This is a genomic window from Catonella sp. (assembly GCF_057250765.1).
The window spans coordinates 1-100,333 of the sequence record NZ_DBHIEC010000011.1; the positions used below are offsets into that span (position 1 = coordinate 1).

78 protein-coding genes, 1 pseudogene, 1 CRISPR repeat array and 1 riboswitch are annotated in these 100,333 nt (G+C 38.9%); of the genes and pseudogenes, 18 read left to right on the forward strand and 61 right to left on the reverse strand.

Going from position 1 to position 100,333, the window contains the following annotated elements:
- Positions 1-234: 234 nt before the first annotated feature.
- From ppdK to pdxR, 3 genes are all read right to left on the reverse strand, one after another.
- Positions 235-2,871, reverse strand: coding sequence for a pyruvate, phosphate dikinase (gene ppdK / locus ACO6HM_RS07040; RefSeq protein WP_485390384.1), 2,637 nt, complete (start codon positions 2,869-2,871; stop codon positions 235-237).
- A gap of 341 nt (positions 2,872-3,212) precedes the next feature.
- Positions 3,213-4,757: a 2,3-bisphosphoglycerate-independent phosphoglycerate mutase gene (gene gpmI / locus ACO6HM_RS07045; RefSeq protein WP_485390385.1), complete on the reverse strand. Its 1,545-nt coding sequence runs from the start codon at positions 4,755-4,757 to the stop codon at positions 3,213-3,215.
- A 190-nt stretch (positions 4,758-4,947) separates the two neighbouring features.
- On the reverse strand, positions 4,948-6,348 hold the full coding sequence (gene pdxR / locus ACO6HM_RS07050; RefSeq protein WP_485390386.1) for a MocR-like pyridoxine biosynthesis transcription factor PdxR: 1,401 nt from the start codon (positions 6,346-6,348) through the stop codon (positions 4,948-4,950).
- Positions 6,349-6,810: 462 nt separating this feature from the next.
- Between pdxR and ACO6HM_RS07055 the strand changes: the two genes are divergently transcribed.
- The 3 genes from ACO6HM_RS07055 to ACO6HM_RS07065 are packed head-to-tail and all read left to right on the forward strand — an operon-like array spanning position 6,811 to position 10,328.
- Positions 6,811-8,724: an ABC-F family ATP-binding cassette domain-containing protein gene (locus ACO6HM_RS07055; RefSeq protein ID WP_485390387.1), complete on the forward strand. Its 1,914-nt coding sequence runs from the start codon at positions 6,811-6,813 to the stop codon at positions 8,722-8,724.
- Complete coding sequence (locus tag ACO6HM_RS07060) at positions 8,717-9,325, forward strand: hypothetical protein (protein ID WP_485390388.1); 609 nt, start codon at positions 8,717-8,719, stop codon at positions 9,323-9,325. The genes ACO6HM_RS07055 and ACO6HM_RS07060 overlap by 8 nt, the downstream gene beginning before the upstream one ends.
- Positions 9,300-10,328, forward strand: coding sequence for a spore photoproduct lyase family protein (locus ACO6HM_RS07065; RefSeq protein WP_485390389.1), 1,029 nt, complete (start codon positions 9,300-9,302; stop codon positions 10,326-10,328). Before ACO6HM_RS07060 ends, ACO6HM_RS07065 begins: the two co-directional genes overlap by 26 nt.
- 3 nt (positions 10,329-10,331) lie before the next feature.
- On the opposite strand, the gene ACO6HM_RS07070 is transcribed toward ACO6HM_RS07065, so the two are convergent.
- Positions 10,332-11,993, reverse strand: a complete 1,662-nt coding sequence (locus ACO6HM_RS07070) for a S8 family peptidase (protein ID WP_485390390.1) — start codon at positions 11,991-11,993, stop codon at positions 10,332-10,334.
- 193 nt (positions 11,994-12,186) lie between these two features.
- Here ACO6HM_RS07070 and ACO6HM_RS07075 point away from each other — a divergent pair, with 193 nt between their 5' ends.
- The gene (locus ACO6HM_RS07075; protein ID WP_485390391.1) at positions 12,187-13,821 is read left to right on the forward strand and encodes a putative polysaccharide biosynthesis protein; all 1,635 of its coding nucleotides are present in this window, start codon (positions 12,187-12,189) and stop codon (positions 13,819-13,821) included.
- A gap of 188 nt (positions 13,822-14,009) precedes the next feature.
- Here ACO6HM_RS07075 and ACO6HM_RS07080 read toward each other — a convergent pair whose 3' ends face one another.
- Together ACO6HM_RS07080 and efp are read right to left on the reverse strand one after the other, a co-directional pair.
- Entirely contained in the window at positions 14,010-14,666 is a 657-nt protein-coding gene (locus tag ACO6HM_RS07080; protein WP_485390392.1) for an HAD family hydrolase, read from the reverse strand.
- 205 nt (positions 14,667-14,871) lie between these two features.
- Positions 14,872-15,429, reverse strand: coding sequence for an elongation factor P (gene efp, locus ACO6HM_RS07085; RefSeq protein ID WP_485390393.1), 558 nt, complete (start codon positions 15,427-15,429; stop codon positions 14,872-14,874).
- Between the two features lie 337 nt (positions 15,430-15,766).
- On the opposite strand from efp, the gene ACO6HM_RS07090 reads away from it, so the two are divergent.
- Complete coding sequence (locus tag ACO6HM_RS07090) at positions 15,767-17,833, forward strand: leucine-rich repeat domain-containing protein (RefSeq protein WP_485390394.1); 2,067 nt, start codon at positions 15,767-15,769, stop codon at positions 17,831-17,833.
- Positions 17,834-18,020: 187 nt separating this feature from the next.
- Here ACO6HM_RS07090 and groL read toward each other — a convergent pair whose 3' ends face one another.
- The 6 genes and pseudogenes from groL to csm6 form a co-directional block, all read right to left on the reverse strand.
- Positions 18,021-19,649, reverse strand: a complete 1,629-nt coding sequence (gene groL, locus ACO6HM_RS07095; protein ID WP_485390395.1) for a chaperonin GroEL — start codon at positions 19,647-19,649, stop codon at positions 18,021-18,023.
- Positions 19,650-19,699: 50 nt separating this feature from the next.
- Complete coding sequence (groES, locus tag ACO6HM_RS07100) at positions 19,700-19,984, reverse strand: co-chaperone GroES (RefSeq protein WP_485390396.1); 285 nt, start codon at positions 19,982-19,984, stop codon at positions 19,700-19,702.
- 269 nt (positions 19,985-20,253) lie between these two features.
- Positions 20,254-20,766 (reverse strand): annotated as a pseudogene (locus tag ACO6HM_RS07105) (nitroreductase family protein).
- Positions 20,767-20,853: 87 nt separating this feature from the next.
- A complete protein-coding gene (locus ACO6HM_RS07110; protein ID WP_485390397.1) occupies positions 20,854-22,029 on the reverse strand; it encodes a hypothetical protein in 1,176 nt (391 codons plus the stop codon).
- A 193-nt stretch (positions 22,030-22,222) separates the two neighbouring features.
- Complete coding sequence (locus ACO6HM_RS07115; RefSeq protein ID WP_485390398.1) at positions 22,223-23,284, reverse strand: hypothetical protein; 1,062 nt, start codon at positions 23,282-23,284, stop codon at positions 22,223-22,225.
- Positions 23,285-23,321: 37 nt separating this feature from the next.
- Positions 23,322-24,659, reverse strand: coding sequence for a type III-A CRISPR-associated CARF protein Csm6 (gene csm6, locus ACO6HM_RS07120; protein ID WP_485390399.1), 1,338 nt, complete (start codon positions 24,657-24,659; stop codon positions 23,322-23,324).
- An 881-nt stretch (positions 24,660-25,540) separates the two neighbouring features.
- Here csm6 and ACO6HM_RS07125 point away from each other — a divergent pair.
- On the forward strand, positions 25,541-25,681 hold the full coding sequence (locus ACO6HM_RS07125; protein ID WP_485390400.1) for a hypothetical protein: 141 nt from the start codon (positions 25,541-25,543) through the stop codon (positions 25,679-25,681).
- 23 nt (positions 25,682-25,704) lie between these two features.
- Here the strand turns inward: ACO6HM_RS07125 and cas2 are convergent, their stop codons facing one another.
- From cas2 to ACO6HM_RS07260, 27 genes are all read right to left on the reverse strand, one after another.
- Positions 25,705-25,992, reverse strand: a complete 288-nt coding sequence (gene cas2 / locus ACO6HM_RS07130; RefSeq protein WP_485390401.1) for a CRISPR-associated endonuclease Cas2 — start codon at positions 25,990-25,992, stop codon at positions 25,705-25,707.
- A 5-nt stretch (positions 25,993-25,997) separates the two neighbouring features.
- On the reverse strand, positions 25,998-27,002 hold the full coding sequence (gene cas1, locus ACO6HM_RS07135) for a CRISPR-associated endonuclease Cas1 (RefSeq protein ID WP_485390402.1): 1,005 nt from the start codon (positions 27,000-27,002) through the stop codon (positions 25,998-26,000).
- A 1,679-nt stretch (positions 27,003-28,681) separates the two neighbouring features.
- On the reverse strand, positions 28,682-29,383 hold the full coding sequence (locus tag ACO6HM_RS07140; RefSeq protein ID WP_485390403.1) for a HEPN domain-containing protein: 702 nt from the start codon (positions 29,381-29,383) through the stop codon (positions 28,682-28,684).
- A gap of 12 nt (positions 29,384-29,395) precedes the next feature.
- Positions 29,396-30,643, reverse strand: coding sequence for an AAA family ATPase (locus ACO6HM_RS07145; protein WP_485390404.1), 1,248 nt, complete (start codon positions 30,641-30,643; stop codon positions 29,396-29,398).
- Positions 30,644-30,937: 294 nt separating this feature from the next.
- Positions 30,938-31,986: a CRISPR direct-repeat array (repeat unit 36 nt; unit sequence GTTTTCATCCCCTATCGGGGTTTTCTTCTTTCATTC).
- A gap of 134 nt (positions 31,987-32,120) precedes the next feature.
- Positions 32,121-33,266, reverse strand: a complete 1,146-nt coding sequence (gene csm5, locus ACO6HM_RS07150) for a type III-A CRISPR-associated RAMP protein Csm5 (protein WP_485390405.1) — start codon at positions 33,264-33,266, stop codon at positions 32,121-32,123.
- Complete coding sequence (gene csm4 / locus ACO6HM_RS07155; RefSeq protein ID WP_485390406.1) at positions 33,266-34,195, reverse strand: type III-A CRISPR-associated RAMP protein Csm4; 930 nt, start codon at positions 34,193-34,195, stop codon at positions 33,266-33,268. The genes csm5 and csm4 overlap by 1 nt, the downstream gene beginning before the upstream one ends.
- Entirely contained in the window at positions 34,195-34,863 is a 669-nt protein-coding gene (gene csm3 / locus ACO6HM_RS07160; RefSeq protein ID WP_485390407.1) for a type III-A CRISPR-associated RAMP protein Csm3, read from the reverse strand. Before csm3 ends, csm4 begins: the two co-directional genes overlap by 1 nt.
- Positions 34,864-34,873: 10 nt before the next feature.
- Positions 34,874-35,266: a type III-A CRISPR-associated protein Csm2 gene (gene csm2, locus ACO6HM_RS07165; RefSeq protein ID WP_485390408.1), complete on the reverse strand. Its 393-nt coding sequence runs from the start codon at positions 35,264-35,266 to the stop codon at positions 34,874-34,876.
- On the reverse strand, positions 35,263-37,533 hold the full coding sequence (cas10, locus tag ACO6HM_RS07170) for a type III-A CRISPR-associated protein Cas10/Csm1 (RefSeq protein ID WP_485390409.1): 2,271 nt from the start codon (positions 37,531-37,533) through the stop codon (positions 35,263-35,265). The genes csm2 and cas10 overlap by 4 nt, the downstream gene beginning before the upstream one ends.
- A complete protein-coding gene (cas6, locus tag ACO6HM_RS07175; RefSeq protein ID WP_485390410.1) occupies positions 37,534-38,295 on the reverse strand; it encodes a CRISPR-associated endoribonuclease Cas6 in 762 nt (253 codons plus the stop codon).
- Between the two features lie 19 nt (positions 38,296-38,314).
- The gene (locus ACO6HM_RS07180) at positions 38,315-39,322 is read right to left on the reverse strand and encodes a WYL domain-containing protein (RefSeq protein ID WP_485390411.1); all 1,008 of its coding nucleotides are present in this window, start codon (positions 39,320-39,322) and stop codon (positions 38,315-38,317) included.
- A 115-nt stretch (positions 39,323-39,437) separates the two neighbouring features.
- Positions 39,438-40,685, reverse strand: a complete 1,248-nt coding sequence (locus tag ACO6HM_RS07185) for an Ig-like domain-containing protein (RefSeq protein WP_485390412.1) — start codon at positions 40,683-40,685, stop codon at positions 39,438-39,440.
- 114 nt (positions 40,686-40,799) lie between these two features.
- A complete protein-coding gene (gene pckA, locus ACO6HM_RS07190) occupies positions 40,800-42,404 on the reverse strand; it encodes a phosphoenolpyruvate carboxykinase (ATP) (RefSeq protein WP_485390413.1) in 1,605 nt (534 codons plus the stop codon).
- A gap of 258 nt (positions 42,405-42,662) precedes the next feature.
- Positions 42,663-43,268, reverse strand: coding sequence for a cyclodeaminase/cyclohydrolase family protein (locus ACO6HM_RS07195; protein WP_485390414.1), 606 nt, complete (start codon positions 43,266-43,268; stop codon positions 42,663-42,665).
- The gene (locus tag ACO6HM_RS07200; RefSeq protein WP_485390415.1) at positions 43,261-43,929 is read right to left on the reverse strand and encodes an acyltransferase; all 669 of its coding nucleotides are present in this window, start codon (positions 43,927-43,929) and stop codon (positions 43,261-43,263) included. The genes ACO6HM_RS07195 and ACO6HM_RS07200 overlap by 8 nt, the downstream gene beginning before the upstream one ends.
- Positions 43,930-43,941: 12 nt before the next feature.
- A complete protein-coding gene (locus ACO6HM_RS07205) occupies positions 43,942-45,390 on the reverse strand; it encodes a C39 family peptidase (RefSeq protein WP_485390416.1) in 1,449 nt (482 codons plus the stop codon).
- Positions 45,391-45,493: 103 nt separating this feature from the next.
- Positions 45,494-47,515, reverse strand: coding sequence for a DNA topoisomerase (locus ACO6HM_RS07210; protein WP_485390417.1), 2,022 nt, complete (start codon positions 47,513-47,515; stop codon positions 45,494-45,496).
- Positions 47,515-48,861: a DNA repair protein RadA gene (radA, locus tag ACO6HM_RS07215; protein WP_485390418.1), complete on the reverse strand. Its 1,347-nt coding sequence runs from the start codon at positions 48,859-48,861 to the stop codon at positions 47,515-47,517. The genes ACO6HM_RS07210 and radA overlap by 1 nt, the downstream gene beginning before the upstream one ends.
- Positions 48,861-49,271 carry an endosialidase gene (locus ACO6HM_RS07220; RefSeq protein WP_208429388.1) on the reverse strand — a complete coding sequence of 137 codons (411 nt, stop codon included), beginning with the start codon at positions 49,269-49,271 and terminating at the stop codon, positions 48,861-48,863. Before ACO6HM_RS07220 ends, radA begins: the two co-directional genes overlap by 1 nt.
- A 27-nt stretch (positions 49,272-49,298) precedes the next feature.
- The gene (locus ACO6HM_RS07225) at positions 49,299-51,761 is read right to left on the reverse strand and encodes an ATP-dependent Clp protease ATP-binding subunit (RefSeq protein WP_485390419.1); all 2,463 of its coding nucleotides are present in this window, start codon (positions 51,759-51,761) and stop codon (positions 49,299-49,301) included.
- Positions 51,762-51,778: 17 nt separating this feature from the next.
- The gene (locus tag ACO6HM_RS07230) at positions 51,779-52,792 is read right to left on the reverse strand and encodes a cadherin-like beta sandwich domain-containing protein (RefSeq protein WP_485390420.1); all 1,014 of its coding nucleotides are present in this window, start codon (positions 52,790-52,792) and stop codon (positions 51,779-51,781) included.
- 3 nt (positions 52,793-52,795) lie between these two features.
- Positions 52,796-55,483: a cadherin-like beta sandwich domain-containing protein gene (locus tag ACO6HM_RS07235; RefSeq protein ID WP_485390421.1), complete on the reverse strand. Its 2,688-nt coding sequence runs from the start codon at positions 55,481-55,483 to the stop codon at positions 52,796-52,798.
- A 92-nt stretch (positions 55,484-55,575) separates the two neighbouring features.
- Positions 55,576-56,844 carry a phosphoribosylamine--glycine ligase gene (purD, locus tag ACO6HM_RS07240; protein ID WP_485390422.1) on the reverse strand — a complete coding sequence of 423 codons (1,269 nt, stop codon included), beginning with the start codon at positions 56,842-56,844 and terminating at the stop codon, positions 55,576-55,578.
- Positions 56,845-56,959: 115 nt separating this feature from the next.
- Positions 56,960-57,583 carry a phosphoribosylglycinamide formyltransferase gene (gene purN / locus ACO6HM_RS07245; protein ID WP_485390423.1) on the reverse strand — a complete coding sequence of 208 codons (624 nt, stop codon included), beginning with the start codon at positions 57,581-57,583 and terminating at the stop codon, positions 56,960-56,962.
- 2 nt (positions 57,584-57,585) lie between these two features.
- Positions 57,586-58,611, reverse strand: a complete 1,026-nt coding sequence (gene purM, locus ACO6HM_RS07250) for a phosphoribosylformylglycinamidine cyclo-ligase (protein WP_485390424.1) — start codon at positions 58,609-58,611, stop codon at positions 57,586-57,588.
- 17 nt (positions 58,612-58,628) lie between these two features.
- Positions 58,629-59,141, reverse strand: a complete 513-nt coding sequence (purE, locus tag ACO6HM_RS07255; protein ID WP_485390425.1) for a 5-(carboxyamino)imidazole ribonucleotide mutase — start codon at positions 59,139-59,141, stop codon at positions 58,629-58,631.
- A 99-nt stretch (positions 59,142-59,240) separates the two neighbouring features.
- A complete protein-coding gene (locus ACO6HM_RS07260) occupies positions 59,241-59,813 on the reverse strand; it encodes a YgjV family protein (protein ID WP_485390426.1) in 573 nt (190 codons plus the stop codon).
- Positions 59,814-60,008: 195 nt separating this feature from the next.
- Between ACO6HM_RS07260 and ACO6HM_RS07265 the strand changes: the two genes are divergently transcribed.
- The 3 genes from ACO6HM_RS07265 (at position 60,009) to asnA (ending at position 63,846) form a co-directional block, all read left to right on the forward strand.
- Positions 60,009-61,367: an MATE family efflux transporter gene (locus ACO6HM_RS07265; RefSeq protein WP_485390427.1), complete on the forward strand. Its 1,359-nt coding sequence runs from the start codon at positions 60,009-60,011 to the stop codon at positions 61,365-61,367.
- A complete protein-coding gene (locus ACO6HM_RS07270; protein WP_485390428.1) occupies positions 61,360-62,724 on the forward strand; it encodes an MATE family efflux transporter in 1,365 nt (454 codons plus the stop codon). Before ACO6HM_RS07265 ends, ACO6HM_RS07270 begins: the two co-directional genes overlap by 8 nt.
- Positions 62,725-62,832: 108 nt before the next feature.
- On the forward strand, positions 62,833-63,846 hold the full coding sequence (gene asnA / locus ACO6HM_RS07275; RefSeq protein ID WP_485390429.1) for an aspartate--ammonia ligase: 1,014 nt from the start codon (positions 62,833-62,835) through the stop codon (positions 63,844-63,846).
- Here asnA and ACO6HM_RS07280 read toward each other — a convergent pair.
- The 8 genes from ACO6HM_RS07280 to rbr form a co-directional block, all read right to left on the reverse strand.
- Positions 63,843-64,514 carry a uracil-DNA glycosylase gene (locus ACO6HM_RS07280; protein ID WP_485390430.1) on the reverse strand — a complete coding sequence of 224 codons (672 nt, stop codon included), beginning with the start codon at positions 64,512-64,514 and terminating at the stop codon, positions 63,843-63,845. The genes asnA and ACO6HM_RS07280 overlap by 4 nt on opposite strands.
- 52 nt (positions 64,515-64,566) lie before the next feature.
- Positions 64,567-66,384, reverse strand: a complete 1,818-nt coding sequence (locus tag ACO6HM_RS07285; protein ID WP_485390431.1) for a hypothetical protein — start codon at positions 66,382-66,384, stop codon at positions 64,567-64,569.
- A 52-nt stretch (positions 66,385-66,436) separates the two neighbouring features.
- Positions 66,437-67,339 (reverse strand): chemotaxis protein, encoded by a 903-nt coding sequence (locus ACO6HM_RS07290; RefSeq protein WP_485380070.1) that lies wholly within the window; start codon positions 67,337-67,339, stop codon positions 66,437-66,439.
- Between the two features lie 132 nt (positions 67,340-67,471).
- Positions 67,472-68,260: a hypothetical protein gene (locus ACO6HM_RS07295; protein WP_485390432.1), complete on the reverse strand. Its 789-nt coding sequence runs from the start codon at positions 68,258-68,260 to the stop codon at positions 67,472-67,474.
- A 15-nt stretch (positions 68,261-68,275) separates the two neighbouring features.
- Complete coding sequence (locus ACO6HM_RS07300) at positions 68,276-69,808, reverse strand: sensor histidine kinase (RefSeq protein ID WP_485390433.1); 1,533 nt, start codon at positions 69,806-69,808, stop codon at positions 68,276-68,278.
- A gap of 19 nt (positions 69,809-69,827) precedes the next feature.
- Positions 69,828-70,499, reverse strand: coding sequence for a response regulator transcription factor (locus ACO6HM_RS07305; RefSeq protein ID WP_208429405.1), 672 nt, complete (start codon positions 70,497-70,499; stop codon positions 69,828-69,830).
- Between the two features lie 21 nt (positions 70,500-70,520).
- Positions 70,521-71,180, reverse strand: a complete 660-nt coding sequence (locus tag ACO6HM_RS07310) for a hypothetical protein (RefSeq protein WP_485390434.1) — start codon at positions 71,178-71,180, stop codon at positions 70,521-70,523.
- A gap of 247 nt (positions 71,181-71,427) precedes the next feature.
- Positions 71,428-71,991, reverse strand: a complete 564-nt coding sequence (gene rbr / locus ACO6HM_RS07315; protein WP_485390435.1) for a rubrerythrin — start codon at positions 71,989-71,991, stop codon at positions 71,428-71,430.
- Positions 71,992-72,234: 243 nt separating this feature from the next.
- Positions 72,235-72,335: riboswitch (TPP riboswitch) on the forward strand.
- 28 nt (positions 72,336-72,363) lie between these two features.
- Between rbr and thiT the strand changes: the two genes are divergently transcribed.
- Complete coding sequence (gene thiT / locus ACO6HM_RS07320) at positions 72,364-73,077, forward strand: energy-coupled thiamine transporter ThiT (RefSeq protein WP_485390436.1); 714 nt, start codon at positions 72,364-72,366, stop codon at positions 73,075-73,077.
- A 219-nt stretch (positions 73,078-73,296) separates the two neighbouring features.
- On the opposite strand, the gene ACO6HM_RS07325 is transcribed toward thiT, so the two are convergent.
- The 9 genes from ACO6HM_RS07325 to ACO6HM_RS07365 all read right to left on the reverse strand — a co-directional run bounded on the left by ACO6HM_RS07325 (position 73,297) and on the right by ACO6HM_RS07365 (position 84,229).
- Positions 73,297-74,415, reverse strand: coding sequence for an ABC transporter substrate-binding protein (locus ACO6HM_RS07325; protein WP_485390437.1), 1,119 nt, complete (start codon positions 74,413-74,415; stop codon positions 73,297-73,299).
- Between the two features lie 48 nt (positions 74,416-74,463).
- Complete coding sequence (locus ACO6HM_RS07330; RefSeq protein ID WP_485390438.1) at positions 74,464-75,222, reverse strand: ABC transporter ATP-binding protein; 759 nt, start codon at positions 75,220-75,222, stop codon at positions 74,464-74,466.
- Positions 75,222-76,277, reverse strand: coding sequence for an ABC transporter permease (locus tag ACO6HM_RS07335; RefSeq protein ID WP_485390439.1), 1,056 nt, complete (start codon positions 76,275-76,277; stop codon positions 75,222-75,224). The genes ACO6HM_RS07330 and ACO6HM_RS07335 overlap by 1 nt, the downstream gene beginning before the upstream one ends.
- 130 nt (positions 76,278-76,407) lie before the next feature.
- Complete coding sequence (locus ACO6HM_RS07340; RefSeq protein WP_485390440.1) at positions 76,408-77,574, reverse strand: double-cubane-cluster-containing anaerobic reductase; 1,167 nt, start codon at positions 77,572-77,574, stop codon at positions 76,408-76,410.
- A gap of 251 nt (positions 77,575-77,825) precedes the next feature.
- A complete protein-coding gene (locus tag ACO6HM_RS07345; protein WP_485390441.1) occupies positions 77,826-79,037 on the reverse strand; it encodes a MalY/PatB family protein in 1,212 nt (403 codons plus the stop codon).
- 16 nt (positions 79,038-79,053) lie between these two features.
- Positions 79,054-80,709 carry an ABC-F family ATP-binding cassette domain-containing protein gene (locus ACO6HM_RS07350; protein WP_485390442.1) on the reverse strand — a complete coding sequence of 552 codons (1,656 nt, stop codon included), beginning with the start codon at positions 80,707-80,709 and terminating at the stop codon, positions 79,054-79,056.
- 188 nt (positions 80,710-80,897) lie between these two features.
- Positions 80,898-81,815 (reverse strand): magnesium transporter CorA family protein, encoded by a 918-nt coding sequence (locus tag ACO6HM_RS07355; RefSeq protein WP_485390443.1) that lies wholly within the window; start codon positions 81,813-81,815, stop codon positions 80,898-80,900.
- A gap of 379 nt (positions 81,816-82,194) precedes the next feature.
- Positions 82,195-83,373: a phosphoribosylaminoimidazolecarboxamide formyltransferase gene (locus tag ACO6HM_RS07360; protein ID WP_485390444.1), complete on the reverse strand. Its 1,179-nt coding sequence runs from the start codon at positions 83,371-83,373 to the stop codon at positions 82,195-82,197.
- 142 nt (positions 83,374-83,515) lie between these two features.
- Complete coding sequence (locus ACO6HM_RS07365; protein WP_485390445.1) at positions 83,516-84,229, reverse strand: IMP cyclohydrolase; 714 nt, start codon at positions 84,227-84,229, stop codon at positions 83,516-83,518.
- Positions 84,230-84,562: 333 nt separating this feature from the next.
- Here ACO6HM_RS07365 and dapF point away from each other — a divergent pair, with 333 nt between their 5' ends.
- From dapF to metF, 6 genes are all read left to right on the forward strand, one after another.
- Entirely contained in the window at positions 84,563-85,438 is an 876-nt protein-coding gene (gene dapF / locus ACO6HM_RS07370; RefSeq protein ID WP_485390457.1) for a diaminopimelate epimerase, read from the forward strand.
- A 13-nt stretch (positions 85,439-85,451) separates the two neighbouring features.
- On the forward strand, positions 85,452-86,915 hold the full coding sequence (locus ACO6HM_RS07375) for a UDP-N-acetylmuramoyl-tripeptide--D-alanyl-D-alanine ligase (RefSeq protein WP_485390446.1): 1,464 nt from the start codon (positions 85,452-85,454) through the stop codon (positions 86,913-86,915).
- 181 nt (positions 86,916-87,096) lie between these two features.
- Positions 87,097-87,840 (forward strand): glucosamine-6-phosphate deaminase, encoded by a 744-nt coding sequence (gene nagB / locus ACO6HM_RS07380; RefSeq protein ID WP_485390447.1) that lies wholly within the window; start codon positions 87,097-87,099, stop codon positions 87,838-87,840.
- A gap of 88 nt (positions 87,841-87,928) precedes the next feature.
- Positions 87,929-89,026, forward strand: coding sequence for an N-acetylglucosamine-6-phosphate deacetylase (gene nagA / locus ACO6HM_RS07385; RefSeq protein ID WP_485390448.1), 1,098 nt, complete (start codon positions 87,929-87,931; stop codon positions 89,024-89,026).
- A gap of 323 nt (positions 89,027-89,349) precedes the next feature.
- On the forward strand, positions 89,350-91,620 hold the full coding sequence (gene metE / locus ACO6HM_RS07390) for a 5-methyltetrahydropteroyltriglutamate--homocysteine S-methyltransferase (RefSeq protein WP_485390449.1): 2,271 nt from the start codon (positions 89,350-89,352) through the stop codon (positions 91,618-91,620).
- 3 nt (positions 91,621-91,623) lie between these two features.
- The gene (gene metF / locus ACO6HM_RS07395; protein WP_485390450.1) at positions 91,624-92,490 is read left to right on the forward strand and encodes a methylenetetrahydrofolate reductase [NAD(P)H]; all 867 of its coding nucleotides are present in this window, start codon (positions 91,624-91,626) and stop codon (positions 92,488-92,490) included.
- A gap of 210 nt (positions 92,491-92,700) precedes the next feature.
- On the opposite strand, the gene ACO6HM_RS07400 is transcribed toward metF, so the two are convergent.
- The 5 genes from ACO6HM_RS07400 to ACO6HM_RS07420 form a co-directional block, all read right to left on the reverse strand.
- Positions 92,701-94,515: an ABC transporter ATP-binding protein gene (locus ACO6HM_RS07400; RefSeq protein ID WP_485390451.1), complete on the reverse strand. Its 1,815-nt coding sequence runs from the start codon at positions 94,513-94,515 to the stop codon at positions 92,701-92,703.
- An 8-nt stretch (positions 94,516-94,523) separates the two neighbouring features.
- The gene (locus ACO6HM_RS07405; RefSeq protein WP_485390452.1) at positions 94,524-96,338 is read right to left on the reverse strand and encodes an ABC transporter ATP-binding protein; all 1,815 of its coding nucleotides are present in this window, start codon (positions 96,336-96,338) and stop codon (positions 94,524-94,526) included.
- 157 nt (positions 96,339-96,495) lie between these two features.
- Positions 96,496-97,266, reverse strand: a complete 771-nt coding sequence (locus ACO6HM_RS07410; RefSeq protein WP_485390453.1) for a phosphatase — start codon at positions 97,264-97,266, stop codon at positions 96,496-96,498.
- Positions 97,267-97,460: 194 nt separating this feature from the next.
- A complete protein-coding gene (locus ACO6HM_RS07415; protein WP_485390454.1) occupies positions 97,461-98,423 on the reverse strand; it encodes an acyltransferase family protein in 963 nt (320 codons plus the stop codon).
- A gap of 15 nt (positions 98,424-98,438) precedes the next feature.
- Positions 98,439-99,128 (reverse strand): hypothetical protein, encoded by a 690-nt coding sequence (locus ACO6HM_RS07420; protein WP_485390455.1) that lies wholly within the window; start codon positions 99,126-99,128, stop codon positions 98,439-98,441.
- A 305-nt stretch (positions 99,129-99,433) separates the two neighbouring features.
- On the opposite strand from ACO6HM_RS07420, the gene ACO6HM_RS07425 reads away from it, so the two are divergent.
- Together ACO6HM_RS07425 and ACO6HM_RS07430 are read left to right on the forward strand one after the other, a co-directional pair.
- Complete coding sequence (locus ACO6HM_RS07425) at positions 99,434-99,802, forward strand: type II toxin-antitoxin system RelE/ParE family toxin (RefSeq protein ID WP_485390456.1); 369 nt, start codon at positions 99,434-99,436, stop codon at positions 99,800-99,802.
- Positions 99,789-100,145: a helix-turn-helix domain-containing protein gene (locus ACO6HM_RS07430; protein ID WP_208429427.1), complete on the forward strand. Its 357-nt coding sequence runs from the start codon at positions 99,789-99,791 to the stop codon at positions 100,143-100,145. The genes ACO6HM_RS07425 and ACO6HM_RS07430 overlap by 14 nt, the downstream gene beginning before the upstream one ends.
- Positions 100,146-100,333 lie beyond the last annotated feature (188 nt).

Below are 100,333 nucleotides of genomic sequence, written 5' to 3' on the forward strand. Positions count from 1 at the left end.
AGCGAGTCTGGACATTTATCAGTTTTTGCGTCAAATTAGCTGATTCATATAACTCAACAAATTAGAATTTACAGTATATGAGTGTCAAAAACATAAAATTCTACCAGTCTTTCTTGCAAGAAAATCTATTATTTTTTGTCCCCCTGGGCTTTATAGAAGATTTCAAGGAGATTTTCTATCAAACCAAAAAAAGTACAGAGAGCCGAAGCTCTCCATACTCTATTATTTTATCTATTATTTCGCCTTCTTCTCAGCGATAGCTGCCTGAGCTGCTGCAAGTCTTGCTACAGGTACTCTAAATGGTGAGCAAGATACATAGTCAAGGCCAATCTTGTGGCAGAACTCAACTGATGATGGGTCACCACCGTGCTCGCCGCAGATACCGATGTGAAGCTTTGGATTGGCAGGTCTGCCAAGCTTGATAGCCATTTCCATAAGCTTACCTACGCCGTTCTGGTCAAGCTTTGCGAATGGATCGTTCTCGAATATCTTGGTGTCATAGTAAGCGTTAAGGAACTTACCGGCATCATCACGAGAGAAACCAAATGTCATCTGTGTAAGATCGTTAGTACCGAAGCAGAAGAAATCAGCTTCCTTAGCTATCTCATCAGCTGTGAGGCAGGCACGAGGAATCTCTATCATAGTACCAACCTCATAGTGAAGGTCTGCGCCAGCTGCCTTAATCTCAGCATCTGCGGTCTCTACTACTATCTTCTTAACGAACTTAAGCTCTTTTACTTCACTTGTAAGAGGAATCATAATCTCTGGAACTACCTTCCAGTCAGGATGCTTCTTCTGTACATTGATAGCGGCACGGATAACAGCTTTTGTCTGCATCTTAGCAATCTCAGGATAGGTAACTGCAAGACGAAGTCCTCTGTGTCCCATCATAGGGTTGAACTCGTGAAGACCTGTTATTATATCCTTGATAGCCTGAACGCTCTTGCCCTGTGCATCTGCAAGCTTCTGAATCTCTTCCTCTGTTGTAGGAACGAACTCGTGAAGAGGTGGATCAAGGAAACGGATAGTAACAGGTGTTCCCTCAAGTGCCTCATAAAGCTGCTCGAAGTCTCCCTGCTGATATGGCAAGATTTTCTCAAGAGCTGCTTCTCTTCCTTCTACTGTATCTGAACAAATCATCTCTCTGAATGCTGCAATTCTATCAGCCTCGAAGAACATGTGCTCTGTACGGCAAAGACCTATACCTTCTGCACCAAGCTCACGAGCCTTCTTAGCATCTGTAGGAGTATCTGCATTTGTTCTAACTCTAAGTCTTCTATACTTGTCTGCCCAAGCCATGATTCTACCAAACTCACCTGCGATAGTAGCATCAACTGTTGGGATTAAGCCTTCATAGATATTACCTGTGGTACCATCGATAGAGATCTCATCTCCCTCGTGGAAGGTCTTGCCGCCAAGAGTGAACTTCTTGTTAGCCTCGTCCATAACGATGTCACCACAACCGGATACACAGCAGGTACCCATACCACGGGCAACTACTGCTGCGTGGGATGTCATACCGCCACGAACTGTGAGGATACCCTGTGCTGACTTCATACCTGAAATATCCTCAGGAGATGTCTCAAGACGAACGAGAACAACCTTCTCACCACGTCCTGCCCAAGCTACAGCGTCATCAGCTGTAAATACTGCCTTACCGCAAGCAGCACCAGGAGAAGCTCCAAGTCCCTTGCCAAGTGGTGTAGCAGCCTTAAGTGCCTTAGCATCAAACTGTGGGTGAAGGAGAGTATCAAGGTTACGAGGGTCAATCATTGCAACAGCCTCTTCCTCAGTTCTCATACCCTCGTCAACGAGGTCACAAGCTATCTTAAGAGCAGCCTGAGCTGTTCTCTTACCATTTCTGGTCTGAAGCATATAAAGCTTACCATGTTCAACTGTAAACTCCATATCCTGCATATCTCTATAGTGCTTCTCAAGTGTAGAGCAAACTTCATTGAACTCCTTGAATGCCTCTGGGAACTTATTAGCCATCTCATCAATGTGCATAGGTGTACGAACACCTGCAACTACGTCCTCGCCCTGTGCATTGGTAAGGAATTCTCCGAAAAGTCCCTTTGCGCCTGTAGCAGGGTCTCTTGTAAATGCAACACCTGTACCGCAGTCATCACCCATGTTACCAAATGCCATAGACTGTACGTTAACGGCTGTTCCCCATGAATAAGGGATGTCGTTGTCACGACGGTAAACATTGGCACGAGGGTTGTCCCATGAACGGAATACTGCCTGAATTGCTCCATAGAGCTGTTCCTTTGGATCAGTAGGGAAGTCCTTGCCAATCTTTGACTTATACTCTTCCTTAAACTGGCCTGCAAGCTTCTCAAGATCCTCAGCTGTAAGGTCTACGTCCTGAGTAACTCCCTTTTCTTCCTTCATCTTGTCGATAAGCTCTTCAAAGTACTTCTTACCAACTTCCATAACTACGTCAGAGTACATCTGAATAAATCTTCTATAGCAGTCCCAAGCCCAACGAGGGTTTCCTGACTTCTCAGCGATAACATGTACAACTTCCTCATTAAGACCAAGGTTAAGAATTGTGTCCATCATACCTGGCATTGAAGCTCTGGCACCTGAACGAACTGAAACAAGAAGTGGATTTTCATGATCTCCAAATTTCTTACCTGTGATTGCTTCGAGCTTTATAATATGCTCGTCTATCTGACCACGAATCTCATCATTAATTTTCTTACCGTCTTCATAGTACTGAGTGCAGGCTTCTGTTGTTACAGTAAAGCCCTGAGGTACCGGAAGTCCGATATTTGTCATTTCTGCAAGGTTTGCACCCTTACCGCCAAGAAGCTCACGCATCTCAGCTTTTCCTTCAGTGAATAGATATACCCACTTTCTTGCCATTGTATTTTCCTCCTGTTGTTACTCTGTAGGACCAGATAATTAGAGTCCTCTCAGAAAAATTTACACTTACCTTCAAAATGTCGACCTAACTCGACACTTCAAGCATAATCTTAACACATTTTATTCTTTATGTCATTATTTTTCATCATAAAACCATGCTAGATTTATTTCGCTTTTTTCGTATATCTTTGGTAGTTTTTACCATATAGTGAGTTTTTTTATTTTTAAAAATAAAATATCTGTGCAATCAGAAATAAAAGCCTAAGTTATTTCTTTTTGCACAGATACCAATTGGTTATGTTAATTTTTGTGTAATTTGCTTGTGCGCATACTTTCCATATCTACTTCTTGATAAGAAGTGACTTTCCTGTCATTTCAGCAGGCTGTGGAAGTCCCATAAGCTCAATGAGTGTAGGGATGATGTCGCAGAGCTTGCCATCCTCTGCAAGACCATACTCTTCTCCCGCATTCACAAGGATGAAAGGCACAGGGTTAGTTGTGTGGGCAGTCCAAGGCTCTCCTGTCTCGTAGTCAATCATCTGCTCGGCATTTCCGTGGTCAGCACAGATGAACATAGCACCGTCAACTTCTTTAACAGCCTCTACCGCTCTTCCTACGCAGGTATCAACTGCCTCTATAGCCTTCACCGCTGCTTCCATGACTCCTGTATGTCCAACCATATCAGGGTTTGCGAAGTTACAGATAATCGCGTCATATTTTCCACTCTTTATAGCATTTACAAGTCCGTCACATACCTCAAATATGCTCATTTCAGGCTGTAAGTCATAGGTTGCAACCTTAGGTGACTTTACAAGGATTCTGTCTTCTCCAGGGAATGGCTCTTCTACGCCGCCGTTGAAGAAGAAGGTAACGTGTGCATACTTCTCAGTCTCTGCGGTACGAAGCTGTGTTTTGCCAAGCTTTGAGAGATACTCCCCAAAGGTGTTATTAACGTCTATCTTGTTGAAAGCAACTGTCTTGTTAGGCATATTTGAATCATAGTCTGTAAAGCAGACAAACTTAGTCTTAATCCTTCCGCCTCTTCTCTCAAATCCGTCAAAATCATCATTGCAGAAAGCCTTTGATATCTCTCTTGCCCTGTCAGGACGGAAGTTAAAGAAGATGATACTGTCATCATTTTTGATAGTAGCAACAGGTGCGCCGTCTCTCTCAATTACAGTAGGTACAACGAACTCATCGGTTACATCACCGCCGTATGAGCTTTCTATGGCAGCCACAGGGTCTGTTGCTGTATTACCTTCACCGTATACCATAGCCTTATATGCAAGCTCCACTCTGTCCCAACGGTTATCCCTGTCCATAGCATAGTAGCGTCCCATTACGGTAGCCACCTTGCCTACGCCAAGCTCATTCATCTTAGCTACAGCATCCGCTACGAAGTCACGACCGCTCTTAGGAGGTGTGTCCCTTCCGTCAAGGAAGCAGTGGAGATAGACCTTATCAAGGCCTTCCTTTTTAGCAAGCTCCAAAAGTCCGTACATATGAGTAATATGGCTGTGTACTCCACCATCAGAGAGTAGTCCCATCAAGTGAAGAGCACTGTTTTTCTCCTTGCAGTTTTTAACTGCCGATAGAAGTGCCTCATTCTTAAAGAAATCTCCGTCCTCTATCTCTTTTGTGATTCTGGTAAGCTCTTGGTATATAATCCTTCCTGCGCCCATATTCATATGTCCTACCTCAGAGTTACCCATCTGTCCGTCAGGAAGACCTACAGCCAGGCCGCTTGCATATCCTTTCTTCCAAGGATAAGTCTTCATAATCATATCGAGATTAGGCTTCTTCGCCTGTGCTATTGCATTATAGTCTTCTCTTTCATTAATTCCAAATCCATCCATTATTAAAAGTACTACCGGTCTTTTAGCCATTATTCTGCTCCTTTCAAGCATAAAACAAACATACCCCTTAGGGTTTTTAACTTGTGCGTTATTATACTATAAAATTATTTAAAACTCAAATGCAAAGATAGAAGTGTCAAAAAATAATAAATTCTCTTGCAAGCAAGCTCTAATCGAATTTTATACTTTTGACACCCACATCGTTATATACATAGGTATACTATGAAATGAGATTTTTGGCAAGTATTTTGATTCCCTCTTCTATCCTATCCTCACTTATATTCCCATAGCCTATCAATATGCAAGCCTCACCGCCTTCAGGGTTTTCCCCTGTCCTGTGCTTTGATAGTCCTACAAGCTTTATCCCACTTTTTTCTGCTCTGCTTACAACTTCTTCTTCGGTCATTTCAAGCTTAAATTTAACCATAAGGTGCATACCTGCATTTCCGCCCATTATCTTTACCTTATCACCAAAGACTTTGAGGGATGTAATCAGCCTGTCATGCCTTGATTTATATATCTTTCTGGTTTTGTTGATATGCCTTTCATAATGTCCTCCAAGGATAAACTCCGTAAGCACAGCCTGATCAATCCTTGGTACCGTACAGGCTAGGAAGGCAAGCTTTTTCCTATATACCTTAAGAAGTCCGTCAGGAAGCACCATGAAGCCTATTCTTATGGCAGGAGCGATGGTCCTTGAAAATGTCCCCAGATAAACCACCTTATTCCCCGTATCTATCGCCTTCAGAGGGGGTATAGGCAGTCCCTTGTATCTAAACTCACTGTCGTGGTCATCCTCTATTATATACCTGCCTTCGTCTTCTGATGCCCAGCCAAGGATTTCTTTCCTCCTCTTTATAGGCATTACAACCCCTGTTGGGAACTGGTGGGAAGGGGTTAGATACACAACTTTTGCCCGAGTGCGGTTAAGCTCGTTTACCTCAAGACCGTTTTCATCAAGGTCTATAGGCAAAACTTTTCGGTTCAATGAGGAAAATATCCTGTAAGCCTGCATGTAGGTAGGGTTTTCCATTGCAATTATACTTTTTTTATCTATCAAATGCTCTAAAAGCTGCAAGAGATAGCCCGTTCCTGCGCCTATTATCATATTTTCAGGCTTTACGATAAGCCCTCTGTATCCAAAAAGATACTTAGCTATAGCCACTCTTAGCTCCTTATCTCCCTGTTTCTCGCCAAGGTTAAAGAGCTCCTCCCCCTTGTCACGCATACATTGCCTATAAAGTCTGTCCCACATCCTATAGGGAAAACTCTCCTTACACAGTGAAAAAGGTGAGAAATCATATTCATACTCTGTTTCAGAATTATCACTCTCATTTTTTATATCGGTAAATTCCTCTTTTTTTTCACTGTTTATCCTGTCTATTTTATTCACATAATAACCGCTTTGAGGGCGGACTTCCACATACCCTTCAGCGTAGAGCTGTTCATAGGCTAGAGCCACCGTACTTCTGCTAATCTGAAGGTTGGCGGAAAGTCCCCTCTCTGAAGGAAGCTTCTCTCCCTCAGTCAGTTCCCCCTCAGTTATAAGCCCTCTAATCTTTAGGTAGAGCTGTTCATAAAGCGGCATTTTATCTCTGGATTTAAGTTCAACTGTAAGCATATTTTCTCCTAATAATCCTTGTCTATATTACATCATCCTAAGCACACATATTCACCTACTATCCACGAAACAGCAACCACGAGAGAGCAAATATTCTCTTATCACCCGACCTTCGTGGACAAGGAGGGAAGCCGGAACATTTTTTTATAACTAATCATAAGATAAACCCGCATTATAATCAAGATAATCTAATGACTTATAATATATTTTGTGAATCTTAAAGTACAAAAATATTTTTGCAAGGATTGCTAAAAGCGCAGCTGTAGCAATCCTGTATCAATGGGTGTCAAATACTTTTGACACCCACATCATTTATATGCATGCATAGGCACTAGCATAGAAATTCAGCCCTCTTGCACTTATACTCTATTCTGTAGTAAAATATAATTTCAGGGATTTTTCTTTTCTCTGATTGTTAAAATATGAGAAAATGGCTATTTCTCATAAAAATAGGAGGACAATATGGTATTATCCTGCAATAACATATCAAAGGAATTTGTCACAGGACCTGTACTTAAAGAGGTCAGTTTTCATATAAATGAGCATGAAAAGGCAGCAATAGTCGGCATTAACGGAGCGGGCAAGTCTACCCTCTTAAAAATAATCATGGGAGAGATGTCTGCCGATGGCGGAGATGTATTTCTTTCAAAGGGCGCTACTGTAGGCTATCTTGCTCAGCATCAGGAGATAAATACCGAACTTACCATTTTCGATGTACTCCTTGAGGTAAAAAAAGATATCTTAGAGCTTTCAGATAAGATGAGGGCTCTTGAGATAAAGATGAAACAGGCTGACGGAGATGCTCTTGACGCTGTATATGAGGATTATTCAAGGGTTACACATGAGTTTGAACTTAAAAACGGTTATGCTTATAAGAGCGAGATTACCGGCATCTTAAAGGGACTGGGCTTTGAAGAGGAGGATTTTTCACGCAAGGTAAATACTCTCTCGGGAGGTCAGAAGACAAGGGTATATCTGGCAAGGCTCTTACTGTCAAAGCCTGACCTCATCTTACTTGACGAGCCTACCAACCACCTTGACATGAAGGCTATTGGCTGGCTTGAGACCTATCTTAAGAACTTTAACGGTGCTGTACTGATAGTTGCCCACGACAGATATTTCTTAGACGGGGTTGCCTCTAAGATAATTGAACTAAATAACGGCAGGGCCACTACCTTTACGGGGAATTATACGGACTATGCCGCGAAGAAAAAGGCTCTAAGGGAGGCTGAGCTTAAGGCTTATCTAAATCAACAAAAGGAAATATCCCATCAGGAGGCAGTTATAGAAAAACTCCGCTCCTTCAACCGTGAGAAGTCTATAAAAAGGGCTGAAAGCCGCGAGAAGATGCTTGATAAAATTGAAAGAATCGATAAACCTCTTGAGCTTGATTCTTCAATGAGCATAAGTCTCAAACCTCATAAGGAGAGCGGCAAGGATGTGCTAACTGTAGAGAATTTAAGTAAGTCCTTTGAGGAAGTCCTTTTTGAAAACTTGAATTTTGAAATCAAAAAGGGCGAAAGAGTTGCTATAATTGGAGGAAACGGTACTGGAAAGACTACCCTGCTTAAGATAATAAACGGAATCACTCCTTGCGATACCGGCAATATAACTCTTGGTACAAATGTTGAGATAGGCTATTATGACCAGGAGCATCAGGTACTGCACTATGATAAATCCCTGTTTGATGAAATATCTGATGACTATCCTTATTTGACCAATACCGAAATAAGGAATGTACTTGCAAGCTTTCTCTTTACCAAGGATGATGTATTTAAGCTTGTCGGCTCCCTCTCAGGTGGCGAAAAGGGGCGTGTGTCCCTTGCAAAGCTTATGCTTTCAGAGGCCAACTTCCTTCTCCTTGACGAGCCTACCAACCACCTTGACATCACTTCCAAGGAGATTCTTGAGGATGCACTTAACAACTACGAGGGAACTGTCCTCTTTGTGAGCCACGACAGGTATTTTATCAATAAAACCGCTACCCGCATCCTTGATTTAACTGGAAAAAGGCTCATCAATTACATAGGAAACTATGACTATTATCTCGAGAAAAAAGAAACTCTTGAGGCCGCCCTATTAGACGAACTTCCTAAGGAAGAACAGCCTGTAACAGCTTCTGCAAACAAGCAGAACTGGCAGACTAAAAAAGAGGAGCAAAAGGAACTTAGGAAAATACAAAATGAGCTTAAGAAGATTGAAGATGAGGTAGCAAAGCTTGAGGAGGCTAACTCAAAGCTAGATGAAGAGCTTGCCAATCCTGAGATTGCCGCAAATGTAGGTAAGCTTATGGAACTCCACAAACAAAAAGAGGCAAATGATGAGTGTATAAATACTCTTCTTGAGCGTTGGGAGGAATTATCCGAAAATGTCTGATACTGTTGTTGATACTATTAGAGTAGACTGCGGGATTATACTTGTACTAAATCCTCCACATACCTATGATGAGTCGATAAATCTAAGGTTTATAAACAAAATTTCAAGGACAGATAAATCTTCTTTCTTATTCCCCTCTCTTTACGCGAGGTTTGACTGTAAAGAAGGAGAAATTGTATCAGATGAGGTCTATGACCTATATGATAGTTTGAAGAGGGATGTAAGTTATGAGAATATCTTTGTCTTTGAAGCCTTGAATCCCCAAACTCCCGCCAATGATGGGCAGAATACACATAGTATTAACTCCCTTACCCAATATGTAAAAGAGGTAATCAAGGCTCAAAACGAGATAAAATCCACCCATATATCAGATGAATTTGAAGCCTTGATGCAAAGCCCCATTTATGGTGATTTTCTTGAAGAATTTGGCTTTACCTCCTCTGAAATCCTTATATTAAAGGGGCTGTTTAAGTATGCTTTTCTAACAGGTATATCTGTCAAGGAACTGATACAGGAAATAAAAGCGAATATAGAAGGAAAAGCTAACAAAAAACTGCTCAGAAAGGAGTTCATCAATGTGCTCAGGCAAAGACTGTCTTAATAAACCATTTTCACATATATATGTTGAATATAAGATAAAGAATCACCCTGTGGCTCAGAAGATTCTTTCTAACTTTAAGAGCAGTACCGTCATTGATATCAGGCATTACAAGGATGTCTTCACGCCTTCAGGACAGAATCTCCTCTTGGCAAAGAATTCTCCCTCCCTTATCCTTGCAAAGAAAGAGGGTAGGCTAATCTATGAAGGCGCTCCTGTTTGTGAAGATTTTGGCAATGAGCATTTCTACTACACTTCTCTTATAATGAACTGTTACTATGACTGTGAATACTGCTATCTATCCGGAATGTACCCTTCTGCAAACATAGTTGTCTTTGTAAATATTAATGATGTATTTAACGAGCTTAAGAGCTTACTAAAGGAACATCCTGTATATATCTGCATTTCATACGATACCGACCTCCTTGCCCTGGAGGGTTTTACTGGCTTTGTAAAAGAGTTTATAAAGTTTACCGCCTGCCATAAGAATCTGACTGTAGAGTGCCGTACAAAGAGCGCCAATATAGGAATCATAAAGAAATATATGGCCGAAGGACTTGATGTGCCTGCTAACTTCATCTTTGCCTGGACCTTATCCCCTGCTTTGATTGCGGAGAAATACGAGCATAAAACCCCTGATTTTACAAGCAGGCTTAAGGCTGTAAAAGAAGCTTCCACGCTTGGTCTAAGCCTTAGACTCTGCTTTGATCCTGTACTTAAAGTCCCTGATTACGAGGTCTTATACGGAGATATGCTTGAGAGGGTATTTAGCGAGATTGCTCCTGACTGCCTGCGTGATATAAGCATAGGCGGCTTTAGGACTTCAAAGGACTTTCTCTCAAAAATGCGAAAGAGGCGTGAAAACTCTGCCATTTTAAGCTATCCCTATGTGCTTGAAGACGGAGTCTATTCTTATGGGCTTAAGGAAAATAAAAAGCTGACCGGTTTTCTCATAGACCGATCAGCTGGTTACATTGATAAATCAAAGATTTTTACTTGGGAATAGTCATCATTTAATAACCACCGTATAAATGGTTCTATTCCCTTTTTTATCTATGGCGTAGAAGGTATATACACCCTTCTTTAGTTTCAGTGATTTCTCATTCTTTTTGTTTAGCTTAAGCTTGGTTCCATTCTTACTCTTGGTAAAGTATGAATCTCCCTTTTTGCCCCTAGCGTATCTTACCAGAGATACATCCTTATCTTTATCACTTATCTTTACAAGAACATTTCCGTCTTTTGTAAAGGAGAGGAAGATTAGAGGTGCCTTCCCCTTTGAAGCCTTATTTAAAGCCTTCTTAAGCTCCTCAGTCTTCTTAGCTTCTTCAGCCTTTTTTGCTTCTTCTAGCTGTTTTGCTTCTTCAGCTTTCTTTGCTTCTTCTAGCTGCTTTGCCTCTTCAGCCTTCTTCTCTTCTACCCTTTTATTCTCAGTCATAAAAGACTGGTAATTGCTCAGTGCATAGGCGTAGGCCCCGTCTGCATTTAACATGCCTCCTGTAGATACCTTGCCCTCAAGCTCAGGAAGCACCTTAACTCCACTTAGTATTGACTGCCTTACCTGACTTAGGGTAATACCCGGAAAATCAGAGTAAAGAAGTGCCGCAGTTCCCACTACATAAGGGGCTGCCATTGACGTACCTGTCATATATGCATAAGGTGAGGACATCTTCCCGGATGCATAGCCAGCATTAAAGCTTGCTGTATCTATTGTACTAAGTATCCTTGCTCCCGGCGCCGCAAGGTCTACATGGTTGTTGCTATAATTTGAGCTAATGTGAAGATTACCATCTGCCTGAAGGTTGGCAACTGTTATGATGTTCTTATACCTGTAGGATGCAGGATATATAGGTCTCGTGTCTATGTTATAGCCTATGCCTGTATTTTCATCTCCGTTACCTGCTGCTACCACAAAGAGCATATCAGAGTCTTTTATGGCTTCCTCAAGGTATCTATCAGGCTTATCCGTACCAAAGCTGAAGTTACATATCGTAGCTCCCATGCTCTCTGCATACTTTATGGCATCAATTATACCCGAGGTGGAGCCTGACTCGTCATCGCCACCAAGCGCCTTAAGTACCATGATTTTCACCGTACTGCCACCAGCTATTCCTGCTACTCCCTTAGTGTTGTTATTGGCAACTATGGTGCCTGCTATATGGGTTCCGTGTGCATCATCCTTGCCATTGTAGATGACATTGTTATCATCATAAAAATTCCAGCCGTTTACATCGTCCACATACCCGTTACCATCATCATCTATGCCATTGCCCGGTATCTCTCCTTTATTTACCCAGAGCACATTTTGCAGGTCTTCGTGACGGTAATCCACACCCGTATCAATGATAGCAACTATGGTTTCACGCCTTCCACCGCTGTACTTTGCACGAGCCTCAGGAAGGCTTATGTCTATACCGCTTACAGCCTTAACGCTTGTAACAGGCTGCTTGACAAGCTTGCCTCCAATCTGCTCGTTGTATTTAAAATCTCCTCTATTCTCCATTCCCCACTGGTAAATGAAGTATTTATCACTAAAACTAACCTTGTCGTCAAATGCCTTGTATACTACTTCTGTAGTATCTGCATAGGCAAGACCCTTATCTAATCCTGCAAAGCTCATTGTATAGAGCCCTATGCCTAATACTGCGGTCATTACTGCTTTTTTAAGTCTCATTTATTCCTCCTTCTTTAATATAGCCGTACAGATTTCCTTAATTGTGCAATATCATAAACCAAAAATAAGTCATATATTTGTTTTTATCGGATGTTTTTAAGTCAGAATAAAGTCAAAGTTAAAAAAAGTTGATATCCTAACGAAAAAAATGTACAATGGTAAGTACAATCAATATTGAGAAACGAGATACAGAATGAATTCACAAAATAAAAGACAAACTGATAATTTCCTCATTCAGGGAAGCATACTGGCCGCAACCTCTATACTTGTCCGTATCATAGGTCTGGTATACAGGGTTCCGATGGCAAGGATACTTGGAAATGAAGGAATAGGTTATTACGGCTATGCCTTTGAAATATATAACTTTTGCTTCATCATTTCCTCATACGGCATGCCTATGGCTGTGTCAAAGCTGGTATCCGAAAGAACGGCTAAGAAAGAATACACCAACTCGCTTAAACTTCTTCTTGGTGCTTTGATAGTTGCCCTAACCTCAGGCGGTATTTTGTCAGCCGGAGTTTACTTTGGGGCAGGCTTTATATCTACCCATATGTTTGCCAATCCGGCTATCCAGATACCTCTGAGGGCACTGGCTCCAACAGTATTGGTTTCTGCGGTTTTAGGTGTAGTGAGAGGATTTTTCCAAGGCAAGGGAACCATGGTTCCTACTGCAATATCGCAGCTTTTTGAACAGGTGGTAAACGGCATCATAAGTGTATGGGCAGCCTTTGCATTTGCAAAAGCCCACTCTGCCTCTATGAATATAGCAGCGTATGGGGCAGCAGGCGGCGTGACCGGTACCTTTGCAGGTGCATTTGCAGGCCTTATGTTCATCTCTTTCCTGTTCTTTGTCAATATGCCTATACTTAAAAGGCAGAGAAAAAGAGACCAGGGCGAGCCGGAAGCCATGCCGTATCTAATAAAGGTAATACTTGCGACCTCAGTGCCAGTGATGCTTAGTCAGATACTTGTTAGAAGTAACGGCCTTATTTCAATGACCTTGTTTAATAACATCCTCAATCACAAGGGGGTTGCAAAAGAGACCTATACTGCGCTTTATGGCATATATGAGGGTAAATTCCTTCTTCTTTGCAATATAGTAATGGGCATCACCAGTGCCATTACAACTGCTTCCATCCCTTCTTTGGTTAGGGGTAATGTGCTTAGCACCAAAAAGGAGGTAGGCAAAAAGGTAAGAATGGCACTTAAGTTCAATCTGATTATCGCAATTCCTGCAACCATCGGTCTTGCCATACTTGGAGGTCCTATTATAAGGTTACTTTTTGGAGATACCGATCCTGTCATAGGAAAAGTAATGACAGTCGGCGCTGCCACCATTGCTTTGTATACTGTATCCATCCTGTTCTGTACTATAATTCAGAGCATATACAGTATGATGATACCTGTGGTTATCAACCTAATCGCAATGCTTATTGTCATCATATTTACTTATATCCTGCTTATGTACACAAATCTGAATATATTTGCACTTGTTCTTGGCGGTATGCTTATGCCTGCGATAGTTATCGTGCTTTGTACGCTTGTTATAAGATTGCAGCTTAGAATAAGGATTGAGTTATTTAGAACCTTTGTCATTCCTGCCATAGCCTCAGGAATAATGGGAGTAGTTGTATACTTTATCTATAACCTGGTCCTCAAGTTTACCGGAAGATACTACCTGGGACTCCTTTTAGCCCTGCCTCTTGGCATGTTTACTTTCTTTGTATTTGAAATACTATTAAAGGGAGTAAGCAAGAAAGAACTGCATAATTTCCCTAAGGGGCATTCAATCATAAGACTGGCCGAGAAGTTACACTTGATGAGATAAAAATAGCTTTGGCGGTTCTCATATGCAGCATATTTATACCGCCACTGAAAGATTTTTCCTGGAATTATATTGGATAAGATATTTTGATAAATTACCTGACAATAAGACACCACCCGGAGCGTCTGCATAGGAACCTTGCTTTTAGGTTTTTGTACTGTACGGCTTCGGGTGGTTTTTAGGTATTGGGGTTATTTCTTTAACCCCTGTAAAAATGTGATTACGTCATTTAGAGTTCCCGCCCTCATTACAATGATTTTACTCAGCTCTTCATCAGGCTCTGAAAGGTCCGGAACCATGATTACATACACTCCCGCACCGTGTGCAGAGAGGACTCCGTTTGGAGAGTCCTCTAGTGCCAGACAGTCCTCAGGCTTCTCTTCTATCTGTGAACAGGCATAGAGGTAGATATCAGGATCAGGCTTTCCTTTCTTTACCATGTCGGCACAGATAATCTTGTCAAAGTGTTCTAAAAGCCCTACTTCTTTTAGGTATTTTCTTGCTCTGTCCTCTGGAGTTGCGGTTACCAAAGCCCTCTTTATACCATTTTCTTTAAGATATGCCAGTATTTCGTCCACATAAGGCTTCTTCTTAATTCCATGCTTTTTAAGCTCCTCTTCCATGATTTCTTTTCGTCTGTCCCTTACCTTGTCATAGTCAAAGGTTGGTCCAAAAAAGCCCAGCATGATAGGCTCTGCGTATTCTTTGTTGCAACTTCTAAGATAAAGCTGTTCCTTTTCTGTCATGTCAAAGCCCATTTCTCTTGCTGCCTGTATCCAAGCCTTCTGATAATGCTTTTCGGTGTCTATAATAAGCCCGTCCATATCAAATAAAACCGCTTTATACATATTGTCTCCTTTTAATAAGATTTACGATAGAATCCCACTTTGCAGTATTCACCTCTTATAGCATACCGCAAAAGCACACCGCCACAATTCTGCTCCATTAGTAAATCTCTTACTTTTATAAAGCTAATACTTATTAAAAACCTTTATATATTTAACTCTAAAATTATAAAAAGAGCCGGCACAAAACTGTGACAGCTCGGTAATTTTATACTCTCTTAAGATATTCGCCTGTTCTTGTATCAATCTGGATTCTGTCACCCTGATTTACAAAAAGAGGTACATAGACTGTAGCTCCGGTCTCAACCACTGCAGGCTTTGTAGCACCTGTAGCTGTATCACCCTTAAAGCCCGGTTCAGTATCAGTAATCTCAAGCTCTACAAACATAGGTGGCTCAATCGAGAATACCACACCGTTGTGTGAGAGCATTGATACTGTCTCATTCTCCTTAACAAACTTAAGTGCGTCACCAACCTGCTCAGAGGTAAGTGCGAACTGCTCATAGGTTTCATTGTCCATGAAGTTGTACATATCTCCGTCAGCGTACATATACTGCATGTTCTTTCTGTCTATTCTTGCCTGAGGGAATTTCTCAGTAGGGCGGAATGTAGTCTCTTTAACACCACCATTCTTTATGTCTCTAAGTTTGGTACGAACAAAAGCTGCACCTTTTCCCGGTTTAACATGCTGAAACTCAATAATCTGGAAAACACTGTTGTCAATCTCGACTGTAAGGCCATTCCTGAAGTCGCCTGCTGAAATCATTAAAAATTCCTCCTTAAAAGCTTATCATAAATTAAAGTTCCTAAATCTTAGGACACCGTCTCTTTATTTTACTACAATTTTTCGTTTATTTCAAGATGCTATTTTTGCTTAGTATTGGCGGATGCGAATATTTAGAGCCTCAAATCAACGCTATACAAGCCTATTACATATATTTAGGAACCGCCATATCCTAACTAAATCATTTAGAAATTCTTACGAATTCTTAAAATAATATATTGCCTCTTTAATATTTATACCATTTGCTGTATAATATTAAACGAGACAAAGGTATGCTTTATTTAATGTCGTTAACTATTTTCATAAGGGGAGAAGAACAATGAAAATCATCAGCATGAAATGTCCTCAGTGTCAGGGAAATCTCGATATCAAGGAAGATCAGATGGGGAAATTCACTACCTGTCCTTATTGTGGCACCAAGTTCTTACTTGAAGAGGAGAAACCTAATATCAACCAGACTTTCAATATCAAGGAACTTTATATAGGTGACACCGGAAAGAAGCCTGATTATAGTGGGAAAACAGCTTCAAGTGCCGCTGCGCCTCTAGCAGTAATTCTCTGTATAATTGGCGCAGTTTTCATCATCTTTGTTCCACAGATTCTAAGAAGTACATCAAACTATGATGTATATAGTGATAATGGCTCGACAGCAGAGTCGGAAGAAACAGCTGCTTCGCCTTTTGTCACATATAGGACAAAGCCTGAAAGTAAGGCAGTGATAGACTTTGTCGAAGCCGCATTTAATAAGCCTCTTTCCGAGATTAAAAAGGCTGATTATGAGTCCATTAAATATCTAAAGGTAGATAGAGAGGCTGTTCCGATTACTTCAGAAAAAAGCGACAGCACTCCTTGGATATTTACATATGCCAAAAAAACAACTGGCTACGGTACTCCGGATAAGCCTGTTAAGCTTAAAATAGCAGGCACCAAAAACATAACAGAAGAAGATTTTCAGGTGTTTACAGAACTTGAGACTTTGGATTTTAGCAATGAGGGCGATATAGTACCTGCAGGTGAGAGCTATGAAACTACGGACTTTAAAAACCTTAAAAAGCTTCACTATTATACAGGTACTTCTTCCGAATACTTAACACATATGCCTGTCTTAAACGTAAGCAATATCTATGGTCTGGGCACGACGAACTTGTACGACATAGAAAAGAGTATATCCGCATTAAAGACTTATAAGAACCTTAAAATGCTTAACTTTAGGAGTCTTAAAAAGGGAGAGGCTATAAAGGATTTGTCCTTCCTTTCTTCGTTTCCTAATGTTGAGATACTTTCTCTTGACTTTGGAGAAAAAGACACCTGGGATTTGGCGGGTATTACCTCGCTGACAAAGCTTAAGTCCCTTTCAATTAACGGTTATAATACAACCTTTGAACATTTCAACGTACTTAGCGGTATACCTCAGATTGAAAGCCTGGCTTTTAAGAATGTAAAAGACTTAAAGACTCTTGATTTTGTTAAGAATATGCCATACTTAAAGAGTCTTAGCATAGACAGCTGCCCTGTTGTTAAGCTTAACGGCTTAAAAAACTGTATCTCACTTACTTCACTTACACTTGATAGCTGTGGAGATTTGACTGATGTAAGTGCACTTGCTACATTAAAGAGCCTTAAGAAGCTAAGTATATCCGGTATATGGAATTATAATGTATCTTTCCCTAATCTTAGCAAGCTCACCGCTCTTAGCGATGTGGATATAAGAGCCAGGGATCTAAGTATAATAGCGGGTAATTCCTCAATAAAAAGGCTTGAGATAGAAGAAGAAGGTAACGAATCTTACTCTTTTAGGCCTCTTGCAGGTATGAATAACCTTGAAGAGCTTACTCTCTATGACTACGACTGGTTAATTAAGCCCGATATGGCACAGTATCTGGCAAAGCTTCCCAAGCTTAGAACAATCAATTTTGGATACGGAAGCATTGCCCACTATGGAGATTATACAGATGTGTTCTCACTTCCTCAGGTAACAAAAATAGTTAGTTTCCCTCCGAAATCAGATGGTTCAGGTATTAACTACATTATACTTTCTATAAAGAGCTTAAGGGATAATAAAGTTCTTAAGGAACTTGATCTGTCAGGAACTGAGATTTATAACAATGATGTTGACAAGGGAAGTACTGATAAGTTCGGTGTATATGCCAACAAGTTTCTCTCTCATTTTCCTAATCTAAGGAAGCTTAACTTGGCAAATACCTACATAGAAAATCTTGATTTTGTAGATAAGATGCCTTCACTTGAGGAGCTTGACATTTCAGGGAATTATGTGACTGATGTATCTAAGCTATTAAAGCTTAAGAAGCTTAAGAAACTGACCTGCGATACGGATATGATTAAGAATCTTGATTTGCTTCCTAAAAGTGTGAAGGTAAACCAGTAGTATCATTATGATACACGGACTGCTTCGTGCTTCGCACTCTCGCAGTCCTACAACAATACACACGCTCTGCTCATTTTCCTGGCGGAAAATGGCGGCGCGTGCGTATTGTTGGCGAATAGAGAATAAAAAAGTATCCGCTCGCAAGCAAGCTTGCAGCGGATACTTTTTCTTCTCTATTCTTGTATCATTACATCATTCCCATGCCTGGGGCGCCCATTCCTGCTGGGGCTGCTGGGGCAGCTTCTTTGATGTCTGCCACAAGGCTTTCTGTGGTAAGAAGTGTAGAAGCTACGCTTGTAGCGTTCTGAAGTGCACTTCTTGTTACCTTTACAGGGTCAAGGATACCAGCCTTTACAAGGTCTACATAGTCTTCTTTAAGTGCATCAAAACCAAATCCTGCCTTGCCTTCTTTTACTTTACTGATGATAACTGCTCCTTCAAGTCCTGCATTGGCAGCTATCTTAAAGAGCGGAGCCTCAAGTGCCTTAAGAACTACCTTAGCACCTGTCTTCTCATCTCCTTCAAGTGAAGCAGCAAGCTTTTCTACATCCTTTGAAGCGTGGATGTAAGCTGAACCGCCACCTGCAATTATTCCCTCTTCTATAGCCGCCTTGGTAGCTGCAAGAGCATCTTCCATACGGAGCTTATTCTCTTTCATTTCTGCCTCTGTAGCAGCACCTACACGGATAACTGCAACTCCGCCTGCAAGCTTAGCAAGTCTTTCCTGAAGCTTCTCTCTGTCAAAATCAGATGTTGTCTCTTCAATCTGGCTTCTAATCTGAGCAACTCTTGACTTAATAGCCTCTGAATCACCCTCGCCATCCACTATTATTGTATTTTCTTTCTGAACCTTAACGCTCTTAGCACGTCCAAGCTGCTCAAGAGTAGCATCCTTAAGTTCAAGACCAACCTCGCTTGAAATTACCTGTCCGCCTGTAAGTATAGCGATATCCTGAAGCATTTCTTTTCTTCTGTCACCGTATCCCGGAGCCTTAACTGCAACTACATTGAAGGTACCACGAAGCTTGTTGATTACAAGTGTTGTAAGAGCCTCTCCTTCAACATCCTCAGCGATTATAAGGAGTCTTGCTCCCTGCTGTACAATCTGCTCAAGAAGTGGAAGTATATCCTGAATGTTGCTTAGCTTCTTATCTGTGATAAGGATGTATGGATTGTCAAGAACTGCTTCCATCTTATCCATATCTGTGCACATATATGCTGATACATAACCTCTGTCAAACTGCATACCTTCTACAAGGTCAAGCTCAGTCTTCATAGTCTTGCTCTCTTCAACAGTGATAACACCGTCCTTGCTTACCTTTTCCATAGCATCTGCAACAAGTGTTCCTACTTCGTCATCACCTGCTGATATAGCAGCTATTCTCTGTACGTGATCCTTTCCCTTTACTGGAGAGCTCATCTTAGAAATAGCCTTTACTGCACACTCAGTAGCCTTCTTCATACCCTTTCTGAGGATGATAGGGTTAGCTCCCGCAGCAAGGTTCTTCATACCTTCATTTATCATAGCCTGAGCAAGAACTGTAGCTGTAGTTGTACCATCACCTGCTACATCATTTGTCTTGGTGGCAGCTTCCTTTACAAGCTGTGCTCCCATGTTCTCAAACTCATCAGGAAGCTCAATCTCTTTTGCTATTGTAACACCATCATTGGTAATAAGTGGTGCGCCATAGCTCTTATCAAGAACTACGTTTCTTCCCTTAGGTCCCAAAGTTACGCTAACTGTATCTGCGAGCTGATTAACACCAGCTTCAAGGGCTTTTCTAGCCTCTGTACCAAATTTAATCTCTTTTGCCATTTTCTTTCTCCTTACATATATATAAAATATTCGTAATCAGATTGTTTTACTTATTCAACAACAGCAAGAATGTCAGACTGCTTAACTATGATATACTCTTCATTATCAAGCTTCACATTGGTTCCTGCATATTTAGAATAAATAACTTTCTGTCCCTTTTTAACCTGCATACTCACTTCTTTACCGTCTATTACTCCGCCAGGGCCTACCGCAACAACTTCAGCCTGTTGTGGCTTCTCCTGAGCCTGATCAGGTAATATAATACCTGACTTTGTGGTCTCTTCTGCCGCTATCTGCTTTAATACAACTCTGTCGCCTAATGGTACTAATTTCATCTTAGTTCCTCCTTTATATTAAATCATTATGACTTCATATTATTAGCACTCTTTCTATGTGAGTGCTAAACTACGATTATATAATAACCTCTTTTAGATATTTTTGCAAGTAGTTTTTTAAATTATCACAAAAATATCACAATTTAATATATGATAAAGTGTCAAAAGCATAGAAATTCGATTGGGGCCCTCTTGCAAGAGAATTTATATACTTTTGACACGCCGAAAATATGAGTAAGTGGCCATTTTCCAAAAAATGAGCGAATTACTTACAGAGCCGTTACTGCTTCTTCCACCGTCTTCCTTACTGTATGCCTCTCAGATGGCTTAGCTTCAACAGCAGGGTATCCTACAGGAAAGATTGCTATCAGCTCATATCCCTTCATCTCAGGGAATTCCTCCTTAAGTAAAGGTGCGTCAAAATGTCCTACCCAGGTAGTCCCCAGTCCAAGCTCAGTTATCTCAAGCATCATATGTGTGGCTACTATGGTGGCGTCTACCTCAGCGAAATTGTGATTATCAAACTTTCTTACCCATGCCTCATCCTCTTTGGCACCAACTACGAAGAATACTTCTGCTCAAAACTTATATCTGTTTGCCTTTGCAAGCTTTTCCTTAGCATCAGTGCTTTCTATAAGCCATATCTTGTAAGGCTGCGCATTGGTTGCAGTTGGAGCAAGTATGCCGGCTTCGATAATTTTATCAAGCTTCTCCTTTTCAACCTTCTTATCACTTAACTGTCTACAGGAATATCTCTCCCTTGCTAGTTTTAGAAAATCCATAGTTACCTCCTAATATAATCAGTATAATTCTTATTTTAAACAAGCCCCAAAAGTATCAAATCAATTGGGGCTTGGCTACATTAGATATTATTTTTTAACAAACTTATACTTAAGAGAATACTTATTACCTATAGGGCTGTTACCAGAAATTCCATATATCCTAACCCATACATTCTGACCTTTTTTAGCCTTAAATGCATAGCTTTTGTCGCTCATAGTAACCTTGGATACAGCTTTCTTTGACTTATTATTTACAAAAACCTCTACCTTGTAAACATGTTTTACATTGTCGCCTGTATCTATACTTAGCTTGTATTTGCCGGTCTTTGCTGCCTTAAAGGTGAAGTAGTCTTCATCAGAGCTGTTTATAATATTGGCATACTTAGTTCCGTTAAGCTTATTTGCCTTTTTGAAGCTTCCGTTATTCTCGGCTTCCCATTTACCACTCTTTACGGTATTTACCTTCAACTTGTATTCAACCTCTACCGGTGCAAAGGTACTTACGGCAAGCTTAGGATGGATTCTTATGTATATTTTTTGTCCCTTGGCTAGAGGCAGCTCAGGAAGTGTTACGTCATTTGTGATGCCTGCCTCCTTGTATACAAGGCTTTTATTTTTATCATATATCTCCAAATTCCAGCCACCCAAGATCTTACCAGGAACAAAATCAACTATTTCAAATGAAACCTTGGTATAGCCACTCTGAGGTATCTGATATACAAAATAATCCTCATCATCTTTGTTTAAGAGACTTCCTTTGACAGCGCCTCCTGTAGGTATCTCGTTGGCATCAACGTACTTATTGTTATTCTCGGTTTCATAGTCACTGTCTGCATAAGTATGGAAGTTTAAGTTATATTCCACTCCTTTGGGCATAAACATAGAAGATTTAATGCCGCTTTCAACAGAAATGTACACGGTTTTCCCCTTGGCAAAGGCAAAATTTGCACTGGTAAACTGCGACTTTATTCCTGCTACCTGGTATAATTCTTCCTTATTTTCATCATATACCTTGAGGGTCCAGCCATTATTAACCTCATCCTTTTTGGCCGCATCAAAGTTCAAGGTTATGTTCTGATATCCCTTTTCGTCAATAACCGCCTTATACATATTGACCTGATCCTTGTCCTCTATGCTTCTTACCACATTGAGATTAGGTGTAATATCTTCTGAGGTGGTTTCTGCCTTTACTAAGCCGAATACTCCGAGAGAAGCCACTAAAAATGCGCCTCCAAAGGCAAGTCCCATTAGCTTTTTTTTCATAAATACCTCCAATCAATCACGAACAATTAAACAACATATAACTATTTAATTATACCTTTTTCGCGAAAATATTCAACACTAAGCTAAAATATTAAGAATTTTGACATAAGTGACAAATCCTTGTCAAAAAGAAGCGGCAGAACAATCGCACATTATTTTCTTTCGCGATTATCCTGCCGCCTGCCTTGCTATCTTAGAAATCTTCATTGGCTAAAAGTACGGAGCCATCTTTTCCACTTTGATACACTATGTATTTATGCGTTTTCCCTGTATCATCAACATAAGATATGCCAAGTGTCGGAACAGTTGCAAACATAGAAACATCTGCAAGCAATGGTTTCTTAGGTGAGAGAGTCTTAGTCTTGTAAAGTATCCTTTTATCGTATTCTATATCTCCCTCATCATCACTGTCCTTATATGTAAGACCTATGAGCTTAAAGTTCTTTACGCTCTTACTTGGTACAAAGAAAACCTTCGCCTCAGGCTCTCCCGACTCCAGTTCATACCTTTTATAGTCCTTGTATCTGCCCTTCACGTCCTCTTTATAATACACCAACATTCTTGTATAAAGGCTAAAAGGAGTAATCTTCATAGGCTTAACCTGATTAAAGGTATTCTTCCATAATCTGGCAAATTCCTGATCTTTAATTACTCTTTCTTTTGAAGATTTCTCATCTGTTTTTCCCGTTTTATTGCTAAAAAGTATTGACCTGTAATAACCATAAACTTTTTTAGTCTTTAAGAAATAAAAATTATCCCACTTAAGCTCACTGCCTGACTTTGTAAGTCTGCAAATACCTAAGATCTGATATTTGCCGCTATTACCTGAATAGGTAAACTTGCCCTTACCTATGTGGGAAAAATTGTTGTAATTCTTACTTTGAAATATAAGCTTGGGCTCTTCATCTACAATGCTGTATACAGCTCTCACATCTTTTCCCGTAGAATTCTTTCCACTATATTTGTCAACTTTGCAGAATATGAGTTCAGGTACTTCATCTCCTGTAATGTCTTCTATACTGTATCCCACATCCTTAAGTTGAAGTTTTCCACTAAATGCCGCTATTTCAGAAAGGCACTTGTACTTTTCTGCCTTTGATGACTTGCTACTGTAGTTTACCACATAGTCATAATAGTCATTGATAACTGCGGCATATTTATCCTCGTACTCCTCATCATCAGTGTCCGCATAGACATTGGCACAAAATCCAAATGCAAATATAAGTGTTAGTACAGTTAATAAGTATTTTTTCATGGTACTCCCACAAAAATATAAATATATAATAATACATCTAATGTTTATTAGAAATCTTTTCTATTATACTATCATTCATCAGCTCATAGGAATTCCATCCTCCCTGCTTTGGTACGTTAATATCTGAATAAGTAAATAATTCTCTGATTTTCTTCATAATCCCATCAGAAGTCATATTCGTAATCTCTTGAATTTTATTTTCTGTTACGCTTACCATTTGGTGCGCCGCTTTGTTTCTAATTTTCTGTTCTACTTCTTTCAACTTTTGAGCTATATCAAAAGCCTTCACCATATCATCAGTTTTAGGTATACCCTCCATAATGATACACAGATGATAGGACGATACCGGACTTTTTCTATAATATTTCTCCCAATCTTTATCCAAAATTATTCCATTTAACTCTTTACCGAGCTCTATATCTTTCCACTTAAATTTTCCTTCTACAGTTTCAGTATAATCTTTTAAATCGAATCTAAAACAATTCTTAAGTATATTATTAAAAAGTTCCACTAATAAAGGAGTAATTGCTCTTAGAAAATCTGCATATTCTCCTCTTTTTCTTTTTACATCAAGAGCTAAGGCATACTCCACAACTTTGCGTTGTTCAGTTTTTTTAATCGGTAAAAAATCACACTCATCATATTTTGATTTTAAATTATTAACTTCAATCTCATTTAATTGTAGTCTAGCTTTTGCATATCTTAGAAGATGAATATAAGAGTATGTGATTTTGTCTGGTAATTCTTCTGCTATTGCTAAGGCGACAGAATAATCATAGGCCAAAACATGTTTCTTTATTATTTCTTCCATTTTTATTGTAGACAGGCTTGGACAAACCACTTCTCTACATCTGTTTTCAAAATTTTTGTCATTGTCTTCGCAGTATTCCCACAGCAATTCAATATCACAATCTCCCTGCTTATGAGTATTACTTCTCCCTTCCGGAGTTACAACTTGAATTAGTCTACACTGCTCGTAACCTAACATAGTTTGTAGAACTGCCAATCCGCTCTTCATTTGCGGAGTTCCCGAAGAAATATTTATCAAAAGTTCATCTTCTGATGTCAAATTCTTAGTGTAACTATCTAGTATGTTCTTGAAATCCTCATAAAAAAAGTCAAATTCATTAACTTTAGTCAGATTAGCTCTTTCAATTATCTCAATTTCAGTATGAGTCGAGTTTAGTTTATCCAATTCCCCAATGCAATACCTGAATCTATCATCCTTATCTTGAAGTTCAAGCATTTCCTTAGACATATATAATACAATCTTATCCGGCTTATAAACTCTGGCAATGTGAAGCATAGAGCCATCTTTATAATTATTCTTCGAAATCGGATCAGTTGTTCCTATTGGTGAAAATAATATCTTCATATGTTCAATCCCCCTACATCATAAATTATTGCTACTTAAATATCGTTACATTATATAGTTTACCATAATTTAATATAAACATCTACTTTTTCTCTTATTTTCTATAATAGCAAATATAGTTCATATTCTATGAACTAATTATGCTCAATTTAAGCTAAATATCCCACAAAAGTGAACCAAATGGATTTTGATTTTCCCACCTTTTAGAGTAGCCATTAAAATTGTATAATGACATCAACAAGTTAACAATCCACTTAAGGAGGTACTTATGAAGAACAGAATTATTGTTATTGTCGGTCTTGCTTTTGCGGAAATCATCCGCGCTGCTGTTGATGAGTACACTAAAGAGGGTTAATCCCTCTTTGTGGCTCTAATCTACTACTATCATCTTAACTATTAAATTGACAAGTAATCATTCACCAATCAAATAGGAGGTCACAATGGATAAACTAATTACAATTGCCGGTCGTGTTCTTGTTTCTCTTGCTATTTCTGCTGTCGTCAAGGTCATTAGAGAGCATTAAGCTCTCAGTGCCTTTTCTCTGTTAATTTAATCATTCACTTTAAAGGAGGTGATCATTATGGAAGACATACTTACTATCGCCTGTCGCGCCATCGTTTCTGCTGCTGTTTCTGCTCTTGTTGAGGCTATTGAGGAGAGTTAATCTCCTCTGGCCTTACCCATGTGTTTTCTATTAATTATATTTTCTTACTTTTAATGTAAAGGAGATACTTATGAATACTAATATTGCATCTGTCCTTGGTCTTACCTCTATTGAGGTTATCCATGCTGTTTTTGGCGAGGATGTTGTGGATATCTAATCCACCTTCCTCTAAATCATTAAGTTACAATATTAATCGTCATTTTAATGAGATTGCTTATGTCAAAAAATATTGTTGCTATTGTTGCTTCTTTTATTCTTTACTCACTTAATGCCTATGATGGCTTCTATGCAATAGATGATTTTCTTACATCATTAACCGAGACAGTGCTGATTCTTAGAATTCAGACTGTCTTTTAATTTTTAAAATATACTTTAATTTATCATATCACAATTACTTCTTCAGCAGAATAGTCCTCAGTTCCATATACCTTCACTTCTTCATATTCCTGTAGCCTGTAAATCCTTATATTATCATCATCTCTGTAGTACTTATCTAATTTAGACAACAATTTATTGTACTGTCTTTTATTCAATCGCGCTTCAAATGCAGATTTCTGTACCCTAATTCCAAAGCTTGATAATATTTTCACTAGATTTCTACGATGCTTATCATCCGTAATGTCATATATTATAAGAACTATATACTTAATCCCTTCACTATTCTCCATAATCTCTACCTTATTCTTATCGGGCTATACTCAGACAAATTCCCATTTTCTATACAAGATGCCAAAGACTTTACCTGCCACCATATCGCCTTTCTAAAGCTTACAGGTTCATTTAGATATTCTAAATAATTATTTTGCGAACGAAGTTTATTCTCTATCTTTCTAACCATCTGTTTTACTGCAGAATCAGATATACAAACAGCCTCCGAATATTCATCTTTAGTAAATTCTTCTATCGTTATCTCATTTCCCTGTACTAGACTCATTATAGTAGAGTCAATAAGTACAGCTCTCCATTCTTCAATAAGATCACTGGCAAGAGCAGGATGCCTGTCTTTTAGCTTATGGATAAAACTAATATATGGGCTTAGATTCCTATTTTCAATCTCCGAAAATATTTCATTATACACAAGTGAATAGCCTAAACTTATCATTGCGTTGAAAGCATCTTTAGGAGGTCTTTTATTTCTGCCGTTAAACTTAAATTCCGGTTTGATAAGCTTAGATAAGGCATCAAAATATGTTCTTGCAGCAATTCCTTCATACCCCATTACCTTATTTATATCTTTTCCTTTTCCTATATGTTCTTCATATATTTTAAGGTCTTTAATATGACTGTTAATATCAATGTCTGAGTTTTTAGCATATCGTCTTAAAAGCACAGCTTGATTATTAATCTTAGCTTTTAATATAATCTTAGCAAATTTAAGACATTCCTCAGCATTATCGGAAAGATAAACCTGCGCTTTTAATCTATCCGGATTTGTACTTGTATTAGATAGTAATCTTCCAAAATACTTTCCTTTAGTTGATAAAAATGATACATTGATATCTTTCTCAAGACAAGCTTTAATTGCTTGAGTAGTAAGAACTGAGTTGCCAAAAATACTTATACTTTCTAGTGTTTCATCTGGTATAACCCTGTCTTCACTACCTTTTACTTCTAATACAAACTGACCTTCAATATGCTTTATTTTGCTTCCCTGCTCAACAACATATAAGCAAGACATAGTTACCTCCTCTCATGTATATGGTTGACATGTGTCTTGTCCCCTAGCGGGGTTTTCTTCTCATTTATCTAAATGTAAGAGTGGAACAGATGTAGGGTTTATGTTTTCATCCCCTGTCGGGGTATTATTCTCATTTATTAATTATGAGATATGAGTATCTGAATGAATTAAATAGTTTTCGTCCCCTGTCGGAGTAATCTTCTTATTTATGTACAATAGAATACTTAAATAAGCCCATCAGAAAGTTTTCATCCCCTGTCGGGGGGGTCTTCTTATTTATTTGCAAAACTGATAGTGAGAATGGATTTATTCCGTTTTCATCCCCTGTAGGGGTTTTCTTCTTGTTTATTAAGGAGCTTTCTAAATGGCAAATATAGCCTTAAGTATATTTTCATCCCCTGTAGGGGTTTTCTTCTTATTTATAATCAAAGAATATGATAGATTTTTATTAGGTTACAAGGTTTTCTTCCCCTGTCGGGGTTTTATTCTTATCTATGTACTAAAATCTTTCCTCCTAAGTCTTTTGCTGTTGGTTTTCATCCCCTGTCGGGGTTTTCTTCTTATTTATTGATAGTAAACATTTTATGGGCGATAATCTGCGTGTTTTCGTCCCCTGTCGGGGTATTATTCTTATTTATTGAAGCCTTATTATTCAGATTATGTCACACACATGCGTGTTCATCCCCTGTCGGGGTTTTCTTCTTGTCTATATACCTACACCTAGCACACCTCAAGATTATTTAAAGTTTTCATCCCCTGTCGGGGTTTTCTTCTTGTTTATAAAATGGCAAGAGTTATACTCAAAAGAAAGCTGAAGTTTTCATCCCCTGTCGGGGTATTATTCTTATTTATAAAATGAGAAATTTAGTAACACTTACAGGAAGATTGTTTTCGTCCCCTGTCGGGGTATTCTTCTTATTTATAGACAATTATAGGCTAGCTGACAACGACTCTCTTAAGGTTTTCGTCCCCTGTCGGGGTATTCTTCTTATTTATGGTAAAAAACAATTATTGGATGCTAGAATAGAAATTAGTTTTCGTCCCCTGTCGGGGTATTCTTCTTATTTATATATACTATGGAGATGATTAACGAACACATCTGTCCTGTTTTCGTCCCCTGTCGGGGTATTCTTCTTATTTATTTACTGACGTTGAACTTTGGAGACTTACTAATGTTGGTTTTCGTCCCCTGTCGGGGTATTCTTCTTATTTATAAGTTTAAAGACGGTGTTATAAAGAAAAGAATGGTTCAGTTTTCGTCCCCTGTCGGGGTATTCTTCTTATTTATTAAGGAGGTAGAACTATGTTTACAATTTTATTTTTACTGGGTTTTCGTCCCCTGTCGGGGTATTCTTCTTATTTATTTTCAATAGAAAGCGTTATAGATGTGGATTTTGAGCGTAAATGTTTTCGTCCCCTGTCGGGGTATTCTTCTTATTTATGTAACGCTTAACCCGACTCCAACTCGTAGACTATATCTTGTTTTCGTCCCCTGTCGGGGTATTCTTCTTATTTATCCTATCCTTTGTGAGCCACTATTTAAGCCACTTCTAAAGGTTGAATGCGTGTGAAATGAATTTATCACTTCTTTTTAATGATAACACATTGCAAAACAGTCTACAACCCTCTTGCAATGTACATCGTGTTAAAACATATTTATATTTGTACTACCATTTATCTTAACAGGTCTTCACTTTCTCTTCTGCAATATCATATATAGCATTTACAATCAACTCAATTTTAGCTATATACCCCTCAACATACTCCCTGTCGATATCTTTTTGTGTTGCAGAAGCATGACTTCTGTCATTTTGATGTGCAATATCATTTCTACGTTGAAACAACTCCTTTACAACTTTTTTCCCGTGTTTATCAGCTTCTTTTTCTTTTGGAAAAGCTTTCTTCATTGCCTCAGTAAAACCAATACCGATTAAATTCAACTGGTCTTTCATACTTTCATGTGATAAAAACACATCCCTACTAAACCTTTCGTTTAAATAGTCAAAAAACCAATCTGTTGAACTTCTAAGTCTGATTGCATCCTCTAATTTTGACATCGGTATCATAAAACCTGCATACTTTTCTGATTTTTCCAATTCTCCATTAAACATTTTAAATAAGCAAAATTTACTCATTTCATGAATAAAATAATCAAGCAAGCCTTCTGCAAGTACTACCTGAGAACGCCATATCGTTTTACAATCATTAATATTACCTGATTTACTAAGTGTATCTGCTACAGCATATTGTGCTTTTACCTCTATAAGGCTATCATCAAAATGTTTTTTGATTTCATTTAAGGAAAATTGCACAGGAATCTCAATAGTCTTTGCACTTCTAACATCCTCTATTCTTGATGAAAGTGATAAATTTTTCTCCATATTACCCCTCACTTAAAACTCAGAAACAATCTTAGCAAAATCAAGATTCAGCATAGGAATAGCTCCGTATTTACCCGAAATATAACCTTTACCAAAATTCTCTTCTTTTCTGACATTCTTAAATTCTGCCAATGAAAATAAATCTGTTGAACGATCTTCTCCCTTCATTTCAGCAAACCAAATTTGATCTCGCCTGAATAAGTCCAAACTTAATAATCCCGTTTCATGAGTGGTAAAAACTAGCTGCGGAAACTCATCTGTATCAAAATCCACAAAAAGTTTTACAAGGGCATAGACCAATGACTCATGAAGACCTGATTCCAGTTCATCGCAAATAAGTACCTTCCCTTTAACAATTATATCAAGAATAGGGCATAACATACCAAATAATTTTTTTATACCTGTTGATTCTTCTGATATAAGATCTGTTTCAAATTCCTCATAGATAACCTTTGAAGAAATACTTTCGAGTTTTCCTTCTAATATTCTTCTTTTAAAATCATCTGATAAAAATGGCGGCAACTGATCTGCTTCAAAATCTACTTCATCAATTTCCACACTTACATCCTTTATTCCGGTTCCCAGCTCTTCTAACAATGTTAAAACGGCTCTTTTGATTTTTTCATTAGTATTCATCTGATATAAAGAGTAATTAAGCCAGTTTTCTTGGTTCCCAGCTGTATATATAACCAGTTCATCGTCAAAAAACTTGAATACTCTTCCAACTTCATCGACATTACTAAAGTTTGCCGCACAAGAAAGCATCAGCCTATTGGGTTTTAATACATCCTTACACCTCTCAAATTTTCCACGAAACTTACTTCCGGTAGTGAACTCTTCTCCTAACCTGTAGAAAATTTTTGTCTGTCTTCCATTTGGAAAATAGTATAGATATTCTTCCTTAACCAGCATATCTTTTAAAGAAAATCCAAAAACATATCTTACTCCACCTGTAACAAAATGAAGCTGGTATGTGCTCTCCTTATCATACCCTTCAAGTTTATGTGGATGCTGCATTATTCCCTGCCCCGGTTGAAAGTTAATGCTATTTAGTACAAGATTTTTAACAAAAGAAATCGCATCAACAAAATTACTTTTTCCGGAACCATTTGCACCATAAATAACTGCTGACTTTAAAACCTTAAAGTCTGCAACTTTTCCTAATCTTTCTTCATACGAGGTGTCTTTCCCTGCTAAAGTTGAAAAAAGGATTTTATTACGAATAGATTTATGGTTGGAACAACTAAATTCAAGTAACATAGTTAAACCCTCCTGTTATATAAAGGTCATATATATATACAAGATAATAATATCATAGTTTTAACCATTTATCAAATATATTTGCATATATTCTGCAATTTTATAGTTTAAATTAGTATGTCTTAACACTGCAAGAAGTAATCTTAGTTTATATCCCCTGTCGGGGGTTTCTTCTTATTTATCTAATATAATTAATGATGCTGAGAGTGCTATTGGTAATACGTTTTCACCCCCTGTCGAGGTTTTATTCTTATTTATAAGCAAAGAACTAATTGAAGAGGAAGGCATTGCGAGGTTTCCATCCCCTATCGGGGTTTTCTTCTTTCATTCTTGTTGCAAGTTACCTCGTTCCATCGTAATGTGTCCAGTTTCCATCTCCTATCGGGGTTTTCTTCTTTCATTCACCAACCAACAGGCAGGTTACAACGAATCTCGGAGTCAGTTTCCATCCCCTATCGGGGTTTTCTTATTTCATTCAGCATAAACAAAATTATAATCGCATACTATAAATGTGTTTCCATCCCCTATCGGGGTTTTCTTATTTCATTCAGATAAGCAGTTTATTATTGCTCCTGATTCTAAAACGTTTTCATCCCCTATCGGGGTTTTCTTATTTCATTCACTACAAGTACAAGACAAATCCAGATGTTTATCAGGTAAAGTTTTCATCCCCTATCGGGGTTTTCTTCTTTCATTCTAAATTGCTATTTCCATTTTTTTGTCTCCTATAAGGTTTTCATCCCCTATCGGGGTTTTCTTCTTTCATTCTAAATGCAGCGTTACGTAAGTTGGATAATTCTGAGAGTGTTTTCATCCCCTATCGGGGTTTTCTTCTTTCATTCATACTTGACAAAAGAGATATGCTCATTGGGGAGAGTGTTTTCATCCCCTATCGGGGTTTTCTTCTTTCATTCCTATAGTTAAATAATAGACAATAGAACATCTATTATGAGTTTTCATCCCCTATCGGGGTTTTCTTCTTTCATTCATGAATAAGATTATTATTTATCCAGGAAAGTTTATAAGTTTTCATCCCCTATCGGGGTTTTCTTCTTTCATTCAGTTAGTGATTATTATGGAGATAATGCACAAAAATGTTTTCATCCCCTATCGGGGTTTTCTTCTTTCATTCCAAAGGAAATAACAGAGTTAGATAAAATTAGTAAGTTTTCATCCCCTATCGGGGTTTTCTTCTTTCATTCATGCAAACTCAAGTCCAGTGTATTCTTTCTCCACGTTTTCATCCCCTATCGGGGTTTTCTTCTTTCATTCTTATTAAATTATCCCTAATCAATGACGTATTATATGTTTTCATCCCCTATCGGGGTTTTCTTCTTTCATTCCCTGCCATCTGGAACCTTTTATAATAGCCACTTCTAAAGGCAGATTGCGTGCGAAACAAATTTATCACCTCTTTTCAATGATAACACATTGCAAAACAGCCTACAACTCCCTTGCAATGTGCATCGTGTTAAAACTAATCAACTATCCTACATAATCCCATCTGGCAAAGATTTCCCAAATAATATGTACACTTCAATGTATGCGGTGATACTCCCAGCACTTCATCATCTTTATTAGCAGATGGTTTGTATTTCTGAGTAAATACTTCATTTAAAATTCCACTTACAACCTTTGTTGCATTATCCTCATTAAATAAAGAATATGTCACTGTTTTAGATACATAACCACTGCCACCACCAAGATAAAAAGCATTCTTCTCCTCTATAATCTGAGGAAAGTTTTTGAACTTGGTAATATATTCATCTTTATAATTTTTATAAAACATATTTATATCAGCTTTTATATCTTCTAAGTCAAATCTTTTACCATACATATTTCTCATTATCTTGCTGTCTATGGTAAGTGGCACAGTAACTACCGTTCCGGGCTTTATACATTCCCTAAGTACATTAAGAGATTTCTCATTACCTTTAGTTGAAAGGTCTATTTTCTGACAGATACAGAGTGAATTCTTATCAATAGGAAGGCTGTCACCTACTATTATTCCACGCATAATGTCATTCTGCATGTTTTCAAGTTTAACTCTTTCATCCGTAATTTGGCGATGAAAAACTTTTCCTTTAAGATGATTGTAAGGAAATGACATGTATCTTGCCTTCTTTTCCATTTTCTCTTTAATAACTTCATTTCTATTCAAGTTAAATTCTTTATATTTATTTCTTATATAACAAGATTCTAAGATTGTCCTTATGGCTCCTTTTAGGCTGCTACCAGGTATATACGGATTCCCATAGCCATCTTTTATGAAGGTCTGTATCTCATGTGTATTTTGAAGGCTTAAATTATCACTTCCCATATACTCGCTGTAGGTTATCCAGTCAGAATATTTATCCTCTCCAATTCCTACTTTCTCTAAAAACTGCTTTAATTCCACATTCAATTCCCTGCTTTTATTCTCGGCTATGAAATATTTTTCATATTCTGAATATAAGCCCTTATCAAGAATTTCTTTAAACAGCTTTTTCAAATCTAAAAACGATACAAGATTTTTAGACTTGTCATGAATATATTCTCTTTTACCTACCGTATAACCACTGCCAATATAAACCGGTGTAAGAATTTTTATCTTTAATTCATAATTTATTAAATAATCTTCCATCACTTCACCCCCATAATAAATGGTTTGGCATATCTGTAAACCGGATGAGTACCACCATTTGAGACATCTAAAATGCTTCCCTCAAATTTTTTTTCAAATACAAAGCCTGCTGCCATACAGTATTTGTCTTTCTTTTTTCTGAGAGTTTCACTATAAGTTTCTGAAGAGACAAAGCCGCTTCTTTTTATAATCAGGTAATCAGCAGTCAATAGTACATCCTCAAGCTCATCATCATTAGGTAGTGAGATAGATAAAGACATATATTTTTTGTAAGTTGTACTTTCCAGTCTTTTAACAAAGGTTTCAGTTGCAGGCACAATCTCCAGTTCAAACTTACCATAACCAGCCGAAATCTTTCCGCCTACTCCTGAATACGAAAGCGATGTAAATATCTCTTTTACAAAGTCTTCTAACTCGCCATTATCAACTCCCACGCATACATATAACCCACTTTTCTCACCATATACAAAGGTATCAACTACATAGGGATTGGCATCCTCCCCTATATTAATCTTCGCTTTACCAACCAGATTATGCCTTCCAATATTGTTAAAAAAGTATTCATTCTCTTCCTTAACATCAAGTCTACCTGAAAGATAATCATCCATTTTTTCTATAGGTATGTATTCGAGCTTCTTTGCTGCTTTTTTTACCATACGGTCGCTTTCTGTACTAATATCAAGCTCTAGCATAGGTTTAGGAACATAGTATCTGTCTTCTATAAAAGGCAGACCATCTGTAAATTTTATTTGGTTTCTTCTGCAGGCTTCTACAAGCTTATCAAACTTATCTTTCCCAAACTTTAATGCTTCTTTACAAAGTGCCGAGAAAACAGTATCTGCATAAAGAGTATACTTTCCTCTTGCAAGTGCACCTGCTCCTATATGCACACCCATTAAAAATTTTAGTTTATAAAAACTATATTTCATTATTCTTCACCCTTTAATATTTTAACTGCTTTTTCCAGTTTATCATCAGCTATCTGCCCTGTTACACATTTTACTTCAAGTTCTTCAAATCTAATCTTTCCATAGCCTCTTGAACCGTGACCACCGATATAATCATATTCAAGCAGTCTCATTCCATCTTTTAAGATCTTTATATCCTCTTCAAATTCAGCTTCATTTTCGAGATTATAAATGATATTAAGCTTATATCTTGTTCCTCTTATGGCTCTTTCTATCTGCCTTGGATTTGCAATAGCTGTCAACCTGTTTATGGTATTTTCAAATTTTACTTCGGTTACTGACACTCCGATTTCCTTAAGCTCCTTAGCATTATCAAACATTAAATCCGAGAATATAAGTCTGCTGGCATGTATTCTACCATCTTTATCTTTTCTCGAGGAACCGAAAAGTCTTTTGATTCTTATATCATCTTCATTGCAATCCTTTACCATTCCATTATTATATTGTTTGGCTAAAAGGCTTCTAAGTTTTCCCTTGAGACTGCTGCCGGGTATTATCGGGTTATCCGACATCTTGTCCCTAATTACAGGTGAATCTACAGCTCCGATTGCTGAAAACTGATCATTACCACCTATATGTAAGCCTGTCACTGCTTCAACTATTCCTGATATTTCAATTTTTGCAAACATAATTCCCCTCCTATTTATCATTACCTTTATATTTACGATATGCTACCAAAGCCTCTACATAGTGACAAAATATGATAAGTTGTGACTTACTATCTTCTACTTCATCAAGTGCTGCTTTCAATTTTGACTCTTCTACAAATTCTTTTACCACTGGTTCTCTTCCTTCCTCATACACTATATGAAGCTTTAAATACTGCAGTCTGCTTTTCATCTCTGTATCTAATTTTTCGTCTCTCATCCTGCTGGCATCACTATAAATTTCCGAGACCATAGATAATATTTTTCTTAGTTTAGTTGTTGTTATTTTAGGGGAATGAAACAACCTCCCTGTCTTTTTATCTTTACAGAGATTGTCAATAACCTTTTCAGCTTCTTTAAGATAATTCTCATTCGTTAGTATCATTCTTCTTCTCCTCTCACTAAATATGCATAAATATATATTGCCATTATCAACTGCCTGTTATCTTCATCATCCTGCATCCATTCATACAGTTTTTTTGAAAACTTGGCATATAATTCCTTTTCTTCCTCATCTGCCTCACTTTTAGGCTCCATTCTTGCCAGGGTATAGGCTAGTCTGGCAAGGTTTATCTTCTCTGACTTGTTTCTAAGTAGTTCAAGAACATTATAGAGGAAGCTCCTCCCTCTCTCTGTTGTTGTTTCAAAAAACTCATTTATCAGCTTGAACTTTTCTTCCAAAACCTTGCCTATAAAATCATCCCAACCAAATGCAAACTCCCTATCAAATAAGGTCACAGCATTTTTTCCATCTACATTTTTAGAGCAATCTTCAAGCCTACCTACCTCATCTGCTATATAGGAAATAGGGTATTTATCAGGATATATACCTATTCCTGCTGATATGGTAAGCTTGTCCTGTGTATATTTTTTAATTGCCCTATGCAAATCTACTGAGAATTCAATAATATCTTTCCAAGCTCCTACTATAAACAAATCATCCCCGCCTGAATATATTATAGATGCTCTTCTCTTCCTATCATTCCTTTCAGATGTAAGAAAATACTCACCATTTGCTAAAATATGGTTTATATGGTATTTGAAAAATAAGGATAGTTTTCTTGAAAAAGCAGCACTTCTTGAAAATGTCTGTCTTTCTTCACTAAATCCTCCTACAAAAGCCTGTCCGAGATTATCGACATCCGCCCTTAACACGCCCAGCCTTTTTATTCCACTTCCTTTATCTACAAGCTCACCTAAGGTCTTTTCACTACTGTAATCTCCTATCCAAAGTTTACCGGATTTAAATGGTTCTAAACTTCTGAGATTTTTACTAAATCTTCTTATCAGTACACTTTCACTTTGAAGTTTGCCTGCCTCTTCATTTGTAGCAGGTGCTAAATATTCATTTTCAAATATCTTCATAGACCATTCTGTGTCTTTACCGGTAATGCAGAAAACATCTTTGTCCAATATTCCTTTAGATAATCTTATAAGTCCATTACAAACCCTGCAAACTCCATCAGGATCTACCCTATCTGAACGATGGCAGATTCTGCATTCTCTTGTATCATCCTTTAATGCTCTGTTATTCAAAGTTTGTATCTGTTCATAACTGTATCTTTTTCTCTTTTTGCCGGACAAAGTGTGGGATACATTGATAAACATTTGCTTATATGAGCCTGCCGGTTTATTCTGCAAGTATAGTGGTGAGCAGGCTTCATATCCCATTGCAAGATATAAATCTATATCAAAAGTTTCACAAAGCCATTTATTCATTCTCACTTCTATCTCATCTAAATATTTCTTTACATTATCAGTATTTGGCAGAATGAGATAGGCGTGTCCGCCTCCTGAATATAAGAGGTTTGCCCTTGAAAGCTCCAGATTAGTCAAAATCTCATCTATAAAATTTTCCAATAATATTTCCAAATAAAAGCTTCTTGCTCTTAAGTTTTTCAGAGCATCCTTAATATCATATTGTTTGTATATGAACTGCTGAATTCCCGAAAAATCCATACTTTGAAGCAAAAATATATTCTTATCTTCAAATTCCTCTATGGAACTAATTAGTTCACTTTTATAATCTTTTATCCCTTTTTCTTCTAAATAATGATATATGCAACTGCTTATAGCCGTAGTTATCTTTATATGGTCATAAAGCGATATATCAGCTCTTTCTTCATTTGAGTATGAAGATGGAAGATATGATAAGTATATTTCAAAAGTTTCTAACAGATAGTTCAAATATTCTCTTTTGTAATCTATTATACCTATCTTCTGTTGTAACTCTTGCTTTATGTTATCTAACTTTTCTACAATATCCTCTGTACAGTTCTCCACCGGATAATTTATAGCACTATTCTTTAATATTATCTCAGGGTTATATACCTTGTTTTGATTATTTTTATTTAAGGTATTGAATATACTCTTTAGAGGTGTAAACTCTAACTTACCACTTTCTTCCACCCCTCTCTCAGCTGCAGTAGCAATCTTATCTGCTGCATATATGACATAGGCTAAGCTATCATCTTCCAGCTCCAAATTGTCAAAATCTATTTCATGATGGCATTTTATTCCATTTTCTAATTCACTATCTTTAATATTAAGCGATTTTATTAAAGCTTCGTATGAAGTATCCGGAATAAATAATACTTTATTGATATCATGAAACAGAGCTGCAAGTATTACTTTATTGTGTTTCTCTGACATCTAGCATTTCTCCTTTCCCTTATTTATCTTCGTTTCTATTCCTCCCATACCCATTCCTGTCTTTATTCCAACCCCTGAATAAGCTCCAAATCTTAACAATAGGTAGGCTAAATTAGCCATTTGCATAGGACCATTTATCTTCAAAACAATCCTTCCTGTAAATGCAGGTATCTTATTAGTATTTACAAAAAAAGAAGTACTTTTTATATTATAAGATACTATTTCTACATTTTCTTCAAAGTGTTTTAAAAGCTCTTCATCAAAAATTACATTCTGGCTTGATGAGGCATCATATTTCATCATAAGGCTTTGAAATATCAATTTTATGTTGGGAAAAAACTGATATCTGTTATTCTGTTTAAAAGCAGTTGGTGTTAAAAACCTAGTCTCAATATATCGACTATCATTTTTGAAGTAACATTCTTTAAACAATTCATCATATGTTATAACAGAATATTCTTTATTTATTATATTCAAATCCTCTTCCAACTTATTTATATGAACGCTTTTTACATCATCTTCCAATAATCTTTTTACAATGAACTTTTCTGCTTCTTCATCAAGTACATTTATTGTCCACCTCAGCTTTTCATCCAATATCGTTACAAATTGGCTATAGGGGTGATATCCTGAATTATGCATCTTTTCTGCAAAGTCTCCATCAATCAATTCCATAAGATACCCTTGAAAAGCTGTAGATAAGCTGTAATTATATGGTATCTCTTTATTGTTCTCTAACTCTATAACTAATTTCCCCAGCATTATTTCCTCCATCTCCTTGCTAATCTTTATATAGTTCAAAAGCCTCTAAATAAGTGTTTTTAAATTTCCCCCTCAATTCAAGTGGCGAGATAATTTCAGCCTCTTTACCAAACTTCAAAAAATAAAATTCAATTTGCATACAATTACAGTTAAATATGTATATGTCTTCATCAATAATCTCTCTAAACAGAGGTCTAAGATGAAGAATTCTATTATACATATCCTTACCTCTATCGGTAAGTCTGATTTTCACTTCAGAAGCTACTCCTGTCATAAATTGAATACCTTTTTCACTCAAATCTCTTTCTATAGACTTTTTGTTCTCCAATGTTAATGAAGAGTTCTCTTTTAAACAAGTTATCTTTTTAATGTAGTTAACTCTACATGATACATTTTCTTTGCTATCCTTATCATAGCCAACTAAGTAGTAATACATTTGCTGACGATCAGCACTCAATTTATATGGTCTAATTCTTTTAGTTTTACCCCAAACAAAATCAATTTTCAATATTTTTTTATCTCTGATAGCATTATTAATGAGTTCAAAATTATCCTTATATACTATCGCTTCCCTTTCTTTATAGCTAAGCCTTGAGTATTCTTCTAATAATGCGTTTACATAAGCACCGATAGAATTATCATAGTAATCACTATCTAATGATATTTGCGTAAGATATTCGGAATTTTCTTTGTTTAACCTTACTTTATATGTATTACCTTTTTTATCATTAAACTTAACTATATTTTCTATATAATGCTCAACCAAAGTATTCACTATGCTCTTGTATTCCTTTGAATCAATATTGATATCTTTTTTACAGAGTACTTCCTCTATCTCTGCTCTGTATGCCTCAGAAGAAGTACTTATAGTTGATTTTGCTTCATCCTTGAAATTCTTTATGATTATATTAATTAATGTTGATCTCTTATCTTTTCCAAAGGTAACCATATCAGTCTCAATTATATAATTTGCAAAATCACTAAGGTTAATACTTATTCTTTGGTCTTCATTTATAAAAAAAGGCATAAACCTCCTCCTTTGTAATATATGCACAAAAAGTATCAGATAACTACATTTTCTATTATACAATAAAGCAGAGAAAAATAATATAGTTATCTGATACTTTTATTTAAATTTATATTTATTTAGCAAGTACCCTCGCTGCGTTTTGACCTCCGCCAAGGCCAAGTCTTACATATTTGATGGACACATTTGGATGTCCCTTCTCATCTAAGCCATAGAAATGGTATCCTGCCACCATTTCTACATGGTATATATTCTTATACCGGCCATTTTTTTCTCCAGAATAAAACACCAAATCCCCCGGCATCAGCTTAAGCCCTTCCAGGTTCTTCTCGTTCATTCCACCCTTTATGTACTGTTTCTTGCTGTCATAATGTCTGCATAGCTCAGCTGCTGTAGGTGCGTACTTCGCCCCTGCAAGATTGTGACCGAACTTGTTGTATGCCCTCCAAACCAAGGAACTGCAGTCATAGTAGCCTTTTTGCATCCTCTTAGGCTGGCTGTATTCGCTTTTTTCCAAGTAATCAATTGCCCATTTAACTGCTTTTTTCTTGATTTCAGGTACAACTGAGACAAGGAAAGCAATCTTGGTTCCGTCTACTTTAGCTGTAATTACTGCATTTCCCTCTTTTAAGCCCTTTATCCTGCCGTCCTTATCCACTACTGCAATATCCGGCTTTGCAGACTTCCAGTTAAGTTCCACTCCTTTTAAGCCCTTAGCCGATATCTTCTCACTTTTTCCCTTAGCTACAATGTAATAGTTTTCATCCAGACCTATGCTTTTGATATTTACTTTTATTTCAAACACCTTTTCATTAATGGTAAGCTTCAAAGTCGTTCTCCCTGCTGAACTTGTAGAGATTGTTAGAACATTGTCAACCAAATCAGTATAAAAATACATATCTTTATTTGAGCTTACTGCTGAAACATCTGCATTTTCATCCTGATTTAAGAGTGTTTCACTATTTACCTTAATCTTAAACTCAGCATTTTCTATCCAACCGCCATAATCGACAACCACCTTGCTTAGAGATGTCTTATCCAGGGTAACATTAGTCATATCAATCTTTGAAGCATTGTCAGTCTCATCTTTAGCCTCATCTTCTTCTACAGGCTGATTCTCTCCTTCCTGCTTCTCCTCTGGTTGGTTATCAGACTGATTTTCAAAGAATTGTTTCCAGTAATTTGTCCAAAAATTGTAGTCATAATTGCTATTCGTATTACTATCTTCGTCCTCATCGCCACCATCATAGTCTTCACTATACTCATAATCATCTTCTGCAAACGCTGAAATAGGGGTATAAAAAAGATAGCCTAACAGACAGATGTTTACTATCAGGCTAAAGATAATATATTTATGTTTCATTTAATTCTACCTCTCTTCCTTGAGACTTTTTATAATCCATTATATTTTAAAACTAACCTCTCCCCAGCTAGGCTGGAGAGAGGATGTAATTACATCTTATTTTTTAATCTTAAATTAAAGCTTAGGACCTGCTGCAACAAGTGCCTTACCAGCCTCGTTGTTCTCATACTTAGCAAAGTTCTTGATGAATCTTCCAGCAAGGTCTTTTGCCTTCTCATCCCACTCAGATGCGTTTGCATAAGTATCTCTAGGATCAAGGATGTGTGTATCAACACCTGGAAGCTCTGTAGGAACTTCAAAATCAAAGTAAGGAATCTTCTTTGTAGGAGCCTTGTTTACATCACCATTAAGGATGGCATCGATGATACCACGGGTATCCTTAATAGAAATTCTCTTGCCTGTTCCGTTCCAGCCTGTATTTACAAGGTAAGCCTTAGCTCCGCTCTTCTTCATCTTCTTTACAAGCTCTTCAGCATACTTTGTTGGGTGGAGCTCAAGGAAAGCCTGTCCAAAGCAAGCTGAGAAAGTAGGTGTAGGCTCTGTGATACCACGCTCTGTACCTGCAAGCTTAGCAGTAAATCCTGAAAGGAAGTAGTACTGTGTCTGCTCAGGTGTAAGTATAGATACTGGAGGAAGTACTCCAAAAGCATCAGCTGAAAGGAAGATAACATTCTCTGCATCAGGAGCTGCTGATACAGGGCGTACAATCTTCTCAATGTGGTCGATAGGATAAGATACACGAGTATTCTCTGTTGTGCTTCCATCCTTAAAATCAATCTTACCGTTTGCATCTACGGTTACGTTCTCAAGAAGAGCATCCCTCTTGATTGCGTTGTAGATATCAGGCTCAGACTCTTTATCAAGGTCGATAACCTTAGCGTAGCAGCCACCCTCGAAGTTAAATACTCCGTTGTCATCCCAGCCGTGCTCATCATCACCGATAAGGAGACGCTTAGGATCTGTTGAAAGTGTGGTCTTACCTGTTCCTGAAAGACCAAAGAAGATAGCTGTATGCTTTCCGTCCATATCTGTGTTTGCAGAGCAGTGCATTGAAGCCATACCCTTAAGTGGAAGATAGTAGTTCATCATAGAGAACATACCCTTCTTCATCTCTCCGCCGTACCAGGTATTGAGAATAACCTGCTCGCGGCTTGTAATGTTAAATACTACTGCTGTCTCAGAGTTAAGACCTAACTCCTTATAGTTCTCAACCTTAGCCTTTGAAGCATTGTAAACGATGAAATCAGGCTTGAAGTTCTCAAGCTCTTCAGCAGTTGGCTGAATGAACATGTTTGTTACAAAGTGAGCCTGCCAAGCAACCTCAACGATGAAACGAACTGCCATTCTTGTATCTTTGTTAGCACCACAGAATGCATCAACTACGAAAAGACGCTTGTTAGAAAGCTCTTCCTGAGCAAGCTTCTTAACTACATCCCAAGCTTCCTTTGAAGCAGGGTGGTTGTCATTCTTATACTCAGGTGTTGTCCACCATACAGTATCCTTAGAATTCTCATCCATTACGATGAACTTATCCTGAGGAGAACGACCTGTGTAAATACCTGTCATTACGTTAACAGCGCCAAGCTCTGTTACCTGTCCCTTTTCAAAACCTGTAAGGGTTTCCTTGGTCTCTTCTTTGAAGAGCTCATCATAAGAAGGGTTGTGAACGATCTCTGTTGTTCCTGTAATGCCGTACTGTGTTAAATCAATCTTTGCCATTCTGTTGTACCTCTTTCTTTGTATTATATTGTTCTTTTATGCTTACAAACCATTCCCTGCTTTAGCCTTATTTACAGTTAATTTAAAATAAATAAGACTTAAAGAGCGAATAATTTGAAATCAAACGAGAAATTTTTAAAACTTTCCCTAGTGTGATTATACACCAAAGGCAGTAAAAAATCATCAAACTAATCGGCAATATTTTTGACAAAATTTTTGCAGTAATTGAGGTTTTTATTGGATATTTTTTCAGTTGTTTTATTTATCATTTAACCGTTTCAATATTTTCTCATATACTTTATCGGCTTTTTCTGCGTAAGTAATTAGTTTCTCTGCCTTTGCCCTGATTTCTGCCGCTGTCTTTTCATCCTTCATAAGCTTCACATTGACCACTACATTCAGATAAGCTGATTTTAGGGCTGCTTCAGCAAACTTAGCACCAACTCCCACATCGCTTACCACAAGTATGCTTGTTTTATCCGAAAAAACGATAAGAATATCAATTACCTCTTTAATAGCCTCCATCATCTTAAGAGGAGGAGTTACCGCACTTACAAGAGCTTTTTCTATGAGCGCTTCATCCCTTGGTTTTACCTTATAGGCTTTGTTTATCTCTCCAAAGCCTGTAGCGTCCTCTTCTATAAGCTCAAGGAGGCGGAGTCTAAGCTTTTCTGCTTTTTTAAGGTTAGCATTTAGCTCTTCGGTATATTCTGCATACTTTTCCTTACCTAGAGTAAGGTTTGCCGCCATTGCACCAAGAGACACAGAAAGGGCTCCTACAAGGGCAGATGCTCCTCCGCCTCCCGGTACAGCCTCCTTGCTAAATAGCTTTTCCGAAAATTCATTTAGACTTAAATCACGCATTTTTAGCCACAACCTCTCCTTTTTTCTTGTATATACTGCTTTCAGGAACTACTCCTCTCACCATCGAAAGAGGGTAGACGTTAGAATTTCTTCCAATTACTGTTCCGGGATTAAGTACGCTGTTGCAGCCTATTTCTGCGTAGTCGCCGAGGAAGGCTCCTACCTTTTTGAGTCCTGTTGCAATACTATCTGCCTCTGACTTAATGACTACATTTGTCTTATCAGCCTTCACATTGCTTGTAATGGAGCCTGCTCCCATGTGAGAATGATAGCCTAGAATGGAGTCTCCCACATAGTTGTAATGTGGTACCTGAACATCATCAAATATTATCACATTTTTAAGTTCAACAGAGTTACCTACCACACAGCCATTGCCAACCAAAGCACTTCCTCTTATGAAGGCACAATGCCTTACCTCTGTGTCTTCGCCTATGATACAAGGTCCACCTAGAAAGGCTGTAGGAGCAACTTTTGCAGACTTAGCCACCCACACATTCTCACCTCTTTTTTCATAAACACTGCTATCAAGACTTTCTCCCAGTCTTATTATTAGCTCACTTATTCCTTCTAGAGCTTCAAACGGATAGGTAAAGGAGTCCAAATAGTCTGACGCCATAGTTTTAGTAAGGTCAAAAAGTTCGGTGATTTTTATATTCTCCATATAAACTCCCTTCTATTTCTTTTTTTGTAGTATAAAGCTCTTCTTTCCCGTAAGTTTATATAATTCATTCGCTGTATCATAGCTTACCGACCTATATCCCGAAATGCTGTCCGTTAGATAAATAAGCTCCTTCTTCCTATCATATCCGGATATAACCATTGTATGGCTTGGAAATACGTACGGTACCCCTCTTACTTTGGCAATATGAGGTTCTTTATTGTCTATGGTAAGCCAGACTATAACAGGATTATCATTTAATACTTCCTCTTCCAGAAGTTTCTTAAGTGTTTTCCCGGTAGTGTCTACTGCAACATATTTTTTGGAATTTTTCTTCTTTAAGTACTTATTCACAGCCTTAACCAAAACCGGTGGATTGGCAAGATAACCCTGATGTTTTTTATTTGAAGGGTCACCCAGATAGTATTTATCAAATAAATTTTTAATCTTAGTGACTCTCTTATCCCACAAATTTATCATATCCAGATATTTTGATATGAATTCCGATTCTTTTATCTTAAACCCAAAATGCTTTAAGACCGCTACAGAAGCATAGCTTTCACAGCCCTCAGGATAATCGGGACTTTGATAACTAAGAGGTACATCCAGTTTATTTTTATGATTCTTAAAAAAATCTACTTTTAATATACCTTCGGTTATCTCATCATTTGATTTTACGCTATATTTATATCTTCCGTTCTTTGATACCACAATTTTAAATTTTCTCTTACCTTTACCTGTCTTATCAGGCTCTATCTTCTTGCCGTTAAATATCAGTGAACTGTCAACATCATCAGATTGCATCCTAAGTACTACCTTAGTTCCTGCAAAAACTTTTTTCTTAGGAATACCTCTGAATACAACTCCGGACTTTGATTCATTATCAGATTCTAATGAGCTTATTTCAAAATATCCATCATATTTCAAATTGTTACGAGAACTAATATAATAATTATATTTTTTATTCTTAAGCCCCGCAAGTTCAAATTCAACCTTCAGCTCATTTTGTTTCTCCAAGGGAAGTGTAAAATCAAGGTCTTCGATATATAAGACATCTGCGAGCGCAAGCTCTTCCACCCCGTTTACCACTTCATCTCCAAGGTTAAAGTCCAAAATAAACTTAGCTGTATTTTTAGACTTGCTGTTTTTCCTGATAAGCTTTATGCTAGTATAAGCGGTCTCACTTGGTCTTATATCCCTTATGTCCTTGTCGTCTATCAGGTTTTCTTCCTTGTCCTCTTTTACTATTTCTTCTTTAGTAGCTTTATTGTCTTCTTTACTTTCTTCGCTTATTTCGTCTTTAAGCTGCTCATTTTCAGTCAGACTTTCTCCGGCACCGTATTCAGTATCCGGATATATTTCAGCTGCAAGTAAATCTACACTGTTAAAATAACTGCCTTCGGCAATAGTAATAAACATAAAGATAATAATTGTAAAAATAACCTTCGTTAAGTTCTTTATCATATCCTGCCCCTCTATTGTCACCCAAATTACGCACAAAACTACTTGCGAATACCGCAATCAAGCCATATGTCTTATCTTGCGGCAATTTGGACTCATGATAATTTTAGTTATTTTGCAATTTCTTTATTGTTTCAAGCCTGTTACCCAGTTCTCTACTCAGGTCTTTAACTTTTATATTATCAATGTACTTTCTTACATAGGTATTAAGTGTTTCTTCGTATTTATCAGTGCTTATCTCTCCGGCTTCAACTCCCGACAGCCCCTTTTCCCAGCTGGCTGTCATTTCAGGATTTAACATGGCAGGAATAGCCATATCGGCAACCTCATACACCATTTCCCCAAAAAGCATAGGTGTAAGTATCTGTGTCTTTTTATTTAGCCCAAGATAACCTATTTTTACCAGCTTTTCAATGATGCCTGCCCTTGTAGCAGAAGTACCTATACCCGCTCCCTTTATGGTAGCCCTAAGCTCCTCATCTTCTATGAGCTGACCTGCATTCTCCATTGCAAGTATCATAGAGCCTGAGGTATAACGCTTTGGCGGTGTTGTCTTTCCTTCTTTAGTTTCAAGCTTATTGACGGAAAGAGGACTTCCCTTTGTAAGTGATGATAGTAGATTTAATAAAGCCTCGTTATCTGACACCTCATCAGCTGCATCCCCTGTATCAGAGCTCTCGTCCTTCTTATCCTTTTCTTTAGACGGAAAACCCAATACTTCGAGGTAGCCTTTTTCTTTAAGTACCTTCACATAAGAATAGAATTCCTCGGTAAAATCTCCTTCTTTATGCTTAATCCCGGTCACAAGACTGACTTTGTCATAAACTGCAGGAGGATAGAAAATTGCTAAAAACCTCCTAACTATTATATCGTAAATTTTCTGGTTTAATTCACTCTGCTTAGCAATTTCTTTTAGGTTCCCTGTAGGAATGATGGCATAGTGGTCAGTTACCTTCTTGTCATCCACATACTGCGTCTTTTCAAGTCCCTTGTACAGTCCTTCATCCCTTATTTTAAGCACAAATTCACTTACAGGCTTATAAGCATAGAGCCCACTTAGATTCTTGGTTATCTCACCTGCTACCGCCTTTGTTATCACCCTTGCATCAGTTCTTGGATATGTGGTAAGCTTCCCTTCATATAGCTCCTGAACTGCTTTAAGAGTGGCATCAGGGCTTATATGGAATCTCTTGGTACATTCTGCCTGAAGTTCAGCCAGATTAAATAACAGAGGGGCCTTCTTCTTCTCACTGGTCTTGTCCTTCTTCAAAACTTTAGCTGTAGAATAATCCAGCTCAGATATAAGCTTTGTAGCATCTTCTTTATTCTTAAATCCCTTTTCATTGTAAAGCAGAGGGCTTTCAAAGTATTTACTTGCCTTGCCTGACTTCCATTCTCCTGCAAAGCTTGCTCCCTCAGCCCCAAAGCTTCCTGATATCTTGTAGAAGTTCGTCTGAACGAAGTTCCTTATTTCTCTTTCCCTGCGTACCACCATACCAAGTACACAGGTCATAACCCTGCCTATGGCTATGGCAGAGTACTTCTTAGTACCTGCTTTGTTGTTTAAGAGGGAGCCATACTTGACTGATAAGGCTCTTGAGAAATTGATGCCCATGGCATAGTCTTCTATTCCCCTCATAATACCTGCACCAGCCAGATTGTCATAAGCGGAAATAGGCTTTGCTTCTCTCATACCACGCTTTATCTCATCCTCGGTAAAGGAGTCTATCCATACTCTTCTTTCTTCGATTCCCTTCCTTACCCCGCCGTAGTTTCTTATAAGCCTAATGATGACCTCTCCCTCACGCCCACTGTCGCCTGCATAGAGGATGGTGTCTACTTCTGTAGAATTCATAAGTCTATGAACCACATCATACTGCTTTTTTACATTAGGAATAACATCATATTTGTAGGTCTGAGGAAGAAAAGGCAGGTCTTCCAACTTCCATTTTTTGTACTTTTCATCGTATTTTTCGGGATAACTCATCTCTATCAGATGCCCTACACACCAGGTAATTATGTATTCACCACCCGAGTATGCTCCCTGCCCCCTCTTTGGGACTCCGAGTATCTCTGCATATTCTCCTGCTACCGATGGTTTCTCAGTTATAATCAGCGTTTTTCCCATTATATTATATCCATTAACTCCCTTACATTACTTACCGGTAATACCTTAAAAGGCAGGTCCTTTGTATAGTTTACCTTCGGTATGATGACGAGGTTCTCACCAAACTTGGCTATTTCTTCAAGTCTTAGTCTCGCAAGATTTACCCCTCTTACCTCTCCTGTAAGTCCTACCTCTCCAAAGGCTATAATCTTTCCCTTACTTTCTCTGTTTCTATAGCTTGATATAAGGGCAGCCACTATAGCAAGGTCAAGAGCAGGCTCATTTATCTTAAGCCCTCCTGCGACATTTACATAGGCATCACAGTTACCAAGGTTAAGCCCTAGTCTCTTTTCAAGTACCGCTATTAAGATATTTACCCTGTTATAATCTGCTCCCGCTGTGGTTCTCTTTGGAAAGTTAAAATTGGTCTGGCAGACGAGGGCCTGTACTTCAACAAGTATCGGCCTGCTGCCCTCCATAGTGCAGGCAACCACAGAGCCCGGCGCATTTTCAGGCATGCCCTTTAGCATATATTCTGAAGGATTGGCTACCTCCCTGAGTCCGCTCTGCCCCATGTCAAAGACTCCCACTTCATTGGTCGAGCCAAAGCGGTTCTTGACTGCACGAAGTATTCTGTATGAAGCCACATCTTCCCCTTCAAAATAAAGCACGGTATCTACCATGTGTTCAAGGGTCCTAGGTCCTGCTACAGTACCCTCCTTGGTTACATGCCCTACTATGAAGATGGATACTCCAAGGCCCTTTGATATGCGAAGCAGGGTAGAGGTTACCTCCCTTACCTGAGATATGCTGCCCGCAGCAGAATCAGCCTTAGATGAATACATAGTCTGAATCGAATCCACTATGACAATATCAGGCTTACCGTTTTCTATGGCTGTCTCTATCTTTTCTATGTCTGTCTCACAATAAAGGAGCATGTCAGAAGATTGTCTGCCAAGCCTCTCGCTTCTTATGGCAATCTGCCTCTCAGACTCCTCTCCCGATACATAAAGTACGGATACGTTTTTGTCAGCAAGCTTTGCGCACATCTGCAAAAGCAGGGTGGACTTACCTATGCCGGGATCTCCTCCTACAAGTACAAGGGAGCCCTTCACTATACCGCCTCCAAGTACCCTGTCAAGCTCTGATATTCCCGTAGTTACACGCTCATCACTCTCAAGTGATACATCCTTTATCTTAATCGGCAAAGAGGCAGCCACGCCCGGTTTCAGGCTGCTGCCTCCTTTCTTTAGGGCCGGAGCTTCCGAAAAAGCGTTCCAAGCCTTGCAGACAGGGCACTGGCCGAGCCACTTAGCTGACTCATAGCCACATTCCCCGCAAAAAAATACTGTTTTACTCTTTGCCATTATGCCTCTTTTACAACTACCTTCTTAGCAGTATCTTCTTTTGTTTCTACATTTATAGTAAGCTTACCGCCAAGGTTTGTTTTAATCCTGCCTGAGTTTACACCGTCAATCTCAATCTCATATTCCTTTTCTTCTCCAAGCTCAAGGGTAATCTGTGCATCAGACTCGCCCTCAACAAGAAAGCTTACGCCGTTTTCACTACGCTTGTAGTTAAAAACCGCAGTACCCGGAACTGATTCGTAGGCAAAAAGCCCGTTTCTTTCAAGCTTGGTTATCTCCTTGAAAGTCTTAATCTTATATACATCTCCTTCAAATGAGAAGCCTTCAAGCTTTGCCTTACTGCCAAGCTTATAGTTGCCAAAATCAATGCCTTCATTTGATTTGCGGATTAGTTCTTCTACTATTGCCATTTTGGTCTCCTTTGTTAATATTCATTATTACTGCTTAGATAAGTTTACCTCAATTTTCCCATCTTTACAACCAATTTTAACTTCATTTCCTTCTTTGATATGCCCTAAGAGTACCTCAGTAGCAAGCAAATCCTCTACTTCCGTCTTTATCTTCCTTGCTAGAGGCCTTGCTCCATAGCTTGCTTCCTTCTCGATATTGGCAAGGTGCTTAACAGCTGTCTCCGTGAACTTAAGCTTAAGTCCCATCTGTTCCTTTGCCCTTTCTGCAAGTCCTTTAAGCATAATCTTAACTATCTTCTTTAGCTCCTTCTCGGTAAGAGTATGGAAGACTATAATTTCATCTATTCGATTGAGAAATTCAGGCTTAAATACCTTCTTTACTTCCTCCATAACTCCATCCTTCATAAGCTTATAATCGGCTTCTTTATTCTCATCAGCCTTAAATCCAAGCTTCTTAGGAGTCATTATCCTCTGTGCTCCCGCATTTGATGTCATAATGATAACTGTATTCTTAAAGTTAACTACCCTGCCTTGGGAATCAGTTATTCTACCATCGTCTAACACCTGAAGAAGTACGTTAAATACGTCCGGATGCGCCTTTTCTATCTCATCCAAAAGTATGACTGAGTACGGATTCCTTCGTACCTTCTCTGAAAGCTGTCCTCCTTCATCATGTCCTATATATCCGGGAGGCGAGCCTATCATCTTGGATACACTGTGCTTTTCCATATATTCAGACATATCCACTCTTATCATAGACTCTTCACTTCCAAACATTGCCTCTGCGAGTGCCTTGCTAAGCTCAGTTTTACCTACACCTGTAGGTCCTAAGAAGAGGAAGGAGCCTATAGGCCTACCTTCTGCATTAAAGCCTACCCTGCCCCGCCTTATTGCCTTTGCTACGGCAACTACTGCTTCCTCCTGACCTATAACTCTCTCGTGAAGTACAGCTTCAAGCCTTATAAGCCTGTCTGTTTCTGCCTGCTTTAGCTTATTCACAGGTATTTTGGTCCAGTCAGCCACAACCTCTGCTATGTCCTCTTCGTTTATGACAAGTACCTTCTGCTGCTTTTTCTGCTCTTCAGCAAGCTTAAACTCACTAAGCTTCATCCTTAGCTTGTTCTGCTCCTTCTTTATTAAGCTCGCCTTATCATAAGCCTCACTTTTAATGGCGTTTTCTTTATCTTCCTCAAGCTTTATTATCTTCCTTTCAAGCTCGGCACTTCCAGGCTTTGTAGTAAATACCGAGAGCCTTGCCTTAGATGCAGCCTCATCCATAAGGTCAACCGCCTTATCAGGAAGAAATCTGTCATTGATATATCTGGCAGAGAGCTTCACAGCCGCCTCAATGGCTTCATCCGTTATCCTTACCTTATGATGATCCTCGTATTTTTCACGAAGCCCCTTAAGTATAAGCACGGATTCTTCCTCTGAAGGCTCCTCTACAACTACAGGCTGGAATCTTCTCTCAAGGGCGCTATCCTTTTCTATGCGTTTTCTGTACTCTTCCCTCGTGGTAGCTCCTATTAACTGAAGCTCTCCCCTAGCTAAAGAAGGCTTAAGGATGTTTGATGCATCAAGTGTACCTTCTGCACCGCCTGCTCCTATAATAGTATGGAGCTCATCTATAAAAAGAAGTACATTTCCGCTTTTTATAACTTCATCCAAAGTCCTTTTGATTCTCTCTTCGAACTCACCTCTGTACTTCGTGCCGGCTACCATGGCTGACAAATCGATAGTTACAACTCTTTTTCCTCTGATTGTATCGGGTACGCTTCCTTCCACTATCCTTTCAGCAATAGCTTCAACTATGGCAGTCTTTCCTACACCCGGCTCTCCTATGATACAAGGATTGTTCTTGGTGCGCCTGCTAAGTATCTGTATGACTCTCTGCACCTCTACATCCCTGCCTATGACAGGGTCAAGCTTTCCGCTTCTTGCGTATTCTGTAAGGTCTTTTGAATACTGGTCAAGAATAGGTGTACCTGATTTGGCATTGCTTCCCGTGTTGTTATTTGCATTCTTAAAGTTTGAATAGTCGCTTCTAGCCTGAGAAATGTCCATCCCTATAGCAGTAAGTATATCGAGGTATACCTTTTGAAGGTTCACTCCCATTGTGGTTAAAAGCCTTACCCCAATACTGTCGCCTTCCTTAAGTAAGGCCATAAGTATATGTTCTGTACCAATCTTACCGGAATTAAGCCTATAAGCCTCTGTTGCAGCCAGAGATATTATTCTCTTTGCACGAGGTGTCATAGACTCGGTAGAACCTACCGCCACATTTCCTTGTGTAAGAAGCTTATTTACCAGCTCCATAAATCTGTCGTATGAAACTCCATTTTCCTCAAGCACCTTCTTTGCCACTCCGTCTACCGACAAAAGCCCTATCAAAAGATGCTCAGAACCAACATAGTTTTGTGATAATGAAATAGCTGCCGAGTTAGCTGCTTCTATGGCAGTTACTGCATTATTCGTAAATTTATCCTGCATTTTACCTCCGTGAGGAGTTATTCCTCATCTTCTTCGTTTCTTTTATTTTTCATATAAAGCACCAGCCCTAGTATAAGCATGATACCTAAAATAACTATAGCACTTATTATAACATAAATGACCGTCTGTTTGCTATCATTATTATCAGTTTCCTCCGCGGCCTCTTCTCCAGGTGCATCAGGCACGTATTCATGTTCTTCTCCTATGCTTTCTTTACTTCTTTCATCTGACGAGGTTTCTAAAGCGTGTTCTTCCTCCTGCTTTGCACTACTCTTTGTATCTTTTACAGTATCCTTTGTCTCCTCAGAAGCCTCATTCTCCTTGATAACAACAATGTTGTAGTTAGTCTTACTGCCGTCTTGTGCTTTTACTATAATATATATATTATTTTCTCCCGTCCTAAGCTTGTCGCCATAGTCCTTTACCAGACTGTAATTAGCCCCTTTGTCTGCAGTAGTCACACCTACGGTAATATCGTCCACGCCTTTACCGACATTTACCTTATAGTCAAGTACATTGGGGCTAAACTTAGGTATAAGCACTCCTCCAGCCACCTTTATCCCTGTAAGGCTGCTGTCTGAGGATGCCTTCCTAGGATTCTTTATACGCATCTCCAGGTCATTGGTAGCTACAGATATTTCATTATCAGGATTAACCGCATACAAATGTACATCATCAGAAAATGTCATGGTAAAGTTCCCGGAGAGCTTTGCAAGGAAAGTCATCTTATACTTAAGCTTTCCGTCCACATCTTCAAAATTCTTTATATTCACCCTTAGCAGTCCTTTTCCTCCTGCTATCCCCTCATCTGCTGAGAGAAACTCAGCCAGACTGTCATCGTAGGAAAGGTAAGTTTCTACTCCGCTTAGGCTTTCCTCAGAATCAATCTCCAAGGTAACATCAAATTTTTCACCGACTATTGTTTTATTTGCACCCTTTAGCACTACACTTGCACTTGAAGCAAATGCCTTTTCGCCACCAAGCAAAAGGGAAAAAACCAATACAAATATAATTATAATGTTTTTCCTCACCCCTTATTCCTCCTTTGCCACATTTATCTTATACGTTCTAACTGTTCCATCCTCTGCGGTCACACTAATGCTAATAACATTTACTCCTCCGGGCGTAAGTTTTATCTGTCCGAATCCATTCACTACCGCCTTCTTGTTAGCTGTCTTTCCTGTCACCTCAATCACATCTACATCCTTGCCAACCACAAGGTTGTACCCTTCTGTGGTATCGGGCCTGAATGCAGGTGTAAGCTGATATCCCGTAACCTGTAAGGAAGAAAGCCAGTTGTTAGGACTAGGTATGTCTACAGGCCTCTCACTGATAACCGGAGGCATATTTTGAAAGACAGGAATGGAAAATACCAAAGGCTCGTCCTTAAGCTCAGCATAAGCTCTCTTGGTAATCATCGATTCTGAACTGGGTGAAAACACCGCTGACATATATTGATGTGAAAATGTATTTTTCTCTGTAAAGTTAAACTTTTCAAGATAAGGCGTATTCTGCCCTCTTAGTATATAGTTATTGCCTATAAATGCAGCACCGCCAAGGATAGCGCTGTATCTGTTGTTCCAAGGTATCTTGATATAGTCGTTAAAGCTCTTGTTGCCAATAACCGCCTTAGAACTGCTTCCGTTTGCCGCAAACTTAAGTCCACTAGCCACAGCCCCTCCGGGAGCAGTGTTGTTGTAAGCTCCTATGTTGTAAAAGTTATAATAGCCCTCATAACCGGGCACTGTGCCTGTAACACTTGATGAGAATCTTCCCGCACCTGCTACCTCCTGCTTTACTCTGCTGGCAAGGTGGTAAGGGCTTACACCTGAGTAGACCCCTGCAAGAAGGAAGGTCTCTGCATAGCTTATGGTCTTGTTTGTTCCATCTGAAGCAACATAATCGTAGGTGGTATCCCTCATAGGAGGGCCTCCAAGAATAGCTGAAATCCCCTCCTCTGTATGATGTTCAGGCTTGTATGTAAGAAGCTCAAACTGATAAATATAGTCCTCATTAAGGAAGTTCCTTGGATCCATATAATACCTTACAGCCTTGTTTGAAGCTGTAACCCAGGTACTTCCATCATAGGCTATGAAGGCGTCATTCGCCCAGTCATAGGCCTTTGCTTCCATAGATTTCCAGGCATAGTTACTGGAATTCTGCAAGAGGTTTAGTCCTACTACGCTTTCCCTTGATACTGCGTATTCCCAGTCAAGCCCCAAGTGCCTCGCTTCAAAATGCCAGTATGGATGTGCCACGTGAAGCACTCTTAAAAAAGGCTTGTAATCCTCAGGAAATCCCTGACTTGCCAATTCTTTCTCAAAAGCCTTGTCACTTAGCTTCTTCTTATTACTAGAGCCTGTAGAATCATCTACAGGCTCTCCGCTTAGTTTAATATATTTTTCAGGTACAAAGCCGGCTCCAATTACTTGTTTTCCGGTACTGTCATTAACTATATATGTTATCAGATACCACTTTTCATTGCCCACAGTATACTGTTTTCTGGCAATAACTTCCTGGTTCAAATTTAACTTGTAAGGAATTCCGGTTTCACTCTCTTTTAAGATATCAGCCTTATAGTCAGCTTCGTTATAAAGCTCAACCTTATCAGAGGTAATATATGCCCTCTGTGTCACAAATTTTCCATTGTCGTTATTTATAACACCACTGCTGTTTCCGGTATCGTTATCATCATTTCCGGCATTGTCATCTGAATTATCATCAGTGCTATTGCCATTATCTCCTGTATTATCAGTATCATCAGCCTTAGGCGTGTCTTTGACTATTCCGATTAGCTTAACCTGCGATGCAACCAAGTAGCCTGTATAGGTCTTGCCACTAATTACAAAGCTAACTTTATAATACTTCACATCACTAAGGGTAATCTCGTGGAAGATGCTTACGATATCGTTCTTGGCAAGGACTACTTTCTTACCCTTGCTATCCTTAAATTCGTTACCCTTTGCAGTAGCCTTTGTCTTTATAACTGCACCCTTTTTAGCTGTTACCTTTGCATAAGCCGGTGCCTTCTTATCAACTGAAAGCTTAACAAACTCACTAAGCACATAGCCCTTAACCGTCTTGCCGTTAACCTTAGTGCTTATCTTATACCACCTTATCTTCTTAGCATCATTCTTCTCTCCGGTAATATTAAGCACCTGTCCGTTAGGAAGCACAACTCCTGTACCTCCTATATTGTACTGAGGCTTATCCGTACCTACTCCCGTTCTAAGCCTAAGTCCCTTGGTCTTTACCTCTCCTTTATAGGAATACTTGGAGGTCTCCTTTATGCTTGATGACTTCTTAGTCTTACCTGCAGTTTTCTTGGTATTTGAATTTCCTTTGTCAGATGGAGTACTTTCATTTTCACTTGAAACCTTGACAAAATCACTCCTTACAAATCCGGTTACACTTTTACCATTAAATAAGAATTTGACCTTATACCATACCACTCCACTCTTATCCTTTTTCTCTCCAAGGACATCTGCCTTGTCATTTAACGAAAGATAAACCATTGTTCCGTCAGAGCTAAGCTGTGCAAACTCTGTTCCTGAATCGGTTCTTACCTTAAGCTTGTCTACTGTACAGGTTGCCACCTTCTTTGTTGCCGCGTATACAATCTTTGAATTATTAAGGTTGTTACCATAAAGAGGTGCGCTTGTTAACACTGTACCCATTATAACTGCTGATAATATGCCCTTTGCTAAACTATTCTTAAACATAACTTCTCCAAATCTATAAATATTTTAATCTTACTCTTTCTATAGACTACTTTACAAAGGTGGCAAAAAAAAGTCAAGTTATTTACAATTTTTTATCCCTCTATAGCTTTTTTACCTATATCAGTACGCATATATTTATTCTCAAATTCCACAAGTTCAGTAGCCTTATACGCTCTGTCTCTTGCTTCTTTCAGGTCTTTTCCCGTAGCAGTTACTCCAAAAACCCTGCCGCCTGCCGTAACAACCTTGCCATTTTGAAGCTTTGTACCTGCGTGGTAGAGATAGAGTCCGTCTTTACCAAAGCCTTCTTTGATGGTTACTTCTTTACCCTTTTCATAGTCTAGAGGATAGCCCTTAGATGCAAGCACTACACAGACTGCAGCATTTTCATCAAAGACAAGCTCTGCTTTATCAAGTCTTCCCTCTACACAGGCCTCCATTATATCAAGGATATCTGACTTCATCCTTGGAAGAACCACCTGTGTTTCAGGATCTCCAAATCTTGCATTGTATTCAAGCACCTTTACACCACTTGGTGTGAGCATCAGTCCTACAAAAAGAACTCCCTTAAAAGGCCTGCCCTCACTTTTCATAGCAGCCATTGTAGGCTTATAGATATTCTCCATGCAGAAATCTTCAACTTCTTTGGTATAAAAAGGACTTGGAGAAATGTTTCCCATTCCACCAGTGTTTAAGCCCTCATCTCCGTCTTTTGCCCTCTTGTGATCCATAGCTGAAGTCATAGGCTTGATGGTCTCACCGTCACAAAAACATAGTACAGACACCTCAGGTCCCGTCATAAAATCTTCTATAACGAGGGTATTTCCTGCACTGCCAAACTTCTTATCTTCCATTATGGTTTTCACCCCAAGAAGGGCTTCTTCTTTAGTCATGCAAATAAGTACACCCTTACCGAGGGCAAGTCCATCTGCCTTAAGCACTATCGGATAATTAACATTTTCAAGATATTGAACTGCCTTATCCGCCGAGGTAAATACCTCGTAGCCCGCTGTAGGAATATTGTATTTTTTCATCAAATCCTTTGAAAATGCCTTAGAGCCTTCAATAATAGCCGCATTTGCATGAGGTCCGAAGGTCTTAAAGCCTGCCTTTTCAAATTCATCTACTGCCCCTGCCACGAGAGGATCGTCAGGCCCTACTATGACAAAGTCTATGTTTTTTTCTTTTGCAAATTCTATTAGTTTAGGGAAATCCATCACTGAAATATCCACACACTCAGCCACTTCGGCTATGCCTGCATTGCCCGGTGCAGCGTAGATTTTATCCGCCCTCTTACTTTCTGCTACTTTACAGGCAATTGCGTGTTCGCGTCCACCACTTCCGACTATTAGTACATTCATAATGGCCTCCTTTTTATAGATTTCTATCAAAAGTTACACAGAGAGGACACCACTATCTATGCGGCATTGTATCCTCTCTGTTGTTCTATCCATGAACTCTAAAAATAATTATACCTTACACTCTCACTGTCTTGCCATCTACGACCTTTACCTGTCCGCTTGCTACAAGTTCAATGGCTTCCGGGAGTATCTTCCACTCAGCCTCTTCCATTACCCTTTTTTGCAAGGTTTCTGCTGTATCACCATCTTTTACTTCCACAGCCTTTTGAAGAATAATAGGTCCTGTATCTGTTCCCTCATCTACAAAATGCACTGTAGCTCCTGTTATCTTCACTCCGCGCGAGAGGGCCTTTTCGTGTACCTTAAGCCCATAGCAGCCCGTTCCACAAAATGATGGAATTAGAGAGGGATGTACATTTATTATCCTGTTTCTAAACTTTTCAACCATTTTTCTGGGGATGATAACAAGGAAGCCTGCAAGTACAACCAAATCTACCTCTGCCTCTATAAGCGCATCTGTAAGAGCCTTATTAAAAGCCTCCCTGCTGTCAAACTCAGACGGAGATATGCATCTTGCTTTAATTCCTGCGTTTTTTGCCCTTGTTAGTGCATAAGCAGAGGGATTGTTGCTTATAACAAGGGAAATCTCCGCATTTTTAATAAGCCCCGAAGCCTTTGCATCTATTATGGCTTGAAGATTGGTTCCTCCTCCCGATACTAAAACCGCTACTTTTTTCATAATTATACAAGGGTTACGCCCTTTTCTCCCTCTTTGATTTCACCAATCACAAAGGCCTTTTCACCTGCCCCGGCTATGGCTGATATTGCCTTATCTACATCGTTTTTATCTACTACTACCATCATACCTACACCCATATTGAAGGTATTGTACATAACCTGCTCATTTACATCACCTTCTTTTGCAAGCATCTTAAATATAGCAGGCACCTCATAAGAATCCTTACGAATAACAGCATGAGTTCCTTCCTTAAGCATACGTGGAACATTCTCATAGAAGCCGCCACCTGTAATATGGCTGCAGGCTTTAATCTTAATCCCCGCTTTTTTTACTTCTTTTAAGGATTTTACGTATATAATGGTTGGCTCAAGAAGTGCTTCTCCAAGTGTCTTTCCAAGCTCATCATAGTATGTACAAAGGCTTTCCTTTTCCATCTTAAATACACTTCTAACAAGTGAAAAGCCGTTGCTGTGAACTCCTGAGGAAGCGATTCCTATAATCACATCACCCTCTTTTAAGTCCTTTCCATCTATAAGGTCTTTTTTATCACATACTCCTACAGCAAAACCTGCAAGGTCATACTCATCCTCCGGCATAAGTCCCGGATGCTCTGCAGTTTCACCACCTACAAGGGCAGCTCCTGAGAGCTTGCAGCCTTCTGCCACTCCCTTCACTATGGATGCTATTTTTTCAGGCTCGTTTTTCCCACAGGCTATATAATCTAAGAAGAAAAGAGGCTCTCCTCCTGCACAAACCACATCATTTACACACATTGCCACGCAGTCAATGCCGATGGTATCGTGCTTATCAAGCTCAAAAGCTAACTTAATCTTGGTTCCTACTCCATCTGTGCCAGAGAGAAGTACAGGATCTTCCATGTCTTTTATTGCTTTCAGTGAAAATGCTCCAGAAAAGCCTCCAATTCCGCCAAGCACCTCACTCCTCATAGTCTCAGCCACATATTTTTTCATAAGCTCAACTGACTTGTAGCCCGCTTCTATATCTACTCCAGAAGTTTTGTAATCCATTATATACTCTCTCTTTCTTAATTCATTTCTTCAAGATAAGTTTTATAACCTACTTTTTCAATCTTGGTTTTCTTTGCAAGTACCTCATCTTTAAGTCCCTCAGCAAAGTCCTTTATCTTCTGCCTTACTTCCGGTTCCCTAACAGAAATAATTTTAGCCGCAAGTATAGCTGCATTCTTTGCACCATTGATGGCTACTGTTGCAACAGGGATACCGGCAGGCATCTGAACTATAGAATAAAGTGAATCCACACCTCCAAGGCTCTTGGTATGAATAGGCACACCTATTACAGGGATAGGAGTAACAGCCGCTGCCATTCCCGGAAGATGTGCAGCTCCGCCTGCTCCTGCTATAAGAACATCGTATTTACTCTCAGCGCTCTTTGCATACTCGAAGAAAATGTCAGGCATTCTGTGAGCAGATATGACTGTCACATCATATTCAATCCCGAATTTCTCCAAGGTCTCCATAGCCGCCTTCATTACAGAAAGATCACTGTCGCTTCCCATTACAATACCTACTTTACTCATAATTCCTCCTTTAATGTGTTAATCCCAATCATTCTAAGCAATATTATCTTACCTACCGCTCTATAAATAAATTGAGATTAAAATTTACCGTTTCATCAACTAACTGTTTTCTATAACGCCTTCACTTGTAGAGCCACCATCTTTTTTAAGTCTTATAATTCCTATTATACAACTGATGATTGTGAGGATGTCAAAGATAAATCCTACATAATTTTTTATGGAAAAATCATATACTCCCCAGCCACAGGTTGTAATGAAAATAAGAATTTTAACTCCAATTGCACCACCCATACCCAAGAAATAGGTAAAGATGAAAAGGTTTACTGCAGGCAGCCAGCCGGCTATGCCTCCATTGTTAAATATGAGAGTCATCACTATACCGAGTCCAACTATGACAGCCTTTGTGTACTTGTTTAGCTTTCCTCTAAGATAAACCTCATTTTTGATAATCTGAATCGTGTTGATTATTATTCCTGAAAATGCGTTAAGAAGCACTCCCATCCCTATGATAAACAAAAGCTGCACATCCTGAGTTCTAAGCATTTTCTTCTCTTTTTTGATGTAGCCTGTTATTACCATCAATGTGTATCCTATTAAGCTAAGCACCTGTGCTATAAGCCATTTTGTACCACCCATCGACTGTATCCAGTCACTAATTCCCTGCAAATTCATTTTCCCTCCTCATTCTTAAGTATATCTTATATATAACCTCTTACTGTTTAGCACGAGTTTATAATCTATCTTCATTATATCAATACTACCTCTTCTACGCAACTAAATAAAGCAAGTTACTCATTGAAAAAAATACTTATTTGTATTATTATTACTAATACTAATAAACTTAATTGTGCAAGTTGGAGGGCAGCAATGATTAAAGATTTAACAAAAGGAAATCCTATCAAAGCCATACTAAGCTTTGCGGTACCTATGCTTTTTGGAAATATCTTTCAGCAGATGTATAATATGGCTGACTCCATAATCGTAGGCAAATATGTAGGCGTAAAGGCACTTGCAGCCGTTGGCGGTACGGGCGCTATCAATTTCCTTGTACTTGGCTTCATTATCGGAGTAAGCAGTGGTTTTATGATACCTGTATCGCAGGCCTTTGGTGCAAAAGATTTTGACAGACTAAGAAGACTTGTAACCAACGCTGTCTGGCTTTCTCTCATAGTCAGCACTCTAATTACAGCTGTAACTGTTACATTTACAAAACCAATGCTAAGGCTAATGAATACACCGGATGACATTTTTCAGGGTTCTTATGAATATATAGTAACCATTTTTGCAGGAATTCTTGGAATTATGTTTTACAACCTGCTTTCGGGGATAATGAGGGCTTTGGGAGATTCTAAGACTCCACTGTATTTTTTAATTTTCTCATCATTTATAAATATTGCCTTAGACCTGCTATTTGTAATCGTATTTAAAATGGGAGTATTCGGGGCAGCATTTGCAACAGATATATCTCAGTTTGTATCTTGTATACTATGCTTTTTATTTATAAAGAAAAAGTATACTATATTAAAAATGGATAAAGGTGACTGGACGTTTAATACAAAGCTGTCGAATAAGCTGCTGTTAATGGGGCTTCCTATGGGGCTTCAGTACTCCATAACCGCAATCGGCTCAACTGTAATACAGACAGCTGTAAATGGTCTTGGCTCTGTATATGTCGCAGCAATTACTGCAGGAAACAAGGTTTCTCTTCTCTTTACTCAGCCTTATGATACTATAGGAACCGCTATGGCTACTTTCTGCGGGCAGAATCTTGGCGCAAGAAAGCTTGACCGTATACATAAGGGTATGAAGCAGGGCATAATCGCAATGGGAGTGTATACCGTGTTTGCATTCTTTGCCATCATATTGGCAGGCAAGTACGTAGCCCTTCTCTTTGTAAATGCCGACCAGGTTGAGCTCCTCGGCTATGTAGAGAAGTTCCTCTTTGCAAATGCTTCGTTTTACTTCCCTCTCGGGCTTTTGATGGTACTAAGATATGCCATACAGGGACTTGGGCACAGCCTCTTTGCTATGCTTGCAGGCATAATGGAAATGATAGCAAGATGTGCAGTAGCTTTCATAGGTATAGTTTGGTTTGGAGTAGATGCAATATATTATTCCAACGCTACTGCCTGGATAGCAGCGAATATCTTCCTCATACCTGCTTTTATAATGGTTATGAAGAAAATAGAAAATAATTTTAAGATGAATGGAACTGTCAATGGATAAACAGATACAGAGCACAAACTCGATACTTACAGGCTCAATAAGCAGGAATATACTCGTGTTCTTCTTTCCCATCCTGCTTGGTTCGTTTTTACAGCAGCTTTACAGCACAACCGATGCTGTCATTGTAGGAAAATATGTAAATAAAGAAGCTCTTGCCGCAATAGGAGCAACCACTTATATAATAAATATTTTGATTGGCTTTTTTGTAGGGCTTTCAGCGGGAGCTGCAGTGATTATATCTCAGTTTTATGGTGCAAACAAAGGAAAGAATCTTAGCGACTCTGTCCACACTTCTATTGCTCTTTCCCTTGTAAGTGGCGTCATCATCATGATAGTAGGAATAATATTTTCTCCTATGATACTGCGTATTATGAATACGCCATCTGATATAATAGATCTCTCAACAACTTATTTGAGGGTGTACTTTCTAGGCTCTATTCCTGTACTTGTATACAATATGGGATCAAGCATCCTAAGGGCTGTAGGCGACTCTAAAAGCCCACTGTATGTACTCATAGTCTGTACAGTAGTAAATGTGGTGCTTGACATCCTCTTTGTGGCAGTATTTAAGATGGGTATCTTCGGTGCAGCTCTTGCTACCCTGCTTGCTCAGGTAGTAAGTGCCCTGGTTGTAATTATCATGCTTATGAGAGCAGAGTTTAGCTACAAGTTAGACATAAAGAAAATCGGCTTTCATAAAGATGAACTTATCGCAATGCTTAAGATAGGTCTGCCTACAGGCTTTCAGTCAGTAATGTACTCTCTATCAAATATTATAGTTCAGTCTTCGGTAAACAGCTTCGGTACTGATACAGTTGCGGCCTGGACAGTATTTACCACAAATGATAATTTTTACTGGATGGTAATAGGAGCCTTCGGTGTATCAGTTACTACCTTTGTAGGGCAGAACTTTGGAGCAGGGAATTTTGACCGTATCAAAAAGAGTGTGAAGATTACTTACATCTTTACCTCAATATCTGCTGTGTTTCTTAGTTTAGTCTTTTATATCGGCTGTGAGCATATATTGCACTTTTTTACCAACGAGCAGTCCGTTATAGATATTGGAGTGTATATGTTCAGGCATTACTGCCAGTTTTATATTTTCTTTGTAGGAATAGAGGTGCTTTCAGGAGCTATAAGGGCTACAGGGGATTCTCTTATACCTACCTTAATCACAGCCGTCGGAATATGTGGACTTAGAATTCTTTGGATATTCTTTGTTGTTCCTACTAACCATCATATAGGAACTGTGCTTACTGTATATCCTGTGACATGGTTTCTTACTTCTTTTGTATTTACGATATATTATCTGCAAGGTGGATGGCTTAGAAGACGAAGACGGATTATGGGTATATAATATATATCCACGCTTGATAACTGAATTAAAATAGCATATAATAATCCCGTGTTATCCGTATTTTACGGTGGTAATATGGGATTATTATATATCTAATGGAGGCTAACTATGAAAAACGAAATATTTCCTGAGGGTTACTCTCCTGCTCTAAGCATCAGAGAAACCGAGGTTGCCATAAAGTCTGTAAAGGACTATTTTGAGCGTGAACTGGCTAAACAGCTAAACCTCACCAGAGTATCTGCACCACTTTTTGTAAGGCCTGAAACCGGTCTTAACGATAACTTAAACGGTGTAGAAAGGCCTGTATCCTTTGACCTAAAGGAACAGCCTGATACAGAGCCTCTTGAGATAGTGCACTCCCTTGCAAAATGGAAGAGATATGCCCTTAAAAGGTACGGCTTTCATTCAGGTGAAGGTCTGTATACAGATATGAACGCAATAAGAAGGGATGAGGATACAGACAACATTCATTCTATCTTTGTAGACCAGTGGGATTGGGAGAAAATCATCAACAAAGAGGAGAGGAACGAACACACTCTTAAAAAGACTGTTATGTCTGTGTACGAAGCGCTTAAAAGCACAGAGATGCACATGGCAAGAAAATATAACTACATTAAGCCTGAGCTTCCTGAGCAGATTTGCTTTGTTACCTCCCAGCAACTTGAAGATGAATATCCTACCCTTACTCCAAAGGAAAGGGAGTACAAGGCCGCAAAAGCTCACGGAGCAGTATTTATAAGCCAGATAGGAGGTGCCCTAAACTCCGGAGAAAGGCACGATGGCAGGGCTCCCGACTATGATGACTGGCAACTAAACGGAGACATCATTGTATATTACCCTCTGCTTGATATAGCTCTTGAGCTTTCTTCAATGGGTGTCAGGGTAGACGAACTCCGCCTTAAGGAACAGCTTCAAATCGCAGGCTGTATGGACAGGGCAGAGCTTCCTTTTCAAAAAGCCATACTAAGTAAAGAGCTTCCTTATACAGTAGGTGGAGGTATAGGTCAATCAAGGATTTGTATGTTCTACCTAAAAAAAGCCCATATTGGGGAAGTTCAGTCCTCAGTATGGACTCCTAACACTATGGAAAATGCAGATTCTTGTGGAATTACCTTACTTTAATTCTCTATCTGCCAGTCTATCGGTTCTACACCGTTAGCAATAAGAAATTCATTGGCTCTTTTAAAATGACCATTTCCCATAAAGCCTCTGTGGGCTGACAATGGGCTTGGGTGAGCCGATTCCAATATGAGATGCTTAGGATTCTTAAGCATCTCTTTTTTATCCCTTGCAGCCTTTCCCCACAGGAGATAGACTATAGGCCTGTCTTCCTTACTTACTGCACTTATGAGTGCATCAGTAAAGTGTTCCCAGCCCTTTCCTTTATGCGAAAATGCTTCGTGAGCCCTTACCGTAAGCAGGGTATTTAGCAGTAATACTCCCTGATTAGCCCACTTCCTAAGAGAGCCTGTTTCAGGAATATATAAGCCTAGCTCAGCCTGTAATTCCTTGTATATGTTTTGGAGGGAGGGAGGTATTTTCTCCCCTTTGGGAACTGAAAAAGACAGCCCTTCAGCCTGCCCCGGCTCGTGGTAAGGATCCTGCCCCAGTATTACCACCTTTACCTCACTTAATGGTGTAAGGTGAAGAGCATTGAATATATCATCAGACTTTGGATATATAATATGGTGGCTGTATTCATCCTTCAAGAATGTATATAGCTTTTTGTAGTATTCCTTCTTTGTTTCTTCCTCCACAACAGGCAGCCAGTCATTTGTCACACTTCCCATAATCCCTCCATAAAAAAGGTGAAAGACCTAAGTCCTCCACCTGTAATTTTGCCTATGGCACCAATTCATCTTTATCCTTCTCAGCTTCAATAGCCTTGGTATCAAGCTTTGAGACAATAGCATATATCCTCTCACTGTAGTCCTGTCTGTCAGTCATATCCATAAGTTCAAGCGCTTCTCTCTCGTCTACTCCGTATACGCTTTGAAGCTCTGCCATTATCTGTTTTCTCACATAGTCAAGGTCTGTATGTATACCTAACTGTCTTGCAAGAGCTATATACTTATCATATCTTGAGAGCCCTTTAATCAAAGAGTCAAGTGCAGATGAGTAATCACCCATAGCAAAGAAGTTATTATATGAGTTTAGCTGTTTGTTAACGAACATAACAGTATAAATCTTGTCATGTATAAGCATATCCTTCTCTTTGATATCAAGTCCCCTGATACCCTCATAAGCCTCTGTGTACTTGTGGTTGCCAAACTTATGGGTGGCATCGGCTATGCTTATATCGTAAGAGAAGATATTGGTTCCAATTATTACAACTGCGGCTGCCACTACAAAGAATAGAAGAATAATGGTGGCACCTGCCTTATTTATCTTGCCTTCAGGCTGTTCAAGAGCCTCTGCCCTAAGCCTTTTAAGCTCTGCTTCCTTCTTGGCAGCCTTCTTTGCTGCATCCTTGGCAGCCTTCTTTGCCTTGTTGTCGGCAGCCTTTTTCTTGGCTTCTTCTGCCTTTTTCTTCTTGTCTGCCTCTGCAGCCGCCTTTTTATCTTCTTTCTTCTTGGCAGCCTCGGCTTCTTTTTCCTTCTTTGCGGCCTCTTCCTGTTCAGGAGTAGGGATTGCTGCAATCTCTTCTTCAGTAAGAGGAACATTGGCAAAGAGCTTTTGAAAAATTACTGAGAATAATCCCTTTTTATCTCCGCCCTTCTTTCCTGTCTTACCTTTCTTAGAGGACTTATTGGAGGCTATTTCTTTATCAGATAAAACCTCCGGTGCACCTATGTCATCAAGTGCATTTATATCCGGTGCAGACGCTTTATCTGACTCGCTGTAAGCATCATCAGGCTTCGTATCACCTGATGCACTCTCAGATGCAAAACCTTCAGCACTGTTAACCGCAGGCTCAGTTTCAGGTCCAATTTCGGTGTCTATTTCGTCTCCAATTTCAGTACCTATCTCGGTTCCAATCTCCTCACCGATTTCAGTTCCTACCTCAGCACCAATTTCAGTTCCTATCTCTTCACCGATTTCAGTTCCTGTCTCTTCACCTACATCACTGCCTATCTCGGTACCGATTTCTTCTCCTAACTCGGCTCCCAGTTCAGAGCCAATCTCATCGCCTATTTCTTCAGCCGTTTCTACATCCTCTTCATTTGACGCCTGATTTTCATCAGCCACATCATATAAACCTGTAGAAGCAGGCTCTTCACCTAAGTCGGATGGGGCTTTAGCTACAGGAGCCTCTCCTACATCTGTATATGTACCTTCTTCAGGCATTTCACCTAAGGTGCTGTCTTCTTTAACTGCCTGAGTATCCTCTACCTCGCCTGTAGCAGTTTCAACATTATCTAAATTATCAGCCTTTTCACTATCAGTCAGATTAACTTCTGCCGCCTTTTGACCTGATTTACCCGAATCAGCATTGGTAAGACTAATGAGTTCATCCAGATCCACATCATCAAGAAATGAATCATCCAGGTCATCAAGATTAAATTCTTCATCCAAAGAATCGATAGTTACATCAGCGGATGACATCTTACTCTTTTTGGCTCTTGCAGTCGCTTTTCTCCTCCTGTCAGTTTCATATGGAGGTTCCTGCCCAAGAGTCTCAAGCAGTTCGTCTAGGTAAGATTCATTATCCTTATCCAATCTCTCCTCCATCCTAAAGCATTATTGGCTTTATTTTAGTTATTTTTATAAACTAGCTTAAAACTAATCTGTCAATTGCTTCAACCAGCTGTCCGATTTCAGGCTTGGTAAGCTGAGCATCGGCACCAAGGGACTCTCCCTTGCGTCTCATCTCATCATTAATAAGTGATGAGAATATGATGAGAGGAATTTTCTTAAGTTCATTGTCATCCTTTACAAGCTTTGTAAGCCTGTGACCATCCATCATCGGCATCTCTATATCTGTAATTATACAATGGCACTGAGTAGTTGGGTCTCCCTCTGATTTATAACGAAGTAAGGTGTTCCAAGCTTCCTCGCCATTTGCAGTTGCAGTTATATTTACATAACCTGCCCTTGTAAGACAGTCTATTATCATCTTCTCAAGCATAGGTGAATCCTCTGCTATAAGAATAGGAGAATTGTTTCTGGTTCTTACTCCCAATCTGTCAATATCCTGAGCTTTTATACCTGTTTCAGGGTTGATTGTAGATACAATCTTCTCAAAATCCAGTACAACTATAAGTCTGCTGTCAAACTTAATGATACCGGTAGCTACGCTTCTCTCAGCATCATTGATTGTTTCATCAGGCTTTGTTATATCAGACCAGGTAAGTCTGTGTATTCCCTGAACGCCATGTACGTGGAAACCAATATTAAGGTTGTTAAAATTGGTTACGATGTACATATCCTTTGTTTTATCAGGTGATGGTGGTATCATAAGGCTTTTTGCAAGATCCACTATTGTAACTATTGTATCTCTTGGCATAAATATGCCTTCGATTGTGTCGTGTGCATTTGGAATTGGTGTAGGCTCTGCATAAGGCATGATTTCCTTTACCTTAGCAACATTGATTCCATAGTGATTGGCACCAATGTTAAATTCGAGCACTTCCAGCTCATTTGTTCCACTCTGAAGTAAAATTCCAGTATCCATAATAACCTCCCACAATTTTGTCCATAATGTATAATAAATATCCGGAATGTTAAAATTCATAGTTACAGTCCTTATATTATACCATTCAAAGCCCGCTTAGGTAAAGGGTAATTTTGATATTAAATTTCATCCTTACTGGGTTACATTGAGGGTATAGGACTTGTTTCCGTTTGAAACTTTTAACTTTGCTTTGTTTCTGTCAGCAGCCTTTGGTACATTGAAAACAATGACACCTTTTGAAGATTTACCACCTGCTATAGCCACTTCAATTGTCTGCATGTCATTTTCAAGAAGAGTAAGACTTGGCTTGATATAATTGCTTCCGTCAAAAGTCAGGTTATAAGTTACTCCATCATTCTGTGAAAACTTCTTTTTCTTATCTGTCTTATTTCTTATTGAAAATTCTACAACATACAGCTTCATATTGTCAGCCGCAACAAGAGAAAAATATCCTTCATTCTTTGGATATCTTGAATATTCTCCCGCACCGCCATATACTACTTCGAATCCGTCTGACTTATAGACATCGTTCAAAGTAGCTGCAGTATCGCTATTTTCATCGGTTTCATTGATCGCAGATGTACTACTGTTATCTCCGGAACTATTCTTATCATTATTTATATCGGCATTATTTTCAATTGATGAAGAGGTATTAGAATTATTCTTTTCATTATTATCCTCATTGCTGTCTTCATCAGCCTTACCAAAGTCTTCTTTTACAACATTGGGATTCTCTTTAATCTCAAGCTCTTCCTGCAATGTAGGCTTATAGTTCCTTGTATGCTTTAGCACCATTTTGGCTGCATATTCTGCCACCTCATTTAGTTCACTTTCTGAAAGCCCGGTATCTCCCGTATCACAGGCAGACAGATTAATCACCATCACAGCTGTAAGCACAAGCAACACAAACTTCTTCTTCATTATTTACATTCTCCTTTAAGCCTTAGTATCCAGTTCGAACCAAAATTCCACTCCGTTATCCCAGTTCTTCACTCCACATTCCCTGTTAAGCGAATTCATAATTGCCTTCACTATAGAGAGTCCTATGCCGTTGCCGCCATATTCTCTGGTTCTAGCCTTATCGACTTTATAAAACTTGTCCCATATTCTCTCAATTGCCTCTTCTGGTATGGGATGTCCTGTATTAAATACTGACACCCTCACCGTAGAGTCACTTTCCTTTACAGAGACTGATATTATTTTTTCGCCATTACTATCTTCTTCGACATGATTTAGCGCATTACTTATATAATTAGTTATAACTTCTTCTACTAAGTATTCATCGGCCCATACGTAGCAGGATTTAATATCTGACATCTTTGAAATCACATTTTTTTGTTTGTAGACCATATTCATAGAACCCACAACCGAATTAAGGACAGTTATTATGTCAAATCTGTCAAACTGAAGCTTGCCCTCTCCAAACTCAAGCTCACTAAGGTTTAGAAGCCTCTTTACCATGTTGTTCATCTTGGCAGCTTCATCCATGATTACTTCACAGTAAAACTGTCTGCTTTCCTCATCCCCCTGAATATTATCTTTAAGGCCCTCAGCATATCCCTGTATAAGGGCTATAGGAGTTTTAAGTTCGTGAGTTACATTGGAAAGAAATTCCTGCCTCATCTCTTCCACTTTTTCTTTCTGCTTTATGTCCTTTTTCAGTTTATTATTGGCGGATTTAAGTGAGGATATGGTATCCTCGAGCTTTTCAGAGAGCAGATTGATACTATGTCCAAGCTCACCAACTTCATCCTGTCTCTTTCCATTATAATGCACATCAAAGTTAAGATTGCTTATATCTCTGGTCATCTGAGACAGCTTAAGTATCGGCTTGGTAAATTCAACACCTACGACATACATAATAAGTGAGCCTATTAATATTGAAACCACGCCCACATAGGCAAAGAAGGTACTTGATAGCATTGCGCTTTCGGTAATGTTGTCATAGTTGCTTCTTATGAATATCTTGTCTCCCGCATCAAGAATGCCATATAGTTCGATATAATTGACCTCAAGCCTTGTGTCAAAATGCCTGTATATACTATATTTATCTGTCTTGACTAATAGCCTTGTAGCCTCTTTCTCGCTTTTAACCTCTTCTTCATTTGGAAGAGTTTTTTTATAATACTCTATAATATCGCTTTGCAGTCTTATAATTTGTATCTCATTCATACTTGTCGGAAATATAGTCTTAAGTATGATTCCTCCAGAATAGCTAAATCCGTTAAATATGTATAAAGATACATTCTGTTTGGACGCAAGCTGCTCATAACCAAGGCTTAGAGCAGATATCTTATCCACATCATATTTTGAATTTACCTTGGTGTAAGTGTCTCCCAGCCTGTTTATCTTATAGCTTTCATAGTATTTTTCAAGAAATACTTTGTTTATAACCCAGCTAAACAATATGGTTGCACTTAAAAGAGTAATCAAAATTATTATTAGACGCACTTTAATGGAATGTTTCATTTAAACCTCTTACAGGGCACTAGGCCTCAAACTTATACCCGATTCCCCAAATAGTTTTAATCAAATCCCCCTTAGAACCCATCTTTGCCCTAAGCTTCTTAACATGTGTATCTATTGTTCTCGCATCTCCAAAGTAGTCATAGTTCCATACGTTGTTAAGTATCTTTTCCCTCGATAAAGCAATCCCCCTGTTGGTCATAAAATAAAGAAGCAGTTCAAATTCCTTCACGCTAAGGTCCACGGGCTTTCCATCAATTATAACCTCGTGTGAGGCCTTGTCTATCTTTATGCCTCCAACTTCAAAGCTGTCATCACCTGTTGCACCTGCCCTCCTTAATATAGCCTCTACTCTTGCCATAAGTATCTTAGGGCTAAATGGCTTTGATATATACTCATCAACTCCCAGCTCAAAGCCCTGGAGTTCATCCTTTTCATCTGACTTGGCTGTAAGCATAATTATAGGCACTTCCGAATGCCTCCTTATTTCCCTGCATACCTGCCAGCCATCCATTTTAGGCATCATCACATCCAGGATAATTAAAGCAATATCTCCCCGTTCAAAGAAGATATCTACCGCCTTCTCTCCGTCTTCTGCCTCTACAACCGCATATCCTTCGTGATGCAAAAAATCACTCACAAGTTTACGCATCCTGCTCTCATCATCAACTACAAGAATTTTGGCTTTTTCCATCTTTTATTCTCCAAATTTAATCTACTTTTGATTTTCTATACGCATATCATCAAGTATCTGTTCACGTTCGTTAAGCTCCTGCTCCTTCTTTGTAAGCTCTTCTTTCCAAGAAGCATACTCATTGACAAGAGATTCTTCTGCAAGGTTTGGGTTAATCACTTTATCGTAGAATAAAACCCCAAAAGGAACTATGACCATAATAATCAAAAAAGCAATTATGATTCTATAATTTCTTATCTTAGCCCTAAGAGAGTTAATAATACTAAGATTCTTCTCTGCCTCTGCGGTACTTGCCTGATTTTCCGCGTCTTTATCTATCGCTTCTTTAGCGTCAGGCACTGCCTCCACCTCTGCGTCCACATAGGCTGGTTCAGCCAGGCCATTATTTACATATACTTCACGAACAACGGCATGGAAAGGAATAGCCTTCATAGTCTTTCTCTGTTCAGGATTCTTCACAAGCCTCTTCTGTGCTTCCCTAAGGAATCCTATTCCAACAGGTGTTTCAAATTCTTCACTCTCCACCAAAGTATCGTATACTTCTCTAAGGCTTTCTTCTTCTCTAAGATTTCTTTCAGACTTGATATCTGCTATCCTTGCAAGCTCTCTTCTTGCCTGCTCATAAGAATCCGAATCATCAAAACGGTAACCGTCTAAAATATATTTTTTAATATCAGCCATGTTTAACCCTACCCACTTTATTATTCTCCCCTGTCGGAGTCTGCGTTTAAAATAAAAACGCCTATCCTAAGTATACTATCACAAATAGCTAAAATATACAATCACAAAGTGAGTGTACCACTCTAATATATAGTCCCTCAGTTTGTAGATTGCTAAAGATTCCCATAAGCACGAAAAACCCCGGAACAATATGTTCCGAGGCCTTTCATAATCAGTCTGCAGGAAGCATTCCTGCTACTGCTTTTAATTAATAATTGTTTGCCTTTCTCTCAAAATATGCCTGTGGATGATTGCATACAGGACATACCTTAGGAGCCTTTGGTCCAACTACGATATGTCCGCAGTTCATGCACTGCCATATAGCATCGCCTTCTGATGAGAATACAAGGTCACCCTTAACATTGGCAAGGAGCTTACGGTATCTCTCCTCGTGCTCCTTCTCGATATCTGCTACCATCTCAAAAAGCTTTGCAATAGCGGTAAATCCCTCTTCTCTTGCTTCCTTAGCAAAGGTAGGGTACATCTCCTGCCACTCATAAGCTTCTCCGTCAGCAGCGTGCTCGAGGTTCTCTGCTGTAACGCCTATACCTGAAAGAATCTTAAACCAGATCTTTGCGTGCTCCTTCTCGTTACCTGCTGTTTCCTCAAATATCTCAGCTATCTGAACATATCCATCTTTTCTTGCCTTAGATGCGAAATATGTATACTTGTTTCTAGCCTGTGACTCACCTGCAAAAGCTTCCATAAGGTTCTTCTCTGTCTTTGTACCCTTGATATCTTTTCCTAACTGTTCAAACCTATCTTCTACCATTTCTTATCCCTCCGTTTTCTATATTTTAGGCCTTTGTCAGTCCTTTACGCTTATTCTATGTCTTACCGCACTCTGACAAGCCTCAATTGGAATTCTAACATTTACCGATACTAATTTCAATCAAATTGTGAATGTTTTTAAAAACATTTCGCAAAATTATCTGATAAATGATATTGATTCTTAATTTCTCGACTTAATTGATAGTAATTTTCATTTGACAAATAAAAATTGCAGTAGTATAATTGTGTCTGCTAGGGGAGCCTTAGGCTGAGATGAAGCAAAGCTTCAGACCCTTAATACTTGAACCGGATAATACCGGCGTAAGGAAGCAAAGATAATCTCCTTACGCCAGACTGTGAAGGAGGTTTTTTTATGTCTTTTTTAGCAACACCAACCGTAAATGACTGGGGTGAAAATGTATTCAAACTGACACCATACGGACTTATAACCGTAGGAGTCCTCATAGCTTTGCTCATTGCAATAGCCATCGTCTTAAGGCCTAAGACAGCAGGCAAGGTAAGAGCAATGGCAACTACCCAGCTGGTCTTTTCAGCTGCCGCTATGGCACTGGCAATAGTAACCGCTGAAATCAAGTTTACCAGACTCCCAATGGGAGGCTCTATTACACTTTTTAGCATGCTTTTCATTGTGCTCATAGGATATTGGTACGGACTGAAGGCAGGACTTATGACAGGCTTTGCCTACGGACTGCTTCAGTTCTTGGCTGATCCTGTGTTCTACAGCCCTATCCAGCTGCTTACTGATTATCCTCTTGCCTTTGGAGCCCTCGGTCTTTCAGGCCTTTTCTGTGAGAAGAAAAACGGCTTACTCAAGGGCTACATTGTGGGAGTACTTGGAAGATATATCTTTGCCTTTATATCGGGAGTTGTTTTCTTTGGAAATTATGCACCTGAGGGCACACCTGCCTTAGTATATTCACTTGGATATAACGCAACCTACATAGTTCCTGAGGCTGTAGCTACAATGATTATTATAAGCATACCTGCTGTAAGCAAAGCTATGTCCTATGTAAGGTCAAAGGCCACTTACTCAAGCTGGAATACCGGACATGCTGTGGTTAAATAGAGTCTGATACAAATAAACCGTATGAGAATACAGCATTTATAAGGCAATGTGAGAAACCAACTGCTTTAAGCTAATAAAATACAAAAAGCTGTCATACTTGAAAAATCTTCTTGTATGGCAGCTTTTTTATTTTGGGAGAATGCATATTGGATAAAACGTTTTCCAAAGGCTTCTCCCATAAAAGGTATGCAAAAGGCACAAGGCCAAATTTAAGGGGCCTTATTCAGCGCTTCCAATAGGATTCCAAATGCTCTTGTATACTGCATCTGCATCAGTTGTCGCAGTAATTAGCTTAGCATTTATATAACCGTCAACTATGCTCTTCATCTGCTCAGTTGTATATTCATCTGTCTGCTTACCAAACTGCATAAGCTCATTTAGTTCAAGGTTCATATCATAGTCACTTCCGTTAAGTCCTATCTTCATAAGCAGCTTTGTACACTCCTCAGGATTGTCTCCCATCCACTTAAGTGCCTTTTTAACTGCTGAAGCCATCTTCGCAGAAGTAATAGGATTCTCTTTTATAAAGTCTTTGTTCATCATAACTATACAGCAAAGCTCGTTTCTGCTGTTGCCGTCAGCAGACTCTACCTTGCGAAGCAGTCCCTGCTTAACAAGAGGATAGCCATATGACTCAGGAAGAAGAGCCGCTGCTATCTCGCCACTCTTCATGGCTGCTACACAGGCATCCTTTTCTACCTGTACTATCTTTAAGTCCTTAAGAGGGTCAATACCTGCCTCTATAAAAAGTCTTGCAGAGATATTGTAGTCGGCTGTTCCTATGCCGCTTGGCGCGGAAATTGACTTACCCTTTAGGTCATCATAGCTCTTATAGTTGCTCTCATCAAGCACGTACATTGCCTTGCAGCCTGTAAGTAGGTGTGCACCGCCAACAAAGCAAAGGTTTACGCCGTTTGTTGCAGGAACCATAGACTTAGCAATGTGGCCGATGGCTATCTGAACCTGATTGGTCCCTATTGCTTCCACATCAGAGTCGCCCTTAAAGCCTTCAACTGTAAGTCCCTGCTCCTTATAGTATCCAAGCTCCTGTGCTACGTTAACTGCTGAAGTACATCCGTCTCCGGTTAAAAACTTAAGAGTTTTACCGTAGGCAGGCTCCTTCTTCCAAGCCTCTTCATCAGCTGTATTCACAGTAGATGCCACAGAGCTTTTAGCGGACGCAGCTGTAGATGCCGCAGAGGACTTAGACGCGGACTGACTAGTTGACACCTCTGTCTTTGATGATGTTTTAGCGCTGTCTGTACTACTCTTAGCCCCGCATCCAACCACCGAAAATGCTACCACCGCACAAAGTGCAATACTTAATACCTTCTTCATTTTTGCCTCCTTTAATTTTATTATTTTTGGTGCCAAGGACACCTATATCTAAGCGAAGTGCAGTAAATCAAGTATATGATTACGGTACTCCACAAATGAAGAACTGCTTCGGTTACGAGGATAATCCATATCTATCTTTATTTCCTCGCGTATTCTTCCCGGATGAGCTTCCATTACTAATATCCTGCTGCTCATATGAATCGCCTCATCTATATCGTGTGTCACCATGACAACTAACTGCTTATTTACCTGCCACATATCGAGTATCTCATTTTGCATATTCATCCTGGTAAATGCATCTAAGGCTCCGAGAGGTTCATCCATAAGAAGAATTCTCGGTTTGCTTATCATTGCCCTTGCAAGAGCTACTCTCTGAGCCATTCCCCCTGAAAGCTGTCCCGGATAATCTTTCTTAAATTTCTCAAGGCCTATTACCTTTATAAGTCTCTGAACATCTTCCATACCCTCTTTTAGCTTTCCCTGCATCTTCAGGCTGAAGGCTACATTGTCCTCAACTGTAAGCCAGGGAAATAGTGTAGGCTTTTGAAAAACCATACCTATATCGGGGCCCGGAGTGGTTATCTTGTCTCCATTTATGGTAATTTCGCCTGTAGTAGGAGCTATAAGACCCGCTATCATTCTTAAGATAGTTGACTTTCCACAGCCTGAAGTACCTACAAGACTTACAAACTCACCATTATACATGCTAACATTTACATCTGTTACTGCGTTGGTAACTTCTGTAGAATCTACCCTTGAAAAGCTTTTTGAAACATCTTTAAGTTTTAATTCTATTGCTTCACTCATTATTTCACCACTCCTATCTGCCAGCGGAGAATATAATTCTTAATTCTATCCAGCACCCTTGTTACTATATTGAATACTATACAGATGATTACTATTGCCGCAAACATCTTGTTGTAGGCTGCCCAAGCCTTTGCCCAGGTTATGTACCAGCCAAGTCCCGCCTCTACACCAAGCATCTCAGCTATCATAAGCGAAATACAGGCAGAGCTCATTCCCTGTGTCATTCCCTGTAAAATATTGGGCATGGCATGTGGAATTGCTATATTAAATACCAGCTGGCGATCAGAAGAGCCGAGGGTTTTGGCAACTTCGTAGTAGGATTTGTCCACATTTGATATTCCCGATGTAGTTGCTATTGTAACTGCAAACCAGGTTCCAAGACCCACTATAAAGACTGAGCCTGCCATAAGTGAGCTTGCAAGTATCATAATAAGAGGAATCCAGGTAGCTGTAGGTATGGGGCCAAGCACCTTTACAATAGGATTTATCCAGTATCTTACCTTTTCACTATAACCACTTGCTACACCGGTTATAATCCCAAGTACAACGCCGCAAAAATAGCCTGTAAACAACAGTCTTAGTGTAAATAAGGTACATATCGTAAGCTGTTCTCTATCTAAAATTGCAGCATTTATAATGTCATTTACCCAAGGTATAAATGGATATAAAAGTATTCCTGTTTTCAATGTAAGCACATCAAAAAGAGCTAAAAATAAGAAAATTGCAGATAGAAATGGTGCCTTGAATCTTACTTTTGCAAATTTCTTTCTATTCCCTTTTTTATAGAGCAAAATCGCATGAATAAGCCTACATACGTATACAGCTATGGGAAGTGAAAGTAAAATCAGGTATCTCTCAGGATTTGCATTTGGATATTTGTCAGGTACCAATATATACTCAAGAACTGCTATAGCAAAACATACTATAGGAAAAAAAGATATGATGAAGTCAAGTATCTTTTGATGTCTGCTCTTATTATTTTCTTCAATTTCCCAAAGTTCGTCCTTTGTTAAACCGGCAGTAGTTTGTTTGTTTATTATATCTTTTTCTGACACCTCATAAGTCCCCCTTTTTGTCTTAACAGCACAATTTAATTGTACCACCACCCTGCTTATCTGGCTAATTTTTGTTTATTATTAAAAGAGTCATTTATTGAAATATTCAATAAATGACTCGCAATAATCCTTAAAGCATCTCTATAAATGCGCCTATTCTGGTGTCAATCTGCCCCTTGTCTGCTAAAGCATAATCGGTTTCAAGCTTCATATAAGGAATATCATTTTCCTTCATTATCTTTGACATCGTATGTGTTTCTATATTGAAGGTATGACAGCCCGTCAAAACTATATCTATTACTCCGTCTACCTTGTACTTTTCTATCATGTTTAAGGTATCTTCATATCTTCCTGTATTTGGTGTCATTACAGAGCAATCGATTTTTAAATATCTATCGCTTATGGCTTCCATGATATTCTCTGCATTTTCATCTATTAAAAAGCTCTGGCTTCTCTCTCCTGAGCAGTCATTTCGACAGACTACAACTCCTCCAAGTGACTCAATTGTCATTACAACCTTTTCAATAAGGCCTCCGCTTGGACAGCCTGTAAGGAGAATCCTCTTGGCATCAGCTGATACTGGTCTTTCACCATCCTCTAAGTAGACTCTTTTTGCATCAGCTATCAGTTTTTCCATATCAGCTATATAGTCATCTACGCTCATAGCAAAGGTTTCCTTCTGGATGCTAAGCATCATATCGATTCCCTTCATCATAGGAGGCTCAGCCTTTTGCATAGCATAGAGTTCACACATTAGCTTTCTGGCATGGTTTCTCTTTCTTACAGCATTTCTTAAGGCTTCATCTGTGATAGTGATTCCAAATTTTTCCTCTAATGCTTCTTTAAGTCTTACACATTCTTCGTACCACATCTTTTTTGCATAAGGTACATCTTTTCCCTGAGGAAGGTGAAGAATATGTACATCCTTAATCTCTCCCAAAAGCTCATACATCTTTTTCTTGCCGTCACAGGTAGTTTCACCTATTATGATGTCTGAAAAATATGTATATGGACATTTCTTAGTAAGTGCGAAGCCATAGGTTGACTTTATCAGCGGGCATATAGTCTTAGGCAACACCCTTTCAGCGTCAGGAATAGTCTCCTGGCTTGTACCACAAAGCCCAATTGACGCCATCCCCGCAGCCTCAAGGATTTCAACAGGTGTGTAAGCGCAAAGGCAGCCAGCTATCTTCCCACCCTTTTTTTTAAACTCCATAGCCTTTATAAAGCCTGCTTTACGCTTTTCTTCGTAATCCTCCCAAATTTCTTGTCCCTCTTTACATACAGTTGTATCCACAATACTACCTCCTCAATAAAGCATTTTCTAACCTAAATAGTATACAATAAATGCTGTTTAGTTAAAAGAAAGATAAAAAAACACAATAAATTCAGATATTTATATTTATTTTATATAAGTGTTATGGTCACAAAAGCAATATCCGCATATCTGCACAGTTAGATTTCACTGAAATTTTAGTGTTTAAAAAAAGAATCCTGCTTCGCAGGATTCATCGCCTGTGGCGGGTCGCGTAAGCGACATTTACATTATTAATTGAATACATATTTATCTAAGCGTTCAAAGGCTTCCACTATCCTTGATTTTGGTGAAGCAAGGTTCATCCTTATGCTCCACTCTCCATTAAAGGCTTTACCGTCCTGCCAGATTACCCCTGCCTCAAATCCCATTCTAAGTAGTTCTTCGAGAGTTTTACCCTTCTCTTTGCACCATTCTTCACAGTCTATAAAGAGCATGTATGTACCCTGAGGTCTCGCAACCTTCACTCCTTTAAACTTAGTTTCTATATAGTCACAGGCAAAGTTAACATTTTCTCTTATTACCTCTCTAAGCTCATCCACCCACTCATAGCCCTCATCCTTGTAAGCTCCTATAAGTGAATGCATTGAAAGTACATTTATCGAATTGTAATGCCCAAGAGAGGCTTCTTTCTCAATTCTATGTCTGATTCTGTCATTATATATGATATGATAGCTGCCTATAAGTCCTGCAAGGTTAAATGTCTTTGACGGCGCATAAAATGCAACTGTACGGTTCTTTGCATCCTCAGATATGCTCTGGGTAGGTATGTGTTTGTATCCGCTAAGTATGATATCCGACCAGATTTCATCTGAAATAACCATTACATCATGCTTCTTATAAAGCTCCATTACCTTCTCAAGCTCCCATTTTTCCCAGACACGGCCCGTAGGATTGTGAGGTGAACAAAAAATGGCTGTATGAATATTATTTTCAACAATCTTTCTTTCCATATCCTCAAAGTCCATACGCCAGATGCCTTCTTCATCCTTTTTAAGGTAGCTGTGTACTATGTTATATCCGTTATTCTTAAGAACTCCTGTAAAGCCTATATAGGTAGGGGCATGTACTAGTACACTATCCCCCTGAGAGCAAAACACATGAAGAGCAGTAGCTACTCCTCCAAGAACTCCATTTTCATACCCTATATACTCTTTTTTTATGCCCTTTACGCCGTTTCTAATCTCCTGCCATCTGATTATGCTGTCATAATACTCATCCCTTGTCTCAAAATAGCCAAAGGTCGGATGGTTTGCCCTCTCTATAATCGCATCCGTAATAGTGGGAAGAACAGGGAAATTCATATCCGCAACCCACATTGGAATCATATCAAAGCCTTCTCTTACCTTAACAGGATTCTCTCCTTCCAAAAACATTGGAATCAGGTCAACAGCCAGAGCATCTTTACCTTTTCTGTCAATTATAGATGTAAAATCATACTTCATCTTTCACAACCTCCGCTTACTCTTCTTCACTACCTTCATTTTCAGCAAGTTCTTCTTCTGAAATAGTCATAATCTGGCGCTTTCTAGCCATCTCATCATTTGCAAGATACTCATCATAGGTACTTACCTTATCAATGAGGCCGTGTGGTGTAATTTCTATAATTCTGTTTGCAATAGTCTGTATGAACTGGTGGTCCTGAGAGGTAAAGAGTACAACTCCCGGGAACTTGATTACTGCGTTATTTAATGAGGTAATGGCCTCCATATCAAGGTGGTTGGTAGGCTCATCAAGGATGAGGACATTTGTAGCCATTATCATCATCTTAGAAAGAAGAACTCTAACCCTCTCACCACCGGAGAGAACCTTAACCTGCTTTATACCTGCATCTCCGGGGAAAAGCATACGTCCCAGGAAGTTTCTTACATAGGTTGCATCTTTTTCAGGTGAAAATGGCAAAAGGAACTCAGTAATATTCTCATTTCCCTTGAAAAGCTCCGTATTGTCCTTAGGGAAATAGCCCTGAGTAGTGGTTACTCCCCACTTATAATCACCCTCATCAGGTTCCATTTCTCCTGCAAGTATCTTAAATAAAGTGGATATAGCTTTTACATTTGGGCCTACGAAGGCTATCTTGTCTTCCCTTCCTACAACAAAGGAGATATTGTCAAGTACCTTTACGCCGTCAACTGTCTTAGATATTCCGCTAACTGTAAGTACTTCATTACCTATCTCTCTGGCAGGACGGAAATCTATATAAGGATACTTACGGCTGGATGGCTTAATGTCATCAAGCTCAATCTTCTCCAAAGCCCTCTTTCTACTTGTAGCCTGCTTAGACTTACTTGCATTAGCAGAGAATCTCTGGATAAATTCCTGAAGTTCTTTGATTTTTTCTTCTTTCTTTTTATTTGCTTCCTTCTGCTGACGAATCATAAGCTGGCTGGACTCATACCAGAAGTCATAGTTTCCTGCGTAAAGCTGAATCTTGCCATAGTCAATGTCCGCTGTATGTGTACATACCTTATTGAGGAAATAACGGTCGTGTGAAACTACAATTACGGTATTTTCAAAGCTGATAAGGAACTCCTCAAGCCAGCCTATTGCATCCATGTCAAGGTGGTTGGTAGGCTCGTCAAGGAGGAGGATATCAGGGTTTCCAAAGAGCGCCTGAGCAAGAAGAATCTTAACCTTTTTAGACGCCTCTATCTCGCTCATCATCATATAATGATACTCTGTATCTATGCCAAGTCCGTTAAGAAGGGTAGCCGCATCAGATTCTGCCTCCCAGCCATTCATTGTAGCGAATTCTCCCTCCAGTTCACTTGCTCTTATACCGTCTTCATCTGTAAAGTCTTCTTTAGCATAGATGGCTTCTTTTTCCTTCATTATGTCATAAAGTCTTTTATTTCCCATGATTACTGTATCAAGTACAGGATATGCGTCATACTTAAAATGATCCTGCTGCAGAAATGAAAGTCTCTGCCCCGGAGTTATAATAACCTCGCCTGTGGTAGGCTCTAACTGCCCCGATAATATCCTAAGGAAGGTAGATTTACCTGTTCCATTTGCTCCAATAAGTCCATAACAGTTGCCTTCTGTAAACTTGATATTTACATCTTCAAAAAGTGCCTTTTTACCAAGTCTCAAAGTAATGTTGCTTGCCTGAATCATTTTAATTTTCCTTTCAAAAGCTTAGTTTTTACAAAAATGCTACTTTACCATATTTTGCACATCAAAAGATAATGAATTCTCCCTCAAGTAAGCCCCAAGCGAATTCTTATACTTTTGACACCTGTATCATTATATCATTTATTCTGCTGAATTTCGATAGTTTTGTGATTTTTCATTAGCTTAGCAATTTATAGCCATTTTTTCTTCTTGAAATATATTATTCCACTGATTGCCATAAGTATAACCACTCCAATTACAATGGGATATGCAAGTGGAGAATCCAGTTCCGGCATGTACTTAAAGTTCATTCCATACCAGCCTGTAACAAGAGTCAGTGGCATAATAATGGTCGTAACCACTGTTAATACTGTCATTATTCGGTTTTGCTTTACTGAAAGCTCTGACTGGTATAGTTCTCTAACCTGCATGGTATATTCTTTAAGAGTAGACACTAAGCCTTGGAGTCTTGTGACCCTGGCAGTGAAAAGCTCAAAGAATCTAAGGTTATCGGACAAGAAGAAATCATTTTCATTTTCTGCAAGTTCCTGTCCCAGGTCAATCAGCTGTTCATAGTACATTTTTAGTTTCAGAAGTTCCCCTCTAATTTCGTTATTTCTTTCAAGTTCCCCTGTAAGATTTCCCTCAAGTATCCTGTCTTCTATACCAGTGATTTCATCTTCGTATCTTTCAAGCATATTTAAGTCGCCGCTAATTATTGTCTCTAGGAAATCGTATATGAATCTTTCAAGGCCCGGATAGCGCCATTTTTTAGTGGCTGCAATTCTTTTTACGAGCGATGACGCATAGCCATCGTGGTCTATAAATACAATTCCTCTTTCATCAAGGGCAAAGGCAAATCTATTGCTGCTTTCAAGCAAGTCTGACCTATCCGGTATAATAAAGCTTCCCGTCAGCGAGTCATAATTGACTTCTGCCTTAGTCATAAATAGATTTTCTATCTCGAACTCGAGGTCGATTCCCATGTTAAATTTTTCTTTATCTCTTGTCCACTCTTTAGGACTAACTACTGCTACATAGCATTCTTCTCCATCAAATATCTCTTCTGCTCTTATTTCTTCTAAGGTATTTCTAATCTTGTAATACATTAATTTCTCCTAAAATTATATTGTGAAACTTTGTTGTTTTGCTTAAAACCTGTATCAGTATATCACATTCACCCCATTTAAGTCACGCTTAGAATAATATTTTAGTTTTGCAGGCTTGGGACGCGTAGAATAATGGCTTTCAGAGAGGTATCCTGGTTACGCTCATAATAATAAATTTCATACTCGCTACGGGGTGAAACAAAACAAACTGCCACAATACAGCTATTAACACATATTTTCCAACTACTTTTGTGTTTATAGGCTGACTGTGGCAGTTTTTTATAGCATAAATGTCATAAGTATAAAAAATCCGCGCAAACTTACTTACATAAAAATTTATTTTAGTACTATACTTCAGAGTTTTCGCTAACTCTCACATTTAATGGTGGAAAAGTCTCATTCCGGTAAAGCAAAGTACCATGTCATACTTGTTGCACGTTTCTATTACGCTGTCATCTCTTACTGAGCCGCCAGGTTCGGCAATGTACTTCACGCCACTCTTATGAGCCCTCTCAATATTATCTCCAAACGGGAAGAAGGCATCAGAAGCAAGGGCTACATTTTCATTTTTATTAAGCCACTCTCTCTTTTCCTCCCTTGTAAATACAGGAGGCTTTACCTCAAAGAAATTCTCCCATACACCGTCTCTTAAGAGGTCTTCGCTCTCATCCCCTACATAAAGGTCGATGGCATTGTCCACATCAGCTCTTCCCAGTCCTTCTAGGAATTTAAGATTAAGAGTCTGTGGTGCCTGTCTAAGCCACCATACATCAGCCTTACTTCCTGCAAGCCTGGTACAGTGAATACGGCTCTGCTGCCCTGCTCCAATTCCTATAGCCTGTCCGTCTTTTGCATAGCAGACAGAGTTTGACTGGGTGTATTTAAGTGTAATCATAGCAACAATGAGATCATCGAGAGCTTCTTTAGGAAGATTTTTATTCTCACTTACTATGTTCTTAAAAAGCTCAGTATCTATCTTAAATTCATTCCTGCCCTGCTCAAATGTTATACCAAAAACCTGTTTTTTCTCTATAGGCTCAGGCTTGTAGTTTTCATCTATTTCTATAATATTATAATTTCCTTTTTTCTTCTGCTTTAGTATCTCAAGGGCTTCTTGTGTATATCCCGGTGCTATGATACCGTCTGAAACTTCTTTTTTGATTATCATTGCAGTATCAGCATCACACACATCAGAAAGAGCTATAAAGTCACCGAAAGAAGACATTCTGTCAGCCCCCCTTGCCCTTGCGTAAGCACAGGCTAAGAGGCTCATCTCACCCATATCCTCTACTCTGTAAACTTTCTTCAAATCCTCTGTAAGTGGCTTTCCTATTGCAGCTCCTGCAGGAGATACATGCTTAAAGCTGGTTGCAGCAGGAAGTCCTGTAGCTTTCTTAAGTTCCATTACAAGCTGGATTCCATTAAATGCGTCTAAGAAGTTGATATATCCCGGTTTTCCGCAAATCACCTTAACAGGAAGCTCTGCTCCATTTTCCATAAATATTCTGCTTGGTTTCTGATTAGGATTACAGCCGTACTTAAGCTCCATTTCATTCATAATGCACTCTCCTTTTAATTTTCACCTATATCTATCAATATCTGATTAATATTTAGCATCATCTACATACCGATTACAGCTAAATCAGGTTATCTATCAAGCTACTCACTTTATTATGTAAGATTTTTTCTTTGTACTTATACTAATTAGCCTGATTCTTATTTACTATTCTAGTCTCATATTCTCCGGTTTCTATGTCTATAAACCTTGTAAACAATGACACTTTATTAGCTTCATTTAGGCTCTTCCAAATACTCTCAGTAAATTCATCTATACTTCCACAAAGACTTACCTTAGCAGGTTCACCCTCAAAGCTTGGAAGAGGCTCTATGTCTTCTTTGTAGGTGTGAATAAATCTACCTTCACCCGCAGGGAGATTGCTATAATCATAAAAATATCTGTTGCAACAGTCAGGATTGCCGTCATCACTCTTAAGTATACTCATCCTTAAGTGAAGTGAATTTCCACTGACATCTACTAAGGCTGATATTCTAGGTGTATAGTTAGGTGCATCAGGCTCAAATTCCCTGCTCATAAGAGCCGAGTTAAAGCATTTACCTGCTGTCATATAATTATAAACCGTATCCGTCTGGTCTCCATTGGTAATTATTGTTTTCTTTCCAATAACCTTGACAGGTGAATATATTATTAGACTCGGATCTGAAAGCTTGGTTTCATCGAAGGCCTCTGTCCTTATTCCCTCGCCCTCTTCCACAAATATCCTATTCCTGCTGTTTTCACTTCTTCCCATAATAAAGTAAGCAGTCATAGCCTTTTTGCCGTCCTTACTTTTACCTACTACTATTCCTCTTCCGGGATAAGTTTTAGCCGATAATACTTCACCAATTGAAACCATGTCATCCTCCGTTTATTCATGTCAAAGCCTTGTCAATAGTTGCTTAGAGTCTTTATAATAAGTTCTACTTAAGAATATCATAGTTTTTATTAGTTTTCAATATGAATACTTCTTTATATTTTCTTATAAAATAAAACTCATTTTTTTATGGTTTGATATTTGGGCGGGGTTCTTCTCTTTATATCCACTTATGGGTTTTATTCCATTTGTTTTTGTAATATAATGATGTGGGTGCCAAATACTTTTGACACCCTTGTCACTAGATTAATAGTGGTTAAAAAATCATAAGTACACCTATCATACAGAAATGGAGATAATATGGCTGATAAACAAATAACGTTTACAAAGATGCATGGTTGTAAAAACGACTATCTCTACATCGACTGCACTAAAAATGAACTTGAAAATCCTGCTGAAGTGTCTATAAAACTCTCAGACAGGCATACGGGAATCGGCAGTGACGGCATCATCCTTATCTGCCCTTCTACTGTGGCTGATTTTAGGATGAGGATATTTAACGCAGACGGCTCAGAGGCTGAAATGTGTGGCAACGGCATCCGCTGTGTAGGAAAATATGTATATGACTTTGGCCTCACAAAAAATGAGGAAGTCCGCATAGAAACCGGAGTCCGTACTAAGGAAGAAGAGGCAGCAGGAATTATTCCCGAAAACCGTATTAAAATATTGAAACTAAAGATAAAAGAGGGTAAGGTTGTCGCTGCAACTGTAGATATGGGAAGACCAATTCTTACCCCTAGCGAAATCCCTGTCATATCTGATAAGGATAAGTTTATAAATGAAGCTGTAAATGTAGACGGCAAAGACTGGTATCTCACCTGCATTTCAATGGGAAATCCTCACGCAGTGACCTTTGTAGATGACACAAAGAGCCTTGATTTACCTGTTATAGGCCCAAAGTTTGAATTTAACAAGATATTTCCAAATCGTACCAACACCGAATTTATAAAGGTAATAAACAGAAATGAAATTGAAATGCGTGTCTGGGAGCGTGGTTCGGGCGAAACTCTTGCATGTGGTACCGGTGCCTGTGCCTCGGCCTACGCCGCTATGTTAAATGGCCTTGCTGATGATGAGGTGAGGGTTCATCTCCTTGGAGGAGATTTGATTATAAAATACGATAGAAATACAGACCACATTTTTATGACAGGCCCTTGTGAAACTGTCTTTAGTGGCAGCATTACAATCTAGATAAGGAGTATTTATGCAAGTTACCGTAAATGACATATTAAAGGCCGCTAACGGAAAACTGTTAAACGGAAACGGCGACACCGAAATAAACGGCTTCTTCACCAATTCAAGAGAAATTAACAGCCTTCCCTTTAAGAATGCACTTTTTGTGCCTATAATCGGAGAAAGGGTAGACGCCCACAAATTCATCCCTCAGGTGGTAAAGGATGGTGCTAAGGCTTTCTTTATAAAAAAGGGGCACGAACTCCCTGCTGATATCGGAGATACAGCAGCTATCGAGGTAGACGATACTGAAGCCGCCCTCCTTGATACAGGCCGTTGGTTTCGTGAGAAATTTAACATCCCTTTCATTGGCATAACCGGAAGCGTCGGTAAGACCACCACAAAGGAAATGGTGGCGGCTGCCCTCTCCTCGATTAATGTCCACAAAACTAAGGGAAATGCCAACTCTACCATAGGACTTCCCTTAACCTTGTTTGGACTTGAACCTTGTAATGAGGCCGCCATTATAGAAATGGGCATAAGTGAATTCCACGAGATGGAAAAGCTTGCAGATGCAGGCAGGCCAACTCATGCAATATTTACCAATGTAGGCACCGCCCATATCGGCAATCTAGGCTCAAAGGAAAATATCCTTAAAGAAAAGCTCCACATTACAGACTGTTTTACGGATGATAGTGTACTATTTGTAAATGCTGACGATGAACTCCTTGTTAAGGTTGTCCCTGAAAACAGCGAATTCAGGCCTGCTAATGTCAAGCACGTTGTGACCTACGGTATAAGTAAAGAGGCTGATTTTTACGCTTCATCCATCACTATATCCGACAGTGGCACCGATTTTGTGGCAAATTATAAGGATGAAGACGGTAAGCCTCTCACTGAGCAGCTTCATCTAAAAACTCTGGGACTTCATAATGTAAGAAATGCACTGGCTGCAACTGCTGTGGCACTAAAGCTTGGCATCTCTCCTTCAGTGTCAAAGCTTGGACTTGCCGCGTATGAACCACTTTCAGGCAGAGGAAACATTATCAAGACAAACGGCATTACCATAATTGATGATACCTATAATGCAAGCCCTGACTCTATGAAGGCTTCTGTTCAGATTATTGGGGAAATGCGTGGCGGCAAAGAGCCTATACACAGGCGGTTTGTAGTATTTGCTGATGTACTTGAGCTTGGTGAATACTCTGAAAGTGAGCATTATAGTGTTGGAGAATATATAAAGGCCTACAACAAAGAAAACTCTGAAGGTAGAATTGATTACCTGATAACAGTCGGCAAAGACAGTGAGCAGATAGGACTTGCTCTAAACTCTGAAAGCCTTGATACCAATCCTGTCACAAAACATTTTTCTACCAATGTAGAAGCCTCTAATTATCTTAAATCCCTCTTAACAAAAGGTGATGCTATCGTAGTTAAAGGTTCAAGAGGTATGCAGACAGAGGAAATAATCAGTTCTATATTAAATGATGAGTAGACGCTGATTTAGATTGCTTTTATAACTGCAAAGGGGTATACTTATCTACGTATAAGGATATTTCAAAGTTGATGCTATAGGACATAAAAACTAAGATGATGCAGGTAATAAAAGTTGATTATATTCTTATATATTCTTACCTTGTCACTTGAATCATTTATATTATAATTAGGAGGGTTTTATGAGGGTAATTGTTACTAAAAACTATGAGGAAATGAGTAGAAAGGCTGCAAACATAATAGCTGCTCAGGTTGTAATGAAGCCTGATTCAGTGCTTGGTCTTGCTACAGGTTCATCGCCAATTGAGGCTTATAAGTTACTTGTAGAAGGCTATAAGAAGGGTGATTTAGATTTTTCTGAAATCACTTCAATCAACCTCGATGAATATGTAGGGCTTTCAGCTGACCACAATCAGAGTTATGCTTATTTTATGAGGGATAACCTTTTTAGCCATGTAAATATAAATATGGAAAATGTCTTCCTTCCAAACGGTATGGAGGCTGATGAGGCTAAGGAATGTGCAAGATATGATGAGGTTATTAAAACTCGTGGTCCTATTGATTTGCAGCTGCTTGGACTTGGCGAAAACGGACATATCGGTTTCAACGAACCTGACTCTTCTTTTGCAAAGGGAACTCATAAGGTAAGCCTTACAGAGAGTACAATAAATGCTAACTCAAGGCTTTTTAATTCCATAGATGAAGTACCTAAGTTTGCTTATTCTATGGGTGTAGGAAGCATATTCTCTGCTAAGCACATTTTACTTATTGCTTCCGGCGAAAAGAAAGCAGATGCACTCTGCAAGGCGCTTTACGGCCCTGTAACTCCTGAGGTTCCTGCTTCTGCTCTCCAGTTCCACAGCAATGTAACTATAGTTGCTGATGAGGCTGCTTATGCTCTTATTGCAAAGCATATTGGTAAGTAATGAATAGATTTATATAGCTTGTCATAAACTTCTTTTTGAATAATATTGTATAAAAAGTTAATATTGGCAAAGCAATACGGAGAATATCATGATAATTAAAAATGGTTTAGTATATAACGAAAATGGAGATTTTGAAAAAAGAGACATCTATGTGGAAGGTGAGTTCATTACCGATAAGGCACCTGAGGACTGCGAAGTCATTGACGCCGAGGGACTTTATGTAATACCGGGACTTGTGGATGTACATACTCATGGTGCTGTGGGACATGACTTCTGCGATGCTGACCTTGACGGGCTCTACAAGATAGCTGAGTTTGAGAAAAGTAAAGGTGTGACAGCCTTTTGCCCAACCTCAATGACTCTTTCAGAGGAACGCCTTACAGGTATATTTGCCACAATCAAAGATTTTAAGCCTGAGAAAAAGCACGCAAGGGCGCTTGGTATCAATATGGAGGGACCTTTCATCTCTCCTAAAAAGATGGGCGCTCAGAACCCTAAGTATATAATGAATTCTGATGTCGAAGTCTTTAGAAGGCTCAATGAGGTAAGCGGAGGCAATATCCGTCTTGTAACCCTTGCTCCTGAGACTGAAGGAGCTAACCTCTTTATTAAAGAACTTGCAAATGAAGTTTCCATTTCTGTAGGACATTCTGATGCCAACTATGAGCAGGCTGACACCGCATTTAAGAATGGAGCCAATCATGTAACCCATCTCTTTAACGCAATGCCTGCCTTCAATCACAGAGATCCGGGCATAGTAGGAGCAGCTTTTGAAAATACCGGAGTTATGGCTGAGCTCATCTGTGATAAGGTACATATCCATCCTTGCATGATAAGGAGCACCTTCCGTCTTTTTGGCGAGGATAGAATCATCCTTATAAGTGATTCTATGGAGGCTACAGGTATGGAAGACGGCACCTATTCTCTTGGAGGACAGAAGGTAAATAAGACAGGAAACAAGGCAACCCTTGAAAATGGCACTATTGCAGGCTCCTGTACTGACCTTTTTACCTGCTTTAAGAATGTGGTTGAAATGGGAATTCCTCTTAAGTCAGCGGTTAAAATGGCTTCCACCAACCCTGCAAAAAGTATAGGTCTTGGCGACAAGGCAGGTGTAATAAAACTGGGTGCTTATGCGGATTTATTACTACTTGATAAGGACTTAAATATAGTTAAAATAATCTAGTTTTATAAACAAGTTACTCAATGTCTCACCACATACGGAGGCAGTTTCTCTGATAAATATTTCTGTCAGGGAAGCTGTCTTTTTTATTAAATGATGTGGCGTCAAAAGATAATATATTCTCTTGCAAGCAAGCCCCAATCGAATTTTATACTTTTGACACTTGTATCATTAAATTCTGCAATAGTTAAAAAGATTGCATTTCAAATTGATATAAGTAATATTTATAACAATCCTATGTTTATATATATTATACAAAGAAGCCAACACCCCTTATAATAGACCTAGTTTTATAGATAAATTATGAATATGAGTTGGAGGACAATATGAAAACATCAGTAATCGGATTCCCTAGAATAGGTACATTACGCGAATTAAAGTTCGCTAGCGAAAAATATTTTAAGAAAGAAATCACAGCAGACGAGCTCTTAGCCAAAGGTAAGGAGCTTAGAAAAATTCACTGGAATACTCAGAAAGAGGCAGGAATTGACTTTATCTCAAGTAATGATTTTTCATTCTACGATATCTTGCTTGATACCGCAGTACTATTTGGCATAGTTCCTAAGCGTTATAAGGAGCTTAACCTCTCTGAGCTTGATACCTATTTTGCTATGGCTCGTGGTTATCAGGGAGAGTCAGGAGATGTAAAGGCTCTTGCAATGAGAAAATGGTTTAATACTAACTATCACTACATTGTGCCTGAGGTTGAGGATGATACAGAAATAAGGCTTTCAGGCAACAAGCCATTTGAGCAGTATAACGAGGCAAAGGCTCTTCAAGTAGAGACTAAGTCCATAGTAATCGGCGCTTACACCTTGCTTAAATTATGCCGCTTTACAGGCAAAAAATCTTCAAATGATTTTGTTGATGCTTTAATCAGTGCATATCAGAGCTACCTTAAGAAGGCTGAAGAAGCTGGAATAAGCTGGGTACAGTTTGATGAGCCTGCTCTTGTAAGAGATACAGATAGTGAAGATATCACATTATTTAATAAGATTTATTCAGCCCTTCTTTCTTCAAAGAATAATGTTAAGGTATTAGCTCAGACATATTTTGGTGATGTAAGAGACATTTACAGCGATTTAATAAAGCTTCCATTTGACGGAATCGGTCTTGATTTCGTAGAGGGAAAAGAGACTTTCGCTCTTGTTGAAAAGTATGGTTTCCCACAGGATAAGCTTTTATTTGCAGGACTTGTAAACGGAAAGAATATCTGGAGAAATAACTACGAGAAGACCTTGCAGAGCCTTGCTAAATTACAGGAAAAGGGCATAAACTGCGTTTTATCTACCTCCTGTTCACTCTTACACGTACCTTATACAACAAAGCACGAGACCAAGTTATCAGCAAACTACCTTTCATACTTTGCATTTGCAGAGGAGAAGCTTTACGAGCTTGCTGAACTTAAGGCACTTGCAGGCAATGCAGATTACAAAAACGAGGCTTCATATCAGGCAAATGCTAAGCTCTTTGCAGGAGAGAGAGACTGCTATAGTGAAGAGGTTCACAAAAGACTGTCTCAGGTCACAGACAGTGATTATACCAGAAGCCCTGAGCGTAAGACTCGTCAGGCATTGCAGAAAAAGGAGTTTGGTCTTCCTGAATTCCCAACAACTACCATCGGTTCTTTCCCTCAGACTAGAGAGGTAAAGGCAAACCGTTCAGCTTTTAGAAAGGGCGAAATTACAGAGGCTGAATACAAAGAGTTTAACAAAAAGCAGATTGCTGACTGTGTAAAATTCCAGGAAGACATCGATATCGATGTTCTTGTTCACGGAGAATTTGAGCGTAACGACATGGTTGAGTACTTTGGTGAGGCTCTTGGCGGCTTCCTCTTCACAGAGAAGGCTTGGGTACAGTCTTATGGTACAAGATGTGTTAAGCCGCCTGTAATCTGGGGCGATGTATACAGAAAGAAAGCTATCACGGTAGAATGGTCTGTATATGCTCAGTCACTTACAAAGAGAATCATGAAGGGAATGCTTACAGGACCTGTTACCATACTTAACTGGTCATTCCCAAGAGAAGATATATCAATCAAGGAGTCCATTTCTCAGATAGCACTTGCAATCAGAGATGAGGTTCTTGACTTGGAGAAGAACGGAATCAAGATTATTCAGATTGACGAGGCAGCTCTTAGAGAGAAGCTTCCACTTAGAAAGTCTGACTGGCAGAAGGAATATCTTGACTTTGCCATCCCTGCCTTCCGTCTCACACACAGCGGTGTAAGACCTGAAACTCAGATTCATACACATATGTGCTATAGCGAGTTCACAGACATTATCCCTGCTATTGACAATATGGATGCGGATGTTATCACCTTCGAGGCTTCCCGCTCCGACTTACAGATACTTACATCATTAAAAGAACATAACTTTGAAACAGAGGTAGGTCCTGGTGTATATGATATTCACTCACCTAGAGTACCTTCTGTAGAGGAAATTGTTGCTACCCTCCATACTATGCTTTCCAAGATTGACAGAGATAAGCTCTGGGTAAATCCTGACTGCGGATTAAAGACCAGAGGAATTCCTGAGACAGAAGCAAGCCTTAAGAATATGGTGGCTGCAGCAAAAATAATTAGGAATGAGGCATAATTTATGAAAGTTTCCCAAGTTTACAAAGATAAAAAAGATAAAAAGGTTCTATCCTTTGAGATTTTCCCACCTAAAAAGGATAGCGAGCTAAATAACATAGATGAGACTCTGGCTGTTCTTTGTGAACTTGAGCCCGATTATATAAGTGTAACCTTTGGTGCCGGTGGCAGTTCTAACTGCAACCGCACCATAGAGTTAGCCAAGAAGATAAAGCAGGAGTACCATGTAGAGCCTGTAGTTCACCTTACCTCCCTTCACTACAGTAAAGCTGAGATTGATGAATTTGCAAAGGTTCTTAAAGACGCAGGAGTAGAAAATGTACTTGCCCTAAGAGGAGATAAAAATCCTAACTTCCCTGAAAAGGATGATTTTTCACACGCCTCCGACCTCATCGCTTATATGAAGGGAAAATGGGATTTCTGTTTCTTAGGTGCCTGCTATCCTGAGTGTCATCCTGAATCAGGCGGTGTGATTAATGAAATAAGACATTTAAAGACAAAGGTGAATGCAGGAGCAGAAGTACTTTTATCTCAGTTGTTCTTTGACAATGATATCTTCCTTCGTTTTCAGGAATACTGCAGGGTTGCAGATATCAATGTCCCTGTAATACCAGGAATCATGCCTGTAATCAATGCTTCTCAGATAAAGAAAATGATAACGATGTGCGGTGTTGCCTTCCCTGCCCGCTTTGAGAAAATAATTCATAGATACGAAGATAACAAAGAAGCGCTTTTTGACGCAGGAATGTCCTATGCACTAAGTCAGATTATAGATCTCCTTGTAAGCGATATAGAAGGTATTCACCTCTATACAATGAATAACCCACACGTAGCCAGAAGGATATGTGAAGGTATAAGGAATATCATATAAATACAAGGAATAAAACGATAAAAGCCGTTACAAGCTTGCTTGTAAACGGCTTATTGTCGTTTTATTCCGCCAAAAATATGAGTAAGTAGCCATTTTACGCAGTAAAATGAGCGGATTACGAATATTTTTGTAAGGATTGCGGGAGGCGCAGCCGTAGCAATCCTGTGTATTTTATAATTTTCTCCGCCAAAAATATGAGGCGTAGCCATTTTACTCCATCTCATCCACCACACTGTTCTCAAACTGTCTGGTAAATAGTCCAAAGTAATAACCCTTCTGTCTCATAAGATCCTTATGTCTTCCCTGTTCTATAATCTTTCCATCCTTTACCACGAGGATTACATCTGCATTTACTATGGTTGAGAGCCTGTGCGCAATTACAAATGAGGTCCTGCCTGTGATTACCTTTTCGATAGCATCCTGAATTATCTTCTCTGTAACTGTGTCAATGGAGGAAGTTGCCTCATCAAGTACCAGAATCTTCGGCTTTGCAATTATCGCCCTTGCAAATGATATAAGCTGCTTCTCGCCTGTAGAGAGCAGGTCACCGCCCTCTCCAACCTCACTGTCAAGCCCTTTTTCCATCTTCTCTACTACAGCTGTAGCAGAAACTAATTCCAGGGCAGCCATTATCTCTTCATCTGTAGCGTCAGGCTTGCCATACTTTAAGTTCTCCCTTATTGTTCCTGAGAAAAGATGAGGCGACTGGAGTACATAACCTATGTTTGAGTGAAGCCACTGTCCTGAACGCTCCTTTGCATCCTTTCCGTCTATAAGCACCTGCCCCTTTGTAGGCTCAAAGAAGCGGCAGACCAGATTTACAAGGGTGGATTTACCTGCCCCCGTCTCTCCTACTATGGCTACATTGGTTCCCTTAGGTACTTTTAAGTTGAAGTGCTCAAGTACATACTCATCTCCGTCGGGATACTTAAAAGTTACATCCTTAAATTCAATATCCCCTTTAAGTTCTTCCCAGTTTTCCTTTTTAGGATTGAATATATCTCCGTATTTCTCCACAACCTCCCTGCTGTCTGCCACATCAGACTCTGTTGCCATAAGCCCAGTAAATCTCTCAATATTTACAGAAGATGCAATTAGGTCTGCAATAGTAAGTGTAATATTTCTAATCGGCTCTATTATACCCTGTACATAGGACATAAATACAGACAGAGTACCGATTAGCATAACTCCCTCGATGGTTAGCACACTTGCCTGCATAAGCACGATAGCAATTATGAGCGAGCCTACAAGGGAAACGAGGGAAGAAGAAAGTGCTGAAAAATGAGCAGCTCTTACTGACTTCCTCTTCATATTAAGGGAATCCTTATTAAAATTCTCCTTCATTCTCTCCTCAGCAACGAGGGTCTTTATCTCCTTTGCGCCGGTTATTCCCTCATTGAAATTACCCGTAATTGTAGAGTTTATCTCCCTTACTTCTCTGTTAAGATGGATGATATTCTTTTGAAATACAGCTACTATTATAGCTGCAATAGGCAAAAGGGCCGCTATCAAAAGGGCAAGCTTAGCATTTAAGCTAAACATTACCACAAAAGCACCCACAATATAGACCGTTGACCACAATAGGTCAAAGAAGTACCAGGCTGCAATCGAGCCTATTCTTGCCGTATCACTCATTACCCTTGCATGTATATAGCCTACATTATTTTGGTTAAAGTACGAAAACGAAAGAGTTTGCAAGTGGTTAAAGCTTGAATTTCTAAGGTCTCTTGCAACGCTTATTTCTATGTTTGAAGCTACATAGGCCGAAATCAGCTCCATTACCATCTGTATGGCTATGGCAATCAGGTATAGTACTATGAATCTTCCAAGGCCGTTTAGTTCTTTCTTTCCTATGAAATTATTTATTGCAAACTGATTAAATAGAGGGAAAATTATTTCGCTAAGCGTTGAAATAGCACCAGTCACACACATTATTAACATGTCTTTTTTATATGCCCTGAAATATGGCCAAAGCCTTGGTATGCCAAACCAGGGCAGAAATTTTATCGTCGTTTTATCCTGCATACATCCTCCTACTCTTCATAGTTAAGGGCTACAGACTGTATATCATAGATTTTTCTGTAAATACCGGTATTCTTTATAAGCTCGTCATGAGTTCCTGATTCTACCAGTCTACCCTTGTCAAGAACAAGAATATTGTCAGCCGCCATCAGGGTAGTGATTCTATGGGAAATAATAATTACCGTACTATTCTTTCCCTTTTCCAAAAGCCCCTTTCTTATCTTGGCGTCAGTTTCCGCATCCACAGCAGAAAGAGAATCATCAAATACCATGATAGGAGATTTCCCTATAAGCATACGGGCAATGGCTGTTCTCTGCTTCTGTCCACCAGAAAGTGTAACTCCTCTTTCCCCTACTGTAGTCTCAAAGCCTTCCTTGAAGCTCTCAATAGTCTCTAAGAGGCTGGCTGTACCTGATGCCTCTCTTATGTCTTCTATCTCTGCATTCTTCCCGCCGAGGGCTATATTTTCAGCCAGGGTTCTTGAGAAAAGATAAGGCTCCTGAAGTACCATTCCTACATTTTCACGAAGATAACCTACTTCAATATCCTTTATGTCTACTCCTGAGATAGTAATGCTTCCATTCTCCTTAGGAAGCTCATAAAGCCTGTTAAGAAGGTGCATAAGGGTAGATTTACCTGAGCCGGTACCTCCAAGTATTCCTACTGTGGTACCTCCCTTTATCCTAAATGACACATTCTTAACAATCTCCTTACTTTCATCATAAGCAAAGCTCACATTGTTAAATACTATGTCTCCCGTCATATCGGGCTTCAGCTTCTTGCCCTCATCCTTCTCAGGCTCAGAATCCATAATGTACCTTATTCTCTCTGTTGCTATTTCACTGCGGCTAAGGCCTGAGATTAGCCTTCCAAGCAGCCTTATAGGCCAGACAAGCATTATATTATAGGAGAAAAATGCAATATATTCACCAGCAAGAAGTTCTCCTCTAACTGCTAATACCGCACCGAGCACAACCACTATCATAGTCTGGAGGCTTAGTAAAAGTGTGCCTATCGCCCAGAACCATGCCAGCACCCAGTCCACTCTTATCCACATCTTCCAGTAATCATGGTTCTGCTTTTCAAATCTTTCCTTTTCAAAAAGCTCCCTTCCAAAAGCCCTCACAACTCTGACTCCTGTCAGATTTTCCTGTACTACGGCAGACAGCTTACCCTCTTCCACATCTGCCTCTTCAAAGATTTTACCCATTCTTTTATGACCGTATGCAGAATAAGCTATGTTTATTGGTATAAGAATAACTGCAATCAGAGCCAGCTTTACATTGATGGTAAACATAAAATAAAGCGAAAATGCAACCATCAAAACTACTCTAAAAACTTCCGTAAGCTGTCCTGAAACAAAGTTTTTAACCGCATCTACATCAGAGGTACAGCGCTGGATTATATCTCCTGTCTGGTTCTTTGTGTGCCATGAGAATGGAAGCCTTGCAATATGTGCAAATATCTCATTTCTCATCGTTTCCACCAAAGTTTCCGCACCCTTGTTATTGTAATATCTGTATAGATAGTTACACAGGGCAGATAAAGCCCCTATTACCATCAGAAATACTGCTATCAGATAGAGATGCTCCCTAATATAAGCAGATCCGCCTATACTATCTATAGCATCCACAATAAATGCAGGCAGGTCACTCTCCTTACCTGTAATCAAGGTATCAACAGTATAGCTGATTACTCTTGGTACTATTAGCGCCAGCAGATTCATAAGGGAAATACAGAGTATGGCAATTATAAAATATGCCTTACTCCCCCTTAGAAAATGCCAAACTAACTCCCTATTAGTCTTAAATTTTCTATCTTTCATACATTCTCCTGTTAAAAAATTAATAACATACTAATCAAATTGAATTAAATATATTGTTTTACACTGGTAGTCTAAGCCTCCTTTTTATAATTCAGGAATATTCTAAAGCAATATCAAGTACCTCCACTCATTGTAAAGGCTTAGTATATGTTCATTACTAAATTCCTATTGTGCTCAAAAATGTCTCTGCGTCCCTGTTTCCAATCAGTTCAACAGGGAAGTCTATTTCATCAAGAAAGGTCTCTGTGTTCGGATATTTACCTATTTCAAAAGAACTGTGACCATCACTATTTACTGCGATTTTAGTGCCATACTTAGCACAGGCAAGAGCAATCTTAAGGCATCTATCCTGTACGGCCTCACCATGTCCAAAAGAAGCCTCATTTATCTCTATCATCTTATTCAAGGACTTAGCGGCTTTTACAACTTCGTCAATGTCAAATTCAAGACCTGAACGCCCAATATGTCCAAGTATTTTCACATTTTCATGCTCAAGTGCCTTGATGTAGAGCTCTGTATTTTCGACTACTGTAGAATTAGCTGCAAAATCCTTAAAATGCACACTTGCAATGAGGTAGTCAAGGCGGTTTAATATCCCCTCTTCATAGGTTAGCTTAACTCCGTTTTTATTTGGATATGGAATGTAAAGGTCGTGTCCAAATAAATTCCCCTTAAGGTCTACTATATCCACCTCTGCACCAAAGAGGAGCCTTACACCATGCCATACCTCAGGCAGAGCCTTTTTATTTATAAAAAATCCAAAACAGGCAAAGTCTGTTGAAGGCACAAAAAAAGAGCTGAAGTGGTCGGTAATTCCAACTAACTCAAGCCCTTGTTCTTTTGCCGCCCTAAGATTCTCCTCTATGGTGGAGTAGGCGTGGCCGGATGCCAGGGTATGAGTGTGGGTGTCTGTTTTTATTTTAATCATGACTATGCCTCCTTAATCTTATATGTGTATAGTTACTATAGTGCAATATGAGCCCAAAATATGAGTAAGCAGCCATTGTAAAATACACTGATTACAAATATTATCGAGGTAAACTGCGAGCAAAACAGTTACACTGCTGTATCATAGGGTGCCAAATACTTTTGACACCGGTATCTTATTATTGTATCAGAATTTCAGCGCTTTGTAAATGAAAATGCACCTTTATTGTCAGTATGGATTAGTTTTGATAAGATGAAAATAATGGCAAATACTATAAAAAATGCCACAAGACTGCTATTTACATAGCGAATGGCTCTTCCAAATATCAAACTTCCAAATACCATTTGTAAACAGTATAGCTCCAGAGACACCTTACCCAAAGCACTAAAAATATAGGATTTCACCTTGGCAAATAAGGCATCTGCACAAAGGATAATCCCCATCACATAAGGGATTGCTGTCACATAGAATATATCGCTTATAGGAAAGGCCAGCTTTATCATATATCCAAAGTTATAATTCAATGCAATACCCACAACAAGCAGCACAACTCCAACACCAGCTTTTATATTTACCCTCCATTTTCCCTCGTATCCTGCTAAAAAAAGGCCAAGTAAAATAATAGGAAGCCTGCATAAAAAAATGTTTAAGCTGTGATTATCAGTGAAGTTTTCAAGTGCAAGCATTATTCCTGACCAGATAACAAGGCTGATTATAAGCAGTTTTATATTATTCATCTTTCTAACAAGTTTTAGATAAAATGGTACGGCAAGATAAAATATCATAATGGCAGGAATGAACCAAATCATCGAGCCACCGCCATTTAAGATAAACTCAATTCCAAAAACTGTGAGAACCGCCTTTGTTATACTAAGTTTGCCCATTATTACATAGAGAATACAACAAAAAATAAATATAGGATATATATGCAGGAACTTCCTTTTTACATAGCTAAAATAATTGCCGGTATCAGAATAATAAGCCATATAACCTGTCATAAAAAAGAAGATATCCACTCCAATATAGCCTGTCATCACTATAAACCTGATTACACCGCTAACCACATCACTGCTTCTTGAAACCGGAAATAGGTGGTAGAGAACAATCAGAAGGGCCGCAATCCCCATAATAGGCTGTTTTGTTTTCTTTAGTTCCATTTAACTTCCTCTCTATTATTCCAAATTGCCGGACTTTTTCATATCTATTGTCTGAACTTCTACACCTACCAGCTTTTCAAAGTTAGACTTGATACCTTCGTAAGCATCTTTGTAGGTCATAACCATAAGAACGTATTTATCTGTGTATAATACCTTCCCTACCTCTGCCCCTACACAAATCCATTTTCTAGGGTCAGCCTTAGCAGCTATGTCAAGAGCCATAGTCTTGGTATCTGCTCCATTTGCCCTTATAAGCACCAATGAATGTGCATCAGTAGATATCTGTCCCTCTGAGCAGGCTGCTTCAATACCGTCAGTCCATTTGATAAAGCTATATAGTTCAAAGCTCTTTTTATCCAGTTCAAATATTTCATTTGCAGGCGCCTTGGTATCTTTGCATATTTTGTCTAAGAGCTCAGTTAATTTTACTCCTGAAATGTCATTTTCAGATGTACTCCCTGTATCAGAGCCATGACTTGCTGTACCTGAACTTTCGCTTCCTGTACTATCACTACCGTTTATTTTATTCGAACTATTATTCCCCGTAGATGAAACACTTTGGGAAGCTGTTCCTTTTGATGTCTTACTGTTATTTTCTACAGAAGTAGTGTTTGCAGCAGAACTTGACTTTGAGTTATTTCCACCGCAGGCAAAGAGTGTTAGTGATAAACCAGCACATAATAATAAAGCAATATTTTTCTTCATGTCAATCTCCTCCATTGTTATTTGTTCAAATTACAAGATTCTGGTATATTCCCTGATATAGGCGCATAAATTAAACTTATATAATGTAAGCCACTTATATGAGAACACATCATCTTTCGATACTTAAATCATTCTATGGTAACTAAATCAATACAACCACAACTATAATAGCACAATTTAAAATATTCATCAAATATAAGTGTGATTTTAGTTAATTTTAATAAAGTATCTTGTTTAGTAACTTTAAAGTACTTGACATTCTAATAACTTTAAAGTATTATAGTTAGTGGGGAAGGAGGGGTAAAATGTATTCTATAAAATTTTATAAAGATAAATTTGGTAGAGAGCCATTAAAAGATTACTTTCAAGAACTAGGTAATAAAAAAGATAAGCATAGTCGGATAAATATAAATAAAATCAGAGATTATCTTAAGGCTCTAAGTGAGTATGGTACAAGCTTAGGCGAACCTTATATCAAGCACCTAAGTGGCGAAATATGGGAGTTGCGCCCTATTCGCAATAGAATTCTGTTTTTTGCTTATGATGGCAGTCAATTTATTCTGCTATCTCACTATATTAAGAAGACTCAGAAAACTCCAATAGGTGAAATTGAAAAAGCAAAAAGCCTTATGTATGATTATATTGAAAGGAATTTTAAAAATGAAAAGAAATAAAGAGTGTCTTGATGCCATAGAAAAGGCAAAAAAAAATATTGACGATATTAAAGCTCGTAAAACAGATGCCATTGGATGTGATTCATTGGAATTTATAGATACTTTTTTGACTCCCGACGAAATAGCTGAAAGCGATTTAAGAGTGGCGCTTATCGGAGAGTTGATAAAGGCTAGGACTGAACAAGGGATAAGTCAGAAGAAGCTTGAAGAGTTAAGCGGAGTTAAGCAGCCTATTATAGCCAGGATGGAAAAGGGTACAACTAATCCTCAGATAAACACTTTATTAAAGGTTCTAGCCCCTTTAGGTAAGACTCTGGCTATTGTTCCACTAAAGCAAGTCTAGATAGATAATTCCATACAGATTATTAACAATTACGATAGATTTGACAGGTAATTTCGGAGAAATATCCTGTCAAATAAAAAAAAGGGCTGCACACTAACATTTTTTAGTTTGTTAATGTGACAGCCCCTTTTTCATATATCTTCAAAACTGCAACCGAATCAACATCTTTCCTTTTTCTTTGGTCAAGC

Excerpts from the sequence above, each read along its gene's own strand:
- ACO6HM_RS07075 (WP_485390391.1), top strand. The coding sequence starts at position 12,187 with ATGAATTCACAAAATAAAAGACAAACTGATAATTTCCTCATTCAGGGA.
- ACO6HM_RS07365 (WP_485390445.1), bottom strand. The coding sequence starts at position 84,229 with ATGGTTTCAATTGGTGAAGTATTATCGGCTAAAACTTATCCCGGAAGA.
- ACO6HM_RS07410 (WP_485390453.1), bottom strand. The coding sequence starts at position 97,266 with ATGATTAAAATAAAAACAGACACCCACACTCATACCCTGGCATCCGGC.
- ACO6HM_RS07205 (WP_485390416.1), bottom strand. The coding sequence starts at position 45,390 with ATGATAAAGAACTTAACGAAGGTTATTTTTACAATTATTATCTTTATG.
- thiT (WP_485390436.1), top strand. The coding sequence starts at position 72,364 with ATGTCTTTTTTAGCAACACCAACCGTAAATGACTGGGGTGAAAATGTA.
- ACO6HM_RS07225 (WP_485390419.1), bottom strand. The coding sequence starts at position 51,761 with ATGCAGGATAAATTTACGAATAATGCAGTAACTGCCATAGAAGCAGCT.
- asnA (WP_485390429.1), top strand. The coding sequence starts at position 62,833 with ATGAAAAACGAAATATTTCCTGAGGGTTACTCTCCTGCTCTAAGCATC.
- csm4 (WP_485390406.1), bottom strand. The coding sequence starts at position 34,195 with ATGAAATATAGTTTTTATAAACTAAAATTTTTAATGGGTGTGCATATA.
- ACO6HM_RS07325 (WP_485390437.1), bottom strand. The coding sequence starts at position 74,415 with ATGAAGAAGGTATTAAGTATTGCACTTTGTGCGGTGGTAGCATTTTCG.
- ACO6HM_RS07055 (WP_485390387.1), top strand. The coding sequence starts at position 6,811 with ATGGTATTATCCTGCAATAACATATCAAAGGAATTTGTCACAGGACCT.
- ACO6HM_RS07080 (WP_485390392.1), bottom strand. The coding sequence starts at position 14,666 with ATGTATAAAGCGGTTTTATTTGATATGGACGGGCTTATTATAGACACC.
- ACO6HM_RS07260 (WP_485390426.1), bottom strand. The coding sequence starts at position 59,813 with ATGAATTTGCAGGGAATTAGTGACTGGATACAGTCGATGGGTGGTACA.
- ACO6HM_RS07310 (WP_485390434.1), bottom strand. The coding sequence starts at position 71,180 with ATGGCTGATATTAAAAAATATATTTTAGACGGTTACCGTTTTGATGAT.
- cas1 (WP_485390402.1), bottom strand. The coding sequence starts at position 27,002 with ATGTCTTGCTTATATGTTGTTGAGCAGGGAAGCAAAATAAAGCATATT.
- csm3 (WP_485390407.1), bottom strand. The coding sequence starts at position 34,863 with ATGTTTGCAAAAATTGAAATATCAGGAATAGTTGAAGCAGTGACAGGC.
- purN (WP_485390423.1), bottom strand. The coding sequence starts at position 57,583 with ATGAAAAAAGTAGCGGTTTTAGTATCGGGAGGAGGAACCAATCTTCAA.
- ACO6HM_RS07430 (WP_208429427.1), top strand. The coding sequence starts at position 99,789 with ATGAAAAGAAATAAAGAGTGTCTTGATGCCATAGAAAAGGCAAAAAAA.
- ACO6HM_RS07140 (WP_485390403.1), bottom strand. The coding sequence starts at position 29,383 with ATGGAGAAAAATTTATCACTTTCATCAAGAATAGAGGATGTTAGAAGT.
- ACO6HM_RS07300 (WP_485390433.1), bottom strand. The coding sequence starts at position 69,808 with ATGAAACATTCCATTAAAGTGCGTCTAATAATAATTTTGATTACTCTT.
- ACO6HM_RS07280 (WP_485390430.1), bottom strand. The coding sequence starts at position 64,514 with ATGGGAAGTGTGACAAATGACTGGCTGCCTGTTGTGGAGGAAGAAACA.
- ACO6HM_RS07110 (WP_485390397.1), bottom strand. The coding sequence starts at position 22,029 with ATGAAAAAAAAGCTAATGGGACTTGCCTTTGGAGGCGCATTTTTAGTG.
- ACO6HM_RS07125 (WP_485390400.1), top strand. The coding sequence starts at position 25,541 with ATGTCAAAAAATATTGTTGCTATTGTTGCTTCTTTTATTCTTTACTCA.
- ACO6HM_RS07180 (WP_485390411.1), bottom strand. The coding sequence starts at position 39,322 with ATGCCTTTTTTTATAAATGAAGACCAAAGAATAAGTATTAACCTTAGT.
- ACO6HM_RS07060 (WP_485390388.1), top strand. The coding sequence starts at position 8,717 with ATGTCTGATACTGTTGTTGATACTATTAGAGTAGACTGCGGGATTATA.
- ACO6HM_RS07355 (WP_485390443.1), bottom strand. The coding sequence starts at position 81,815 with ATGTATTACAAGATTAGAAATACCTTAGAAGAAATAAGAGCAGAAGAG.
- groL (WP_485390395.1), bottom strand. The coding sequence starts at position 19,649 with ATGGCAAAAGAGATTAAATTTGGTACAGAGGCTAGAAAAGCCCTTGAA.
- ACO6HM_RS07090 (WP_485390394.1), top strand. The coding sequence starts at position 15,767 with ATGAAAATCATCAGCATGAAATGTCCTCAGTGTCAGGGAAATCTCGAT.
- ACO6HM_RS07145 (WP_485390404.1), bottom strand. The coding sequence starts at position 30,643 with ATGTTACTTGAATTTAGTTGTTCCAACCATAAATCTATTCGTAATAAA.
- ACO6HM_RS07070 (WP_485390390.1), bottom strand. The coding sequence starts at position 11,993 with ATGAGACTTAAAAAAGCAGTAATGACCGCAGTATTAGGCATAGGGCTC.
- ACO6HM_RS07420 (WP_485390455.1), bottom strand. The coding sequence starts at position 99,128 with ATGAAGAAAAATATTGCTTTATTATTATGTGCTGGTTTATCACTAACA.
- ACO6HM_RS07305 (WP_208429405.1), bottom strand. The coding sequence starts at position 70,499 with ATGGAAAAAGCCAAAATTCTTGTAGTTGATGATGAGAGCAGGATGCGT.
- cas2 (WP_485390401.1), bottom strand. The coding sequence starts at position 25,992 with ATGGAGAATAGTGAAGGGATTAAGTATATAGTTCTTATAATATATGAC.
- ACO6HM_RS07065 (WP_485390389.1), top strand. The coding sequence starts at position 9,300 with ATGTGCTCAGGCAAAGACTGTCTTAATAAACCATTTTCACATATATAT.
- gpmI (WP_485390385.1), bottom strand. The coding sequence starts at position 4,757 with ATGGCTAAAAGACCGGTAGTACTTTTAATAATGGATGGATTTGGAATT.
- groES (WP_485390396.1), bottom strand. The coding sequence starts at position 19,984 with ATGAAATTAGTACCATTAGGCGACAGAGTTGTATTAAAGCAGATAGCG.
- cas10 (WP_485390409.1), bottom strand. The coding sequence starts at position 37,533 with ATGTCAGAGAAACACAATAAAGTAATACTTGCAGCTCTGTTTCATGAT.
- ACO6HM_RS07220 (WP_208429388.1), bottom strand. The coding sequence starts at position 49,271 with ATGGCAATAGTAGAAGAACTAATCCGCAAATCAAATGAAGGCATTGAT.
- efp (WP_485390393.1), bottom strand. The coding sequence starts at position 15,429 with ATGATTTCAGCAGGCGACTTCAGGAATGGCCTTACAGTCGAGATTGAC.
- ACO6HM_RS07360 (WP_485390444.1), bottom strand. The coding sequence starts at position 83,373 with ATGAATGAAATGGAGCTTAAGTACGGCTGTAATCCTAATCAGAAACCA.
- metE (WP_485390449.1), top strand. The coding sequence starts at position 89,350 with ATGAAAACATCAGTAATCGGATTCCCTAGAATAGGTACATTACGCGAA.
- purM (WP_485390424.1), bottom strand. The coding sequence starts at position 58,611 with ATGGATTACAAAACTTCTGGAGTAGATATAGAAGCGGGCTACAAGTCA.
- nagB (WP_485390447.1), top strand. The coding sequence starts at position 87,097 with ATGAGGGTAATTGTTACTAAAAACTATGAGGAAATGAGTAGAAAGGCT.
- ACO6HM_RS07195 (WP_485390414.1), bottom strand. The coding sequence starts at position 43,268 with ATGCGTGATTTAAGTCTAAATGAATTTTCGGAAAAGCTATTTAGCAAG.
- ACO6HM_RS07425 (WP_485390456.1), top strand. The coding sequence starts at position 99,434 with ATGTATTCTATAAAATTTTATAAAGATAAATTTGGTAGAGAGCCATTA.
- ACO6HM_RS07270 (WP_485390428.1), top strand. The coding sequence starts at position 61,360 with ATGGATAAACAGATACAGAGCACAAACTCGATACTTACAGGCTCAATA.
- rbr (WP_485390435.1), bottom strand. The coding sequence starts at position 71,991 with ATGGTAGAAGATAGGTTTGAACAGTTAGGAAAAGATATCAAGGGTACA.
- radA (WP_485390418.1), bottom strand. The coding sequence starts at position 48,861 with ATGGCAAAGAGTAAAACAGTATTTTTTTGCGGGGAATGTGGCTATGAG.
- ACO6HM_RS07290 (WP_485380070.1), bottom strand. The coding sequence starts at position 67,339 with ATGGATACTGGAATTTTACTTCAGAGTGGAACAAATGAGCTGGAAGTG.
- cas6 (WP_485390410.1), bottom strand. The coding sequence starts at position 38,295 with ATGCTGGGGAAATTAGTTATAGAGTTAGAGAACAATAAAGAGATACCA.
- ACO6HM_RS07295 (WP_485390432.1), bottom strand. The coding sequence starts at position 68,260 with ATGAAGAAGAAGTTTGTGTTGCTTGTGCTTACAGCTGTGATGGTGATT.
- ACO6HM_RS07345 (WP_485390441.1), bottom strand. The coding sequence starts at position 79,037 with ATGAAGTATGATTTTACATCTATAATTGACAGAAAAGGTAAAGATGCT.
- metF (WP_485390450.1), top strand. The coding sequence starts at position 91,624 with ATGAAAGTTTCCCAAGTTTACAAAGATAAAAAAGATAAAAAGGTTCTA.
- ACO6HM_RS07265 (WP_485390427.1), top strand. The coding sequence starts at position 60,009 with ATGATTAAAGATTTAACAAAAGGAAATCCTATCAAAGCCATACTAAGC.
- ACO6HM_RS07330 (WP_485390438.1), bottom strand. The coding sequence starts at position 75,222 with ATGAGTGAAGCAATAGAATTAAAACTTAAAGATGTTTCAAAAAGCTTT.
- csm6 (WP_485390399.1), bottom strand. The coding sequence starts at position 24,659 with ATGAAGATATTATTTTCACCAATAGGAACAACTGATCCGATTTCGAAG.
- nagA (WP_485390448.1), top strand. The coding sequence starts at position 87,929 with ATGATAATTAAAAATGGTTTAGTATATAACGAAAATGGAGATTTTGAA.
- ACO6HM_RS07350 (WP_485390442.1), bottom strand. The coding sequence starts at position 80,709 with ATGATTCAGGCAAGCAACATTACTTTGAGACTTGGTAAAAAGGCACTT.
- purD (WP_485390422.1), bottom strand. The coding sequence starts at position 56,844 with ATGAATGTACTAATAGTCGGAAGTGGTGGACGCGAACACGCAATTGCC.
- ACO6HM_RS07415 (WP_485390454.1), bottom strand. The coding sequence starts at position 98,423 with ATGGAACTAAAGAAAACAAAACAGCCTATTATGGGGATTGCGGCCCTT.
- ACO6HM_RS07115 (WP_485390398.1), bottom strand. The coding sequence starts at position 23,284 with ATGAAAAAATACTTATTAACTGTACTAACACTTATATTTGCATTTGGA.
- csm5 (WP_485390405.1), bottom strand. The coding sequence starts at position 33,266 with ATGGAAGATTATTTAATAAATTATGAATTAAAGATAAAAATTCTTACA.
- pckA (WP_485390413.1), bottom strand. The coding sequence starts at position 42,404 with ATGGCAAAGATTGATTTAACACAGTACGGCATTACAGGAACAACAGAG.
- ppdK (WP_485390384.1), bottom strand. The coding sequence starts at position 2,871 with ATGGCAAGAAAGTGGGTATATCTATTCACTGAAGGAAAAGCTGAGATG.
- ACO6HM_RS07235 (WP_485390421.1), bottom strand. The coding sequence starts at position 55,483 with ATGTTTAAGAATAGTTTAGCAAAGGGCATATTATCAGCAGTTATAATG.
- ACO6HM_RS07210 (WP_485390417.1), bottom strand. The coding sequence starts at position 47,515 with ATGGGAAAAACGCTGATTATAACTGAGAAACCATCGGTAGCAGGAGAA.
- ACO6HM_RS07200 (WP_485390415.1), bottom strand. The coding sequence starts at position 43,929 with ATGGAGAATATAAAAATCACCGAACTTTTTGACCTTACTAAAACTATG.
- purE (WP_485390425.1), bottom strand. The coding sequence starts at position 59,141 with ATGAGTAAAGTAGGTATTGTAATGGGAAGCGACAGTGATCTTTCTGTA.
- pdxR (WP_485390386.1), bottom strand. The coding sequence starts at position 6,348 with ATGCTTACAGTTGAACTTAAATCCAGAGATAAAATGCCGCTTTATGAA.
- ACO6HM_RS07185 (WP_485390412.1), bottom strand. The coding sequence starts at position 40,685 with ATGAAACATAAATATATTATCTTTAGCCTGATAGTAAACATCTGTCTG.
- csm2 (WP_485390408.1), bottom strand. The coding sequence starts at position 35,266 with ATGATACTAACGAATGAGAATTATCTTAAAGAAGCTGAAAAGGTTATT.
- ACO6HM_RS07375 (WP_485390446.1), top strand. The coding sequence starts at position 85,452 with ATGCAAGTTACCGTAAATGACATATTAAAGGCCGCTAACGGAAAACTG.
- ACO6HM_RS07405 (WP_485390452.1), bottom strand. The coding sequence starts at position 96,338 with ATGAAAGATAGAAAATTTAAGACTAATAGGGAGTTAGTTTGGCATTTT.
- ACO6HM_RS07400 (WP_485390451.1), bottom strand. The coding sequence starts at position 94,515 with ATGCAGGATAAAACGACGATAAAATTTCTGCCCTGGTTTGGCATACCA.